Below are 114,371 nucleotides of genomic sequence, written 5' to 3' on the forward strand. Positions count from 1 at the left end.
CTGCCACCCAGGTGTCCGGGCCGATACGGACGGGGCCCTTGACGATGCCCTGGTCCTTGATCGGTGTGTTGATGTCGTCCATGCGGTGGTCGAAGTCGCAGATGTAGCACCAGTCGGCTACGAGCGTCGACGCACCGATTTCGATGTCGAGGTAGGTGTTGACGACGTTGTCCTTGCCGAAGACGACCTTGTCGCCGATGCGCAGCGAACCTTCGTGGCAACGGATCGCGTTGCCGTCGCCGATGTGTACCCAGCGCCCGATCTCGAGGCGGGACAGGTCCGGGGTCGAATGGATTTCGACGTTCTTGCCGAGGAACACCATGCCGCGCAGGATCACGTGCGGGTTGGCCATCTTGAACTTGGCGAGACGGTAGTACCGCACCAGATACCAGGGTGTGTACGCCTTGTTCGCCAGAACCCATTTGAGGGAATCGACCGTCAAGAACTTGGCCTGATCGCTGTCGCCTCGGCGTGATCCCCGCCATCGAGTGCGCAACGGTGCGCCCCACATGCTCGTCATGAGTGTTCAGCCTACGTGGGGCCGACTCACCGACCCTCGGGGTGTGCCCCGTCACGTTGCCCCGGTCGGGATAGTCTCTGGTCCGGGCTTGTGCAGTTACCGAGGGCTCTTGATCAAGTGAAGGCAGGGAGATTGTGATGCGGCGGGTCCTACGGTCGTCCGTGATGGTGTCGACGGCGATCGCTGCGGCCCTGATCGCCGGTTGCGGCAGCGACGACGGTCGGGTGGACCGGTACGCGTCGGCGGGTTGGCCGGCCGTGCATGCCGACGCCCGCAACAGCGACACGAGCCCGGTCACCGGATCACGCGATGTCGAGTTCGCATGGTCACGCCCTCTCGGCGGTCCGGTTGCCGCGTACGCCTCGGTGGCCGCGAACGGCCAGAGCTTCGTCACCGCCCGCACCGAGAACGGCTGCAATCTCTTCTCGTTCCAGATGGATACGGGTCGCAAGAAGTGGTGCGCTCGACTCAACGACGGAGTCGTCGCCTCGACGCCCATCGTCGACACGGCCACCAATGTCTACGTCGGCGAGAGCGGCGCGATGATGTCCTTCACCGAGACTGGTCAATTGCGTTGGCGCACGCTCGTTGTGGGCACTCCTCTCTCGTCGCAGTTCACCGGCGACGGAAACCTGTTGTTCATCACCCAATTGGGTCAGATCAACGTGCTCGACCCGCAGACCGGTGCCAAAGTGGTTCCGTCGTTCGACCTGATCCCGCCGCCGTCGATCGACCAGGGCGCAAATGCAGAACTCATTCCCGACAACAAGGGTTTGAACGAGTGCTTCCTCGGCACGTCCGGCTGCCCGGTGGCCAATACCCCGGCAGTGGACCTGGGCACCGGCAAGTTCTACTTCACCTTCTACGGACCGAGTTCTCAGGCAGCCGATCTGGTCGCCATGAAGTACACGGGCGGCGACAATCCGTCCATCGCCCGCGAGTGGTCCACCGACGCGCTTCCCGGTGGAACGGCGTCGAGCCCGGACCTGTCGAAGGACGGAAAGACCGTGTACGCCACCGACAACAACGGATCTCTCTGGGCAGTGAACGCCGAAACCGGTGACACCAGGTGGAGTTACGACATCGGCTTCAACTCGGCCGGTAGTGCCTCGACGTCCGACGACGGTTTGATCATTCCCGCCGGCGGCGACAAGGGCCACCTCCTTGCCGTGCGCGACGAGGGAGATCACGCCGAACTGGCCTGGGAACGTAAAGACCTTCTGCAACTGGGTGTTCCGGCGCAGACCGCCGGCAACACCGGATACACCGTCGTCCGTGAGGGTGAGAACGGACTGAGCCTGATCACCTTCGACACCGAAACCGGTGAGACGGTGGATCAGGACACGTTGCCGGGAGCAGTCGGCTTCACCGTCGGCACCTCGATCGGCCCCAAGGGCGAAGTGTTGACGCCCAGCGCAATCGGTGAGCTGTTCGTCTTCAAGTGAGCTAGCGGGACGCCTCACAGATGAAGGCCGACGCCGATCGTCCGATCCGCACGATCACGACGCTCAGTGCACGCGAGCCCTTGAGCTTGAGCCGTGGACGCAGCACTGCCGGGTCGACGTCGACTCCTCGCACCAAAATTTCGGCCACACCGCAGTCCCGCTTGGACAGTGTCTGTTTGAGCAGTTTCTCCGAGTACTTGATCTGCTCGAGGATCCGGAATCCGCGAACTCCCTCAGGGACGCTGTCACCGGTCAGATAAGCGATGCGTGGATCGAGCTGCCAGAGGCCGTGTCTGGCCGCGTAGTGGCGCACGAGGCCTGCTCGCACTACCGCTCCGTCCGGGTCGATGATCCACTCCCCCGGAGCTTGCTCCGGAATCACGTCGTCCTCGGCGTCGGTGATCGCCCACCCGCTCCCGTCGGAGCGAAGCACCGAAGCTCGACGCGTGACGCCGGACTCGGCCAGTCCCGTCGACCACAGGCATGCTTCCTTGACGCCGCCGTCGAGCGAGACGACCTCGACTTCCCCGTCCCAGCCCAGATTGTCGAAATCGAGTCCGGGAGCACACTTCACCGCGAGATCACGGCCGGAGTACGCCTCGATGAGGTCCGGTAGAGGTGGCATCAACGCTGCCGGATCGTGAGTGCGGCGACCGCCCGATCGCCGGGCGGGGTCCGCCAGTACGACGGTGTCGCGTGTCGTCGGGCGGAGCGCGTCGGCCCGCAACAACGCTGCGCTCGGCACATTGCGCTGTGCCATCGCCAGGCGAACGGAATCGATGTCGCTGCCGATCACGCGATGCGCAACTCCGGTCAAGGCATGCAGTTCGGCGCCGATTGAGCACGTCACGTCGTGGATGTCGCGCCCGATCAGACGCTGCGCGCGGTGCGCCGCCACAACACCGGGAGTGGCCTGCTGCATCGCGTCGTCCGTGAACAACCACTGATCACTGCCGGGCAGTTTCGTAACGGCCTTGCGTCGAAGCAGGACGGTGTCCACGAGCGCAGGCATGTGATCACCGAAACGCGTACGCGCCCGGCCGATGTCGGCCAGACGCGTACGCGTGGACAGTTCGAGCTGATCCACCTCGGCCAAGGCAGCTACGCCGGAATCACTTCCGAGATAGTCGACGTCGCCGAGGGTGAAGTCATAACCCAATTCAGTTGCCGGGCTTCACGCCGGTGATCATGACGTTGTAGAAGAATCCGCGAGGAACGACGTGGCGGAGCACCTTCTCGTCGACCCAGCTGAGCGTCTTCCAACCACCGAAAGCGAAACGTCCCCAGCCCCAACCGAGCTTCTCCGGCGGAACAGCTGCTTCGAAGGTACGGACCGGCCATCCGAGAAGCGCCGCGGCGAATTCCTCGGTGGCAGCGTGGACCTGATCGGCTCCCGCTGACTTCGCCATGTTCTCGAGGTCGGTGGGGTCGAACGTGTGGATGTCGACGACTGCTTCGAGCGCTGCTGCGCGAGAGGACTCGTCGAGCTCTTCCTGCGGGCGACGCCAATCTGCCAGGAACGGCAGCTTGGTCACGCGCGTGGTTGCTTCCCACGTCGCGCGGCCGAGCCAGCGGGCGTAGAAGTTACCGACAGTCGTGGGCTCACCGGCGAAGACGAAACGGCCGCCGGGCTTGAGGACACGAAGGACCTCGCGCAGCGACTTCTCGACGTCGGGAATGTGGTGCAGCACGGCGTGGCCGACGACCAGGTCGAAGGTGTTGTCCTCGTACGGAATGGTCTCGGCATCGGCAACACGGCCGTCGACCGGAAGGCCGAGGCTTTCTGCATTGCGCAGTGCGACCTTGACCATGCCGGGCGAGAGGTCGGTGACCGAACCGGTCTTGGCGACTCCACCCTGCATCAGGTTCAGGAGGAAGAATCCGGTGCCGCAACCCAGTTCGAGGGCGCGCTCGTACGGGAGCGGCTGATCGCCCGCGACGGCGTCGAAACGACCACGTGCGTAGTCGATGCAGCGCTCGTCGTACGAGATGGACCACTTGTCGTCGTAGGTTTCGGCTTCCCAGTCGTGGTAGAGCACTTGGGCGAGCTTGGTGTCCTTACGAGCGGCCTCGACCTCTTCGGCCGTGGCGTGCGGCCGCGGCGCGGGGTCGACTACCGAGGTGTCGGTAGCGGCGGGCGGCGTGACGGTTGCGTCGTCATTCGGGCTGGCTGTCATGGCGGCTATCCTACTCGCTGGTAAGAGATGAACAAGTTCTAGTTTAGGGGAGCCTACTCGCCCGTGAACTCGGCCTTGCCCGGACCGTTGGCGATGAACGACTCCATGCCGATCGCCTGATCCTTGGTCGCGAACAATCCGGCGAACAGATGCTGCTCGATCTTGAGCCCGGATTCCAGGTCGGTGTTCAGACCCTCGTCGATGGCTGCCTTGGCAGCAGCCAACGCACGTGAAGCTCCCCCGACGAACTGCGAGGCCCACGTGCGAGCGGCGGTGTACACGTCGTCGGGAGCGACGACCTCGTCGACCAAACCGATGGCCAACGCCTCGTCAGCCCCGACGAAACGGCCGGTGAAGACCAGATCCTTGGCCTTGGCCGGTCCGATCAGACGAGCCAGGCGCTGCGTTCCGCCGCCACCGGGAATGATTCCGAGCAGAATCTCCGGAACTCCGAGCTTGGCGTTGTCTCCGACGATCCGGCGATCGGCCGAGAGTGCAACTTCGAGTCCGCCACCGAGTGCGTATCCGGTGATCGCGGCAACGGTCGGCTTCGGGATGGACGCCACGGCGCCGAGCCCGGCCTGCATGCCGCCGATCGCGTCACGGATCTGGCCGTAGTCCATCTCGGCCATTTCCTTGACGTCGGCACCGGCTGCGAAGACTTTCTCGCCGCCGTAGACGATGACGGCCTTGACTGCCTTGTCGACGGTCGCAGCGTGTGCGGCAGCAGCCAACTCGTCCTGGACCTGACGGTTCAGAGCGTTCATGGGCGGGCGCGCCAGACGGATGGTGCCGATGCCTTCGGAAACCTCGAGAGTCACAAATTCAGCCATGATCGAGAGGTTACTTTGCCGCCTTGACCGACCACGGATGCGGCCCGGCGACGTAGTAACCGTCCTGATTCGGGAACTCGACGCGCAGAGTCTCCTCGTCGGTGATCAACGTAGGCAGGATGACGGGAATCTCCGGCTCGGCCGCGAGTATCTCCGCCACCGAGCTGAACTTGGCCAATTCGGTCAGCTGACTCCACGTCGGCGGCAACAGGATGCTGCCACCCTCCCGCCAATGCGCCAGCGCGTCCTGCGGGCTCTGCCAACGCACCTCGGCGGCCTCGGAGGTGACCCCGTCCGCGATCTGTCCGGTCGGTGACGCTGCGACGAAGAAGCGCGTGTCGTAGCGGCGGGTCTCGCCCACCGGCGTGATCCAGTTCGCCCACGGCCGCAGCAGATCCGTTCGCAGGACCAGGTTCTCCTTCTTCAGGAAATCGCTGAACGACAGCTCGTGCTTTTCGAGAGCTACTCGGTCCTGTGCGTAGCCGGCCGTGTCCGCGACGACGGTGTCCGCGGTCGGTCCGGCGAGCAGAACGCCGCACTCCTCGAACGTTTCCCGCACCGCAGCCAAGACGAGAGCCTTCGCCCGAGCCACATCCGTGCTGAACCGCTCGGCCCACCACTCGACCGACGGTCCGGCCCACTCGACCTCTGCCGTCGCATCGGACTTGTCGACGCCTCCGCCGGGGAAGACCGTCATGCCCCCGGCAAACGCCATCCCCTGTACTCGTTGAAGCAGGAAGATCTCGATCCCGGATTCGGCATCGCGCACCAAGATGACGGTCGACGCATCCTTGGGCTCGGGGACAGCGTTTGCATTCTCGTTAGCCATGCTTCGCGAACCTACGCGATCTGTGATCTGGGCCGCATTTCAGGTCCCACTGAAGCTCACGCGCGATGAGCTCCTGACGGCCTCGCGCGGCGCGCGAAGTATCGGCCGTCCGCCTTGTCGAGGCTGATGGACTGGCTGAATGCCGCGCTCAGATTTTCGGCGGTGATGACGTCGTCCAGAAGGCCCTGAGAGACGACCTCACCTTCCTTGAGAAGGAGTGCGTGAGTGAATCCCGGCGGGATCTCCTCGACGTGATGGGTGATCAGAACGGTTGCCGGGGCGTCCGGATCGGCAGCCAGTTCGGCGAGTCTGGCCACAAGTTCCTCACGTCCACCGAGATCGAGCCCGGCGGCGGGCTCGTCCAGGAGAAGAAGTTCGGGATCGGTCATCAAGGCTCGCGCGATGAGGACGCGCTTGCGCTCGCCTTCGGAAAGCGTCCCGTACGTGCGATCCGCCAGGTGCTCGGCGCCGAGGCTTTCGAGCATTTCCACAGCGCGCGAGGTGTCCATGGATTCGTACTCCTCGCGCCACCGACCGAGAACGGCGTAGCCCGCCGACACGACGAGGTCGCTGACCTTCTCGTCGCCGGGCACGCGGTTCGCCAACGACGACGAGGACAAACCGATACGCGGGCGCAACTCGTTGACGTCGACCTTGCCGAGAACTTCGCCAAGGAGGTGGGCAGAACCGCTGGTCGGGAAAGTCTCACCGGCCGCGATGCGCAGCAGCGAGGTCTTGCCGGCACCGTTGGGTCCGAGCACCACCCATCGCTCGTCCAGCTCCACTTTCCAGGTGACGGGCCCCACGAGAGTGGACCCTCCCCGACGGATGAGTACGTTGTCGAAATCGATGAGCAGATCTGGATCAGGTAGCGGCACCCGAACATCTTCCCGCACATTCTCCGGCCGTTCACGGCAGGATCATCTTGCGTGTCGCCTCTCATCGAAACTCACACCCCGACGCCCGGGTCTCCGTTCCCACTCGGCGCCAACATCGTGGACTCCGGAACCCAGTTCGCGGTCCACGCACCAGCTGCGTCGAGCGTCCAGATCTGCCTGATCGACCAGGACGGAAACGAAGATCGCGTCGAACTCCGGCAACACACGTACGGAATCTGGCACGGGATCATCGCCGGGATCGGTGCGGGGCAGCGATACGGAATTCGGGCAAGCGGCCCGTGGAATCCGCGCGCCGGACTGAGACTGAACCCACACAAGCTGCTCATCGATCCGTGGGCGCGCCGCATCGAGGGGGAACTCGGTGACCACCGTGCCCTCCTGTCGTACGCCGACGATCCTTTCGGCGACCCGTCTACCCTCGACTCGCTCGGCCACGTGCCGCTGTCCGTGGTGACTCCCGGCCTCGTGCCCGCCGGAGCCCGCCTCGAGACGCCGTGGGAGGAGAGCGTGATCTACGAACTGCATGTGGGCGCGTACACCGCCAGTCATCCAGGAGTACCCGCCGCCCACCGCGGAACGTACCTCGGCCTGACGGCACCGGCCGTGATCGATCACCTCGTCTCACTCGGCGTCACCGCCGTGGAACTGCTTCCCGTACAGGCGTTTCTGACCGAACACAGCGTCCGCGAGCGAGGGATGCGCAACCACTGGGGATACTCGACGGCGTCGTACTTCGCCCCGCATCCCGGATACGCGGCAACTCCGGGCGGCGAAGTCACCGAGTTCCGGATCATGGTCGACGCACTACACGCGGCAGGCATCGAGGTCATCCTCGACGTCGTCTACAACCACACCTGCGAGCAGAGTGTCGACGGAATCAGCGTCAGCTGGCGAGGTTTGGACGGCCCCGGCTACTACCTTCTCGACGGCGACGGCCGCGACATCGACCTGACCGGGTGCGGCAACACGGTCGACGCCTGCTCCCCCATCGCCGTCCGCATGATCACCGACAGCCTCCGCTACTGGGCCACCGAAATGGGTGTCGACGGCTTCCGATTCGATCTCGCGAGCGCGTTGGGTAGGCCGCGCGGCGGCGGCTTCGACCAGCGGGCGTCCATCTTGTCGGCCATCTCCTCCGATCCGGTACTGACCCGGTGCAAGCTCATCGCCGAACCGTGGGATGCCACTGCCGACGGTTACCAGGTCGGAAACTTCGGACTCCAATGGTCGGAATGGAACGACAAGTACCGCAGCACTATTCGCCAGTTCTGGAACGGCGGCTCCAGCGTCCGGAAGGTCGCGTCGCGCCTCGCCGGTTCCGAGGACATCTTTGCCGGCAGCGGCCGTCGCCCATGGGCGTCGATCAACTTCGTCACAGCGCACGACGGGTTCACCGCCGCCGATCTGGTCGCGTACAACCACAAGCACAACGAAGCCAACGGTGAAGACAATCGTGACGGCGCCGATCACAACGATTCGTTCAACCACGGAATCGAAGGCCCCAGCACCGATCCCGAGATTCAGGACGCCAGGGCACGTCATGTACGGGCGCTACTGGCCACGCTCGTGCTGTCGACAGGCACACCGATGCTCACCGCCGGAGACGAGTTCGGCCACAGTCTCGGCGGAAACAACAACGCGTATTGTGTTCCCACACTTGCCTCCCCAGCCGATTCGTGGGCCCTGGACTGGACGGCGGCCGATCAGTCGTTGGTGCAGTTCGTCTCCCGAGCGTTCGGATTACGCCGAGCGGCACCGGCGTTGCGTCAGCCCGAATTCTTCGAAGGCAGAAGAAGACTGGAGCACCCGGACCTCGTCTGGTTCGACGCTGCCGGCGTCGAGTTCGACGACACCGCATGGTACGACGAGAGTCACCGAACGCTGCAGGCCTGGATCGACGGAGCCGACGTTCGGTCTCACACTCGGACCGGGCGCCCACTCGGTGACGACAGTTGGCTCCTGATCCTGCATTCCGGTGGACCGGTTCAGGTCACCGTCGGCACTCCGGAATGGTTCGACGGCACCTTGACTGCATCGTTCGATTCGGCGTCACCGACCGGCGAACCTGCCTCCACGGCCGAAGTTCCCGTCGGCACGGAGATCTCATTGACCGGACCCACGGTCTTGGCCTTACGTTCCGTGACACGTCCGCCGGTAACCGCTGCTGTCATGGAATCCGGCAGCAACTTGATCAGTAATTGAATGGTCGGCCCGATCCCGAAGGCGTACAACACTGTTCCGACGCCAACCGTTCCACCGAGGAGCCATCCGGTAGCGAGGACCGCGATTTCGATGCTGGTTCGCACGAGCCTGACCGACAAGCCGGTGCGCGCCACCAGTCCTGTCATCAACCCGTCGCGGGGACCGGGCCCCATGCCTGCCCCGATGTAGAGAACGCTGGCCAGTCCGTTGAGGAGGATTCCCGCGACCATGATCGCGGCGCGAACTGGCATGGAATCAAAGACCGGCAAGAAGGCCAGTGAAGCATCCACCGAGATTGCAATGACCACGACATTGGCGACCGTGCCGAACCCTGGCCGCTGACGGATCGGAATCCAGAGCAGCAGGACCACCGCACCGGTAATCGCAGTGATCACGCCGAAACTGAGCGAAACATGCTCGGCCACGCCCTGATGGAACACATCCCAGGGGTCCAGTCCGAGGCCGGCTGTGATCATCATGGCCATCGAGAAGCCGTACAACCACAGACCAACGAACAGCGAGGCGAATCTCCGTATCAACACTCGACTATCTTGAAGGCCACTGGACTGTTCATCCATAGCCAAGTTGTCGATACTGGACTGGTCGGTTAGGTCTCTACGGAACCGCGATGACTGTCATGGAGCCTGGTGCCACTTCCGTGAACCCTGCGTCGCGAACCGCGACAGCCTCCGACCGCTTCAATCGGTCTACTGCCTCGGCCCACTGTTTCGGACTTGCGTCGCGTACCGAGCAACGAAAGCCGTTCTGCGCCCATGCCCAGCACTGTTTCTCGGACATGGCCGCTGCCAACAACATCGAGGCATGCCCTACCTGTGCCGACGCCTTGCCTACCGTCATCTCGAGCGCCGAGTCGATCCACAGCACCGGAAGACCGGGCTCGGGCTGGCCAGGCTCGTCGTGCTCCAGGTCGGTGCCACCGATCTGCAACTTCTTGATTCGCGGGTCCAGTTCTCCAACCGGCCCGGGAACCAGAGCCCGCGCCTGGGCACCATCCACGTCGACGGTGATTCCCGGTACCTCTTGCGCGGCGAGCCACTGGGCTCCACGCGCTCGGCGAGACACTTTCCGGATCCGGGCACCCACCCGCGCCGAATAGTCCTCGTGCCACGGGCCGGGCTCCCCGTCTTCGGTGAACCCGACGCGTTCGTCCAGGCAAAGCGCCACTGCCGCCGTTGCGGCAGCCTCGAGCAGTGCAGTGCGCTTCGGCGGGTCTGCCTTCGGGATGTGGAGAATGATCGGCATCGCCAACACCAGTGCCGGATCCGCGGGATCGTCTCGCCCTCCGTACCCAGCGGCCAACACCGCGTGGCGCTCGCTCCAGCGAGAATCGGGGCCGGACTTCACTGCTGGATCGGAACTGACTGCTGGATCGGAACTCATGGAATCGGTACGCGTCGTACGCCACCGTCGACGGCGTCCGCAGCCTCGACCTCGTCGCGGGTCACACCGAGAATGAACAGCACAGCATCGAGGAAGGGATGCGACAAAGCCGCGTCCGCGACCTCCCGCAACGCGGGCTTGGCGTTGAACGCCACACCCAGTCCCGCGGCGTTGAGCATGTCGATGTCGTTGGCACCGTCACCGACGGCGACAGTCTGTTCCATCGGCACACCGACCTGATCGGCGAACTTGCGCAGCGCAACGGCCTTCGCGGCGCGATCGACGATTTCACCGATCACACGTCCGGTCAGCTTGCCGTCGACGATCTCGAGGGTGTTGGCGTGCACGAAGTCCAGTTCGAGTTCGTGTGCGAGGCCTTCGATGACCTGGCGGAAACCGCCGGACACCACGCCGCAGTGGAATCCGAGGCGACGCAGGGTGCGAATCGTGGTGCGCGCACCCGGCGTCAGTTCGATGCTCTCTGCCACCTCGTCGATGACGGAGGCATCGAGACCGGCCAGTGTCGCCACACGCTGGTGCAGTGAATCGGTGAAGTCGATCTCGCCGCGCATCGCAGCTTCGGTGACGGCGCGGACCTCGTCCTCGACACCGGCCTTCGCGGCGAGCATCTCGATGACCTCGCCCTGTACGAGCGTCGAGTCCACGTCGAACACGATCAGTCGCTTGGCCCGGCGAGCCAGTCCTGCGCGCTCGACTGCGATGTCGACGTTTTCGAGCGCGGCGACCTCGGCGAGTCCGGTACGCAGCTTCGCGTCGCCGTCGACAGTATCGGCTGCGCTGACGCTGAGTTCGAGGCCGGTGACCGGATAGTCGGCGACACCACGGATGGAGTCGATGTTGGCGCCCTGCTTCGCGAGTTCGCGTGCCACCGAGCGCATTGCGCGGGCATTGACGGGGCTCCCGAGAACAACGACCGCGTGAGTGGACACTGCAGGTCGACCTGGATCGGCACCGATTTCGATGTCGACGTTCATTCCGACCGTCGCCATCGCCTGTTCGAGCTCTTCCTGAAGGGCTTCGGGATCGTTCGGGCAGGCCACCATGACGCCGAGTGTCAGTCGACCTCGAATCACCACCTGCTCCACGTCGAGTAGACGCACATCGTGCCGCGACAGCGCCGCGAACAGTACCGAGGTGACGCCAGGGCGGTCCGGCCCGGTCACAGTCACCAGAACAGTGGTGTCAGAGGCACCCACCGAAAACTCCGATCGTTTCTTCGTTCGCGTCTTGATCGTCACCATTGTGCCAAGCGAAAGGCCCCACCCGTTACTCGGGCGGGGCCTTCGCTGATTACTTCAGTGTGTTACTTCGCTCAGGAGCGGCTGTCGGTGCCGGGGTCGCCTTCGTCCCCGACTGTGAGCGGCTCGTGACGAGCATCTTCGAGCACGGTGCTGGCGTTCTTCCCACCGTGACCGGGGCCGACGTGCGCTTCTGCGCGCATTCGCTCCACCATGTGCGGGTAGTGCAGCTCGAAGGCCGGACGCTCGCTGCGGATGCGCGGCAACTCGGTGAAGTTGTGACGCGGCGGCGGGCAAGTTGTCGCCCACTCGAGCGAGTTTCCGTAGCCCCACGGATCGTCGACGGTGACCACTTCGCCGTAGCGGTAACTCTTGAAGACGTTCCAGATGAACGGGAGCGTCGAGGCACCGAGTACGAACGCGAAGATCGTGGACACCGAGTTCAGAACCGTGAACCCGTCCGAGGGCAGGTAGTCGGCGTAACGACGCGGCATACCTTCGGCACCGAGCCAGTGCTGGACGAGGAACGTGCCGTGGAAGCCGACGAACGTGGTCCAGAAGTGCCACTTGCCGAGGCGCTCGTCCATCATGCGGCCGGTCATCTTCGGGAACCAGAAGTAGATACCGGCGTACGTGGCGAACACGACCGTACCGAAGACCACGTAGTGGAAGTGGGCGACGACGAAGTAGCTGTCCGTGACGTGGAAGTCGAGCGGCGGGCTCGCGAGGATGACGCCCGACAGACCACCGAAGAGGAAGGTGATCAGGAAGCCGATCGAGAACAGCATCGGCGATTCGAAGGTCAATTGCCCCTTCCACATCGTTCCGATCCAGTTGAAGATCTTCACACCTGTCGGCACAGCGATCAGGAATGTCATGAACGAGAAGTACGGCAGGAGAACAGCGCCTGTTGCGTACATGTGGTGAGCCCACACAGCGATCGACAGAGCGGCGATGGCCAACGTTGCGTACACCAGGCCGCTGTAGCCGAAGATCGGCTTACGGCTGAAGACCGGGAAGATCTCCGAGACGATGCCGAAGAACGGCAGCGCGATGATGTACACCTCGGGGTGACCGAAGAACCAGAACAGGTGCTGCCACAGGAGCACACCGCCCGTTGCCGGGTCGAAGATGTGTCCACCGAGATGGCGGTCGACGAACAGGCCCATGAATGCAGCGGTCAGCAGCGGGAACGCCAGCAGGATCAGGATGCTGGTGATGAAGATGTTCCAGGTGAAGATCGGCATGCGGAACATGGTCATACCGGGTGCGCGCAGGCAAATCACGGTGGTGACCATGTTGACGCCACCGAGGATGGTGCCGAGGCCGGCGACAGCCAGACCCAAGACCCACAGGTCGGCGCCGACGCCGGGGCTGTGCAGCGCGCTGGTCAGCGGCGTGTATGCCGTCCAACCGAAGTCTGCTGCGCCACCGGGCGTGACGAATCCGGCCGTCGTGATGATCGCGCCGAACAGGTACAGCCAGTAGCTGAACGCGTTCAGACGCGGGAACGCGACGTCGGGTGCACCGATCTGGAGCGGAAGAATGTAGTTCGCGAAGCCGAAGACGATCGGGGTCGCGTACAGCAGCAGCATGATCGTGCCGTGCATGGTGAACAGCTGGTTGAACTGTTCGTTGGAAAGGAACTGCATGCCGGGTACAGCAAGTTCGGCACGCATCATCAGTGCCATGAGGCCACCGATGAGGAAGAAGGCGATGGAAGTCGCCAAGTACATGATTCCGAGCACCTTGGGATCGGTGGTCGTGATCATCTTGAAAATGAATGAGCCCTTGGGTCCCTGCCGCGGCGGGTAAGGCCTGGCCGGCGCTATCGTGGGGACTGGCTGGGGCGCTACGGCAGTCACTGATCCTCCTGAATGTGCCTTTGGTCGCTCCGCAGACTCCGTCAAAGAGCCCTTGGTTGCGCCCGCAGGGTCCGTCGCCCGGGCTGCGGACAACGGCTTCTGGCTTGCGCTCATCGAATCGTAGACCGTGACTCCGAGGCACCGCGACCCGGTCCTACTCTGCGTCGTACTCGAGCATCCGTTTTTGGGGGCACCAAACGAACGACCTGCGGTTTATGTTCCCTCGTGAGTCCGAACCCACATCCGAATCGGCGTGTCGTACCCGTCGAAGAATTCGGCCGGTGTCCGTTTTCGGCCATCTCCTCCACTGATAAGGTCACCCTCGCCTAACTCACCTCAGGAGTATTCAGTGAAATTCTTTCCCCGCCGCGCCGCGCTGGTAGCCGTCGCAGCCTCGATCGCCTTGGTCGTTCCAGCCTGCTCGAGTAACGACGAGCCCGCTGCAACCACCACCTCGACCGAGTCGGGCGCATTCCCCCGCACGATCGAACACTTCCGTGGAAGCACCGAAATCCCGGCAGCACCCCAGCGGATCGTCGCGCTCGACAACAGCTTCACCGACGCCGTCCTTCTCCTCGAATCCCCGCTCGTCGGCTACGTCGACTACCGCGAGCCCGGTCTGCCCGACTACCTCGGATCCTCGCGGGAGGAATTCGCCGCGGACGCCGTCTCGGTCGGCACGGTCAGCAGTGCAAGCCTCGAGAAGATCGCCGCACTGCAGCCGGACCTCATCATCTCCGCCGAGGTCCGCGACGGGAAGAACTACGAACAACTGTCCGCAATCGCACCCACCGTCTTCACTCAGACGACCGGCCCGACGTGGAAGGACAACATCCGCCTGGTCGGTCAAGCGCTGGGCAAGGAGTCACTGGCCGAGGCGAAGATCACCGAGTACGAAACCCGCGCAGCCACCGTCGGCAAGGAAATCAACGAGAAGGCGAACAACCCGGTCATCTCGGTAGTCCGATTCGCCGGTGAACCGACGGCACGCCTCTACCGCACCACCTCGTTCAGCGGCATCGTCCTTCAGGACGCCGGATTGAAGCGCCCGGACAACCAGGGACCTGACCCCGCCGATGCCGGAAACATCATGATGAAGATCAGCCCCGAGCTGATCAACGAAGCCGACGCGGACGTCATCTTCATCAGCACCTGGCAAGACGCCGAGGGCAAGAGCGCCGAAGCTGCGAAGCCGTTCCTCGAGAGCCCGCTGTGGCAGACCCTTCGAGGACGCAAGGTCGACGTGGACGATTCACGTTGGATGTCGCCGGTCAGCATCCAGGGCGCCCACATGATCCTCGACGACCTCTCGGACACGTTCGAGGTGGACAAGCAGAACAGCTGAGTCGAACAGCTAACCTGAACGGCGCCCGCTCACACAGGAAGCCGTCGACTTGTCTGTTCTCTCACGCACGTCTGTTCTCTCACGCACGACCGCCCGCACGTCCATTCGTCGTGTCTCGATCCTGGGGATCGCCGCCACGATGCTCGTCCTCGGTGGTTGCTCGTCCGACTCGTCGGACGATCCCGCGAGCACCATCGTCCGGACCACTACGTCGATCGCCGGTGCCGGCGTGATGGGTATCGAACGCGACACCGCCACCGCGTGCCCGACGCCGACGCAAGCCGACCCGGGAGCGGGCCCCGGGGTGAAGCGTCGAGTCGTACACACTGCGGGTGAAACCGAGGTTCCTTCCGATCCCCAACGGATCGTGGTCCTCGACAGCGTCTCGATGGACGCCGTGTGCGCCCTCGGTCTGTGGGAGCGGGTAGTGGGCGCCGCGACCGGTGTCGACTCGCCTCAACCGTCGTACCTCGGTTTCGGCATCTCGGAGATTCCGAGCGTCGGCCCCGTGAGCGCACCCGACGTCAACGCCGTGAAGGCCGCCGCGCCGGACTTGATCCTCGGGTCCAGTCCGGCGTCCGACGGTTTGTACGGGCAACTCGACGCCATTGCCCCCACCGTGTTCGCCGGCTCGGATCCCGTGTATTGGAAAGCGCAGTTCGCCCTCGCCGGCCAGGCACTTGGCCGTTCGTCCGCGGCTGCGACGGAGCTGGACCGCTACCAGCAGGACGTCGTGCAGCTCGGCGACGCATTGAATGCATCACAGACGCAGGCATCAGTGGTTCGGTTCGGTTCGAAGGACCTGCAGGTCGAGGGTCCCGCATCCTTCGCCGGACAGATCCTCAGCGACGTCGGCGTCCGGCGCCCACCGGCGCAGCGATTGACCGATGCGACCACAGCACCGATTCCGGCCGACGATCTCAGCGCCGCCGAAGGTGACTTGATCTACGTACTCTTCGACGGGCCGAACGGCCGTACCTACGGCACCGAGATCATGAAGAGCGACCAGTGGCAGGACCTCGCCGCCGCCACCGACCGGCGTGTGTTCGTCGCTGAAGACGAAATCTGGAACGGAAACGGGATGACTGCCGCCCGTGCCGTATTGGCGGACTTGAAGGGAACCTTGAACGGATATGCGAGCTGACTGGAACGAACCACTACTCCCACATTCGAGGCGGCTCGCCACAACTGTGACGGTCGGGTTCTGATCATGCCGATCCCGGAATTCATTGTCGCTTTGCGCGAGAAGGTCGGTCATGCGCCGCTCTGGCTGTCCGGCGTGAGCGTCGTGATCCGCGACGACGACGGCCGGGTCCTGCTCACCCGCCGCGCCGACAACGGTCAGTGGGCCGTCGTGTCCGGCGTTCTCGAGCCCGGAGAGGAACCGTCGGCGGCGGCGGTGCGGGAGGCGAAGGAAGAAACCGGCGTCGACGCCGAATTGATTCGGATCACGAGTGTCGATGTCACAGAACCCATTACGTACCCCAATGGTGACGTGACCCAGTACCTCGACGTCTGCTTCCTGGCCAGGTGGACCGGCGGAGATGCACACGTGGCGGACGACGAAAACCTCGAGGTCGCGTGGTTCGCGCCGAGCGAATTGCCGTCGGACATGACGGAAACCTCGCGTCTGCGCCTCGCAAAAGCATTGCTGGACAAGCCGGAAGCGTGGTTTCTGCGCTGACCCACTCCCCCATCGACGACCGAAGCCCGATTCCCGCGTGTGCAGGAGTCGGGCTTCGTTGGGTGCAGGGTCGCTCTAGAAATCCCAGTCGTCGTCTTCGGTGTTGACGGCTTTGCCGATGACGTAGGAGCTTCCCGAGCCGGAGAAGAAGTCGTGATTCTCGTCCGCATTCGGTGAAAGTGCCGACAGGATAGCCGGATTGACGTCCGTCTCGTCCTTCGGGAAGAGGCCTTCGTAGCCGAGATTGTTGAGCGCCTTGTTGGCGTTGTAGCGCAGGAACTTCTTGACATCCTCGGTCAGGCCGACGCCGTCGTAGAGGTCCTGCGTGTAGTCGACCTCGTTCTCGTAGAGCTCGAAGAGCAGCTCGAACGTGTAGTTCTTGAGCTCTTCACGCTCGGCCTCGGTGAGCTGTTCGAGGCCCTTCTGGTACTTGTAGCCGATGTAGTACCCGTGCACGGCCTCGTCGCGGATGATGAGGCGGATGAGGTCTGCGGTGTTGGTGAGCTTGGCTCGCGAGGACCAGTACATCGGCAGGTAGAAGCCGGAGTAGAAGAGGAAGCTCTCGAGGAGCGTCGAGGCGACCTTGCGCTTGAGCGGCGACTCGCCGTTGTAGTAGTCGAGAACGATCTGCGCCTTGCGCTGCAGGTTGGGGTTCTCCTCCGACCAGCGGAACGCGTCGTCGATGTCCGGGGTGGAGCACAGCGTCGAGAAGATCGAGCTGTAACTCTTCGCGTGCACCGATTCCATGAAGGCGATGTTGGTGTACACCGCTTCTTCGTGGGGAGTGATCGCGTCCGGGATGAGGCTGACGGCGCCGACCGTTCCCTGGATGGTGTCGAGCAGCGTCAGGCCCGTGAAGACGCGCATGGTGAGCTGCTGCTCCTGCGCGGTCAGCGTTCCCCAGGACGGGATGTCGTTGGAGACCGGCACCTTTTCGGGCAGCCAGAAATTGCTGACGAGGCGATCCCATACCTCGGCGTCCTTCTCGTCCTGGACGCGATTCCAGTTGATGGCGGAAACGCGACTGACCAGCTTGACCATAATTCCTACCTAGCGAGAGAGATACTGCCGAATGTTGGCTTGCCTGAACACTACCCGTTGTGTCGGGTCCGCGATGCCAACACAACAACATGTGTCGCACGCGCCCCTCCGCGAGCACAAAAAATGTGATATCAATTAAATATCACTTACCGATGGAAAGCGAGTCTCGCATGACCAGCACACCCACCGTGGCCGAGAAACCGACCGGAGTCGCCACCACAACGATCGCCGAACGCCCAGGCTGGGACCTGTCCGGCAGCTGGATGCTCCTCGGCGGCGTCCTTCTCTTCCTGGCCGGAATCGCGCTGTCCGTCGTTGGCGGAGTTCTGGGACTCTTCGCCCTGATTCCGGTCGGTGTGGTGCTGTTCATCGCGTCACTCCCCCTGCTGATGGGCCTGACCTTGGTGCAACCGAATCAAGCCCGAGTCCTTCAACTCCTGGGAAGCTCGTACAGCGGCACCCTGCGCACGCCGGGCCTGCGATGGACAAATCCGCTGACTGTCCGTCGATCGATCTCGACGCGCATCCGAAACCACGAGACCGGTCAGGCGAAAGTGAACGACGCCGACGGAAATCCCATCGAGATCTCGGCGGTGGTCGTCTGGCAAGTTGCCGACACAGCGCTCGCTTCATTCCAGGTGGACGACTACGAGGAGTTCGTCTCGGTGCAGACCGAGGCGGCCGTCCGCCATATCGCCGGCAGCTACCCGTACGACGCCGAAGGCCGAGTCTCGTTGCGCGAGAACGCCGATATCATCACCACCACCTTGTCGGAGGAGGTTCACGCCCGCGTGCGTGCGGCGGGTGTCGAAGTTATCGAGACACGCATCAACAGGCTCTCGTATGCACCCGAGATCGCCAGCGCAATGCTTCGGCGCCAGCAAGCGGGTGCAGTGATCGCCGCCCGCAAGCAAATCGTCGAAGGTGCGGTGTCCATGGTCGACATGGCACTCAAGCAACTCGAGGAAAAGCACGTCGTCGAACTCGACGAGGAACGCAAGGCCACGATGATCAGTAACCTTCTGGTCGTGCTGTGCGGCGACCGCGACGCACAACCGGTGCTGAACACCGGTTCGCTCTACCAGTAAAGGAAAGGCCACATGGCCACGGATCCAGCTCCGAGATCGGAGCGTAAGAAGATCCTGCTTCGGTTGGACCCAGCGGTGCACGACGCGCTTGCCCGCTGGGCCGCCGACGATCTCCGAAGTACCAACGCCCAGATCGAGTTTCTTCTTCGGCGCGCACTCACCGAGCACGGTCGAATGCCGAAGAATGCCGGCAAGATGCACGGTCCAGGCCGTCCGCCGGCCTGATACCCCTGTGCGCCTTTTCGGTAGTAACCACTACCGAAAAGGCGCACGGGGCAGAGCCCTTTACAGCATGCAGGAAACGCAGCCCTCGACCTCGGTGCCTTCGAGTGCCATCTGACGCAGACGGATGTAGTACAGCGTCTTGATGCCCTTACGCCACGCGTAGATCTGCGCCTTGTTGATGTCGCGGGTGGTGGCGGTGTCCTTGAAGAACAGCGTCAGCGACAGGCCCTGGTCGACGTGTTGCGTTGCGGCAGCATAGGTGTCGACGATCTTCTCGTACCCGATTTCGTAGGCATCCTGGTAGTACTCCAGGTTGTCGTTGGTCAGGTAGGGCGCCGGGTAGTAGACGCGACCGATCTTGCCTTCCTTGCGGATCTCGATCTTCGACGCCACCGGGTGGATAGAGCTGGTGGAGTAGTTGATGTACGAGATCGAGCCGGTCGGCGGGACGGCCTGAAGGTTCTGGTTGTAGATACCGTGCTTCTGAACCGAAGCCTTCAGCTCACGCCAGTCGTCCTGGGTGGGGATGTGCAGCTTCGCATCGGCGAAGAGTCCGCGAACCTTGTCGGTTGCAGGCTCCCAGACCTGGTCGGTGTACTTGTCGAAGAATTCACCCGAGGCGTACTTCGACTCCGGGAAACCCTTGAAGTACGAGCCGCGCTCGATGGCGATCTTGTTCGACGCACGCAGTGCGTGGAACAGCACGGTGTAGAAGTAGATGTTCGTGAAGTCGATGCCTTCTTCGCTGCCGTAGAAGATCCGCTCACGAGCGAGGTATCCGTGCAGGTTCATCTGACCGAGGCCGATGGCGTGAGAGTCGTTGTTGCCCTGCTCGATCGACGGCACCGAGTAGATGTGCGTCTGGTCGGACACTGCCGTCAATCCGCGGATCGACACTTCGATGGTCTTGGCGAAGTCGGGCGAGTCCATGGTCTTCGCGATGTTCAGCGAACCCAGGTTGCAGGAGATGTCCTTGCCGACCTTCGAGTAGGACAGGTCGTCGTTGAACAGTGAAGGCGTCGAAACCTGCAGGATCTCCGAGCACAGGTTCGAGTGAGTGATCTTGCCTTCGATCGGGTTTGCCCGGTTCACCGTGTCCTCGAACATGATGTAGGGGTAGCCCGATTCGAACTGCAATTCGGCGACGGTCTGGAAGAACTCGCGAGCCTTGATCTTGGACTTGCGAATTCGCTTGTCGTCGACCATCTCGTAGTACTTCTCGGAGACGTTGATGTCGGAGAACGGAACTCCGTAGATGCGCTCGACGTCGTACGGCGAGAACAGGTACATGTCCTCGTTCTTCTTCGCCAGTTCGAAAGTGATGTCCGGGATCACGACGCCGAGAGAGAGCGTCTTGATGCGGATCTTCTCGTCGGCGTTCTCACGCTTGGTGTCGAGGAAGCGGTAGATGTCGGGGTGGTGCGCATGGAGGTACACGGCGCCGGCGCCCTGACGCGCACCCAACTGGTTGGCGTAGGAGAACGAGTCCTCGAGAAGCTTCATGATCGGGATGACACCCGAACTCTGGTTCTCGATCTTCTTGATCGGGGCGCCGTGCTCACGAACATTGGTGAGCAGCAAGGCAACTCCGCCACCGCGCTTGGACAGCTGCAGTGCCGAGTTGATGGAGCGGCCGATGGACTCCATGTTGTCTTCGATACGAAGCAGGAAGCAGGACACGGGCTCACCGCGCTGCTTCTTGCCCGAGTTCAGGAACGTCGGGGTGGCGGGCTGGAAGCGTCCGGCGATGATCTCGTCGACGAGTTCGACGGCCAGGTCTTCGTTGCCTGCGGCCAGGGTGAGCGCAACCATGCAGACACGATCTTCGAAACGCTCGAGGTAGCGCTTACCGTCGAAGGTCTTGAGCGTGTAGGAGGTGTAGTACTTGAATGCACCCAGGAACGTCGGGAAGCGGAACTTCTTGGCGTACGCGTGATCGATCAGGAACTTCACGAAAGTACGTGAGTACTGATCGAGAACCTCGGGCTCGTAATAGTTTTCCTCGACGAGGTAGTCCAGCTTCTCGTCGAGGTTGTGGAAGAACACGGTGTTCTGGTTGACGTGCTGCAAGAAGTACTGACGGGCTGCAGCGACATCCATCTCGAACTGGATCTCACCGTTGGCGCCGTACAGGTTGAGCATGGCATTGAGTGCGTGGTAGTCGAGACCGTTGGTGGAATCGCCGCCGCGTGCATCACGCTCTACGCTTCCTGCCGCGATCGTGTCAGTGATGGTTGGCGCCACTGCCCGTGCTCCTTCTCTGTTTCGAGATGATTCCAGAACTCCCCCAAGCCTTCTCGTACTCGGTCGACATCCTCGGCAGTGCCCATGAGTTCGAACCGGTACAGAAAAGGAACGTGGCATTTCTGGGAAATGATGTTTCCTGCATAGCAAAAGGACTCACCGAAATTGGTGTTTCCCGCCGCGATCACTGCTCTGATCAACGACCTGTTGTGTGGATTGTTCAAAAAACGAATGACCGGCTTCGGCACATAACTGGTGTCGCGCCCTGTCACGGTGACCCCGCCACCATAGGTGGGCAGAATCAGCACATAGGGCTCGTCTACACGAAATGAGCCGTCACGGTCATGGATAGGTATACGTGTCGCAGGCAGGCCGAGACGTTGAACGAATCGGTGGGTGTTCTCCGACACGCTGGAAAAATAGACCAGCGAAGTCATCGGTTGTCACCATTTTCTTGTACGGTGCCCGGAACTACTCAGATGTGTCGGCGGAGGTGTCCACCGCCGACACTGCGGCGCTTCAAGCAGCGACGGTCAGGGTCTTGATGCGATCGGGACGGAAACCCGACCAGTGATCTTCACCGGCAACCACGATGGGCGCCTGGAGGTACCCGAGAGCCATGACGTAGTCGCGGGCTTCGGCATCCTCGGTGATGTCGATGATGTTGTATTCGAGACCGGCCTTGTCGAGGGCGCGGTAGGTGGCATTGCACTGAACGCAAGCGGGCTTGGTGTAGACGGTGATGCTCATGAGAGTCCCTCTTTCGCTTAGCCAACAAAGGCCGATGTAGTGATGTTCAGCACCGATTCGACCGATTGCCGGAGTCTCGCTCGAGGCGTTCCGCGTTGTGGTCTCTCAGTGCTCAAGACACTACACCTAGTGGCCGACAGAAACACATAACGCGAGATGTTGTGAGTCACATCGTTGAAATTCCCAGGTAGCCCCAGTTCAGCGCACACATCTTCCGGCGCGTCGGCGTGTCGCCCGTCACATTTCGGCCGCAGGCCCGACAGCATCTGAAAACCACTACTCGGACCTACCATGAGCGTCGTGGAAACACCCCCGAAGGACGAGGCTCCGCGCCACCAGGCAACCGTGACGAGAACGCAGCAGGTGACACCTAAGATGCGCAGAATCACCTTCGGCGGTGCGGGCCTGAGCGACTTCGAGACGAGCGGGAGCCCCGACGAACGGGTGCTCGTCAGATTCCCCCTCGACCCCCCTCACGCCCGTAGTTACACGGTCCGGCGCTGGCAGCCCTCGAAGAACGAACTGGAGATCGACTTCGTTCTCCACGGCCACGGCGGAGCTGCGCTCTGGGCCGAGAATGCGCAACCGGGCGAGACCGTCCATCTTTCGACTGCGAGCGGGTGGTTCAAGCCGCCAGCAGAGTGCGACTGGCTGCTACTCGTCGCCGATCACGCCGCGCTGCCTGCGATCGGGCGGATCTTGGAAGAAGCACCCGACGATCTACCGATCCACGTCATTGCACAGGTGCCCGCGCCGAGCGAACAGCAGACGTTCACGACGCGCGCCGACGCTCACTACCGATGGATCGACGAAGCAGACTCACTGCTCGCCGAATTGGCCGCCATTCCCCTGCCTCCCGGCGAGGGCTACATCTGGTGCGCAGTCGAGGCCGCGACCGCCAGACGCATCCGCGCCCATCTGCGTCGAACATGGGAAATCCCGGCACCCCGCATGCACGTGATGGGTTACTGGCGGGAGGACAAGGAGAACTGGGAGCGTCGGTACGCCGTCGTCGCCGACCGTATCGACGCCGCGATGGGCGAAGCGATGATGGCCGGCAAGGATTTCGAAGCGGTTCGCGACGCCGTCGACGACGCGATGGAACGCGAAGGGCTCTAGCGCACAGATGGGCGTGACTCGCATACGAGTGAGGGCCATACCTTCCGGCATGGCCCTCACTCGTGAAACGGATTACGCGTTGACGAGCTGCTTGCTGGCGTCGACGAGGTCGGAGACGACCTTGGAGACCTGAGCGAGCACCTCTGCGTTCTCGCGCGGGTGCAGCTCACCGAACAGTGCGCCGGTTCCACCGATGCTCAGTGCGGTGTCCTCGACGACCTTGCCGCCGGCGATGCGGACCGCCTTGGTGGTGTCTTCGTGTGCCCACTTGGCGCCGTTGCCGCTGGGCGACGCGCTGATGACTGCGACAGCCTTGTCCTTGACTGCACCGACACCGTACGGACGCGAGATCCAGTCGATGGCGTTCTTCAGAACTGCGGGGATTGTGCCGTTGTATTCGGGGGTTACGAGCAGGAACGCGTCAGCGTCGCTCGCAGCGGCGCGCAGTGCGTCGACAGCGGGAATGGAAGCACCCTCGACGTCGATGTCTTCGTTGTAGAAGGGGACGTCGGCGAGGCCTTCGAAGACCGTCAGCGTTGCACCCTCGGGTGCGGCGGACACAGCCGTCTCGGCAAGCTGGCGATTGACGGATCCGGCGCGCAGGCTGCCGACGAGAACGAGAACATTGGTCTGTGACATAACGAGATTCCTTCGAGAGTGGTGCGGTTGGTGGCTCCGGTTGAAAGTTATATCAACTAAACGGACCGCGGTCCACTTACATTCCCCGGACCTGTAACCTGATCCCGTGAGCGCAATCCCCCTCCCCCAGATCGGCGCCGTACCCGTCGAGCGCGGTGACGCAGCACGTAACCGCGTACTTCTGCTCGACGCCGCAGCCCTCCTCGTCGCCGAGCGAGGTGTCGACGCGGTCACGATGGATGCCGTCGCGTGCCGGGCCGGTGTGGGCAAGGGCACAGTTTTTCGGCGCTTCGGCAATCGATCGGGACTGATGCAGGCACTGCTCGATCACACCGAGCGAGAACTGCAGCAGGCATTCATGTTCGGCCCCCCACCGTTGGGTCCTGGCGCGCCGCCGATCGAGCGCCTCATCGCGTTCGGACGAGCCCGGATCGCCATGGTGGAAGTACAGGGCGAAGTCCTCCGAGCGGCGGAAAACGCTCCTGAATACCGCTTCGGCGGTCCGGCACGAGCACTCGGCATCGCTCACGTCATCGGACTTCTTCGAGGAGCCGGCGTCGAGGGCGACCTCGATCTGCTCGCTTCAGCGCTGTTGGCACCACTCGAAGCGTCGCTTGTCCTTCATCAGGTGCGCGATCTCGGGATGACCACCGAGCGCCTGGCCGCCGGCTGGGAAGACCTTGCCCGGCGCGTTACTCGATGTTGACTCCCCAGATCCGTCCCACCACTTAATGTGAGCCCATGCGCATCGCAGCTGCCGTCATCGGCCTCCTGACCATCGCCGCGGTAAGCGGTTGCTCCGCTTCGTCCGACTCCCCCGAGGACAAGACGGACCCCTCCGGCCGCGTCTTCATCTCGACCTCCGTCGACGGAACACAAATTCCCGGCGGTGGCCCGCTGACTCTCGATTTCAGCCAAGCGGATCGAGTGTCCGCGAGTGCCGGATGCAACACGGCAAACGGCTCGGTCGAGTTCACCGACGGCAAGCTGACCACCGGCACCATGGCGTCGACCATGATGGGCTGCCCTCCCGGCATCGCCGAATCCGACGCCTGGACAACAACATTGCTGACCTCCGCGCCGACGTGGAGCCTCGACGGCGACACCCTCACCCTGACATCGGACGACGCCACAGTGACTCTGCAGGACAAGAAGATCGTCACGCCGGATCGACCTCTGCAGGGCACGACGTGGACCGTCACGTCACTCATCGGTCCCGATGCGATCAGTACGAGCCTGGCTCTGGAGACGTCAGCTCCCGAACTCACGATTGCCGCAGACGGTTCGGTCAGCGGAACCACCGGATGCAATCGCATGACCGGAAGCGCCCAGGTATCCGACACCACAGTCACGTTCACGCCGATGGCAACCACGCGAATGGCCTGCCCCGAGGAGAACATGGACATCGAGCGTCAGATCCTGGCGGTACTCGACGGTGAAGTGAGCTACACCGTCGACGCCGACACACTGACCCTGCGCAAGCCCGACAACACCGGATTGATACTGACTGCGCAGGCTTGACCAGACGCTGCAGGCTCGATCAGACGTTGTCGAGCAGCCAGCGCCCCAATTCGCGGGCGCTGGCATCGATCATCGCGGGCCAGTCCAAGGCCGAGTCGTCCGCGTGATCGCTGACATGTTTGACGAGTCGGCAGCTAGCACCCGCAGCCTGCGCGGCGAATGCGATGGCAAACCCCTCCATGTCGACCAGATCGGCTCGCTGAGCGAGAGCGTCCCGGGTCGCAGTGTCGGCGATGAATGCGTCGCCGGTCGCCAACACCGAGTCGTCACCGCCGGCGAGCACCAAACGGTCCGCGACGTCGTGCCCCAGCGCTCGGATCGCGGTGCTGCTGATGTCGTGATTGATGACAACCCCGGGAACATAGAGGCCACCGTGGTGCGCGTGCAGCGCACCGGCGGTCCCGATGTTGACGACCAGCGGCAGATTCTCCCGCTCGTACCGCGCGAGAGCAGAGGCGACTGCTGTTGCAGCACTGACCTTTCCAATCCCCGTGATCAGCAGTTCGTATCCTTGCGGCACGTATGCCGCTTCCGACTTCGTCGCACTGACCACCAGAACGTTGTTCGCACTCATGTGCGCGACCGTACCGCCCCGGATACGGTGGCACTGCACGCGCCTGCTCACATCGCTAGAGTCCATTCATGGCCACACTGCGTGAAAGCATCATCGAAGAACTCGGCACAAAGCCGACAATCGACGCCGCAGCGGAGGTTCGCGCGCGAGTCCAGTTCCTGAAGGACTACGTGCGCTCGACCCCCGCCAAAGGGTTCGTTCTGGGAATCAGCGGCGGTCAGGACAGCACGCTCGCCGGATCCCTCGCCCAACGCGCGGTCACTGAACTTCGTGAAGAAGGCCACGAGGCCGAGTTCGTCGCCGTTCGACTCCCCTATGGCGCGCAGGCCGACGAATCCGATGCTCAGATCGCACTCGGCTTCATCAAGCCGGACCGCTCTCTCACGGTCAACGTCAAGCCTGGCGCCGACGCCACAGCCCGTGAGGCCTCCGAGGCGTTGGGGAACGGCGAACTGCGCGACTTCGTCCGCGGCAACATCAAGGCGCGCGAACGAATGGTCATTCAGTATGCGATTGCCGGTCAGCTCGGCTACTTGGTGATCGGTACCGACCACGCCGCAGAAGCGATTACCGGCTTCTTCACGAAGTTCGGTGACGGCGGCGTCGACATCACGCCGCTCACCGGCTTGAGCAAACGTCAGGGCGCTGCATTGCTGCAGGAATTGGGCGCACCGGAGAGCACGTGGCGCAAGGTGCCGACCGCCGACCTCGAGGACGACCGACCCGCGCTGCCCGACGAAGTTGCCCTCGGCGTCACGTACTCACAGATAGACGACTACCTCGAAGGAAAGGACGTTTCCTCCGAGGTAGCCGAAAAGCTCGAGAAGATGTTCGCCAACACTCGTCACAAGCGCACGGTGCCGGTCACACCCCTGGATGACTGGTGGAAGTAACTCTTACCAGCGACTAGCTACCGAACAGGCTGCCGAAGACGTCGCCCAGCGAACCCGTTCCCGAAGCCGGATCCTTCTTCGCGAAGTTGGTGGTGCATCCGTTGAACTGCACCGCATCGACCAGCGTCGAGGTGGCAGCGGAACCGGTCCCGACACTGACGCCGTAGTGGTCGACTACCGCTTTCGGGTTCGCGGCGACGATGTCAGCCAAAGGCACTGACACGCGGTCCTTGGCGCCGTCGATGTTCTGAGTGCTCCACCACACGCCCTTCTGGAGATCCGCGTGAACGCCGCCGTCAGCCGTCGGCGTCGCGTCCGGTCCCGGGACCCACACCAAGGTGGTGAATCCGTTCTCGAACTTTCCGCCGGTGGTTCCGGTGAGGCGGAGCTGGAACGCCGCAGTCGGCGTGGCGGCGCGCTCGGCGAAACCGATCGCCTTGCTGACTGCGTCGGACAGCTTGATACCGCCGGCCGAATGGTAGGAAACCGAACGATCGCCGGTACCGTCGACGGCCAGCTTCAGTGAACCGTCCTTGTCGAGAACGTTGTCGGCCGAGTACGACGCGGTCTGATCCTTCTCGTCGGTGAACGGGATGCCCCACCCGTTCGGCGTCGCTTCGGTGGACAGGGTCGAGCACGAGGCTTCCGGCGCAGAAGAGCCGAGAGAACCGGTGGACGGAAGCGCAGTAGCAATTGCCGGAGCGGTGAGTGCAGCTGCCCCGAGGAGCGCTACGACGACTCCGACACGGCGCGTGGAATTAATCGACATTGAAATACCTTTCACATATCCCGAGTGGAATTGCGCCAAAATTAACACATGTCGACAATTACCAACAGCGAAGGTATTTCTTTTGTCATCCAAACAGATGACAATTCACCTGGGCAATTAGAAGTGCATTTACTCCCCCAAAAGTAGGAGAAACTAAACAAAACGACCAATGCTGGACAATTGACCAACAATGGAGAAAACGGAGATAGATGCCACTTGAGCTGGAGTGATCAAGATATAAATATTTGGACCGGGAAACCGAAAAAGGACAATACGACGGCAGCCCACAAATAGCTACGCCGGCAATTCGCGGACTAGCCTCCAGCGAAAGGCGGAAGAATATCGACAGCGCTACCGGAGGCTCGAGAGACGTCGCGAGTCAACTCGTCACCGACGAGGAAAGCCGAGACCGACAGCACTCGCTCCATCTCCGGTCCGTATCGCCCGACCAAGACCGCCACCAACTCGGCAAGTGTGTTGTCGGGCGAAATGGCGACTACCTCGCTACGGCAACCGGATACATCCGCTGCAGCAGCAAAGTAACGAACCGAGATCGAATGCGGATCAGCCACCGATCGCTCCCATACTTCTTTCCGGCGGAACGAAGTCCGCGGCGTCGATGCCGTGCCCTGCCCACTTGTTCCACATCGCACCGCGCCACAAATCCGCAAGTTCGTCGTCACTTGCTCCGGCCCTGAGCGCGGCACGCAGATCAACTTCACGGTCACTGAACAAACATGACCGAATTGTCCCCTCTGCAGTCATTCGCGTCCGATCGCAATCACTGCAGAACGAGCGCGTCACCGAAGCGATGATCCCCACCGTCATTTCAGTCCCGTTGACACGCCATTCTTCAGCAGGAGCCGACGGGTCTTCGCGACCGATTGCGGCCAATTCGAAACGCTCACTCAATACCGACAGCAATTCAGCCGCAGTCACCATGTTCTCGCGCGCCCAAGCATGGTCTGCATCGAGAGGCATTTGTTCGATGAACCGCAATTCGACTCCGGCGTCGAGGCACCACTGTAAAAGGTCCGCCGCGCCGTGGAGCGTTTCGCGCATGAGAACGGCATTTACCTTGAGCGGCGCAAGGCCAGCCACCGCGGCCGCTCGGATTCCCGCGAGAACCGAAGGCAACCTGTCTCGACGCGTCAATTCCGCGAAGTGCGCGCGATCAACCGAATCCAGGGAAACATTCACGCGGGTCAAACCAGCTGCAGCCAGCTTTGCGGCACGATGTTCGAGCCCAACGGCGTTGGTGGTCATGGCAAGTGGAATTCCTGGCACACGCGCGGCGCATCCCGCGATGATCTTTTCGAGGTCACTACGCATCAGCGGCTCGCCGCCGGTGAATCTCACCTCGCGAATACCGACTCGTTCGACACCGATTCCGACTACTCGAACGATCTCGTCGGCACTCAGAAGGTCTTCCGCAGCGATGGCCGGCAAGCCTTCCTCCGGCATGCAATACGTGCAACGAAGTGAACACTTCTCGGTGATCGAGACTCGCAGATCTCTGGCAACACGCCCGAACCTGTCGACCAGGAGATCCGTCTCGGGACGACCGGCGAGGGAGGCAGCGTCAAACCGCACGGTGGGAATTCCCATCGAGACCACTGTCATCACTTCACCAACTTCCGTATTGCTCCAGTATGACCGAAAGCCGTACTCCGTGTGTCGGACGGACCACACCGCCTAGGATCAAAACATGTCGAGGTTGTCGAGGTTACTGTCATGAGCGCGCGTTCGGTCGAGGAACACGCTGCGCACATCTCCGGATTGCTCACCGGCCTGCACACCCTCTCTCCGTCGGCGGTTCCGACGGCAGAAGCGTTGGGGCGCATAACTTGCTCGGATATCGCATCGCCGGTGGACCTGCCCCTCTTCCGCAACTCACAGATGGACGGATATGCGGTCGACGCCGCATCCGTTGCCTCGGTTCCCACGACACTGACGGTTCGAGGCGTGATCGCCGCCGGAAGCGGAAAACCACCGAAACACCTTCCAGGATCGGCATTTCGCATCATGACCGGTGCGCCGCTCCCCGAGGGTGCCGACGCCGTCGTTCCCGTCGAGGACACCACGGGCGTCACCGAACACGTGGTCACCATCGAACGGGGCAGGTCTGTAGGCGAATTCGTTCGCGAACGTGGCAGCGACATCACTGCCGGAATGCTACTGGTCACGGCCGGAACACACTTGGAACCTCGCCATATCGCCGCGCTGAGTGCTGTGGGCCTGGCCTCGCTCGACACGTACACGAAGCCACGGGTCGCGATAATTACGACAGGCGCCGAACTGAAAAGTGCCGGAACAACTCTCGAACCCGGCGAGATCTACGATTCCAACGGCCCAGCTTTGGCAACATTGGCCGAAGCCAACGGCGCCGATGTCGTCTCCGTCGCCCGAAGCAGCGACGACCCCGCCGAGTTCCGCGAATTACTCTCGTACGCAACCTCGGTCGCCGATCTGGTTTTCACCTCCGGTGGGGTGTCCATGGGCGACTTCGAGGTGGTGAAGGAAACTCTCACCCCTCTGGGTGCACACTTCGGCCACGTCGCAATGCAACCTGGTGGCCCGCAAGGCACTGCAGTCGTGAACGAAGTGCCGGTACTGAGTTTCCCGGGCAATCCGGTCAGCACGATGGTCTCGTTCGAGGTCTTCGCCCGCGGCGAACTGCGCCGGGCCGCGGGTCTGCCCGAGATCCCGCGCGAACGGCTGCCACTGACTGCACCGCTGCACTCGATTGATGGCAAGCGCCAGTTCCTGCGCGCGCGCAGAACTGCGGACGGTATCGAACTCGTGGCCGGACCCGGCTCGCACCTCGTTGCAGCAATGGCGTGGGCCGACGTCCTGATCGACGTCCCCGCTGCCGTGACCGAACTCGGCGCGGGCGATCTCGTCGACGTCGTCCCGCTCTCGACTTCCTCGATTTGATTCACTCGATCTGATTCAAAGGACACTCATGACCGAATTGACACACGTCGACAGCGAAGGCCGAGCGCGCATGGTCGACGTCAGCGCCAAGGCCGAGACGACGCGCATCGCCGTCGCTGCCGGTGAACTCGTCACGACCGCCGAGGTAGTTCGCCTCGTCCGCGCCGACGGCATGCCCAAGGCCGATGTCCTCACCACCGCGCGCATTGCCGGAATCGCCGGTGCAAAAAAGACGTCCGAGCTGATCCCGTTGTGTCATCAGCTCGCGCTTTCGTCGGTCAAGGTGGAATTCGGGTTCACCGAAACCTCGATCACCGTCGAAGCGACGGCAAAGACTCGCGGACAGACCGGCGTCGAGATGGAAGCACTCACCGCCGTCGCGGTAGCCGGCCTGACCTTGCACGACATGGTCAAAGCGGTCGATCCCGGAGCCACTATGAACGGTGTTCGCCTGCTCACCAAAGACGGTGGTAAACACGGACATTGGACCCGCGACACTCAGAACTCACAGACATCTCCGGCGCACGCCTTCGCCTCGCCACGGTCCGCAACCGTCCTCGTCGCTTCCACCGGCGGTGCCAACGGAACCAGACCCGACACCACCGGACCGACGATCGCAGCCTGGCTACGCGAGCGGGACTTCGAGGTGCGTGGACCGCTTGTGTACGCCGACGCAGACATCGCGGCAGGCATCGCTGACGCCAAGGAGGGCTCCCCGTCGCTTGTCATCAGCACCGGCGGCACCGGTGCCTCCCCCACGGATGCAACGCCGGAAGCTACCCGGGCAGTCTTGACCCGTGAGTTGCCCGGGGTCGCAGAAGCGATCCGAACCAAGGGCCTCGAGAAGACCCCGCACGCGTCACTGAGCCGTGGTGTGGCAGGTCTCACAGGTACGACGGTCATCGTCAATCTTCCGGGTTCTCCCGGTGGAGTGAAGGACGGTCTCGCCGTCCTCGAACCCATCATCGATCACCTGCTCGCGCAGGTCGCAGGCGGAGGAGCACACGATGAGTGAGCTACTAGCTCGGATCTCCGAGCAACCGATTCACGCAGACACCGTCGACGCCGCCGTTGCCGGTCCGAAGAACGGCGCTGTTGTGGTGTTCACGGGAACGGTGCGCAATCACGATGGAGGTCAAGCAGTTTCAGCGTTGGAGTACCAGGCACACCCGGACGCGGAACGCTTTCTCGAGACGTGCTGCCAAGAGGTTGCAGCCTCGACCGGCCTGCCGGTTGCCGCGATCCATCGCGTCGGCCACCTCGAGATCGGTGACCTCGCACTGGTCGCCGCCGTCGCCGCCCCGCATCGAGCGGAGGCGTTCGCCGCGTGCGCCGAACTGGTGGAGCGCATCAAGCACGAGGTACCGATCTGGAAGCGGCAACACTTCGCAAACGGCGTCTCCGAATGGGTCGGGTTGTAGGTCGAACGCTCCGAGAAGGTAGAGTTGCGATCACTAGGTGCCTGAAATCGGGCATCCAGCGTCGTAGAACGCAAATTTTCTTGCTGAGTGCTCAATGCACCCGCTCTTCTTACGGCGAAGAAGCCTGCCGACCGGCAGCGCCGCCACCACTGTGCTTGATTGTTCGACCGGTTAATTCCCGTGTCGGCATCCGGGCACGAACACGTGCCCGAAAGGCTCTGAACACACTTGTCTGACATCTCTACGCCCGCTACCACCTTCGCAGCCCTCGGTGTGCGCGCACCGCTGGTGAAAGCTCTCGAAGACGGCGGAATCACTTCTCCGTTCCCGATCCAGATCGACACCCTCCCCGACACTCTTTCGGGGCGCGACGTACTGGGCCGCGGAAAGACCGGAAGCGGCAAGACCCTCGCGTTCTCCATCCCCATGGTCTCCCGCCTCGCCGGCGAACTGTCCGGGGGCAAGCGTCGTCCGGGTCGACCGCTCGGCCTGGTGCTCGCACCGACGCGTGAGCTCGCCACCCAGATCACCGCAACCCTCGAACCGTTGGCCGCCGCATACGACTTGCGCGTGACCACCATCTTCGGTGGCGTCTCGCAGCACCGCCAGGTTCAGGCTCTCAAGGCCGGAGTCGACATCGTCGTCGCCTGCCCCGGTCGCCTCGAAGACCTCATGAAGCAGAAATTCGTCAGCCTCGACGCCGTCGAGATCACCGTGCTCGACGAGGCCGACCACATGGCCGACCTCGGCTTCCTGCCCGTCGTCACCCGCATCCTCTCGTCCACCCCGCAGGACGGGCAGCGCCTTCTCTTCTCGGCAACGCTGGACAACGGCGTCGACAAGCTCGTCAAGCGTTTCCTCAAGAACGAGGTCATGCATTCGGTGGACGAGGCCAACTCCCCCGTCGCAGCGATGACGCACCACGTGTTCGACGTCGACGGCGTCGAAGCCAAGAAGGCTCTGGTCGAGAAGCTCGCTTCCGGTACCGGTCGTCGCATCCTGTTCATGCGCACCAAGCACCAGGCACGCAAGTTGGCTCGCCAGCTCACCGAGTCGGGCATCCCGTCAGTGGACCTGCACGGCAACCTCTCTCAGGCTGCTCGCGACCGTAACCTGGCGGCATTCTCCGCCGGTGAAGCGCGCGTCCTCGTCGCCACCGACGTCGCAGCGCGCGGCGTCCACGTCGACGACGTCGAGTTGGTCGTCCACGTCGATCCGCCGGCCGAGCACAAGGCGTACCTGCACCGCAGTGGTCGCACCGCTCGAGCAGGCAGCGCCGGCGACGTGGTCACCGTGGTTCTGCCCGAGCAGCGTAAGGATCTCGCGATCCTCATGCGTAAGGCAGCCATCAAGGTGACCCCGGTTCGTTCGACTGCCAACTCCGAGCACGTCGTCAAGTTGGTCGGCGACATCGCACCGCACGTCACGCCGGCTCCGAAGGCTCCGGCCCAGCCGAACGGTGGACGCGGACAGCGTCCCGCCGGCCAGGGTGGACGCGGCGGCGCAGCACGTTCGGGTCAGGCGCGCTCCGGACAAGGCGGTCAGTCACGCGGTGCTCGCACCGGCGGAGTTGCTCGTCAGGAACATGCAGGCGGCGGCGCTCGCCGTCCCCGCACCGGCGGCGGCGCTCGCACCGCAGGCTCCACCGGGGGCCGTCCCGCGCGCTAGGCCACCCGGTACAACTCAATAGGTTTCGTAGTGGACAGCGTCGGCCAATGGCCGGCGCTGTCGCCATCCGAAGCGCTCGAGATCCGGAACCTGTTGAAACTCAGTCACCTTCCCGACGCACAGCCACGCAATGGGGCGTACGGGCGACGGAATGCCCATGAGTTCGGTGAGGTACTTCTCGTCGTAGAACGAAACCCAGCCGATGCCGATCTCCTCGGCCACTGCGGCGAGCCACAAATTCTGAATTGCGAGTACCGCCGAGAACAGTCCGGTGTCGTCGACGGTATGACGGCCGAGGATGTTCGGGCCACCGCGTGACGGGTCGTAAGTGACGACGATGCCGGTACCGCTCTCGGCGATTCCCTCGATCTTGATAGGGTCGAACGTCGATCGGCGATCCTCGGGCAAAGACTGCGCGAACTTCAGCCGGGCATCGGCGACATGTGCCGCGAAGGTATTGAGCGTCTCCGGATTACGAACGACGACAAAATCCCACGGTTGCGTGTTTCCCACGCTCGGCGCGCGATGGGCGGCGTCGAGAATGCGCATCAGCGTTTCGTCGGGGATGACCTCTCCCGAGAACTCGGCGCGAACGTCTCGCCGTCGCCGAATCGCTTCGTACACGGATACATCTGATTCACTCACGCCCCGACGGTATAGCGGTGCAATCCCAGCATGGCGTCGGGGTGCGGTTCGACCGTTTCCTCGCGCACGCAGGCGCGGAGCGCGCTGCCGACCGCTCCCGAATCCATCCCGGTACCGATCACAACCAGTTGCGTGGTTCGAGGTTCGCCCGACTTCCACCGCAGCGGCGTGATCCGAACATGATCACCCACCGATTGGATCTCGAATTTTCCTGTGTAACCCGGAATCTCGAAGTTCACGAATCCTTTGATGCGGTACACCCCCGGCGGTTGATTCTCGAGGAAATGCGTCAGAGCCCTGGCATCGAGTGGCATCTCCGACGTGAAATCAACCGATTCGTAGCGGTGGTGCAGGTGATCGTGGTGACACGAGCCGTCCTCGTGATCGTCGTCGTGCCCCTCGCGAAGGAGCTCGTCGAGGCTCAGTTGATCGCCCGGAGCGGGAGGGGTCACCTCACCGGAATCGAACAGCAGAGCAGGGTCTATCCGTGAATGCGCCGTCTCCACTATCGGCGCTCGCGGATTCAACTCGCGAATTCCGGCCGTGAATCTCTCGCGCTCGGAGACCGGAACGCTGTCGATCTTGTTGACTACCACCAGGTCTGCCAGGCGGACATGTTGATCGAGCTCGGGATGTTCGCGGCGAACGGTGGAGAAATTGGCTCCGTCGACCAGGACCACCAGGCCGCCGTAGACGACAGACGAATTCTCACTTCCGAGGACGAGTCGAATCATGTTCCGCGGCTCAGCAAGCCCGCTCGCCTCGATGACGATGACGTCGATCCCGGATTGCCGGTGCGCCAACTTGTTCAGCATCTCGTCCATGTCCGAGACGTCGACAGCGCAGCACAAACAGCCGTTGCTGAGAGAGACCATCGAATCGACCTGACCGGCGACCATCATCGAGTCGATGTTGACGGAGCCGAAGTCGTTGACGATCACGCCGATGCGTACACCGTCGTTGTTGCGCAGAAGATGGTTGAGCAGCGTCGTCTTGCCCGAACCGAGAAAGCCTGCGACGACTATTACGGGAATCTGCTTCTTCGCCACCACGCAACCTTCCGAAACCACACGTACCGATCAGTGATCGTAGTGGAGTGTGGCTCCGGAAGGTTCACGCTGACAGCAGACTCACACCGTGCAGAGCGGACGGATGTCCGACGTGCCCTCGGTGGTCGGTGACGTCAAGATCGTGCACGCGTTGTATCCACGGGATTCGGCGACCCGACGGATCTCACTCCAGCCGGCCGCGTTGACAATCGGGGACCGTGAGAGCACGAACCCGGAAAGCCTGAGTGGATCGCCCACCAGTGCCCACGAATAGTCGTCGGCGATATACGTGACGATGTAGTTGGGCGGACCGTCCAAACTCTCCTGCGAGGGCACCCCGGGGAAGCTCACATGCAACTGGGCACCCGTTGCTGGATCGGTAACTCGGGCATTCCCGACGATCTCGTTGGCTTGGCCGGTCCACGTCGTACACGTGTTCTTCACGCTCACGTTCGACGAATCGACGATCCCGTAACTCGCCCGGGTGTCCTTCGCGCACGCGAGGTTGAAGGGCTGAGGAATCGCCGCCACCTGGTTCCATTCCCCTACGTAGCGCGCGGCGTCCAGGTTCGCCACCGGCTGCAGAGGTTCCCAGAGTGGGCTCGCCTGCGCGGTTCCCGAAAACAGCGTCGCTGCGGCGCACACTCCCGCAATCGCAATCGCACTTCGCCCCGACCACTTCATGTCATTGCTCCTCGTCTGTACAACGCTCGATCGGCATTGGTTCCTCAAGGTATTCGGAGCTGACGGACTGGAGGATGGGGACGTATGTAAAACTACTTTCGGTTTGTTATGGACCTACTTCACAAACCTTATGTAGTCTTTGCTCAAAGATAGCTGAAAGTCGGACGGAGCTACTATGATGAAGGTTGTCGACTTAGGTCTCGAGCGCACTCGCTATGCAGTCATCGACGAGACGATCGAGTCGAGGTGGCGCCGAGTCACCTCGATGCAGCACGACACCGTTGCCGTCGTGACTCCGCGCGACCGGATCACTTTCGCCGAACTCGAACTCCGGACCGATGCATTGGTCCGCGAACTTCGCCTACGTGGGTCACACGGGGCTCGCCCGGTTGCGGTTGATCTCGAACCAACCGCCGAGTCGGTGCCCGCCATCCTCGCTACTCTGATTTCCGGTCGACCTTTGGTCATGATCGACCCACAACTCCCCGAGGCCCGGCGAGCGCACATCATGAGCGCCTCGGGCGCCGTCGCGCTGCAGTCGATCCTCGACGAATCGGCCGCAACCGGCTTCCGTTTCGACAACGCGCTGGAACCATCGAGTTCCGACCCTGCCATGATCGCGTTCACATCAGGGACCAGTGGAGCGCCCAAGGGAGTCGTGTTGAGCCACTCCATGTGCCTGAACAAAGCCGACGAACTTGCCGCAGCAATCGACCTGCGCCCCGACGATCACATCGGAAACCTGTTGCCCGTCAGTTTCGGAGCCGGAATCACGGCCCTGATCATGGGACTGATGAACGGCGTCACGGTCTTCTGCTGGGATCCACGCGTCGACGGAGTTTCGGGAATCGACGACTGGCTGATCGAGAATTCGATCACGACCGCGCACTGCGCGCCGTCATTCCTGCGGGCATGGTCAAGCCTCGAATCCGATGAAGCACCGGATAATTCGCTCGGATCGCTGCGGGTCGTCGTGACGTACGGGGAAGCAGTTCACGGCGAGGACTACGCGCGCCATCGCAGTCACGGCTTCGCTCGCGTCACGTACGTCAACTGGCTGGCCACCACCGAGACCGGTGTCGTCGCGTACAACGCGTTCCCACCACATTCCGAACTACCCGTCGGAGTGGTTCCGGCCGGACGTGCTCGCGACGGCAAGGACGTACAGATCGTCGATGTGAACGGCGTGCCTCTTCCCGACGGAGAGATCGGCGAGATACAGGTTGTCTCGAGCGATCTTGCCGATGGATACCACGGTGACCCGGATCGCACTGCGGCACGATTCACGCGCCTCGGCGACGGAGTGAGCATCTACCGGACCGGTGACCGGGGCCGTATCGACGAACGCGGCGAACTACAACTGCGGGGCCGCGTCGACGACGCCGTCAAGATTCGGGGCTACCTGGTGGAGCCGATGGAAGTCGAGGCGCATATTCGTCGAATTCCAGGCGTCGCCGATGTTTTCGTGGCCGTCGTCCTCGAGAACGATCGACCGGAGATCGTCGCCTACGTGGTCCTGACCAAAGCCGTGATGGCACGGTCGGGCGCCGAGATGCGGCGCGAATTGGCGACATATCTGCCGGCCTGGATGCTCCCCCGACATTTTGTTCTGATGCCGGCGTTGCCCCGCAACGAAAGAGGAAAGGTCGATCGAACAGCGCTGCCCTCCGTCGAGGTGCGGTCCACTCCACCGACTCTCGCCGGGCCCGCCGAATTGTGGTTGTCCTCGATCTGGGAGTCGATTCTCGGTATCGACTCCATCGACCGTGAGGACGACTTCTTCGAACTCGGCGGCGATTCGCTTGCTTCAACCGAAGTGGTGGCAAAGATTCACGACATGTTCCGGATCCGGATCACGGCGGCGGAGTTCGCGGCCGCCAGTACCGTCAAAGACCTTGCAGCGCTGGTGGATCGGCGCAGAATCGATCCCGATGATCGCGTCTGTCACAACACGATGGTGCCACTGAAGCTCGAAGGCTCCGGGCGACCGCTGTTCATCATGAACGGAGCGGGGTGCCCATCGACGACGCTGTCCACCTTGTCGAAAGCGCTTCACACCGATCGGCCGGTTTACGCACTTCAGCCACACGGCTTCGAATCTCGCGGACTACCCGACCGGTCGGTGAAAGCAAGCGCCCGCCGTTTCATTTTCGAAATCAAGAAGATTCAGCCCACCGGGCCATACCTCCTCGCCGGATACTCGTACGGCGGCTACGTGGCGCTGGAAATGGCGACACAGCTGTCCGAGTCAGGTGACACTGTCGAACACGTCACCGTTCTCGACACCAGAATCTCCACCGAGGCTGCCGCACGACTGGCTGGTCGAGCGGGCATCACTTTGGATCCGTCGATCGTCGACCTTGCACCACAACCATCCACCAATGCCCGCTGGAAGCCGACCAGACGCACCGTCGCGGCCATGTGGATCCGCACGCTGTTCGCCGGCATTCTGCAGTACCCACCGGCCACCCAGTGGACGGTGTTCCTCTACATCGGCGGCCAGGCGCTCCGGAAGCATCGGATGCGAACGTGCGCCGCGCCTGTCACGGTGATCCGTGGAGCCACCAACAACCGTGGACGTGAGATCTGGTCACTCATCGCCACAGGCTCCCTCGATTTCGACGACGTCGACGCGTGTCACGAAGACGTCGTCCGTCAACCGTACGTCCGCAAGACTGCGGCGATCATCGACCGAATCTGCGATCGAGCGTGACCAACTGCGGCTCATGTCCAGCTGTAGAAGAGAGAGCGGCGTGGAGTGACAGCCCATTCGGTCGTCGACGAACAGACCCTTTCCTTGACGAATGCACCCGCCCTGCCTGCAATAAACATGCCCGTTGCTTCGTCGACACGAGTGGTCCGCTGGAACACACCTCGCCGCCTCCCGAGACTGATGCACCGACCTGCGAACTTCGGAGTCACCGGGCGCGGCGCGGAACCTTCGAGTCGATGCAGGATCGTTTCGGCCGCATGGACTCCCAAGGGGATCGCGGCCTGACAACTCATCCTCAGTGAGAGATCACCGACTGCGACCGCATCACCCGCACCAAAGATGTTGGGGTGGGACGAGCATTCCAGTCCATCGTCGACCTTCAGACGACCGAGTTCGTCGACGGGAAGGCTACTTCGGCGCGCCAGATCGGGGACACCGAATTCTGTCGCGAGAATCGTGCAATCGGCCTCAACCCGTACACCTCCCGCTAGCTCGCAGGACGAACCGTCGATCCGAGTCACCCGGGATTCGGTGACAATATCAACCCCAAGGTCGGTCAATGTTCTGAGAATTGCCGATCGAGCACGCTCTGACAGATCCGGGGCCAAGATTCCTCCGGTCACCAAAGTGATTCGGCTGCTTCGCTGCTCAGCCAATTCTGCGGCAGTCTCGATCCCGGTGAGACCGCCGCCGACTACGCAGACCGCAGCCTTCTCGTCGAGAGTCGCCAGCCTGGACGAGAGGCGGACCGCGTCCTCGAATTCGGCGACGCCGAACCCGTGCTCGTCCGCCCCGGCGATCGTGCTGGGCAACTGCCTGCTTCCGACTGCGTAGACCAAGTAGTCGTAGTCGAGCACGCTGCCGTCGTCGAGGGTGAGCCTGCCGAGCGCCGCCTCGATCGTCGTCACCTCTCCGAAGACTCGGTGTGCCGCACGCGGTAGCGCCCTGTCGAACGAGACCGTCGCGTCGTAGCCGGCCGCAATCATCTGATGGAGCCTGATTCTTTGCACGAAGTGTGGGCGCGGATTCACGACGGTCACCGTGATGTCCGACCGAGTTCTCAGCAGCCGCTTCGCTGCCATGACGCCCGCATATCCTGCCCCGATTATCACCACGTGTGCACTCATGGTTCTCCGTTCCGCCAACGGTCCCCATGCTGAGAATGCACGGGATGATCAGGCCTCATCGCGGACGTTATTGAACATTGACGCCCTGGCGTTATGGCGGTCGACACATCTAGGCAGAACTGTGCTGCATGCAATAGGGGCTCGAAAAACACAGGGTCGACAACACAACACTGGCTCGAAAACAACAAATGCTCTGCACCGATTGGTGCAGAGCATTTGTTCGGGTGGAGCTAAGGGGACTCGAACCCCTGACCCCCACACTGCCAGTGTGGTGCGCTACCAGCTGCGCCATAGCCCCGTATTCAATTAACTCTAACAGTCGAACTCGCAGCGGCTTTTCTGCTTTCCGCTTGCTGGAAGAAAGTTACACCACTTGACTCCTGGGCAACAAATCGCCTGGTCAGAGCGAAGCGGCCGCTCCTCGTCCGAGCGGCCGCTTCAGCTCAGGAGGAGAGCTTGGAAACCCAGTCGCTGCTGCCCGTGTCAACGATCTTGCCGTTCGCCACTACCGTGGGCGTCCCGTTCGACCCGACATCCTTGAGCGCCTGGCTGGCGGCTGCAGCATTGGCCGCGGCTGCTTCGACGTTGGTACCGGAAGAGATGCAGGTTGCCACGTCCTCGGATGCGCCCGCATCACGAGCGATCTGGGCGAGGTCGTCGTTGGTGTGGTCGCTGCTGCCGCCCTCGGCAGGCTGCGTGTCGGTCGCGAAAAGCTTGTTGTGGAATGCGGAGTACGCGATCGCGTCACCACCCTGAGCGACGCAGAGCAGAGCGGCGCCGGCCCGTGTGGAGTAGTCACCACTGCCCGACGCCCGGTTGAGGAAGTTCAGCATGTGGTACCGCACGGCGACGTCACCGTTGTCGACGGCGGCCGCGAGAGCCTGGCCACTGAGGTGCTCGAGAGCAGCGCAGGCGGGGCACAGCGGATCCTCGAAGAGATCAATGGTCGTCGCGGCGGAGGGCTTGCCGAGCAGCACCACTCCGTTGTCCTGCACCGTGACGGCAACTTCGGAACTCTGCACGGAGCCGTAGCCGTCGTTCTGGGGCTTGTTCTTGCTGTTCGTCCACAAGACACCGCCGATGACGAGGGCCGCGATCACGAGCACCGCGAGGCCACCGATGATGTAGGTGGAGCGGCTCGAGACCGGTTCCGGCGAGTATTTGTTCTTGCTGCTCTTGGTGCTCACGCTGATGCAGTCCTTCGTGCGTCGAAACGATTTACCGATTGCTTACCTTGCCACTGAAGACTGAGTATCCACTGAGAACGCCGCGCGTGATCCGGGCCCCAATGCGAGCGGCGAACGCGGGAACACGAGCAGCCAGACGGCAAGTGCCAAGAAGCCCAGGTCCCGGAGAATCTCCTTCAGATAGTCCCAAGCGCCGACGTCGGCTGCACCTCCGCCGCCGAAACATCCGCAGTCGATGGACAATCCCCTGGCCCACACCGAAATGATCACCGCAATGAGAACCGTGAGGATGACCACCGAGACCGCAGCGGATACGCGCACCGCCAGCCCGACGAGGATCAGCAGGCCCAGCACTATTTCGACCAGGGGAAGAGCCGTCGCCACCGGACCTACCAGCGACTCGGGCAACAGTTGATAGGCGCGCACCGCGATCTTCGTCTGCACGGGATCAAAGAACTTGAGTCCCCCGGAAATCAGCCAAACGGCCGCCAAACCCAATCGGGCCACAAGACTCACGATGCGAATTGCCACCCGATCGAGAGTACAGAATGCCCGGTCAGTCCAGGTTTGTCCGCGCAGGAGTATCCGTTAGCACCGTCACATCAGTCAGATCTTCGACGACGGATTCGACGGGCTTCGTTCGCGACGGAACGAACAACCAACCCGTCGCCGACACGACTACTACGGCTCCCATCACCGCGAAGGCCGCCGAGTACGACACATGCTGGGCGATCAGTCCGGCACAAATCGGCGCCACTACCCCACCGATGTCGGACATCATCTGGAATACCGCCAGAACGGGTCCGCCTCGGGCCGTCGATCCGACAACATCGGCAACCGCGGCCTGCTGGGCCGGACTCATGAGCCCGGAGCCGACACCAGTCACTGCGGCGATGGCGAAGAACACCACAAGGTTGTCGGTGAATCCCATTGCGATGGTTCCCAGACCGCAGATGAGCAGACCGCTCACGACAAAGGGCTTGCGTCCGAAGCGGTCCGAGAGCCGTCCGGAAACGATCAACACCAACGCGTTTCCGACGGCAAAGATCGTGAGAGCGTAGGCCGCTATCGACGGGTCTCGGTCGAGGAACTCCACGACGAACAGAGGGACCATGGCAACGCGAACTCCGAAGATCACGCCGCCGAAGGCGAGGTTCGATCCGAGCGCTGCCCGGTACACCGGCGACTGAAGCCCTTCTGCGAGAGTCATCGACTTCACATCGACAGCCTTGTCCGGTGACGCCAGGTGAGATCCACGCAGGCTCACGAAGACAACGAGCGCGGCGATCACCAGCGCAACTGCGTAGATGATGAACGGCATCCGCAGACCGAACTGCAACAGCGCACCGCCGACCAGCGGGCCGCCGATCGATCCCATGAGAAAGCTTGTCGCGTACAGCCCCGAGACGCGGCCACGACTGTCCGGCGGTGACATGCGAATAATCAGCCCGAGAGCCGACACCGTGAACATGGTCGACCCGATACCGCCCAACGACCGGAACAGCAGAAGTTGCCAGTACTCCCCCGCGAAAGCGCACGCACCGGTCGAGACCGCGACGATCAAAAGGCCGACGATGTAGACCGGACGCTCACCGAGTTTCTGTACCAAAGTGCCGCTCATCGGCGCGAACACCAATCGCATGAATGCGAAAGACGAGATCACGATCGTGGCGGCGGTGACCGATACGTCGAAGCTGCGCGCGAACTGCGGTAGAGCCGGAGCGACCAACCCGAACCCGAGGGCGATGACGAAGCTGGCGGCGACCAGTACCCAAATTTCCTGTGGCAGCTTGGCTGCACGAGTTTTCATGTCGCCCGGAATTCTAGCCGGGCGACACGAGCGGTCCGCGAGCTAGTTCGCCTTCAAGACGCCGGACACCAAGTCCTTGGCCGCTGCCTGAACCTGAGCCAGATGATCGGCGCCCTTCATCGACTCGGCATAAATCTTGTACACGTCCTCCGTGCCGGACGGCCTCGCTGCAAACCACGCGTTCTCTGTCGTCACCTTGAGACCACCGATCGCCGCGCCGTTTCCGGGCGCCGCGGTCAGTGTCGCCGTGATCGGTTCACCCGCCAGTTCGGTCGCACTCACCTGATCGGGAGACAGTTTTGCCAAGACTGCCTTCTGTGCGCGTGTCGCGGGTGCATCGATCCGTGCGTACGCCGGGCTCCCGAACTTCTCGGCCAACGCGTCGTAATGCGCCGACGGAGACTTTCCCGTCACCGCGGTGATTTCCGACGCGAGCAACGCAAGGATGATGCCGTCCTTGTCCGTCGTCCAGACGGAACCGTCGTGGCGGAGGAAGGATGCACCGGCGCTTTCCTCGCCGCCGAATCCCACCGACCCGTCGAGCAGACCGGGAACGAACCACTTGAAACCGACTGGAACCTCGAGCAATTCGCGGCCCACACTGCTGACCACGCGGTCGATCATCGAGGAACTCACGAGTGTCTTGCCCACCTTGGTGTCTGCGCGCCACCCTGGCCGGTTCGCGAAGAGATACTCGATGGCAACGGCGAGATAGTGATTCGGGTTCATCAACCCGCCGTCGGGTGTGACGATGCCATGGCGGTCGGAGTCTGCATCGTTTCCGGTCGCGATGTCGTAGCGATCCCGAATTCCGATCAGCGACGCCATCGCGTCGGGCGACGAGCAGTCCATGCGGATCTTGCCGTCAGTGTCGAGCGTCATGAATCGCCAGGTCGGATCGACGAGAGGATTCACCACTTCGAGGTCGAGTCGGTGAGTTTCGGCAATCGCGCCCCAGTAGTCGACGCTTGCCCCGCCGAGGGGATCTGCACCGATCCTGATTCCGGCATCGCGGATTGCATCGAGGTTGAGGACAGAGGGGAGGTCTTCGACGTAGTACCGGAGGAAGTCGTAGCGTTCGACGCGGTCCAGCGCCTGCGCCGCCGTGACACGCCGTACCCCGGAAAGCCCCTTGCGCAGTAGCTCGTTCGCTCGATCGGCGATAACCGACGTCGCATCCGTATCCGCGGGTCCGCCGTGTGGCGGGTTGTATTTGAAGCCGCCGTCACGTGGCGGATTGTGTGAAGGAGTCACGACGATGCCGTCGGCCTTTGCCTCCGGTCCGGTCGAGTTGTATCGCAAGATCGCGTGGCTGACAGCCGGCGTGGGCGTGTAGGCATCGCGTGAATCGACGAGGACGACGACGTCGTTGGCGACCAGGACCTCCAGCGCCGACAGCCAGGCAGGTTCCGAGAGCGCATGTGTATCGCGGCCGATGAACAGTGGTCCGTCGATGCCCTGCGAGGCGCGGTACTCGACGATCGCCTGGGTTGTCGCCAGGATGTGAGCTTCGTTGAACGCCGCGTCGAGACTGGAACCGCGATGTCCTGAAGTGCCGAAAAGTACCTGTTGCATCGGGTTCTCGGGATCCGGGGTGCGCGTGTAATACGCGGTGACCAGATGAGGAACGTCGATCAGATCCTCTGGCAGAGCCACTTGTCCTGCTCGTTCGTGCGCCACGAATCCCCCTCGGCCCGGTGGTCGACCACTGTGTCGACGCGACTGTGGACAATTGTCTACCCTGGCCGCGTGGCGTGCACGCTCGACGCCGGATCGGTCAATCCGTAATCTGGATTCCCAACCACGCAGCGGACAGTCCGACGATCAAACTGACGACGATGTAGATCAGCGAGAGGGCCGTCTGGCGCCTCTCGACCATCCCGACATTCTCGTTCGCAAAGGTCGAGTAGGTGGACAAGCCACCGCAGAATCCGGTCGCCAGAAGTGCGGCCATCTCGGTGGAAAGAGCTGCCCCGGTGAACAATCCAAGGAGGAAGCAGCCGATCACGTTCGCGGCGAACGTCGCAGCCGGGAATCCCTTGTACGCGGGTACATACCGCGCCAACAGGTACCGGCCACTCGCACCAGCGCCGCCGCCGAGTGCCACCAGGAGAACTGTCATGCCGACGCTCCGTCCCGCGCGCGGATCCAGCGTTCACCGAGCCCTTTGCCCAGTGCTGCGGCGAGGATCGCGGGAATCAGTGTCCCGAGTACATAGAGAATCGATCGCCACGGACTCTCCGTCACGGCGTGAACCGCGAAGGACGAGAAAGTGGTGAAGCCGCCACAGAACCCGGTGCCGAGAAAGAGGTACCCAACCTTGTTGTGGACGAGGAGGGCCGCGAGAACACCGAGAACGAACGAGCCGACGACGTTGATGACCAGCGTCGTCCAGATGTGGGGAAAGAGCTCCCCCAGCCCGTATCGACTCAGTGCCCCCAATGCTCCGCCGACGGCAACCGCTCCCACCGCACCCGGCAGCTTCAGATCACCCATGCTCTCGCCTCACCCGAAAGAGCCTACGTCCCGGATCGGGCTTTCGGCGGGCGCGGAATGAAGTAACTTGTCCGCTGCTGATACTCGCGATAACCCGGACGCTGTTCCATATGTCGCTCGAGCAACCGCGCACCGGTGGCGAAGACCAGGAAGTACGTCATGGCGATCGGCGAGAGGACAGTCAACACTCCCGGCCACACGGACGCCGAGACGAGGAAGATCCCCCACCAGACGCATGCGTCGCCGAAATAGTTGGGATGCCGCGTCCACGCCCACAAACCTTGATCCATGATGTGGCCACGGCTACCCGGATCGGATTTGAATTCCTCCATCTGCCGGTCGCCGACCGTCTCGAACGTGACGCCGACAATCCACAGCGCGATACCGAGCACAACAAGAAGCCCGAAGCTGCCGTTCGATACTGCTGCGACCTGGATAGGCAGGGAGACGAACCACAACGAAATCCCCTGCGTGAGATAAATCTTGCGGATCGCATACAGCGTTCGATTACCCGTCGCTCGTCCGAGCATTTCTTCGTACCGCGGATCTTCACCCTTGCCGCGGGATCTGATCGCCATGTGCGTCGCCAACCGCAGACCCCAGATCGCCACCAGTGCAAGCATCAACAACCGGCGCCAGAGGTCGCCGGTTCCCACTACCGCGGACACGAGCGCGATCAGAACGAAGCCGGCGCCCCACGACACGTCGACAACATTGTGCCGCCCGATCCGTACACCGATGGTGGCTGTCACTGCCATTCCGACGGCGATCGCCAACAGGCTCGTGAGCGTGACCACTCCGAATGCGCCCCAGTCGAATCCGTTCATCGCCGCGACACCCACTGCGGCCGGACCGATTCCATATCCGATCGACCATCACCGTGCGGCCGGACCGACAGAATCTGATCGACGCCCATCCTGCCGTCCCGAAATGCCATTCCTCCGCCGACGAGGTAGAGACGCCACACCCGAGCGACTTCGACACCCACGAGATCCACGACGCGATCCCAGTTCGATTCGAAGGTCTCGATCCACGCGTCGACGGTCCGCACGTAGTGCTCACGCAGGGCGTGCACGTCCCGGACTTCGAGTCCACCTTCCTCGATCATCGCAACAGTGCGACCGACCGGCCGCATGTACATGTCCGGCGCGATGAACGACTCGATGAACGGACCTCCCCCGGGGTGCGCACCGGTGCGTGACATCTGCTGAATCAGCACACGGCCACCGGCAATAACGTTGTCGTGGAGCGCTTTCACGTATGTCGGATAGTTGTCCTCACCGACATGCTCACCCATCTCGATCGACGCGACCGCATCGAAGGGCCCGTCCGGAATCTCACGATAATCTTGGAGCCGGATCTCGACCCAGTCTTCCAAACCGAGTTCGCGGATCTTCGCGTCGACAAAAGCCTTCTGCTCCGCCGAGATCGTGATGCCGACCACCCGAGCGCCGTACTCACGCGCTGCATGCAGGCTCAGCGAGCCCCAACCACAGCCGACATCGAGGAACCGTAGGCCTCGCGCCCGATCGAGACCGACCTTGCGGCACACCAGATCCAGCTTGTCTGTCTGTGAGTCTTCGAGCGTGTACTCCGGCGCGTCGGAAGTCCAATAGCCCGAGGAGTACGCCATGTTCTCATCGAGGATCAGTTGGTAGAAATCGTTCGACAAATCGTAGTGGTGCCCGATCGCCTCGCGGTCGCGGGCGAGACTGTGCAAGCGGCCCTTCACCTGAGCCTGCGACGACGGTGGAGCCAAAGGTCTCCCGAAAATACCGAAGGATCGCGCAGCCTTGACCGCGGCCAGGACGAGAGACGGGGTCGGGGTAATCGACCCGAGCCCCCGCTCGGCAGAGACCTTCCACACGTGTGTGAGCGCATCACCGAGATCGCCTTCGACGTCGAGTTCACCGAGAACATATGCCTGCGCCGCTCCCAACTCGCCGGGATTCCAGAGCAAGCGTCGCAGCACATTCGGGCTGTAGAGCGTCACTTTCGGAGCATCTTCCGGACCTGCTGTGCTGCCGTCCCAGGCAGTCAATCTCACCGGAAGTTCGCCGCCGACAAGTGGACTGAGGATGTCCGAGAGACGGCCCGCAACGCCGGTACCTTGTGCCGTTCGATCCATCGTGGCGGTCATCGCTGATTCCTCCGATCGAGAACAATTTGCTGGACGTCGAGATATCCCGAGCGAAACCCTGCCTCGGAGTAGCAGAGATAGAAATGCCACATGCGCGCGAACACTGCGTCGAACCCAAGCGCGGACGCTTCGTCGGTGCGAGCACTGAAACGCTCGTCCCACAGCCGCAACGTCTGCGCGTAGTGATCGCCCATCGACATCCGCTCACGCACCCGAAGGGTTGTCATGCGTTCGGTGACGTCCTCTATCGCCCGCACCGACGGGAGAAATCCGCCGGGGAAGATGTACTTGTGCACCCAGGTGTAGGTGTTGCGGGTCGCGAGCATCCGATCGTGCGGCATCGTAATGGCTTGGATCGCCGCGCGCCCACCCGGCGCCAGCAGGGCGTCGATCGTCTGGAAGTAGCTTCCCCAGTACTGGTGGCCGACAGCCTCGATCATCTCGACCGACACGACGGCGTCGTACTCCCCCTGTACTTGCCGATAGTCGAGAAGGTCGACCTGAACGCGATCTGCCAGTCCCGCAGCGCTTATCCGCTTCGCCGCCAATTCCTGCTGTTCGACCGACAGGGTCACTGAGCGCACCGTTGCTCCGCGCTCGGCTGCTCGGATCGCCAATTCTCCCCAGCCTGTGCCGATTTCGAGCACTCGCGAACCGGGACCGACACCCGCACCGTCCAGCAGGCGATCGATCTTCCGATGCTGAGCCGCTGCGAACTCGTCCCACGACGGGGTAGCTCCCACCGACAGATCCTCGAAGAGAGCACTGGAATACGTCATGGTGTCGTCGAGGAACAGTTCGAACATCTCGTTCGAGAGGTCGTAGTGCCGGGAGATGTTCGAGCGCGTGTTCTGCGTCGAATTCCGCTCACTGCGAGGCTGCTTCGGAATGTAGAGGCCTCGTAGCCGCTGCAGGAAGTCGGGAATCAGCGTCGCCACCCGGGAGGCGAAGACTTCCAGGACCGCGGTGAGGTCGGAGGCTTCCCAATCGCCCGCCATGTACGACTCGCCGAATCCGATCAACCCACTGTCGCCCACACGAGCAGCGAAGTCGTCTGGACGGTGGATGACCATCAACGGCGAATCCGGACTACCTCCACCGGAGAACTCACCGTCGGGCATCTGAACGCGCAGCGGCAAGCGCGCGACCGCCTTGTGGAACAGAGCGCGGGCAACCGGCGACGCAACCCTCACTTTGAAACCGCTGGGCACCGTGGCAACGCCCGGCCACCGCTCGGATTCGATCGTGTGAGCGGAAGGTTCGGTGCCGAGAGTGGTCGTGGTCATTGCACTGCCTCCTGCGGGTGATGTTGCGGTCGGGGAACGATGGGTAAGCGCCTGGCCCACAGCCGGATTCCTTGAAATCTGATCTGCGCGGCGACTCGCAGCGGAGCCAGCGGGATGGAGAGCGCACTGCGGACGATCTCGCGCGTCGTCGCCGGCACACAACGACCGGACACCGTGGCTACGAATGGCGCCTTGCCGTCACGGGCCAGAACTATCGAGAGCGCGAGCGCGGTGTCGGGTAGCGGTAATCGCATCCGGTACTCGCCGTCCAGATCGTTGAATGGAGACACATAGAACTCTTTGGACGTGCGAGCCCCGCCGCGTTCGTCGGTTTCGAGCAGGTAGCAATGCCGCTCGCCGTAGGTGTTGTGAACCTCGGCAACGACGCACCGCTGACTGCCGTCGTCGTTCAGACACCAGAACACACTCAGTGGGTTGAACACATGCCCGAGAACACGTGCGTTCGCAAGCATGAGGATGCGGCCGCCGGCGAACTCCAATCCGTTTGCTGCCAGAAAAGTCTCGACGTTGGCACGAATCGATCGGGTGGGGTCACCGAGGTGATCTCCGGCGTCGAACTTCGCCAAGGGTCGCAAAGGCTTCGGGAGCTCGGGCAGATCGTCGACGTCGACGAGCCAGCTGTAGCTTCGGTACTCGAACTCGTTGTGCAACGGCTCCGTTCGTACGTGCCGGATGCTCGTATGAACGATGGACGGCGTGATGGGAGTAGTCACGGCCACCGACCTCCGACGCGTTCGGCGGCGCGCAGGCCAGACAGTGCACCGTCCTCGTGGAAACCCCATCCGTGGTACGCACCGGCAAACGCGAGCACGTCCGAGTCCAACTCGGGAAGCCGCGCTTGAGCGGCGACGGAGGTGGGTGTGTACTGCGGATGCTCGTAGGTCATCTGATCGATCACCGAGTCCGGGGACACCATTTCGTCTCCCCCCAACGTCACCAGGTAGCGCCGACCGGTCTCCGGCAGCCGCTGCAACCTCGTCATGTCGTAGCTGACCAGAACGTGATCCGGCTTCGCGTTGCATTCAGGGATGTAGTAGTTCCACGACGCGCGCGCATTGGTGTTGCCGGGCAGCACATTTTCGTCCGTGTGAAGTTGGGTGTGGTTGACGGAGTACGGCATTGCGCCGAGGACCTGGGATTCGGCAGGCGTCGGATCCGCCAAAATCTTCAGTGCTTGCTGCGGATGCGTTGCGACCACAACTGCGTCGAAGGTCTGGATCTGGTCGTCGCCGTCACGAATGTCGACGCGATCGTCAAACCGGTGGACGGCGCGAACTGGCGTGTTCAGGCGGATATCCCCGATACTTTTGGCGACGAGACGAACGTATTCGCCCGATCCACCGGTGACTGTTCGCCAGGTCGGCGATCCAGTGACGCTCAGCATTCCGTGGTGATCGAGGAACGAGAACAGGTACCGCGCGGGATACTTCAGCGCCGAGCCGGGATCACACGACCAGACTGCCGACACGAGCGGAGTCATGAAGTGAGCGGTGAAGTAGTCGGAGAACCGGCCGCTGCGCAGAAACACTCCCAGTGTCTGGTCGGGTGCCGACGGATCCGTGTTGTCGAGCAGAGCGCGGGCACGGCGATGGAAGCGCTTGACCTCCATCAACATCGACAGAAAGCTGCCGTTGACAAGGAGCCCCGGCGTCGGGAGAACGCCGCGCAACCCTTGGCCTCCCGAGTACTCGAGACCGCAACCCCCACACCTGACCGACATACTCATGTCGGATTCCTGCGTAGGCACATCGAGTTCTGCGAACAATCGCAACAATGTCGGATAGGTGCGATCGTTGTGGACGATGAACCCCGTGTCGATGGCGAGGCTTCGCCCTTCCGGGTCGGTGACCGAATGGGTGTCCGCGTGCCCGCCGAGCCGTGAATCCGCTTCGTAGAGGGTGACGTCACTGTCCTTACTGAGCACCCACGCCGCTGTCAGACCTGCGACACCACTACCGACGACGGCCACCTTGCGCTTGTCGGAACTCATCGTCGTTCTCCCATCTTTGTTGCGGCTACCCCGCGACTCATTCCTGCGATTGCATCCGCGACGAGGCGATGCCAGGTCGCCGCCCGACGGAGCATGAAGTGGCCTGCGCCGTCGATGCCGATCCATTCAGCGCTCTTACCCGACTTCTGCAGTTCGTCAACTTTCCGACGAGACGCTGCCGAGTCGGTCCACGAGTCGGCCGTGCCGTGGAGCACAACCAGTGGTGTGTCCGAACGCAGATTCACCGACGTTCCATCGGGCCACCACGGCGCCAGCGCAACCACACCGACCACCGCCGGATCGCCACACAGTTCGGCGGCGACCCGTCCGCCCATCGAGTGGCCCAGCAAAATCACCCGAGCTTGTGCATTACGTTTCGTTATCGCGTCGAGTGCGGCTCGAGCGTCGGCGACCGGACTGCGCTCGGCACCGTTCCAACCACGCACCCGATAGCGAGCCTGCACCGCTCTCACACCGGAGCGGCGAAGCTGAGCGGTGAACGGGCGCATCCGAAGGTTGGACAGATGCCAGGCGCGAGCCGGGCGATGGCTCGAGACCTTTCCTCCAGGCAGCACGAGCACCACCAGGTGCTGGTCACCGTCCTGCTGTTGCCGTCGGTTGGGCGTCATGCATGGCATTCGGAGCCGAAAACCATTTGGATGGGGTTCGTAGAATTTCTTTTGTGAATCGTGAAGCACTCGTCGGTGACGTCCTCGACGCCATGGACGCCAACTTGGTTTCCCATGCCTGCCACCTGCATGAACACTTGCCGACTGCATCGGTCACGGTCACTGCGGATGTTGTCGTCGCAGACAGCGGCCTCGCCGACGACACTTTCAACATCATCGCTGGTGCTCGCTTCGCCGTACCTGCCGACGGGCCCGAAGATCGGCGACTGATCGACATCCTCGCCTCGATTCGAGCAACCGGACGTCCGTTCTCCTGGTGGACCGGACCCCGCGATAATCCCTCTGACCTCGGGGCTCGCCTGTCCGCCCTCGGCTGCGTGCGCTCCGAGGAAGAACGAGCGATGACGGCGGACCTTGACGTCGTCCCTCATCCGACGCCTGTCCCAGAACTCTCCGTTCATCGGGTGACTACTCGTACCCAGCTCGCCGACTATGCCGCCGTGATGGCCGCCAACTGGTCGCCGCCCTCAGCCGCAGTAATTGGATTCTTCGAAGACACCGCTGATGCCGCCCTCGATGAGCGTTCGCGGAGTTCGTTTGTCGTGGGGTACGCGAACTCCCAGCCTGTCGCCGGAGCCGAGGTCCACTTTGCCGCCGGCGTCGCCGGACTGTATGGCGTCGTCACACTCGAAACGGCTCGCCGACGCGGATTCGGCTCGGCGGTCACCCTTGCCGCACTCGACATCGCCCGCGAGCGAGGTGCCCGAACAGCAGTTCTTCAGGCGTCCAGCGACGGCGCACAGCTCTATCGAAACCTCGGCTTCGACGATGTCGGCACCTACACCGAGTACTCGATCGGAGGCAGTTAGACGTCCCCGCGGGGACGCTTTCACCCCGTATCCGTGAAGGTGTCGGCACCCACATCTATCATCGAACATACATTCGAAATGATGTCGGACGCGAGCCGGGGGGCAACCATGAACGCAGCATTAACCGAGAACGCAGCATTGATCGATGAAGATACGCAGGGTTCCAACCGAGACGACGTGGATCAGCTCGGCTCGGAAATCTGCGCCCTCGCCGGCCAGATCGCCGCGGCCACGGCTCGATTCCTTACCCTCCTGTCGAAATTCGACGAAGACCGCGGATGGACCGGTCCGGGACTTCACTCGTGCGCCCACTGGTTGTCGTGGAAGTGCGGAATGAGCCTGCACACCGGCCGTGAATACGTTCGCGTCGCCAAAGCGCTCCGACCTTTGCCCGAGATGCGGAAGGCCTTCGAGCAAGGCCGCCTGTCCTACTCGAAGGTTCGCGCCCTCACCCGGGTCACCACGCCCTCCAACGAAAAGCAGATGGTTCGGTTCGGATGTGAGGCGCCCGCAGCCCAGATCGATCGTCTCGCCGCAGGTCTGCGTAAAGCAACCGACAACGAATCCGGCAAAACCAAAGCGCCCGAACGTCTTCAGGTCCGCTGGCATTGGGACCCGGATTCGGGCGAATTCGTCATCAAAGGACGCCTGCCTGCGCAGGACGGCGCCCGAATCCTCGCAGCGTTAGGTGTGGCGGAACGTGAACGCACCCGAATCGCCGCCATCCGCCCCGTCGACGAGAAGGCCGCAAAGAACCCGGTCGGAAATATCGGGCCAGGTCTCGTCGCGATGGCAGAGCTCGCCACCGCCGCAGTCACGGACCGCACACCCAAGGCCGCCGCGAACGAAGTTGTGTTCTTCCACGAAGCGAACACCGTCCGAGTGCCGAGCGGACCCGCATTGCCTCAAAATGCCGCTGAGGAAGTGCTCTGCTACGCCAAGCTTCGCCTGGGAACGACCAAGGAAGGATGCGTTCTGAATCTAGGTCGGCGGACTCGCGTCGTCAGCGCTAAACAAATGTTGGCATTGAACTACCGCGACGGATGCTGCCGCACACCAGGATGCGGACGGACCCGCTTCCTGCACGCACATCACGTGAAATTCTGGGGACGCGGCGGCAATACGGACTTGGACAATTTGATCATGCTTTGCGGTACCTGCCACCGCGCGCTGCACGACGGCAAGTTCACGATCTCTGCACTCGGCGAGCAGAAGTTCGAGTTCCACTACGCCAATGGAGACGTCATCGCCCCAGCACCGCCAACAGAGGGGTTCGCCGATGACCTATTGCGCGGAGACGTACCCGACGACGCGATCGTACCGGCGTGGAGCGGAGAGCCCCTCCACCTCGATCACGCGGTCAGCGTCATCCTTGACGGCTGGGCCGCGTGAGCAAACATTGGTCTAGTCCAATCTGAATCCGTCGTGAACAATCGGACAACCCTCGCATTCAGGTAGTGCAATTGGTCTAGTCCTATCGCAATATCTTTAGCGTGACCAAGAAAATCGCACGCACCTCAGCCGCTATCACACTCCTCCTCGCCGGCGCTGTTGCTGCCGGAACTGCAACTGCTGCAGCAATTCCCGGATCGTCCGACCTCAATCCGTCGGCCGCCGAGAAGACAGTTGTCATCGGCCTCGACGGCACCATGCTCAGCCACATCAAGACCGCCGACGCTCCCCGTCTCCAGAAGCTGATCGCCGAAGGAACCAGCGGAGAATCTTCCATCCTCGGCCACACCACCATCTCCGGACCGTCGTGGTCGACCATCCTGACCGGAGTCTGGGACACCAAGCACGGTGTCAAGGACAACACGTACGCAGGCGCCCGCTTCGACCTCTACCCGAGCGTGTTCACACGGTTGGAAACAGCACAGCCCTCTCTGCTCACCGAGTCGATCTCCACCTGGGGCGGCATCGACAACATCGCATCCAGCGGCACGCCGAAAGCCGACGTTGTCGTCACCACTGCCGATGCAGGTTCCGGAGCGGCCACCGATGCTGCGACCGCTGACGCCGTCGCCCGCGACATCACCGACAAGGGACCTGACCTGATCTTCACCCAACTCGATCAGGTGGACGGCGCGGGGCACAGCGGCGGGACCAACGGCGCTGCGTACGAAGAGTCCATTGCCTCGGTCGACGCTCAGGTGGGCAAGATTGTCGATGCCGTTGATCAACGCGCAGCGAAGACCGGTGAGAAGTGGACGGTTCTGGTCACTTCGGATCACGGCCACAAGCCTGCCGGAGGGCACGGCGGCCAGACGCCGGCGGAAGCAACGACATTCGTCGTTGCACGCGGTGCGGGATACGCGGCCGGCAAGACCACCGACGCGTACACGATCGCCGACATCACGCCGACCATCCTCCAAAGCCTGGGCGTTGCATTGCCTGCCGATCTGGACGGTAAGCCGCTGGCCAAGGAAGCTCCCGGCTTCGTCGGCTCGGTCGACCTGGGATTCTTCGGCTCCTGATCGCAAGAAGACCCGGGCGCTCAGCAGAGTGCCGCAGCAAGACAGCAAAAAGGTCGGGCCGGAGAGCGTGTGCTGTCCGGCCCGACCTGTTGTGGAGCTGCCGGGAATTGAACCCGGGTCCTACGTTGAATCGCTAGGGCTTCTCCGTGTGCAGTTCGCTAAGTCTCTACTTGGATCTCCCAGTCTCGCGAACAAGCCAGGATGACGATCCCAGTCACTGTTTGATGTCCCATTCGACTCCGTGACCGAGCCGAACAGTAAAGCCCTCTAGCTGATGCCAGGAACCGGGTCGAGGGCAACCCCGGGCTGACAGACACGCTTCGCTACTTAGGCAGCGAGAGCGTAGTCGCGCTGATTGGAATCGGCGCTTATAGGTTTGCAGCGACGCTTACGGTGGTCTCTTGCCTGCACCGACACGCTTCCCCTAACTCAACACACGCAGTCGAAACCGTTCAGCCCCGTGTGTGCCCCGCGTCTTTCGTGGGGCTATTCACTATAACGCGCCGAAGTTCGGAAGTCATACCAATTAATCGGCGGCACTTTCCGTGTCCTTCGCCGCAGCTGATTCCCTGATAGCTGCGGTCTCACGCTCTGCAGCACCGGTGATGTTGGTGATCATCCCCTGGAAGACAACTCCGTGGAAAGGCAGGATCGAGTACCAGTACGCCCGGCCGGCGAGCCCGCGAGGGAAGAAGACCGCACGCTGATCGAGATGCGAACCCACCGGCCGTCCATCCGCACCCGCCGGACCTTCCGACACTCGCAACTCCAACCATGCTCCGCCCGGGACCTTCATCTCGGCGCGCAATCGGAGCAACTTGCCTCGATCGATTTCTTCGACCCGCCAGAAGTCCAGGGCTTCACCGGTGTTGAGCCGACGTGGATCCCGCCTACCCCGGCGCAGTCCGACCCCGCCGACCGCGCGGTCCATCCACCCCCGGATGGCCCACGCCAAAGGGAATGAATACCAACCATTCTCGCCGCCGATCGACTCGACGACCGACCAGAGGGTTTTCGGATCCGCAGCACAGTCACGTTCGCGGTGGTCTACGTAAACTGCCTCCCCTGCCCAGTCCGGGTCGGACGGAAGAGGATCGGACGGCGCTCCCGCGATCGTCGCACCGGACCACGCCGTCTCCACCTCACCGGTCTCGATCTTGCGAAGCGCCAAACGCACAGCTTCCCGGTACGGTGTGAGGCCACCGGCCGGAGGCGGGATGAAGTCGTCGATGTCGTGGTTGTGCATCACCGCGTCGTTCTGCAGTGATTCGATCAGTGGCATCGCCAAGCCCCGCGGGATCGGCGTGACCAATCCCACCCAGTGACCTGCCAGACGCGGGGTGAGGACGGGCAAGACGAGGATGCGTCGGCGTACCAATCCTGCGACGTCGGCGTAGGTGTTCATCATCTCGCCGTACTGCATGACATCTGGCCCACCGATGTCGAAGGCGCGGTTGACCTCCGGCGTTGTCGCCGCGGCTGCGATCAAATAGTGAAGTACGTCACGCACCGCGATCGGCTGAATGTTGTTGTGCACCCACTTGGGTGTGGTCATCACCGGAAGTCGATTGGTCAAGTGGCGCACCATTTCGAAGGACGCCGAACCCGATCCGATCACCACCCCAGCTTGAAATACAACTGTCGGAACCTCGGAGTCGAGGAGGATCCGACCGACTTCGAGCCGAGACTGCAAGTGAGTCGACAACTCTCGGTCGGACGGATGAAGCCCGCCCAGGTACACGATCCGGCGCACCCCCGCATCGCGGGCAGCGGCGGCGACGTTCTCCGCGCTTCGCTTGTCGATATCCGAGAACGACCCTCCACCGCCCATGGCGTGAACGAGGTAGTAGACCACGTCGATATCGTCGAAAACACCTGAGAGGGAGGCACTGTCGGTCAGATCCCCACGCTTGATCTCCACGGAATCATGCCAGGGAACATCTCGCAGTTTCTCCGGGCTGCGCACCACCACTCGAACGCGATGGCCCTCTTCGACCAGACGAGGGGCAAGACGTCCGCCGATGTATCCGGTCGCACCCGTGATCAACACTCTCACTGCGTCCATCACCCCACGCTACGCACAATTCAACTGCGAAGCGCCAGTGCAACCTCGAGATCGTCGTTGGTCAACATCATGTTGATCCCCGCTCCAGCCTTCGCCCCGGCGGCTGCGGCCATGATGACCTGGGCACCCGGGTCGACGACGTTGCCCGCAGCGAACACGCCGGGCACGCTCGTCGCCCCCATCATGTCGACTGTGACGAAATCGCCCATCATCGTCTCAGCGCGCTGCGCGCCGAATGCGCGCAAGATCGCATCGTTGGGGTCCATCGTGAGGGCGCCACCGACAAAGACCGCCGAACGCGCGACCACAGTGCCGTCGGCCAACCGCACGCCCACCAACCGATCATCCTCGACGACGGGACCAGCGATCTCACCCTCGACGATCGAAATATCGCGAGCTGCAAGCTTTTCCCGATCTTCGCAACTCAGTTCGGTGATTCGATGGAGGAAGAGAACTACGTCGTCGGACCACTGGCGAACCATGAGGGCCTGGTGCATCGCAAATTCCGCGCTCTTGGCGATCACGCCAAGCGGCTGATCGCGCACGCTGTACCCGTGGCAGTACGGGCAGTGCAACACGTCGCGGCCCCAACGCTCGCCGAAGACTTCGAGTTCGTCCGGCAGGCGGTCCGTCAGACCCGTTGCAACGAGGACTTTGCGCACCTGAATCTTGCTGCCGTCAGCCAGTTCTACCGAGAATTTCTCGCCGTCCCGTGTCACGGAGACAACGGTGCCGTCATGGAACTCGCCGCCGAATTTGCGGACCTCACCTCGGCCGATGGTCAACAGTTCGGCGGGGTTCATGCCGTCGCGGGAGAGGAATCCGTTCATGTGATCGGCGGCCGCGTTCCGTGGTGATCCGTTGTCGAAGACGATCACGGACCTGCGTGCCTGACCAAGGATGAGTGCGGCGTTCAGCCCCGCCGCGCCGGCTCCGATTACTGCTACGTCGAATGAGTTCTGCGTCATGAATCCAGAATGACAAGAGATCGCGTTCTTGACAAACACGGTTGCCACTTTGGCAAAATGGATGCATGACCGAAACATCGTTCGAAGCCGTTCTAGCCGGCATCGGCCCTCGCCTACGTGCGTTGCGCCAGCAGTCCGACATGACCCTGGCCGACCTGTCGGAGACCACCGACATCAGCGTCAGCACACTCTCGAGACTCGAATCCGGTACTCGCCGAGCCAACTTGGAGTTGCTGCTGCCGATCGCCAAGGCACACGGCGTCCCGTTGGACGACCTGGTGAACAGCAAGATCAAGGACCCCCGCGTTCGAGAAGAACCGCGAACGGTCGGATGCATGACGGTCATTCCGCTGACCAGTCAGCCCGGCAACCTCCAGGCCTACAAGATGATCATCTCGCCCACCGACGACGATCGCGAACCGGGATCCCACGAGGGCTACGAGTGGGTCTACGTTCTGTCCGGGCGCATCCGACTCCAACTCGGCGACCGGGATTTCATCATGGGGGCAGGTGAGGCCGCCGAGTTCGACACCCACATTCCGCACCGCATCAGCGCTGCCGACGGCCGGCCAGCGGAGGCGATCAGTCTCTTCGGGAAACAGGGCGAGCGTGTTCACCTACGCGCAGCGCCGGCCGACAGACGCAGCTGAAACACTAGGACTGAAAACGCTGGAACTCGAAAAAATCTAGGCACCCGCGACGGCAATCATGCCGACTGCCGCCAGCGCCAACAGCATTCCTGCTTGTTGCACGCGGCTTACTCGCTCGCCCAGCATCACCATGGCGAGGAGAACCGTCGCAGCCGGATACAGCGAACCGATCACGCTGACCAGTGAGAGCATTCCGCCTTGGAAGGCGTAGATCATCGTCCCGTTCGCGACGACGTCGAGGACGCTGACGTACACCGCGAGTTTGAGTGGCTCGCCTCGTGGGAGAACGAAGTGACCGGCCGCCAGCGCGACCAACCACACCACGACGGTCGCGGCGCCGCGAGATACGGCCAACGCCCACAGTCCGCTGCCCTCGCCGATCTGGTGAAGTGCGATGAACGAGAGAGCAAATGCGCCGCCGCTTCCGACGGTCAGAAGCGCCACTTGCCTGGTGAAGCGGAGAGTGATTCCGCCGGCAACCTCACCCGCGGTGTCGTCAGGCGACTCGCGGCTGACCAGGACGACGGCGACCAGCGCGACGGCAATACCCAGGTACGCGATCAACCCCGGCCGCTCACCGAAAGCGAATCCGACGAGGACCGGAATACCCGCCACCAGAACAGCTGTCAGCGGCGAGACCACCGACATTGGGCCAGTTGCCAGCGCGAGATAGAACCACCACACCGCCAGACCACTCGTGACGCCCGCGATCGCGCCCCAGATCAAACCGTTCAGCGTCAGCGTCCCGGATACGAAAGGTGCTGCGATCAGAACGATGACGAGCGAGAGCGGATACGAGACGATCACCACGCGCAGTGCGGCAACTCGTCGTGATGCAACTCCCCCGACGAAGTCGCTGACTCCGTAGGCAACTGCCGCCACGAGGGCAAGCAGGATGGAGGTCAGCGCATGCCCTTGATACGACGACCGAGCTCGCGGGTCACCTCGCGCTCGGCGGTCCGCTTGGCCATGTCCTGGCGCTTGTCGTAGTCCTGCTTACCCTTTGCCAGCGCGAGTTCGACCTTGACCTTGCCGTCGTTGAAGTACATCGAGAGCGGAACCAGTGTCTGGTTTCCCTCGCGGGTCTTGCCGACGAGGTGCTCGATCTCACGCTTGTGCAGCAGGAGCTTTCGGGTGCGGCGCGGAGAGTGGTTGTTCCACGTGCCTTGCGTGTACTCCGGAATGTGCAACGAGCGCAACCACACTTCGCCGTTGTCCACGGTGGCGAACGCATCGACGAGCGACGCCTTGCCTTCACGCAGACTCTTGACCTCGGTCCCGACGAGCGCGATACCGGCCTCGTAGGTGTCGATGATCGTGTAGTTGTGGCGTGCTTTGCGATTGGTCGCAATGACCTTGCGGCCCTTTTCCTTCACTGTCCGGGCCTCTCAGTCCGCTGTCTTGCTGTCGAATGGTTCTTGCTGTTCCAGCATAGAAGCTCGTGCAAACCGATTATTCGCGGACGTACAGACGCAGTGTCACGTACGCCGTCACCGCGGCCATTCCGACGCCGGCAAGCACGAGGATCGGCGAGACGAACAGCACGTCACTGTTGGAGATCCGCGCCACGATATTGGCTTCGTAGACATCGGACAGGACCCCGTCGATGAAGACGTTCTTCGCCGTGAACAGTCCGGCAATGGCGAGCACCGCACCGATCAAAGCCGCCACGACGGCTTCGAGAAGGAACGGAAGCTGGGTGTACCACCGCGTCGCGCCGACCAACCGCATGATGTTGACCTCGGTACGACGCGTGAACGCGGCGATCTGGACCATGTTGGCGATCAGCAGGATGGCCGCGATCGCCTGGACGATCGCGATCGCGAACGCTGCGTTGCGCACTCCACCGAGCACGCTGAACAGTCGGTCCACCAACTCGCGCTGATTGAGCACACTCTCGACGCCGGGCCTCGAACCGAAGGTGTCGTTGATGACGCCGAACCGCTCCGGGTCACTGAGCTTGACCTTGAACGACGCCGGGAAGCTGTCCGGGCTCACCAGCGCTGCCAGCTCGGGCTGGTCCTTGAACACGCGCTCGGTGGCGTCCTTCACGGCGTCTTCGCGGTTGAGGTACTGAACCGCGACGACGGACGGAGTCTGCTCGAGTTCCTTGCGCAACGAACTGCAGATCTCCTGCTCGCAACCGGGATCAGCCGAAGAGATGTCGTCGGTCAGGAAGATCTGCACCTCGACGCGTTCGAGGAAGATCTGCTGGGTCTTGCCTGCCATCTGCACGACCAGCAGACCACCGCCGAAGAGACCGAGGGAGATTGCCGTCGTCAAGATCATGGCGATGGTCATCGTGATGTTGCGGCGTAGGCCGGTCAGGACTTCGCTGAAAATAAAGCTGGCGCGCATCGGGGAATCCGATTCCTTTTCGAGAGGCCGGTTGTTTCACGACAACCGGTGGGCGTACGGGACGTGTGGTCGTAGTCGGCGCTACCTGCCGACGCCGTACACACCCCGCGCTTCGTCTCTGGTCACCTTGCCGAGATCGAGTTCGATGACGCGTCGACGCATGGAGTCGACGATGTGGTGATCGTGGGTCGCCATCACGACGGTGGTGCCTGTGCGGTTGATCCGCTCGAGCAGCAGCATGATGTCCTGGCTCGTTTCGGGGTCCAGGTTGCCGGTGGGCTCGTCGGCGAGCAGCACGAGCGGGCGGTTCACGAATGCGCGGGCGATGGCGACGCGCTGCTGCTCACCGCCGGAGAGTTCGGTGGGCAGTCGATCGGCTTTGCCGGCCAGACCGACCATGTCGAGAACCTCGGGCACAGTGCGCGCGATGACGTTGCGGGGTTTGCCGATGACTTCCAACGCAAAGGCGACGTTCTCGGACACCGTCTTCTGCTGAAGCAGGCGGAAGTCCTGGAAAACACAACCCATGCTCTGGCGAAGCTTCGGCACGCGGCGGGCCGCCAACTTGTTGACGTGGAAATCCGCGACCTCGATGTCACCGGACGTGGGCGACTCCATCTTGAGCAGCAACCGCATGAACGTCGACTTGCCAGAGCCGGAGGGGCCGATGAGGAAGACGAACTCCCCCTTCTCCACCTCCACGCTGACTTTGTCGAGCGCCGGCCTGGTGGAGGCCTTGTAGGACTTCGACACATTCTTCATGCTGATCACAACTAGCCAGTCTAGCCGTTATCTAACGGTGACCTTGGCGCCACGCGCGAGCACCCTCGTCCTTATCCGGTACCGGTGGTCGCAGGTGACTGTGGCACCGACGTCGGTGCCTGCATTGCCGCGCCAGGTTGCGGGACGGTCGTCGTCGCAGGAGTCGTCGGCACCGTGGTCGCAGACTGTTCGGCGTTTCCCGGAGCAGGCGCTGGACCAGAAGTCGGCGTCGGAGAACCGGAGCTGCCCGTACTCGATTCCGAGGACGGAGCGTCGGAGGTGGTCGTCTGCTCGGTCGAGGACGGCACGGGGGTCGTCGTCGACGGTTGTTTGACCGAAGGCGCGACGTACGGCTCGGTCTGCGACGTGTCGACGCTCGGCGGCGGGTTTTCTGCCGTTTCTTCCGGATTGAGGTACGTGTGCAGCAGATACGTGAGGATCCAGGCGACCACGAGAATGAACGTCGAGGTGCGCATCCGGCCACCGAAGAGCCGTGACGGAAGCCAGTCCAGGTGAATCAGGCGGTCGAGTCCGCGGCGCGGTTCCTGATCGGTCATTCGCTCGCCTCCTCGGTCCGTGCGGTGTGCAGATCCGGTGACACCGTGATCCCCTGACGTCGCAGTGCTGCGGCGACGCGGACACGAAGTGCTCGCCCGACCTGGAATTGTTTGCCAGGCAGCGTGCGCGCAACCATCCGCACGTTGACCTGATCGACCTCGAGGCTTTCGACGCCCATGACAGTGGGCTCGTCGAGCAGCAGTTTCTTGAGTCCACGGTCAGCCATCGCGTCGACTCCGACCTGACGAAGTACCTCGTTGACCCGGGTGAGGTCGGCAGTCGCCGGAACCGGAACGTCGATGACGGCGCGTGCCCAGTCCTTGGACAGGTTGGTCGCTTTCACGATCTGGCCGTTGGGAACGGTGATGACCTCGCCGTCGGAGTTTCTCATCCGCGTCACGCGCAGGGTCACGTCCTCGATGACACCTTCGGCGTCGTCGGAGGAGCCGGTGATCGCAAGTCGCACGGTGTCACCGAAGCCGTACTGGCGTTCGGTGATGATGAAGAAACCGGCAAGAATGTCCTGCACGACGCGCTGTGCACCGAAACCGAGCGCCGCACCGAGAACAGTTGCCGGCGCCACGAGACTGCCGATCGGCAAGTTCAGTTGATCGAGAACCTTCAGCGTCGCGATCACGTAGATGAACGTGATGACCACCCAGGTGATGACCTGCGCGACCGAGTGGCGATGCTTGGTCGCCTCGGAGCGAACCAGCGCATCGCCCAACTGATAGTTGGAGTCGATCTGGTCGGTGACCTTGTTGCCGCCCCAACTGACCAACCGGGCGAGAATCATCGCGCCGAGCACGGTCATGAGGACGGACAAACCGGTGGTTTGAAGCCAATCGAGCAGGTTCTGCCCAGGTCGAAGTAAAGTCATCGTGCCTTTCGGTATCCGAACGCTATGCGGACTGGTTCTCGCTCATGCGCCAGCGGATGCCGGCCTCGAGGAACCCGTCGATGTCGCCGTCGAGCACTGCCGACGGGTTGTTGACCTCGTACTCGGTACGCAGGTCCTTGACCATCTGGTACGGATGCAGAACGTAGGAACGCATCTGGTTGCCCCACGAGCTGCCGCTGTCGCCCTTGAGCGCATCCATCTCGGCGCGCTCTTCCTGACGCTTGACCGCGAGCAGCTTGGCCTGCAGGACGCGCATCGCCGACACCTTGTTCTGGAGCTGCGACTTCTCGTTCTGACAGGTGACGACGATTCCCGTCGGGATGTGTGTGAGTCGAACGGCGGAGTCAGTGGTGTTCACGGACTGGCCACCCGGACCGGACGAGCGGTAGACGTCGACGCGGATGTCGTTCTCGTTGATCTCGATGTGGTCGGTCGTCTCGACGACCGGCAGGACCTCGACCTCGGCGAACGACGTCTGGCGACGCCCCTGGTTGTCGAACGGGCTGATTCGGACGAGCCGGTGGGTGCCCATCTCGACGGACAGCGTTCCGTAGGTGTACGGACCCTTGATCGCGAACGTCGCGCTCTTGAGTCCGGCTTCTTCGGCGTACGACGTGTCGTAGACCTCGACGCCGTAGTCGTGCTTCTCCGCCCAGCGGATGTACATACGCATGAGCATCTCGGCCCAGTCTGCGGCGTCGATTCCGCCGGCGCCGGAGCGGATGTTGATGAGTGCGTCGCGCTCGTCGTACTCGCCCGACAGCATGGTCTTGACTTCCATCGCCGCGATGTCGTCACGCAGGCTCGCCCGCTCGGCGTCGGCATCGGCCACCGCGTCGGGGCCTTCGTCTTCTGCCAGTTCGTAGAGGATCGGCATCTCGTCGAGCCGCTCGCGCAGTGCGACGATGCGGCGAAGCTCCGCCTGGGCGTGGGATAGCTGGCTGGTGACCTGCTGGGCGTGTTCCTGGTCGTTCCACAGACCGGGGTCGGCCGCCTGGTGCTCGAGCTCGTCGATGCGTCGGCGCAGCTCCTCGACGTCCACAACCGATTCGCAGGTGCGAAGGGTGGTGTCGAGGGCGTTCAGGTCTGCAATTACGTCGGGATGCACGGTTCTCAAGGCTACCGGGTGCCGACCTGGGCTCTGCTGTGCGTCACCCTGTCCGCTCCCCCGTGCGTCACCTATTGGGATCACCGCGACTGGAAGCCTTGCCAACCAGGGTCCGAGGGAACCTACTGGAGTGATGACTGTCACCGACGAATACCTGCAGAACAACGCCGCCTACGCCGAGCAGTTCACCGGTCCGCTCCCCCTCCCACCCAGCAAGCACGTTGCCGTTCTCGCCTGCATGGACGCCCGCATCGACGTCTATCGGGTGCTGGGGATCCAGGAAGGTGAATCGCACGTCATCCGCAATGCGGGTGGAGTCGTCACCGACGACGAGATCCGATCCCTCGCCATCAGCCAGCGTCTGCTGGGAACTACCGAGATCATCCTCATCCACCACACCGACTGCGGAATGCTGACGTTCACCGACGACGACTTCAAGCGATCCATCCAGGACGAGATCGGCATCAAACCCAACTGGGCTGCCGAATCGTTCCCCGACATCGACGAGGACGTCCGTCAGTCGTTGAAGCGCATCGAGAACAGTCCGTTCGTCACCGCGACGACCTCCCTACGCGGATTCGTCTTCGACGTCGCCACCGGAAAGCTGAACGAAGTCCTCCCCGTTTGAGCCGGTAGGTTGTGTACCCGTGACCGATCGCGCATCCGACCTCGCACTCGCCCTCCGTATCGCCGACGAGGCTGACGCGATCACTCGCGCCCGCTTCGGTGCGCTCGATCTTCGAGTCGACGACAAGCCGGACCTCACCCCTGTCTCCGACGCTGACCTCGCTGTCGAGCGTGCAGTGCGCGCGACACTCGGTGAGCACCGACCGGAGGATTCCGTACTGGGCGAAGAATTCGGCGGCGACGCAGTCTTCGAGGGCAGGCAGTGGGTGGTCGACCCCATCGACGGGACCAAGAACTTCGTCCGCAACGTACCGGTGTGGGCCACGCTGATCAGCTTGCTCGAGGACGGCGTCCCCGTCATCGGCGTCGTGAGCGCACCCGCCCTGAATCGGCGATGGTGGGCTGCAACAGGTTTGGGCGCACATACGTCCTTCGGGGACAGTGATGCGCGGGCGATCCAGGTATCCGCCGTCGATCGCAGCGAGTCAGCGAGCCTGAGCTTCTCGAGCCTCTCGGGGTGGAAGGACCGCGGAATTCGCGATCAGTTCGTCGAACTCACCGACCACGTATGGCGCGTGCGCGGTTACGGGGACTTCTTCTCTTACTGCCTCGTGGCCGAAGGCGCCGTCGACATTGCTGCCGAACCCGAGGTTTCCCTGTGGGATCTGGCAGCGCTGGACGTATTGGTCCGTGAGGCCGGCGGCGCGTTCACCGATCTGGACGGCGGCGCAGGTCCGCACGGCGGCAGCGCGGTCGCCACCAACGGACTGCTGCACGAAGACGTTCTGGCCCGCCTGCGGTAACCACCCGGATACCAGAACATCCCACCTGCCGCAAGGGTCCGAGGGAGGAGTTCCGACAGGCCCGTCGGCAGGATTCGGCACGACATCTCGGCCCGTTGACTGGAAGTAGTTGATCACGCACTACCTCCAGGAGAACGATGAACCGGATTTCCAGGCGCACGATTCTGTTCGGTCTGGCCGCAGCGCCCCTCGGGCTCGCGGTGGGCTGCGGCGCCGACCCGGCAGCGAAGAGCGCCACGTTGGCGGAGGCCGGAACTTCGCGTCCGCTACCGATTCCGCCGCTTGCCGAATCCACCGTCGACGACGCAGGTGTTCGCCACTTCACACTCCGTGCCGGTGCCGGAACCACCGAGATCGTCGCGGGAAAACTCACCGACACTTGGGGTTTCAACGGATCCATTCTGGGGCCCACCGTCCGCGCCGAGCGCGGAGAATCTGTCGCATTCACGATCGACAACACACTGGCAGAGCCCACGACCGTCCATTGGCACGGCATGCATCTGCCCGCCAGATACGACGGTGGCCCGCACCAGACCATCGAAGCCGGCGGACGCTGGGAACCGGCGTGGACGATCGGTCAGCCGGCGTCGACGCTCTGGTATCACCCACACCCGCACGGATCCACCGAACGGCACGTGCAGCGCGGTCTCGCCGGACTGTTCCTGATCGACGATGCCGACACCCGGGCGTTGGACATCCCCAAAACCTATGGTGTCGACGATGTTCCGCTGATAATCCAGGATCGTCGATTCCTCGCCGACGGCAGCTTCGACGAATCAGATCCGACCGACATCGGCCTGCTCGGCGACACGATCGTCACCAACGGCATCTCCGACGCCTACCTCGACGTCACCGCCGGAGTCGTCCGGTTGCGCATCCTGAACGGCTCTTCCGGCCGTCTCTACAACCTGGGGTTCCCCGACGACCGCACGTTCGATCTGATTGCCACCGACGGCGGACTGCTCGAATCACCGATTGCGATCAAGCGGATTCAGCTCAGCCCCGGTGAACGAGCCGAGATCGTGGTTCGCGTCGACCCCGGTGCGACGACCACACTGGTGTCGTTCCCGATCGAGGACGGCGGTGGCGTGAGTTCCTCCGACGCCGAGAACTTCGGCATGAACGACCGCTTCGACATCATCGAGCTGCGGGGGGTTGCCAGCCGCGCGTCACGGTCGACTCTCCCGGCGCAGTTGGCCGTACTGCCGCGTCTCGATCAGTCGAAGGCAAGCGTTTCCCGAACCTTCGATCTGCAGTGGTACATGATCAACGGGCAACGAATGGACATGAACCGCATCGACTTCGAGGCCGAGGTCGGCGCGATCGAGGTGTGGACGATCACCAACAAGGACAACTGGCCACACAATTTCCATGTCCACGACGTACAGTTCCAGATCCTCGACGTCGACGGTCGCACTCCCCCGCCACACTTGCGCGGACTCAAGGACACCGTCTACACACCGCCGGGCAGCAGGGTTCGCGTCGCACTGCAGTGGTCCGAGTACACCGATCCCACGTTCCCGTACATGTTCCACTGCCACCTGCTGATGCACGAGGACCAAGGGATGATGGGCCAATTCCTCGTCCTCGAGCCGGGACAGAAGGCGGCTCCGATGCAGATGGACATGCCGATGGACATGCCGATGGACATGCCGATGCCTGGTTCGCACTCCGGTCACTGAAAGTTCTGCAAGTGGTACACAGCGAGGCGAACCCGATTGTCGCAACCGGTCTTCGACATCAGGTTCGCCACGTGCGTCTTCACCGTGGTCACACCCAGATGCAGTGAGTCTGCGATCTCCTGATTGCTCTTCCCTTCTGCCACCAGTGCGAGGACCTGCGATTCGCGATCGGTCAGCGGAACGCTCTCTGTCACCGCAGTGTCTGCGATACCACCGATCACCGCTCGATCCACAACGCGGCGGAGAAGTTCCGGAGTGAACACCATCTCGCCCTCGGCGATCCGCCGAATGGCGCCGAGCAGCTCGGCGGGTTCGGTGTCCTTGACGAAGAACCCCGAAGCCCCCGCGGCGAGTGCGGGATACAGATGATCGTCGTCGTCGAAGGTGGTCAGCACGAGAATGCGCGCTCGACGACCGGCCTTGACGATCTGCTGCGTGGCACCGATCCCGTCCAGCCCGGGCATTCTCAAGTCCATCAGAATCACGTCGGGATCCAATTCGGCAGCGAGTGCCACCGCCTCGACGCCGTTCGACGCCTCACCGGCCACGGTCATGTCCTCGGCTGCCGCGCACAGCATCCGCAAACCGGCGCGCACCAGTCGCTGGTCGTCGACGATCAGCACGCTGATCACGAGACACCGCCCGAGACAACCAGTGGAATACTCACGTGCACTTCCCATTTCCCGTCACTGTTCGTGCCGGCGGTCATCTCGCCGCCGACCAACTCCGCGCGCTCCTGCATACCCACCAGGCCATGACCTGCATTCCGGGGCGATCCCTCGACGTCGTTGACAACCCTGACATGCACCCGGTTGTCGTCGCGACCGACCGAGACCGATACCAGCCCCTTCTTGTCGCCATGCTTCATGACGTTGGTCAGTGATTCTTGAATCACCCGCAACAACGTCAGCCTCCCGATCGCGTCGAGATCGGCTGCGCCTGACTCGACATTCTCCTGGGTATCGAAAACCGACTGCACCTCGAAACCTGCCGCACGCACACGATCTATCGCCGCACCGATTTCCGCGTCGACGGCATCCGGCTCGACCAGAGCGACCTCACCGAGCGAAGGATCACGAAGTGCGACCAGAAGCCGACGGATATCGGCCAACGCATCCGACGCCGTCGCACGCACATCCGCGAGGACCTCACGCACGGCCTCGTCCTGGGGCGCCAAGACATGTTGAGCCACGCCGATTCTCAGGACGATCGATGCCATGTGGTGTGCAACCAGGTCGTGCAGTTCGCGGGCGAGCGCACTGCGCTCCGCAGCGCGGGTCTGCGCAAGATTGTTCGCGGCCAATTCACGCTGCGAGCGCAGATACAGTCCGAGCAGCAGTGGCAACCCCACGTACGCAAGCACTTTCACAGCCGTGGTGACCGAGAAGAATGCTTCGTGAGATTCGAACCAGATCCCCGCGAGCACCGAACCGCACCATCCTGCTGCCGATACGGCAACCATTTCTCTGCGCTCGGCCCGCATCGTGACGTCGACGACGGCGACAGCCCCGAGATACGGAACAAGTTCGGACAGCCCCCAGGCGTCGGCGACGAACATCGGAACGGCGAGCGCCGAGATGGCCAGGGACGCGAAGACCGGCCATCGACGGCCGGCGACGAAGGCGAGCGCCGACAGCATCGACAGCATCCAGTAGGTGACGGGAACTCGATACTCCCCCGGATACGTGCTGGCGATCAACAGGCACGGGACCACCACCAACGGCGCGTAGCGCATATATCGCTGTATCCGATCTGGCACCTCTGTCCGGCTCACCCCTCGAGCCTATGACGCGCATCATTTCGCGGTTTCTCGACAACAGACCTTACTGATGAGTAAGATAAAAATCGTCCAACGCCCCAACACCGAGAAACAGCTGGTGATCATGACCAAGCAAGACAGTGTTGCCCCCGACAAGAGCGCTCAGCGCAGCGAATCGGGCGCGCAGCGCGGCGGCGCCAAGGGTGCGCCCCGCGACACGTCCGCCGTCGGCCTGAACCCGATCAAACGCGACGCCATGGGCGCAGCCATGCGTGTGCTTACCAAGATCACCGGTTCGGAACTGGCCGAGAAGTTCAATCTGCGTCAGACCATCGATCGCGTGACCTACGAGGGCACCAAGACGGGCTTCAAAACCCTGGGTGCCGCCACTCGAGGATTCCAGAAGGTCTCGGGCAACAGCGCACCCAAGCGCCTGCCCGACAACCCGAGCAAGAACGCCGACTACTTCGATCTCACCCCGGACGACGACCAGAAGATGATCGTCGAGACGGTGCGTGAGTTCGCGGCCGAAATCCTGCGTCCCGCGGCCTACGACGCCGACGGCGCAGCTCAGGCCCCCGCCGATCTCTCCAAGCGCGCGGCCGAGCTCGGTATCACGCTGATCAACGTTCCCGAAGAACTCGACGGAGCAGCCGCCGATCGCGGCGCAGTCACCAATTCTCTTGTTGCCGAGGCACTTGCGCACGGAGACATGGGACTTGCACTTCCGATCCTCGCACCGAGCGGTGTTGCAGTTGCACTGACGCAGTGGGGCACCGACGCGCAGCAGAAGACCTACCTTCCGGCCTTCACCGGCGAGCAGGTCCCCGGCGCAGCAGTGGTGGTCAACGAACCACGCGCACTGTTCGATCCGTTTGCCCTGCAGACCAAGGCAGTGCGCTCCCCCAGCGGCTACAAGCTCAACGGCGTCAAGAGCTTGGTGCCCGCCGCGGCTACGTCCGAACTCTTCGTCATCGCCGCGGAACTCGACGGCAAGCCGTCCTTCTTCATCGTCGAATCCGACACCAAGGGACTCGTCGTCGAAGCAGATCCCAGCATGGGTCTGCGCGCCGCCGGCCTGGGTCGCCTGATCCTCACCGACGTCGCTGTGTCGGAGTCCGCACTGCTCGGCGACGGTGACGCCGAGCAGCGCAAGGCCGAATACGCCGACGCGATTCGCCTGGCTCGCCTCGGTTGGGCGTCCATGGCCGTCGGCACCAGCCAGGCAGTTCTCGACTACGTGATTCCGTACGTCAACGAGCGCGAAGCGTTCGGCGAGCCGATCAGCCACCGCCAGGCGGTTGCCTTCATGGTCGCCAACATCGGCATCGAACTCGACGGACTGCGTCTGGTCACGCTTCGCGGCGCTTCACGCGCCGAGCAGGGCTTGTCCTTCGCTCGCGAATCCGCTCTGGCCCGGAAGCTGGCTTCCGAGAAGGGCATGCAGATCGGCCTCGACGGTGTGCAACTCCTCGGTGGACACGGGTTCACCAAGGAACACCCGGTCGAGCGCTGGTACCGCGACCTCCGTGCCATCGGCGTTGCCGAGGGCATCGTCCTCATCTGACGCCGCTGAACTTCCAGGAGAACCACGATGATCAACCTCGAACTTCCCAAGAAGCTCAAAGCATCAGCGAACCAGGCACATCAGGTCGCGGCGCAGATCTTCCGACCCATTTCACGTAAGTACGATCTCGCTGAGCACGAGTATCCCGTCGAGCTCGACACCATGGCCGCCATGGTCGAAGGCCTCTCCGATTCCGGTGGAGACATCGGCGGTGCCAGCGGCGGACGGTCCGACGCGAGCGCCAAGGGTGGCAACGCCAACGGCGGCAACATGTCTGCGCTCCTCAACTCGCTCGAAACATCTTGGGGCGACGTCGGACTCATGCTCTCGATCCCCTACCAGGGGCTCGGCAACGCCGCGATCGCCGCAGTGTCCACCGACGAACAGCTCGAACGTTTCGGCAAGGTGTGGGCCTCGATGGCCATCACCGAACCGAGCTTCGGTTCCGACTCCGCCGCAGTGACCACCACCGCCGTTCTCGACGGCGACGAGTGGGTTCTCAACGGCGAGAAGATCTTCGTCACCGCCGGTGAGCGTTCGACGCACATCGTCGTGTGGGCGTCGGTCGACAAGTCGAAGGGCCGAGCGGCCATCAAGTCGTTCGTCGTTCCGCGTGACGCACCGGGCCTGAGCGTTGCTCGCCTCGAGCACAAGCTGGGCATCAAGGCCTCCGACACCGCAGTACTCCTGCTCCAGGATTGCCGCATTCCCGCGGACAACATCCTCGGCAGCCCGGAGGTCAACGTCGAGCAGGGCTTTGCCGGCGTCATGCAGACGTTCGACAACACCCGGCCCCTCGTTGCAGCCATGGCCGTCGGCGTCGGACGCGCGGCTCTCGAAGAACTGCGCGGCATCCTGACCGAAGCCGGTGTCGAGATCTCCTACGACACACCGGTCTACAACCAGCATGCAGCTGCAGCCGAGTTCATCCGTTTGGAAGCCGACTGGGAGGCCGCGTACCTGCTGTCTCTGCGCGCGGCGTGGATGGCGGACAACAAGAAGCCGAACTCGCTCGAAGCGTCCATGTCCAAGGCGAAGGCCGGCCGCACCGGCACCGACGTGACGCTCAAGGCAGTCGAGTTGGCCGGAACCTACGGCTACTCGCAGCGCCCGTTGCTCGAGAAGTGGGGCCGCGACTCGAAGATTCTCGACATCTTCGAGGGCACCCAGCAGATCCAGCAGCTGATCGTCGCACGCCGCCTGCTCGGAAAGTCGTCCGCCGAACTGAAGTGACGGTCGACCTGAAGTGACGGTCGCACTGAAGTGACGGTCGCACAGACCCGATCCCGAAACACTCCGCCCCGCCACCTTTCGAGGTGGCGGGGCGGACTGCTCGGTCGCCATCGTGAAACTTCACCACCGAAACCTGATTGCCCATTAGTGTGTAATCAGTCCTACAACGACGCTCGGAAGAGGTTCACGTATGCCCGGATTGGTCACCAAGGTCACTGACACCATCGGCGCGGCGGGGGTCATGTTCCGAGCCGGACTCGTCCCGTTCCCTCGCCTTGATCGCGGGCTCAAATCCATTGCAGCCGTGGACAAGTACGGACCCTTTGCCGGGCCGGTCCATGCACACGCCGAGAACGGCTACGACGCGGTGGCGATCATCGACGAGCGCGGACCCATCACCTATGCCGAGCTAGAGCGTCAGAGCAACGCGTTGGTCCGGGCGTGGCAGGCCGACGGCATCACGTCCGACTCCGTCATGGGTGCGATGTGCCGTAACCATCGAGGCTTGGTCCTGACCATGCTGGCGGCAGCGAAGAACGGAACGAAGCTCGTTCTCATGAACACGGGCTTCGCTCGGCCCCAACTCGTGGACGTCGCCGCGCGTGAGAAGGTGGTCGCCTTCGTCTACGACGACGAGTTCGCTGACATCGCCGATGCCTTGCCGGACGACGTCGTCGTCTATCGTTCCTGGCCAGAGGGCACGGCCGCGGACGGTTCCACGGCAGCTACTCTCGACGAGGCCATCGCCGGACGCACCACGTCGTCGGTGCCGGCACCCGAGAAGAACGGTGGCTTCGTCCTCCTCACCAGCGGCACAACGGGAACTCCCAAGGGTGCGCCGCGTGGCCACACCTCCCCTCTCGCGTCGGCGCAGTTCCTCGACCGCGTGCCGTTGCGCCGCGGACAGACCATGATGATGGCGGCCCCTGCCTTCCACGGAACCGGCGTTTCGCAGTTCGCTCTCGCGTTGGCGCTCGGCCAGACCGTCGTCATGCATCGAAAGTTCGACCCGGAGAACACGATCAAACTTGTCGCACAATACAAGTGCGACAGTCTGGTCGTGGTCCCGACGATGCTCACTCGCATCATCGACCTCGGTCCCGACGTGCTGTCCAAGTACGACACGTCGAACCTGAAGATCATCTTCTCGGCAGGTTCGTCACTCTCACCCGACCTGTGCAAGCGAGTCACGGCCTCGTTCGGCTACGTCCTCTACAACCTGTACGGATCCACCGAGGTCGCGGTGGCCACAGTCGCGACTCCCGAGGATCTGACCATTGCGCCGGGAACCGCGGGCCGCGCGCCGGTGACCTGTCACGTCGAACTGTTCGACGAGAACAACAAGAAGATCACCACCCCACACACGATCGGCAGAATCTTCGTCGCCAGCGGGCTGAGCTTCGAGGGATACACCGACGGGCGTGACAAGGAACGTATCGACGGACTTCTCTCGACCGGCGACGTCGGACACTTCGACGCCAACGGCCTCCTCTTCGTCGACGGCCGCGACGACGACATGATCGTCTCCGGTGGCGAGAACGTCTACCCGCTCGAAGTCGAGAACCTGCTCGCCGATCGCGAGGACGTCTTGGAAGCGGCAGTCATCGGAGTCGAGGACGCCGACTTCGGGCACCGCCTGCGAGCGTTTGTCGTCGTCGCCCACGGCGCCGACCAGAACTCCGACGAGCTGAAGGATCACGTCCGGTCGAATCTCGCGCGCTACAAGGTTCCCCGCGAGATCGTCTTCATCGACGAACTTCCCCGCAACGCCACCGGAAAGCTGTTGCGCCGCGTCCTGATCGAGATGGAGATCAGCGAAGACTGAGCACAGTCACAAAGCGCTGAGCGTCCGGATCAATTCCGCCTCGTCGACGCGAGTGGAGTGCCCGTCGCGGAGCACGACCTCGCCCGCAACCAACACCGTGTCCACGATCTGACGACTGCCCGTCGTGAGAATGGACGCGCCCGGATCTCGCACCGGGAGGCAACCGAAGTCGCGTTCGAACCGAATCATGGTGAGGTCGGCGGGATCGCCCACGGAGATCCCGCCAGACCTGGCCGGCAGACCGAGTGCTGCGTTTGCACCGCCGGATGCGATGTCGATCATGGCTTCGAAGCCGAACAGGTCGGCGCGGCCGCGCGCGGCTCGCTGCACGTAGGCGCCGGTGCGCAGCGTCTCGAGCATGTCCTGAGTGTCGTTGCTGGCTGCGCCGTCCACACCCAACCCCACCGCGATCCCCGCGTCGAGGAAACTCGGGACGGGCGCGATTCCGCTACCGAGGCGCATGTTGCTGACGGGGTTGTACGACACTCCGACGCCGCGCTCCGCCAGCACCTTCTGACCACGGTCGTCGAGTTCGACGCAGTGGACCGCCAGCACCCGGTCCCACAAGAACCCATGGGAATCCAGGTAGTCGACCGCGTTCATGCCCGCGTGTTCGGTACACATCGTGTTGTCGGTCTGCGTCTCGAGCAGGTGAATCGAGACCGTCAGATCGCGAGCCTGCGCGAACTCACGCACTTCCGACATCCCGTCCGGGGTCAGCGAACGTGGGTTGGGTACCGCGACTGCCAGGTCAATGCGGGAACCGACGACGTCGCGCATCATCTGATCCGTATGTGCGAGAACATCTCCGAGTGGTTGCATGAGCCGCGGATCGAAGCCCCACTTCCTCGTCTTGTCCGCCCGGTCTGCGGTTCCGCGTCCCAGCACCGCACGAATCCCGGTGTCGTGCAACGCCCGGATCACGGCATCGTGAACCTCGCTGGACGGGTGCGGCCACATGTGTTCGACCAGGGTCGTCGTACCGCTGCGCAATGCCTCCAGCGAGGCTGCGACAGTGGCCGTGTATGCGCGCTCGGGAGTGATCTGAACCGACTCTTCTGCGACCGCGAGTAGCCATTCGAGAAGCGGTGTCCCTTCGGCGATCCCACGCATCAGTGACTGCTGAAGGTGCGTATGGGTGTTGACGAACCCAGGGATCAGATACGCCCCCGATCCGTCCACACTTCCAGGTGTGGCGGTGCCGGTCGACTTCTCGATCGATTCGACCACCCCATTCGAGACGACGACGTCGCGGCCGGTCAGCCATTGCCCGCCGCTGTACAACGTCACGTCCCGGATGATCGCGTCGGTCATGTTCTTGGGCGCGGTAGTCATCGCCAGTTCTCCTGAAAGTGTGTGACGGAACGGATACGGATCAACGCGCGAAGTTCGCGCGTACTCGCTGGTCGATGTAGTCCTCGGCAGTGATCGGCGGGTACTTGCCCGCCGGCCCCTCGATGGTCACGTCGCGGTTCGCCTGAGCGAAGAACGCGAGGCTGTAGCGGGCTCCCCGATAGTCGGTGACTCCGGGACTCTTGACCCGGTGGAAGTTCGACGGCAGGACATCATCACTCCATCTCATCAGCATGTCGCCGATGTTGCAGGTGATCGCTTCCTCGGCCGGCACCACCGACGTCCATTCCTGGGTGTCCATCTCCTTGCCCGGGCACAGTTGCAACCCGCCCTGACCGTCACGCTGGAAAAGCAATGTCAGGCAATCGAAATCGGTGTGCGCTCCGGCACGCCACATCCCTTCGACATCTGCGTCGGCGGCAAGGGGGAAGTAGTGGAGTAGTCGCAGTGTGCTCTGGTAGGTGGCCACCGACGGGTCATGTGCCCTGGTGAAGAAGTCTCGTTCGAATCCCAGCTTCTCGGCGAAGCACGACAACAGGTCCATCGCAATGCCCCAGCACTTGGCTTCGAAGTCCAGGATCGTTTCGCGGAATCCACCCAATTCGTCTGCATTGGGCCACAGATCACCCATATGCGGGCGGGTCACCTGGTAGGACTCTTTCTGATCAGGTGTTCCGATGGAGGGACGCACCTGCGTCATGCTCTCCCAGCCTGAGTTGAAACCCTTCTTGAGCGGATACTGCGCTTTGACCTCGGTGGGCAGTGCAAAGAATCGCTCGGCCGCCGCGAAAGCCTCGCGGACCTGGTCCAGATCGATTCCGTGATTGACGATTTGGAAAAATCCGATGTCGGTCGCTGCCGACCACAACTCCTCGGCGATCTCGCTGCGCCGGTTCTCGAAATCCGAGAGATCGATTCTTCGGACCTCGCGGTCGGTGGTCTCCGTACCCAGGCCACCCATGCGGGTCTCGCGGTTGAGTTCTGTCATGTCGTACGTCATTTGCTGTCAGCTCCTTCAGCGGATTCCGATGGACCGATCGGTGAATTTGTCGGTGTAGATCTCTTCAGCAGTCAGTGACTGCGGTATCGCCGCACCCCCGGAGTTCAGGATGGGCTTCAGTTCTTCGACGGTGTGAGCGACCCGCGTCATGTCGAACGTGCCGACGGATCCGTCTGCCTCGTTCGCAATCAGGCCTTTCTCCTTCAGGAGCTGGGCACTGAACGCTGCTTCGCCCTCGGTGTAGGGAGAGAACGACACGTCCTGCGAGACGACGTCGACAATGGCAGCATTCGCCGCATCCGGCGCAGTGATGTAGTCCGCGGTGGCCTGCTGAATGATCGGAACCAGCTTGCTCAAACACGGCGAGAGTGTCTCGACCTTGTCGGCACGAACGGAAACATTGGACGCGTAGATGTCGAAACCCGAATCTTTCAGCAGGTCATAGGAAACCGGCTTGTCCCACGCCGGCGTCTCCTTCGCGTACGTGTACGGTTCCGAATTCGCGAATCCTTGCTGAGCGATGGTCGGGTCACCGACAAATCGCGAGGGAGCTCCGTCGTAGCTCGTGTCGAGCTGAGACTGCTTCAGTAGTCCTTTCGCCACGAGCCACTGCGGAAAGAGTTGTTCCTTGGAAACGACGACACTCGCGTCGGACTTGCCGATATCGGCAACACTCGTCCAGTCCGGATGAGACTCTTTGTCCCACATGAGGATTGCCGGGCTGTATTTGAGCAATGGCGTGACGGCCACAACGGGCTGACTTGCCGCTGCCGCGATCACCTGATCCCCGTGCACCAAGCCGAGAGTGATGGAATCGTCGACGTACATCTGGGAGCTGACGGATTGGAACCCGATTGCCGGTCCCCCGGCCCGCAAGGTCAGGTCGACTCCGGTGTCCTTCCCTCCGGCGACAAGAGTCCCACTGACGGACTTGTCGTCGGTGTCGACCGAATAGCCGGGACCGAGCATCTCGAAGAGCGCTCCCATATCCGACTGTGGCTGCCATTGGAGTTGAACCACAATGTTTTCCGGACAGAGACCCGCAAGGTTCTGCGCCTCGGCAGCTGGTTCGAGAGATTCCGCTTTCGCCGTCTCAGCCTCACTGGAGCTGCACGCAGTCAATCCGATGGCTGCACACATGGCCAGTGCCGCGCCCGCCGCTCCCACACTTCTGCGATTGGAATGCACCTTGCGATTTGAATACACAGCGTCTCCTTCGTGAAAACAATTGGGATGTGGGCGAACCAAGAAGGGTGATCCGATGAGCACACTCTGCAGCACGTGGATTACATGCAATCGCCTCGTTGTTTCCATCAGGTAACGCGCGCCAGGATTCTCGCTTGACCTGCAATGTCACCTCACATTTACATTCAGCAATCTAAGCGACATACATGCAATTCAAGATCGTTCCTACATCTTGAAGAACTTTTGCATGCATTACCGAACCGGAGGCTCAGATGGAACTCGCGAACACGATGCAGGATGCCGACGCTCGCAAGCTCACCGCGCCGATGCAGATGGTCTTTTCCGATGTCGTCAAGAAGTTCGATACCGGCACTGTCGCGCTGGACGGCATCGATCTGGACGTGGAGCGAGGAGACTTCGTCGCCGTGGTCGGACCCTCAGGCTGTGGCAAGTCGACTTTGTTGCGCATGGCGGCCGGCCTCGAGCGACCGACCAGTGGTGCGGTTGCCCTCGACACCGAATCAGTTGGCTTCATCTTCCAGGAGCCGACTCTCCTCCCCTGGCGAACCGTGCAGGCCAACGTCGAATTATCGGCTGAACTCGGTGGCGGCGACAAAGCAGCGCGAAAGTTGCGCGCCGACGAGGCAATCCGCGCAGTCGGCCTTGCGGACTTTGCGAAACAACTGCCCAATGCGTTGTCAGGCGGAATGAAGATGCGTGTCTCGTTGGCGCGTGCGCTCACCCTCGCACCCGCTGTGATGCTGCTCGACGAACCTTTTGGTGCGCTCGACGAGATGACACGACTGGAGATGCAGGTAGAGCTCCAAAGGCTCTACACCGACAAAGGGTTCACCTCGATGTTCATCACGCACTCGGTATCCGAGGCCGTGTACCTCGCGAACAAGGTGGTCGTCATGACCGCCAGGCCTGGACGAATACATTCGGTCGTGGACATCGATTTCCCGTACCCGCGTAGCCCGGAACTGCGCTACGACGCCCGATACACCGAACACGTCGCCGAGATCTCGGCCAGCCTCCATGGGAGCTCACGATGACCGAAGTCCTTGCAGTACAACAGGGCACCACCGTACGCAATACCGCCGTTCGTACTGATTCTGCGACCACGGCGCAAGCACAGGCACAGTCCGGACGGCCCTCTCGAATGAGAGCGCTCGGCACCTTCCTGCTCTATCCGCTGCTCTCACTTGCCGGCGCGGTCGCAGCGTGGTCGATCGTCAGCTACCTCGTTCTCTCCCCGGAACGTCGATTTCTCCTTCCGCCGCCGAGTCAAGTACTGACGAAGTCGCTACTCGACTGGAAACACCTCTCTCCCATGCTCGAAGCCCTCGCAGTGACGGCACAGGTTGCGCTGGTCGGCTTCGTCGTCGCGGTGGCAGTCGGCGTCGGAACCGGCGTGCTGATGAGCCAGGCCAAGTGGATCGAGCGGATCGTCTATCCATATGCCGTTGTGCTGCAGGTCATTCCCATCCTCGCCATCGTCCCCCTCATCGGGCTCTGGTTCGGCTACGGCATGACCGCGCGCACCCTGGTTTGCGTTCTCATCGCAGCCTTCCCGATCATCACCAACACACACTTCGGGTTGCAATCGGTCGATCGCGGACTGCACGAACTCTTCACCCTCGGCCGCGCCTCGCGTTGGGATCGACTGGTGAAACTCGAACTGCGAGCGGCAATGCCGGCCATTCTCACCGGCATCCGCACCGCCTCCGGCCTTGTTGTCGTCGGTGCCATCATCGGCGACATGTTCTTCGCCAAAGGACAACCCGGGATCGGGACCCTGCTCGACGTCTACCGAAGCCGCCTTCAGTCCGAGGATCTGATCGCCGCGATCGTGATCGCGTCGGTGTTCGGCGTCCTCGTCTTCTCTGCCTTTGGATTCCTCTCACGTGTGCTCGTCGGTAAGTGGCACACGTCCGGCCGCAAGGACTTTAAATGACCCACGAAATTCCCGCCTTCGAAATCCCCACGATCGATATCAGCCCGTACCTCACCGGCGAGGCATCGGCTGCAAACGCCACCAACAGCACTGCCTGTGCGGAAGTGGCAGCTCAACTCGATCGCGCGTGCCGGGAGGTCGGATTCATACAGATTGTCGGACACAGCATTCCACGATCGGCGACCGACGGACTGGCCGACGCTCTCGACGAGTTCTTTGCTCTCCCACTGACGGTGAAGAACAACTATCGCCGTCCCTCGTCCGAGAACCGTGGCTACTCGCCACCGAAGTCGGAATCACTCAGCATGAGCCTGGGCGTCGCCGCTGCGAACCAGATGAACGATTTCTACGAAGCAATAGTCGTGGGCACAGAGGTGAGCGACTATCCGGGCGTCGACCTACCCGAGTCCAGCTACGCTGCCAACACTTGGCCCAAGGCCGCGCCCGGATTCCGACCGGCGATCGAAGAGTATTTCCGTCATGCCCAGGGCTTGGCACGAATCCTGATGTGCGCCTTTACCGACGCCCTCGGATTGCCGCCCGAGTACTTCGATTCGATGCTCGACCATTCGATCGACGCGATGAAGATGAACAACTACGCACTGCCTGAGGGCGAGATCCGCATCTCCGGCGACATGACGGGAATGGGCGCTCACACCGACTTCGGAATCTTGACCATCCTGTGGGCAGATCAAGTTCCGGGCCTTCAAGTTCTGAGTGCCGATGGCGTATGGCACGACGTCCAACCTGCCGACGGCGCACTCTTGATCAACCTCGGCGACGCAATGGCACGATGGACGAACGACCGATGGCGCTCGACAGTGCACCGAGTCGACCCACCTATCGTCGATGGTCAGATCATCCGACGTCGCTCTGCCGCATTCTTTTTCGACGGAAACTACGACGCCGTCATCGAAGCACTGCCAGGGACTCTCGAACCGGGCGAGGTGGGATACCCGCCGATCACGATCGCCGAGAACATCGCGGCCAAAGTGGCCGGACTGAAAGGCGCGACGGCGCCCGACGTCGACAGTCGCAGCGCTGACCGGGTGCGCGCCGCCGGATAGCGCTCCCGGGTACCGTCGATATCGTGCAGGATCGAAGTGAGGACAAGATGACCACCACCGAACGAGCTTTGCTCACCGAGTCCGTGCACGAGACGCTTCGCGAACTGATCTTTTCGGGAGAGCTGGCGCCGGGGACACCACTGAGTGTTCCCGCGCTGGCGAGCAAGCTCAATGTCAGTCGAACGCCGGTCCGCGAGGCCGTGCAGCAGTTGATCTACGAGGGCATCGCGGTCCACACCCGAAATGCGGGTGCAAAAGTCGATTCGCTGGACGCAGAGTCTCTGCGCGCGGTCTTCGAGGTGCGTGAGGTACTCGACGGTCTCGCGGCGTTCAACGCGACGGCCAATGCCACGCATGAAACCGTGTCACAGCTGAACAAGATGGTGCAGGTGCAACGCGAACTTCTCGAGAGCCCGCCGGATCAGCGTCGCGATTCGACGCTGGACCTCGAGTTCCACACCTTGATTCGTGAGACTGCATGCAATCACCCGCTCAGTGAAGCCCTACATCGTCTCGACGGACAGTCACATCTCTACCGTTCGGACATGTGGAGCCTCGAGCTCAATCGGCGGATCGCCGTCACCGAGCACGCTCGTATAGTCGCGGCCATCGAATCGGGTGACGCCTTGGGGGCCAGAACTGCCGCGAGCGCACACGTAGCCGGGCTACTCGTCCGAACAACCCGGACCTGAAGCTTTACCGAAATGACGGGAACAACGTGTCAGGCCAGGTGATGTCGCCGTCGTTCTCGTCCACGAACGTACCGACACAGTCGCGCCCCAAAGCGCTGATCGCTCCCGAGATGACCTCTGGATGCTCGAGCTCGGTGAGATGGTCTGCTCCGGTTCCGGCCCCGGGAACGCCATCGACGTACACCCGGCACTGGCCCCCGTCCAACCGACCGTCCGCCCACTCGCCTGAGCTCTGCACCACCGAATAGTAGGCAGATCCAGGAGTGTCCTCACCGGCATTGAGCTTGGTGAGAACTTCGGAGAACATGCAGGTGTCGTAACCGTCGGCAGGGCCTTGTACGCAGCCACCGGGGCTACCGTACTGCGGAGCACCGATGGCGACGAATGAATCCACTACTTCGGAGGCACCGAGGAACTTCGCGTAGTACCGGGAGCTCAGTCCACCCGCACTGTGCGCGATCACCCCGACGGAGTCAGCGCCGGCAGCGTAGGAGCGAATCGAATCGGCAATCAGCTCGGCGTCGGCCGCAATCATCTTGCCGGGTGCGTCGACGAAGTGTGTCTCGTAGCCCGCAGCGCTCAGTGCCTCGGCGAGGGCGCGGTAGGTCGCCTGGTGCGTTTCTCCTGAGTTGTAGAGCTGCTGCCCTGGAACGATGAAGACCACGCGCTTCGCATCGGTGATCCGCCCACCGGCGGCAGCGCTTCCTGCCGAGAACGCCAGAGCGGTGGCCACCAGCGAAGTAGTCACCGCCATCGCCAAAAGAATCTTCGAGAGTCGCACGTCGCCACCCTACGACGGCTGCGCACAAAAAGGACCGCCGCACTGGAATCCAGTGCGGCGGTCCTTTTCTAGTAGCGGGGACAGGATTTGAACCTGCGACCTCTGGGTTATGAGCCCAGCGAGCTACCGAGCTGCTCCACCCCGCGATGCATTGACAAAGTTACACGAGCAGATGAACGGAACGCAAATCGCCTGCGCTGGAGCGAAATACACGCCTGAAAGTCGAAGAATCGGGTGACTGGGTTCACAAAATGCCCGTGAGCATCAACACATAACAAGCATGTAACGAACGTACCTCGAAACGGCATCGGGAAGGCTCTACCAGCACAAACGCCGAAAATCCTGGATGGGAGAAGACCAGGTGGTCCGGAAAATCGCGAATCGACCCTCGTTCAGCGCTCCCGTACGGTCGGTCCCGGCCCGAATCAACCGGGCGAACGCCGACCCGCCGCTGCTCCACTCTGCCCCGCGGGATCGGAACCCCCGAAACCTTCGAGGGGCAGAGACACGGAGAGACAAGCGCCCGGGAAAGTCAGCATCATCGCCGACCCGCAGGCCCGCCGATGTCAGCAAGCGCGGAGAGGATTTACCCCGACATGACGTACACCAGCATCAGCAAGCGTGCATTCGGCACATTGGCAGTAGCCGGCGCACTTGTCGCAGTGCCCCTCACCATGAGCACCGGCACCGCTTCCGCAGCCACCCACAACTGGGACGGCGTCGCACAGTGCGAGAGCGGTGGCGACTGGAACATCAACACCGGAAACGGCTACTACGGCGGCCTGCAGTTCTCGCAGAGCACCTGGACCGCCAACGGTGGCACCGGCTCGCCCGCCAACGCTTCCAAGGAAGAGCAGATCCGCGTCGCCGAGAACACCCTGCAGAGCCAGGGCCCCGGCGCATGGCCCGTCTGCGGCCAGCGTCTGACCGTCGCAAGCGAGCCGGCAGTCGAAGAGGCTCCCGCCGCAGCACCGGCTCCCGTCGCCGAGGCACCCGCAGTTGCTCCCGCCGTCGAAATCCCGGCCGAGCTCAAGCCCGCCGCACAGCAGGCTTACGACACCGCTCGTGACCTCGCCGGCCAGTACGGATTCGCCGCACAGTTCCAGCAGCTCTCCGATGCCAACGCACCGATCGTTGCAGCACTGCGCTGATTCAGCTCATACAGCTTCACCTGAGCACACAAGAAGGCCCACCATCCGATCGGATGGTGGGCCTTCTGCTGTTCATGAACTGACGCCGCTTACCGCGGCAGCGCCTGGTACGCGTCAACAGCCTTCTGCAGGCGGTCGAGCGCAGCACCGTAGCTGGTGAAGTCACCGCTCTGTTGCGCCGACTTCAATGCCGCCATTGCCGAATTGACCTCGGCCAGCGCCTTCGTGACGTCATCCGAAGAAGCCGGCGGGGCCGGTGCCGTCGGAGTTGTCGGCGTTTCCGGTTGCGCTCCGGTATCCGGATCGGGTGCCGGCTGGGTGACAGTCGCTGCCGAACCTGCGCCCGGCCAAATCTGACTGATCGCCTCGGAGACGGTCGGTGCATAACCGATCCGAATGCCGTTGGTGTCGCTGAAGCTCACCAGTACACGCGCCAACTGAGGGAACGCGTTCTGCGAGTTTCGCTGCGAGTACAAAGGCTCGACATAGAGGATTCCACCCTCGGCAATCGGCAGAGTCAGCAAGTTTCCGTACTGAATCTTGTTCGACTGCTTGAGCAGTGACACTTCCGAAGCAACACGCGAATCCGACGTCATCGCAGACTGAGCCTGCTGTGGACCCTGAGTCTGCGTATCGGTCGGCAACTGCAGCACCGTGAACTTGCCGTAGTTCTCCTTGTCGTTCGCCACCGAGATGTAGGCCGACAGCAACTCACGACTGAACCCGACCATCGGACTGGTCAGACGGAAATCCGCCTTCGCGGTGTCCTTGTCGCCCACCAGCACGTAGTACGGCGGTTGGTTGGCCGACGTGTCGATCGTCGGATCGCTCGGAACTGACCAGAACGCGTTGTTGGTGAAGAACTCACTCGGATCGTCGACGTGGTACTTCGCCAGCATCTCTCGCTGAACCTTGAACATGTCTTCCGGGTAGCGGAAGTGTGCCTGCAGGTCGTCCGAGATTTCGCTCTTCGGCTTCACCGTGTTCGGGAAGACTCCCATCCACGCCTTCAGAACCGGATCCTGCTCGTCGACCTGGTAGAGCGTGACCGTGCCGTCGTAGGCGTCGACCGTGGCCTTCACGGAGTTACGGATGTAGGAGAACTCCTGACGCGGAATGAGGCGCCCGGTTGTCTGGTCGATACTGTCCTCGACCAACCCGTCGAGCGAACTGCGCTGCGCGTACGGGTAGTCCTGGGCGGTGGTGTAGCCGTCGATGATCCACTGCATCTTGCCGTCGACCACTGCGGGGTAGGCAGCGCCGTCGGTCGTCAGCCAAGGCGCGACCTCCTCGACCCTTTCCTTCGGATCACGCTTGAAGATGATCTTCGAGTTCGAGCCGATTGCACTCGAGAACAAGATGTTGCGCTCGGTGTACTTCGCCGCGAATGCAAGACGGTTGAACCAGTTGCCGATCGAGACACCACCCGAACCGGTGTAGGTGTACTTCGAGGTGTCGGTGTCGTACTCACGAGGTCCCTCGCCGTCGACGGAACCGACGATCGAGTAATCGGCGTCCGACTGGCTGATCACCTCGCCGTAGTACGACCGCGGATTGTCCACCTTGAGGTTCTCGTTCTCGGGCGTGGTCGTCAGGTCGCTGACCGAGTAGATCGGGTAACCACCGGTGTTGTTCTGACTGTCGCCCTGCACGGCCGTGACTTCGTTCGCCTGGGCCGCGACGAAACCGTTGCCGTGCGTGTAGACCGTGTGCTTGTTGATCCAGTCCGTCTGGTTCCCGGAAAGGTTGTTCGGCGACAGCTCACGCGCTGCGACAACGAAGTCGCGCAGCTGGCCGTCCTGTTCGTAGCGGTCGACGTTGAGCGTCTGCGGGAACCCGTAGAAGTTCTTGAGCTGACGCTGAGCGGTGAACGTCGGCGACAGGATCGTCGGATCCAGCAGTCGGGTGTTCGCGATCGTGGTCCGGTCGGCCGGAACGTCCTGGGGCTGCTTGGTGCCAACTCCCGGATAGTCGACGTAGTCGACGTTTTCTTCCGTGATCCCGTACGCCTGACGGGTCGCTTCGATGTTTCGTTCGATGTACGTGCTCTCCTTCTGCGCCGCATTGGGCTTGACGGAGAACTGCTCGACGATCATCGGGTAGACCGCACCGACGAGCACCGACGAAAGAACCAGTAGAGCGACTGCCATGGCCGGTATCCGAAGATCCCGCGTGAAGATCGAGGCGAAGAACGCCAAGGCGCAGATGACCGCAATGGACAACAGAATCAGCTTCGCCGGCAGAACCGCATTGATGTCGGTGAAGCCCGGACCGGTGAACGTCGGTTCCTTACGACTACTCGACATCAACGAGTACCGATCGAACCAGTACGCCACCGCCTTGAGGAGCACGAAGGTGCCGGCGATGACAGCCAGTTGAACACGTGCGGCAGTCGTGAATGTCCCAGCGCGCCCGGCCAACTTGATCCCACCGAAAACGTAGTGGGTAACCAGGTTTGCCACGAAGGCAAGCAGAATCGAGACGAACAACCAATTCAGAACGAAGCGGTAGAACGGCAGATCGAACGTGTAGAAGCCGACGTCCAAGTTGAACTGAGGATCGGTGATGCCGAACGGCTGACCGTTGAGGAACAACTGGATCGTGACCCAGTTGGCCTGCGCGATGAGACCGGAGAGAATGCCGATCGCGACCGGAATGATCACGCCGAACAGACGAAGCCTCGACATGACGGTCGTGCGGTAGCGCGCGATCGGATCGTTGGGTCCGGAGACCGGGACGAACACCGGACGCGCTCGGTACGCGAGAAGCATCGCGAGCCACACGATGGCTCCGACGACAATTCCGACCACGAGGAAGAGCACGAATCGCGTCAGCAGAACCTTGGTGAAGACACCGCGGTAGCCGACTTCTCCGAACCACAACCAGTCCGTGTACATGCCGATCAGTCGCGGCCCCACGAGCAGCAAGGCCGCCACTACGACAGCCACCACCAACAAGATTCGACTGCGTCTGGACAGAGAGGGTAAACCTGCGGGGGGCCGCATGCCCACGTGCCACGCTCCAAGATTTGGCGACGCCGTGGCGTCGCAACCGATTGCATCGATCACTGCGGCCACGCCCGAGTGGACTTGGCCGTTTCCGACCACTCTACGTAACAACGGTCACGGGTTGACAACACGGAGAGCAGGGAGCCGGACAGAAGGTGGGAGGATGAACGTGTGAGTGAAGAGAATATGAGCAGATCACCGAGTGCCCTCGCCCGGTGCGTTCATGAAGTTGTCGACCACATCGACGCCGAAGGCTGGGATCAACCGCCGAAGCTGTACGCGTTGGTGCCTACCGAAATGCTCGCCGCGGCCGAACCCGGACTGCTCGACCAACTCGCCGAGGGCGCCGAATACACACCGATCGAACAGGAATCGCTTCCCGAGGACATCATCGGCGGTTCACGGGCACTCGACGAGTTCCTGGCAACGACGCATTGGCCCGAGTCGGTGCAGGGTTGCATCCTGGTTCAGGAGATCGTCGTCCTGCCGCCCGAGGCGGAATCGGATCTCGATCACGCCACGGCGCCGGTATTGACCGATCAGCATGCTGCGGACGAGGTCGCGCGACTGACGGCCAACGCGCATCCCGATCGACGCGAGGCTCGACTGTTCGTCGGCGTGCTCCGTGACGGTCCTTCGCTGTCGCTTCTGCAGATGCGTCCCGACGAAGATGCGGATCCGTACGGTGACCTGGAACTGCTCACCTACGACGGTCTTGCACCTCACCTGGTTCACGCGTTGTACGCGACGCTCGACGAGGTCGAAGAAGACTGAAAGAAGAAGACTGACCGAGCCTGTCTTCGGCAAGGCAGGTTTCAGCAGCGGGGTGCGTCGCCGCCCGTGTTGAGGCTTTCGAGTGAGTCCACTGCGCCGGGCAGGTTGTCGACCTTGACGAGTCGAAGCCCGTCCGGCGCATTCTGTTTCGCCTCGTCACAGTTCTGGGCCGGCACGAGGAAGGTCTCAGCACCGGCTTCGGAGGCGGCGATCAACTTGTACCTGATACCGCCGATCGGACCGACCTCGCCGTCGGAGTCGATGGTGCCCGTTCCGGCCACGAACTTTCCGCCGTTGAGCTCCCCCGGAGTCAGCTTGTCCACCAACGCCAGTGTGAACATCAGTCCGGCAGAAGGACCGCCGATGTCGGCAAGGTTGAACTGCACGGTGAAGGGAACGTCCGGGACCTCGTTGGGCGTGACGCCGAGGTAACCCGATTCGGGCTTGTTGGGCCGCGCCCCAACGGTGACCGGCACAACGGTCTCCACACCCTCGCGAAGGACGGTGACGTCGATCGCGGTGCCGGGTGCGATCGCACCGACCGTGTCCTGAACGCCGGTGATGGTGGTTACCGGAGTGTCGCCGATCTTGACCAGGACATCGCCCTCTTGCAGGGCACCCGCGGCAGGGCCGTCCGGGGTCACCTTCGAAACAGTGAGTGCCACCGGCTTACCGAGAAAGTGGAGTGCAGCCAACTCGGCACTGTCCTCGGACTGCTGGAAGTCGGCGGTGTTGGCCTGCTGAATCTCTTCCTTCGACTTCTCGGGCGGATAGATCTCCGAGCGAGGGACGAGTCCGTTGCTGCCACTCGCCCACAGTCCGAACGCTTCGAAAATGTTGAGGCCGTCGCGAACCGACACCGTTGTCATGTTGAGGTTGCCGTCGGTGGGATCGACCTCGGTCCCCTGGATGTCGACGACGGGCTTACCGTCGACGTCGCCGAGGGTGTTGAAGGTGGGGCCAGGACCGAGTGCGACATAAGGAACAGTGACCATTGTTCCGACGACTCCCAACACGACGATGGGTGCGAGTGCGGCCAAGAGCGTCACTATCCGTCGATTCACCTGATCCAGAGTAAAGCGCGAAGGCGCCGGAGCACCGATCGCACCGCCTGAGCGCCGTGCGTGTTCGCCGTCAGCGTGACTCGGAGGGCGACTCCGACCGCTCGAGCCTTGTACCGTTGAGGTATGAGCAATATGCCGTTCGGCTTCTCCAACTCCGACGACGATCCCGATCGCGACAAGAACGCGGCGGGTGGCAATCCGTTCGGGGGTGGTGACACGCCGTTCGGGTTCGGCGCGGGCGGTGAGGGATTCGATCCGGCTCAGCTCGGCCAGATGCTCACCCAGTTCGGTCAGATGCTGAGCGGGATGGGCTCGTCGATGGGCCAGGGCGGTACTTCCGGTCCGGTGAACTACGACATCGCCAAGAAGCTGGCACGCCAACAGATCGGATCGGTTACACCGATCACCGAGGGCAATGTCAAGGCGATCGCCGACGCCGCACATCTGGCCGAGATGTGGCTGGACGCCGCAACGACGCTTCCTGCCGGAGCGAGCCGCACTCTCGCCTGGACTCCGAACGACTGGCTCGACAACACGATCGACACGTGGAAGCGACTCTGTGATCCGGTGGCCGAGAAGGTGGCGGGCATGTGGGTCCAGGGACTTCCCGCCGAAGCACAGCAGATGGCGGGCCCGATGCTGGGCATGCTCGGCCAGATGGGTGGACTCGCGTTCGGCTCGCAATTGGGCCAGGCACTCGGCCAACTGTCCACCGAGGTGCTCTCCTCCACCGACATCGGCTTGCCCCTCGGACCAGAGGGCACCGCGGCCCTTCTCCCCGCTGCGGTTCAGGCGTTCAGCGAGGGTCTCGAACAGCCGCATCAGGAAGTTCTGGTGTTCCTCGCCGCGCGGGAAGCAGCTCATCAGCGCCTTTACAGTCACGTTCCGTGGCTGCGACAGCGTGTTCTCGCCACAGTCGAGGAATACGCCCGCGGGATCACGATGGACTTTTCGGCGATGGAAGAATTTGCCAAGGACCTCGACCCGTCCGCTCTCACCGATCCGAGCAAGCTCGAAGCACTGATGCAGCAGGGCACGTTCGAGCCGCAGAACACCCCGGAGCAGAAAGCCGCTCTCGAACGGCTCGAGACTCTGCTTGCGCTGGTCGAGGGTTGGGTGGAGACGGTCGTCACCGCCGCACTCGGCGAGCGACTGCCTGGTGTTGCCGCGATGAGCGAGACGTTGCGGCGTCGCCGTGCCACCGGCGGCCCCGCCGAACAGACCTTTGCGACGCTGGTCGGACTGGAACTTCGTCCTCGCAAGGTCCGTGAAGCGGCCGGGTTGTGGCAGAAGCTCACCGCGGAAGCCGGTATGGACGTTCGTGACGGCGTCTGGTCACATCCCGACCTCATGCCCGATTCGAGCGATCTCGACGCACCGGACGGATTTGTCGCCCGGGTCCTCGGCGGCGGCGAAGCCGGCAATTTCGACGACCCGATCGCCCAGCTCGAAGCCGTCGAGGCAAAAGAGCGTGCGGCCGAGGCAGCGATGGACAAGACCCGCGAGGACGACGAAGAGAAATAATTCCTTCTCGACACATTTTCGCAGTTCAGCCATGCTGACGTCCTGTGGATAACTGTCACTGACGCGGACTCGCCGACGGCCCGCCGTGCCAGCATCGAACGATGACCGGTGACACGCAAGACGACACCACACAGAACAGCACGTCACAGCGATCCGCGGGACCCCGATGGGACCCGCGGATCGCTGTTCTGTCGCGCCCGGACGGTCGGCTGCAGCTGGGATGGACACCCGGACGTGCCGTCCTGCTGACGCTGCCTGTCGGGGTCGATGCGCGCGCGGTGAAGTCGATCCTCCGCAAAATGGACGGCTCCAGATCCCGCGCGACCATCCTGTGGGAAGCATCGACGCGCGGGATTTCGACGTCGGTGACGGAGAAGTTGCTCGAGCAACTCACCGATTCCGGATTCGTCCACACTGCCGCCAGGAGGACCGTGTCCGTCCGGATCCACGGTGTCGGTCCACTCTCGGACGCCGTCGAGCGCGCCCTGGTCACCGGCGGGGTAAGCACGCGTCGCTCGCGCGGGTATCGCAACACCGACGTCGTGCGCACGTGGAACGAACAACTGGTGGTCCTGGCCGACGACGTTGTCACTGATCCTCGCCTGGTCAGCGATCTCGTTCGCTGCGGACTCCCCCACCTTTCCGTCCGCATCCGCGACGGCAACGGCGTGATCGGTCCTCTTGTCGTGCCGGGCCAGTCGAGTTGCCTGCGATGCGCCGACATCATCCGATCCGAACTCGACCCTCATTGGCTTCATCTGTCCGCGCAGCTACTCGGCAGCGCCGGCCACGCGGAATCGGCGATGATCCATGCAAGTGTCGCGCTGGCCCTGGCCGAGATCGACTCCGCATTATCCGAGACAGCGGCGACGCATGCGGCGAGTCTGTCGTCGACGCTCGAGATCGCGCTCCGTCCGTATCGGATCACAACCAGGCGCTGGCCTCGGCAAATATCTTGCAGTTGCCAATACCTGGCACCTGTTTCGGGCAAAGGACGCCCCAGTCAGACATGATGGTGTGGTGTCCGAGATCCCACGCAAGAGTTCTGCCCGTACTGCCAAACTCGCGAGCATCCCCCTGGGGATGGCCGGTCGCGCCGCCATGGGCTTCGGACGCAAGCTCGCCGGCGGCGACAAAGGCGAGATCGACGCGCAATTGAGCGCGAAGGCCGCCGAGCAACTGTTCGCGGTGCTGGGCGAACTCAAGGGCGGCGCGATGAAGCTGGGCCAAGCGCTCAGCGTCATGGAGGCGGCGATTCCGGAGGAATTCGCGGAGCCGTACCGCGAGTCGCTGAACAAGCTCCAGGCCGCCGCCCCGCCGCTGCCGACCAAGCAAGTACACAAGATGCTCGATCAGCAACTCGGAACCAAATGGCGCGACCGATTCCAGTCGTTCGACGACGAACCGACCGCGTCGGCAAGCATCGGGCAGGTTCACCGTGCGGTCTGGGCGGACGGCCGCGACGTGGCCGTGAAAGTTCAGTACCCCGGCGCCGACGAAGCTCTACGCGCCGACCTCAAGACCTTGGGCAGATTTGCCGGTCTCTTCGGTTCGGTCATGCCCGGTGTCGATGTGCGCCCCGTGATCGAGGAGTTCACCGCGCGCACCGAGGAAGAACTCGACTATCGGATCGAGGCGAACAATCAGCGAGCTTTTGCAAAAGAATTCGACGGCGATCCCCAATTCGTGATCCCGCACGTCGTGGCGAGCGCGCCGAAAGTGGTCGTGACCGAATGGATGACGGCAACCCCGTTGACCAGAATCATCGAAAGTGGAACGCCGGAGCAGCGCAATGCTGCCGGTGCACTACTCGCCGAATTCCACTTCGCGTCTCCGGCCCGTGTCGGCTTGCTCCACTGCGACCCGCACCCCGGCAATTTCATGCTTCTCGAGGACGGCCGACTCGGCGTCATCGACTTCGGTGCGGCTGCGCCGTTCCCGAACGGACTGCCACGGGTTCTCGGCACGATGGTGCGCTTGGCTGTCGAGGAACAATTCGACGAATTGACGGAGTTGTTGCGCGCCAACGGTTTCGTGATTCCCGGACGCACGGTGACCGACAAGGAGATCGCGGATTACCTGCGACCCTTCACCGACCCGATCCAGACCGAGTCATTTCACTTCACTCGGTCGTGGCTGCAAAAGGCCGCCGGAACCGCCACTGACTTCAACAGTGCGCAGTTCCGAACGGCCCGTGCACTCAACCTTCCGGCCGAGTATTTGATGATCTTCCGAGTTCTTCTCGGTTCGGTCGGCATATGCGCCCAGTTGGACGCATATGCCCCGTACATGGAAATCCTGACTCGTTGGTTGCCAGGGTTCGCGGAGCCGGTTCTGGATGACACCGGCTCCGCCGACTATGACACCGGCTCCGCCGAATAGGGCTCTCACGCGCACACGAGTTGCTTGCGTGGGCGCCCCCTCGGTCTCTTGCGCGCTATGACGGCCCCCTGATCGAGGATCTCGCCTCCCCACACCCCCCACGGCTCGGCGCGGTCGAGAGCCGCACTGAGACAACGGGAACGGATGGGGCACTGCGCGCACAGTGCCTTGGCCTGCTCGAGTTCGGCCGGAGCTTCGGCGAACCAGAGATCGGGGTTGGATGCCCGGCACGGCAGGTCGCGGCGGGTGGACGCAACCTCGATGAACGTGACTGCAGCCGAAGTGACGTCGGTGGAAGTTACTGCAGTGGTGGAGTTTTCGGATTCCACGCGGATTGTCTGGGCAGACAACTCGGTCTCCTAGTGCTCGGATGCGAAACTGTGTCGCACGATATGGGTTCGATGGGTGCGAACCTGAGCCGAGTCGGAAACCGGATAAAGAGGGGTATCCAACACAAAGGCCACGGTCCGCAGGGGCTGCGGGTCCGTGGCCGTAAGTGAACGGATGTGTCCTACCGAGAAATACCTCGATGGCTTAAGAACACGGACTCGACAGCTGCTTTCTTTGCTGCTGCTTGAGGGCGCAGGCGGAACGCATGCTGCGCCCATCCCGCTGCACGCGGCAGCATGGGGGCGGCAACAGCGAACTTTGCGCTTGCGCACGCTTCATACGAGATCAAGTTCGTCATTTTTTTGCCACCTCCATTTCGTGTCGGTCCGGATAGTTTCTGCGCACAGGTTGCCCCGTAACACTGAAAACCAGAGTAGAGAATTCGTCGAATCTGCACAACCTATTTTTGACCTGCGGTTATGTAACTCACCGTTGTCGATTCGGATGCATTTCAGATATCGAGTGTTGCCGCACGCAGTTCGCCGCGAATGACAGCTAGTACGTCTTCCCCGAAGTTGTCGAGTTTCTTCGGCCCGATTCCAGGGATCGAAACCAGTCCACGATTGTCTTGTGGTCGTTGTTCGGCAATAGCCATCAGTGTGTTGTCACTGAAGACGACATAGGCCGGAACTTTGAGTTCTCGGGACTTGTCCAGCCGCCAGGCCTTGAGGTGCTCGAGCAATTCCAGGTCGACATTGGACGGGCATTTTTCGCAGCGCCCGAGCATTGTCGCCGACGTCCCGATCAACGGTTTGCCGCAGACGCGGCAGCGCGGACGCTTCTTGTTCCCCGACGACGGCGCGGCAACGCGCGAAGCCGGTGAGTCCTCGGGGATGAGCCCGTTGAGGAACCTCGACCGGCGACGGGACTTGCGTCCCCCCTCATTGCGAGCCAATGCCCAAGACAGCTGCAGATGCTCGCGGGCGCGGGTAACACCCACGTACAGAAGCCGACGCTCCTCCTCCACCGCGACGTCGTCGGCGCCCGAATTGGCGTCGCCGAGAACGTGTTGGATCGGCAGGGTGCCGTCGTTGAGGCCGACCAGGAACACCGCATCCCATTCGAGCCCCTTGGCCGCGTGAAGGGAAGCCAACGTCACGCCCTGCACGGTCGGTGGGTGCCGCGCCTCGGCTCGGGCTGTTAGCTCCTGTAGAAGCCCGGTGAGCGACAGTTCGGGTTCGTGGACGAGTTGTTCTTCGGTCAGCGCCACGAGAGCCGAGAGCGACGCCCAGCGCTCGCGGGCTTGCGTGCCCGAAGGTTCTTCGTTGGTCAGACCGAGTGGCGCGAGTACAGCGCGAACCAGTGAAACCAGCGCTTCGCCGTTGTCTGCGCCTTCGGGGAGGTCGTCTCGTCCGGCGGCCTGACGCAGCGCCGCCACTGCCTGACGGACCTCGGTGCGGGTGAAGAAGCCCTCTCCACCACGCACCTGGAACGGAATGCCGAGCTTGGTGAGTGCCTGCTCGTGCGCCTCCGACTGAGCATTGATCCGATACAGAACAGCGATCTCGGCCGCTGGAGTGCCTGCCGCGATCAGCCGTTTGATCGCCCGCGCAACGCCGAGCGCTTCGGCAGGCTCGTCGTCGAACTCCATGAACTCCGGTTCAGGCCCCGGAGCGCGTTGCCCGATCAACTGAAGACGCGTCCCGGCGATCCGTCCGCGCGCTGCACCGATCACGCGGTTCGCCAGCGACACGACCTCAGGGGTGGAGCGGTAGTCCCGTTCGAGCCGGACGACGGTCGCTTCGGGGAATTTTCGCGAGAAGTCCAACAGATAGTTCGGGGTGGCGCCGGTGAAGGAGTAGATGGTCTGATTCGCATCGCCCACCACGGTCAGGTCGTCGCGGTCGCCGAGCCAGGCGTCGAGCACCCGCTGTTGCAGCGGGGTGACGTCCTGATACTCGTCGACCACGAAGCAGCGGTACCGTTCGCGGAACTCGTCGGCAACCGTCGAATGCTCTTCGAGCGCAGCCGCGGTGTGAAGTAGGAGATCGTCGAAATCGAGGAGCATGCCGTCCTGGCCACGTGCCTTCAGCTCTTCGTATGCCGCGTAGACCTGCGCAACCTTGGTGGCATCGACCGGCGCCTCGCGATGAATCCTGGCTATCGCGCGTGGGTAGTCCTCGGGCGCGATCAGTGAGGCCTTGGACCACTCGATTTCGCTGGCGAGGTCGCGCACGCTTTCCGTACTGGTGGACAACCCGACACGAGCGGCGGCACTGCTGACAACCGCGAACTTCCGATCGAGCAGACGCCACGGCGTGTCACCGATCACCTGCGGCCAGAAGTACTTGAGTTGACGAAGAGCGGCGGCGTGGAAGGTGCGAGCCTGTACCTGCGGCCCACTTCCACCAACCCCCAGCTCACGAAGCCGTCCACGCATTTCGCCGGCCGCTCGCGCTGTGAATGTCACGGCAAGCACCTGGCCGGCGGAGACATGACCGTCGGCAACCAGATGCGCGATCCGGCGGGTAATGGTGCGGGTTTTGCCTGTTCCAGCGCCCGCGAGGACACATACCGGGCCGCGTGGCGCGAGCACGGCGGCCGATTGTTCTGGATCCAGTCCGGTGTCCGCAGGCATGGGGACCATCATGGCAGGACGTTCCGACACTCCATTCGCCGCGCCCGACGGTATGTGGGCAAGAGAACACGGGCCGATACGGAACAACGCTCTCGGTCGTGGTGTTATATCGGCCGTGACTTCTACCGAAAATGCGCCTGCCCTGACCATCTACTCGACCACGTGGTGTGGCTACTGCCGCCGCCTCAAGACGCAGCTCAACGCGTCGGGAATCGAGTACACCGAGATCGACATCGAGAACGATCCGGCAGCAGCCGATTTCGTCGGCAGCGTCAACGGTGGAAATCACGTCGTTCCGACCGTGAAGTACGGCGACGGCAGCGTCGCGACCAACCCGTCGCTCAACCAGGTCAAGCAGGCCCTGGGACTGTAGAGCCTTTCAGGCTGTTGTCTGACCCAGCTCCTATTTGACCCAGCTCTCGAGCATTCCGCGAGCGATGGAGATCGAGCCGGGCAGCAGCAGTGGCGCGTCCGCTTCCGAACCCCAGTCGCCGAGTTCGAGAGCGGCACGCACCTCGTCCTTCGTGAACCAGGTGCCCTCGGCGATCTCGCCGTCCGCGAACAGAAGCGGAGCGGCGGGGTCGCCGATTGCGGCGAAGCCCAACATCACCGAGCGAGGGAACGGCCAAGGCTGGCTCCCGAGGTATCGAACGCTGTGCACGTCGATGCCGACTTCTTCCTTGATCTCGCGGACAACGCACGTTTCGAGCGACTCCCCGGCCTCGACGAATCCCGCGAGAATCGAGAAACGTCGCTGCGGCCAGGTCGGCTGACGAGCGAGTAGAACTCGATCGCCGCCGTCGTGCACCAGGCAGATGACCGCCGGATCCGTTCGGGGAAACTCCTCGTGGCCGGTGGACGTGGAAATGCGTGACCAGCCGGACATGGTGGGTTCACTCGGTGCGCCGTCGATAGCGCTGAATCCGGCACTGTCGTGCCAGTTGAGAATCGCGACGGCACCGGTCAACAAACCGGCGTCGGCGTCGTCGAGTGTTCCGCCGAGCATGCGCAACTCGGACAACGTGCCCGCCAGCAGCGACACCCGCACCGCCCAGACGTGGCGATTCTCCCGAATTCCCAGGAACACTGCACCGCGCACCGGTTCCGGACCCAGTTCGGTTGCCTCGGCGAAGACCAACTGACCTTCCGGTGAGACCTTGACCTGACCCCGTGAATTCACACGGAGGAGCAGCGCGTCCGCCCAACCCGTGGTCAGTGCGGCGGCATCCGACCGCAATTCCTCGGCGCGGCCGACGCTCGAGCGTGAGAGCAGCGGTGTTTCGGTCAGCTGGAAGTCGTTCACGCTCACGACATTACTGCGCGCACGAAGCTCGGCAGCACTCAGTTCGTGACGCGGCGGATGTAGAGCAGGCGATCGTTCTCCTCGACGGCGTCCACCTCGGGCGAACCGACGCGAACCAGACGGCCGTCGCGAACTACCCCGAGCACGATGTCGGAGAGATGACGCGGAGAGCCGCCGACCTCGTCACGTTCGACTGCGCGCTCGGCGATCGCGAATCCGGCTTCCGGGGTCAGAAGGTCTTCGATCATCTCCACGACAGTGGGCGTTGTGGTCGCGATGCCGAGGAGTCGACCTGCCGTCTCCGAGGACACGACCACCGAGTCTGCGCCGGACTGACGCAGAAGATGCGCGTTGTCGGCTTCACGGATGGCTGCGGCGATCTTGGCTTTCGGCGCGATTTCGCGGGCTGTCAGCGTCACGAGCACTGCGGTGTCGTCACGATTCGTGGCGACGATGATCGACGACGCATTCTGCGCACCTGCCAACCGGAGTACGTCCGATTTCGTCGCCGAACCGAACACCGTCACCAGGCCCTTGCTCGCCGCGGAGTCGAGGACTGTCTGATCGGTATCGACGACCACGATCTCCGACGCCGGTACACCGTCACCGAGCATTGCTTCGATTGCCGTCCGCCCCTTGGTCCCGTATCCGACGACGACGGTGTGATTACGCACGTGCTGCCTCCAACGCTGAATTTTGAACGCCTGACGCGAACTCTCGGTCAGAGCTGAAAGTGTGGTTCCGACCAACACGATCAAGAAGAAGATTCGAAGTGGCGTGATCAACAGGACGTTGACCAGGCGCGCCGACGGAGTGAACGGAGTGATATCGCCGTAGCCGGTGGTCGAGAGCGAAACCGTCGCATAGTAGATGCAGTCGAGCAGCGACAGCTCGTTGTCCTGTGCGTCTCGGTATCCGGCGCGATCGATGTAGACGATCAACACGGCGGCGCCGAGAGCACCCAATGCGATGAGAACTCGCTTGTAGATGGCCCGCGCCGGACTGGTCTGTAGCTGGGGAATGCGCAGCACCCCGACAAGGGCGAAGTCAGGCTGATCGGTCAATGCTTCCGACCTGGTCAAACGCGCCCGGAGCTTACCGGCCATACATCGACTCTCTCACTCGAACTTACGAAATACCTACACGGACATCGGCAGGCAGCGTAACCCTCGAAGATCGACTTCGGAACTCGGGCGCCGAATAGCGCGCGGGTCGTGGCGCCGGTAGTGGCAAGAAGGTCCACCGTGAGGCAGGCTGGGCAAATGCCTTTCACCGGTTCGACGTCCACTCCCAGCCAAGCGGCCGCTCTTCGTTTGTCGGCCCTCCTTCTCGGCGCCGGCACCATGCATTTTGCAGCGCCCTCGTTCTTCGACAGCACCGTTCCCCGCCAGCTTCCCGGACAGGCCCGCACCTACACCCAGGTGTCCGGCGTCGCGGAACTGGCGATCGGCGCTGCCTTGGCCGTGCCGAAGACCCGCAAGCTCGGCGCGGGCCTTGCCGCCGCGCTCTTTGTTGCCGTGTTCCCCGCCAACATCCAGATGGCGATCGACTGGTGCCGAAGCCCGAAGACGTCCACACCGCAGAAGATCGGTTCGATCGCACGTCTCCCCCTGCAGGTCCCGCTGGTGACCGAAGCACTCAAGGCTCGTCGAAACGCAAGCTAATCTTGCGCGCCTGCCGTTCGGATGAGGCGAGCGAGAGCCTCACCGTCCGGCAGGTTCTCGGGTGCGATGGTGCGACCCGATCGAACGTAGTGAAACGCCGCCCTCACCTTGTCGGCCGGAAACTGTTCGTTGCGCCCCGCAGAACGAGCTCTGGCTGACATCAATTCGGCCCAGGCCACCCGATACGCGGCCAACTGCATCACAACAGCGTCCTCGTTGGCGGCCGACGGTTCGGCACCGGTCTTCCAGTCGATCACCGTCCATCCGCCGTCGGGATCGGCGAACACAGCGTCGATCCGACCGCGCAAAACCGTTCCGGCAATGGATGTTTCGAAAGGAACTTCCACTTCGATCGGGCTGCGATTGGCCCACGGGGACCGCAAGAACGCATCCTGAAGTTTCACCAGGTCGGTCTCGGGACCCGCGCCGGTATCCGCGGCGCCGGGTAGCTCGTCGAGATCCAACAGCCGAGTCGCACCGAACCTTCGCTCGATCCAGGCGTGAAAAGCGGTTCCACGACGAGCCAACGGGTTAGGCGGATACGGCAGCGGACGACGTAGGCGAGCCGCCAGTTCGTCCGGATCTGCCTTGAGGTCGACGAGCTGAGTCACCGAAAGCTGCGCCGGGAGAATCACTTCGGCACGCGCGTTTGCGCGGGCCTCGCGCTCGGCCAGGAGCACGTCGACGTCCGAGGCCCAGTTCTCCGGATCGTCCTCCGGTTCTTCCGCCTCTTCGCTGTCTTGCGGCAGCGAAGCGAGAGCGGACAGGACGCTCGCGGCTCCGGCCTCGACGGCGCCGCGCCGCGCACCCAGCGGATCCGGCGGCCACTGCGCCGTACGGGGCGTGGCGGCCAACGGGTTCTCGGTATCGGGTTCCGGGGCCGGCGCCCATTCCTCCACGACACCGATCGCACCGCGTGAGTCTTCCTCATCGGCATCGTTGTCGGCCGTGACCATCTGATGCAGCTCGTCCAGGAACTCCGAAGGCCCCTTCGGTTCCGAACCGGATTCCGCCCAGTGATGCGCCGAGATGAACAGCGCCCGTTCGGTTCTGGTCAGCGCGACGTAGAACAACCGCCGGTCCTCGTCCAGTCGACGGTTGGACAAGGCCTTCTTGTGCGCCGTTATCGCGTTCTCGAGGTCCTTGCGGTTGTAGAGCTCCTCGAGGTCGAGCACCGGAACTCCGTCGGCCGAATCCGCGTCGACCGCCCGGTCACCACGCAACGACGGTGGCAGTTCGGCGAGCGCCCCGAGCCACGATCCGGACGCGGTGGACGAGGGGAACACCCCGTCGCTGACATGCGGGATCGCCACTACTTCCCATTCGAGCCCCTTCGCCGAGTGCACGGTCAGGATCTGGACCCGATCCGGCGCCACCTCCACTTCGCCTGGCGTGAGGCCCTTTTCGATCTGTTCAGCTGCCGCGAAGAAAGCCAGCATCCCGGTCAGATTGGCAGTTGGACGCGTCGCGTAGTTGGCGACGACGTCGGCGAAGGCGTCGAGATGCTCGCGGCCCGCGGTCCCGACGACGCCGACTCGGGTCCGTGCGCCCGCCTCGATTCCGATCCCGAGCACCCGCTCGACCTCCGCCACCAATTCGGTGAGCGGCTGGCCGATACGTTCGCGCAACGACGCCAACTCTGCCGCTATCGCATTGATGCGTGTGTACCCGAGAGCCGAATAGCGTTCTGCCGGGCCTGGATCGGAGATCGAGTCGACCAATCCTGCTTGCTCGGCGTTCTCCCCGGGCAGAGCATCGTGGACCGCCGAGGTGAGCGCCTCGGCGTCGGTGACCGCACCCGCCGTTCCGTATCCCGCGGAGATGGCAAGTTCGCGGGAGCGTTGAGAGAGTGCGGCCAGGTCCTTCGCGCCGATCTGCCATCGCGCGCCGGTGAGCAGCCGAACAGCTGCGCTTCCTGCAAGCGGATCGGCGACCACCCGGAGCATGGCGATCACGTCCGCAACCTCGGGTGTGTGCAGGAGCCCACCGAGTCCGACCACTTCGACCGGCAGACCTTTGGACCGCAAGGCCTCGGCCAGCGGAGCGGCATCGGCGTTCCGGCGGATCAACACCGCTGCCGTGGGCGTCGGGCGGTCTTCGGCACGTGCCGCCTCGTATTCTTCGGCGATCTTCTCCGCCACCCACTGACGTTCCTGTTCGACGTCTCCCAGAAGCGCCAGTCGAACGTCTCCGGCGACGGCTCCCGGCCGTGCACGCAGGGTACTGACGGCCACGCCGCGTCGACGCAACGGCGCCGAAGACAGGTTGGCCAGCTCGAGAGCCTCCGGCGGGTTACGCCAACTGGTGAGCAGTTCGAGCGTCGGAGCCGGTTTTCCGTTGGCAAGGGGGAAGTCGGTTGCAAACCGGGGCAGGTTGGCCGCCGACGCGCCGCGCCAACCGTAGATCGACTGCATCGGATCGCCGACGGCCGTCAGCGCCAAACGGCCGTCGGCTCCCCCACCGAACAACGAGGACAACAACACTCGCTGAGCGTGACCGGTGTCCTGGTACTCGTCGAGAAGAACCACCCGAAAGCGCTCACGCTCGGTCTGCCCGACCTCGGGATGCTCGGCGGCGACCCGGGCAGACAGCGACATCTGGCTGCCGAAATCCAATGCGCCTTCACGCCGCAGCGTCTCACCCAGCCGGGCGACGAGAGGCAACAGTTCGATGCGCTTATGTTGCACATCAAGGTAATTCAACAGCTCCTTGCTCGGTCCACCCCGCTGTTTCGGGCCGGCGGGCAGAGTGTGAATCAGCTTGTCCAGCTCGGTGTGTGCCTCGAGCAACTGCTCGGGATCGACCAGGTGCTCCGCCAACTGACCGGCAAGAGCCAGAACGGTCTCGGTGATCGAACCCGGATTCTTGTCGGTGTCCAGATCACTGTCCCAGCCGCTCACGACGCGGTGCGCAACCTGCCACAGTTCGGTCTCGGACAACAACGTCGCCGAGGGTTCGATGGGCAACAGCAGTCCGTGTTCGGAGAGCAACCGTCCCGCGTAAGCATGGTAGGTACTGACTTCGGGTTCGCCGGCCAGAATCCGGGAACGGACTCCGCCGGTCGGGTCGAGTGCCCGCAGAACGTCCGAACCCGCCAGCCGCGCCAACCGCTTGCGGATTCGCGACGTGAGTTGTTGCGCCGCTTTGCGCGTGAAGGTCAGGCCGAGAACCGCCTCGGGATCGACGAAGCCGTTGGCAACCAGCCACACGACGCGAGCAGCCATCGTCTCGGTCTTTCCGGCACCGGCGCCGGCGACCACCAATGTCGGACCGAGCGGTGCGGCGATCACTGCTGCCTGCTCGGGCGTCGGAGGGTGCTGACCGAGCGCGACCGCCAGGTCGACAGGGTCGATCTTCGGTCGGCGTGCCTTCTGCGTCGCGGCAGCCACTTAGTTACTCACCTGTCGTCCCTCGTCGTGTGCCGGGCAACTCGAACGCACCGGGCAATGTCTACATCCGTCGTTGACCCTGGCCAGATACTGCGGCCCTTGGGTCGCTGCCGCTGCGTTGTGAATGACGTCTCGCCACATCTCGACAGCTTCGGCCGTCAGCGGCGGCTGAACTCGCTGCGCCGCACCGTCCTTCTTGTTGGACTTGGCCACGAATACCAGGCGTGCACCGCCGGGTTGTGTGGCCGGTTCGCCGGCAATCGCACCTTCGGCCGCTGCGACCTGGTACGCCGCCAACTGCGCATGAGATTGCGCGGCCTCGTTGCTGACGGGGTTTCGCGCAGTCTTGACGTCGACAACCACTGGACGACCTTCGGTGTCGCGCTCGAGCCGGTCGATCCGGCCACGTAGCTTGACCGCAGGCGCTCCTTCTTCGCGCGGTTCGAGGACCCCCTCGACCGCGACCTCGACGCCGACTTCGGTCAGCTCACCGCGAGTTGCGTTCATCCAGGCCGTGAACGTCGCCAGCATCTCCCGAGTTCGATTGAGTTCACGGCGCGAGTACCACTGCGATCCCAGATCGATGGATTCCCAGGCATTTTCGAGTGCCTTCTCGACCTGATCCGGTGGAATCCGGCCGGCCAGTGCCTGCACCAAGGTATGGACCAGCGTACCGGCGATCGCATGAGTGTTGTCTCCGTCGCTGCCACCGTGACGCTCGAACACCCATCGGAGAGGACATGTTTCGAGAAGCTCGATGGTGGACGGGGACAGTGAAACCGGTCCGTCCTCGGGTTGCCACATGGGAGCAGCGGTACTCGGCTCGGCTGTGCCGTACCACTGATCCGGATGCGCGCCTCGTACTCCGGCCGCAGCCAGACGGGCCAACTGGCGAGCAGCCCGAGAATGCTTCTCGGGGTCGAAATGCGCGATGTCGGGATCACACACCACGCTGCGAAGCTGTGCGACCAGTGCAGGCAGCGACAGAACCCGGGTATCCCCGGTCTCGGGTGCAACGACGTCGAGATCGGAGGACGGGTCGTCCGAGTACGCGTCACCACGGATCAATTCGTCCACGAACCGCGAAGGCACCAAGTCGGTGTCCCCCGAAGCCGATTCGACTGCGGTGATCAGCAGACGGCGACGAGCACGGCTACAGGCGACCAGGAACAACCTGCGTTCTTCGGCCAGAAGCGGCGCGGTTCGCGAGAGTCGTTCGGCAGCCGAGTCACTGCCGTCGGAGACTCCGTTGACCAGGTCGATAAGAGCTTCGGTACGCAGTAGCGAGCCGCGTGCCCGCAAACTCGGCCAGAGCCCCTCCTGCACACCCGCCACCGCCACCACCGCCCATTCGCGCCCCGCCGCGGCGTGAGCGCTGACCACGGTGACGGCGTCGGGAGCGATGACCGATCGGCTCCGCGAGTCGGTCGGTATCTCCTGGCTGGTCAGGTAGTCGACAAAACCGGAGAGTTGCGAACGCGGCAGCCGGTCGACGTAGTTGGCAGCCGCGTCGAAGAGTGCGACTACGGCGTCGAGGTCTCGATCGGCTTGTGAGCCGATCGGTCCGCCGCGCGCCGACGCGGCCGCCCACCGCCGTTCCAGCCCCGTCGCCTGCCAGGCCGCCCACAGAACTTCTTCGACCCCGAGACCACGCTCGAGAGGCACTCGGGCCTTGCGAAGGACCGACAGCACGCGATTGAGGGCCGCAGCTTCGACGTCTGTCAGCTTGCCCATCAGGCGCTTGGACTGCGCACGATCCTCGTCGATCAGAATGAGCCGCAACAACTCCGAGGAGTCCCGATCACTTCCCGATGCCAACTCGACCCGGCGCAGGCCACGACGCAACCGGCGCAGGGTGACCGGTTCGGCGCCGCCGATGGGACCGGCCATCAGGGCAAGCGCGTCGTCGCCGGTGAACTGATCGCCGCCGAGCGCCCGAAGGACCAGCAGCAGGCCGGACACTCCGTGTTGCCGCGCGAGCGGCAATTCGGTGGCAGCGGTCGTGACGGGCACCCCCGCCGCGAGCAGGGCTCGCCGGAGAGGGGCGAGAGTGCGCGGGACCGACCGCACGATGACGGCCATGTCGGACCACGCAATCCCGTCCAGCAGATGCGCTCGGCGCAAGGTATCTGCGACGACTGCCGCCTCTTTGGCCGTCGTACCGAGAACCCGCACCGACGCCCGTCCCGGATTCTCATCGGTGAGATCGGATGGAACCGCGATGCGATGAGCCAAGTTGCCGGGCAGCCGCGCAGCGATCTTGGCCGCGATCGACGCGACGTCGGCGTTGTTGCGATACGTGACGGGCAGAACGATCTGGCGCTCGTCTCCGCGCTCGGCCAGTCCGAGCAGGAACGCCGAATCCGCACCGCGGAATCCGAAGACGGACTGATCGGGATCACCGGCGATGACCGTGCCCGCAGTTCCGGTTCCGATCAACCGAACCAGTTGCGCCGCCTGCGGATCCAGATGTTGTGCGTCGTCGACAAGGAGGTGCCGGATCCGAGCGCGCTCGGAGCGAAGCAATTCGGGATCGGTGGCGAACGCGGTCAAGGCCGCACCGATCAACTCGGCCGCGTCGAGTGCCGGCGCCGTCGCCTCCGGAGCCTCGACACCGACACTGCCGCGCAGCAGCACGCCTTGCTCGTAGGCCTCGGCGAACCGCCCGGCCGCCACCCACTCCGGACGGCCACGCTTCTTGCCGAGCTTGACCAGATCTTCGGGGCCGAGCCCGCGCTCGTTGGCTCGCAGCATCAGATCTCGAAGTTCGACGGCAAATCCGTTCAAACCCAATGCGGGTCGCAGGCGCTCCGGCCACCGGAGGGCGCCGTCTTCGATGTCTCCGCGCAACATCTCTCGGAGCACCGAGTCCTGCTCGGCGCCGGTGATCAGGCGTGGCGGCGCATTGCCGTGTGCTGCGGCTTGAAGCCGGAGAACGGCAAAGGCGTAGGAGTGAACGGTGCGTACCAGCGGCTCACGGGTTGCCTGCGGTCCGCGTTCCTGTTGGTACCCGAGCAACCCAGCGGTGATCTGCTCTCGGACCTGCGTCGCGGCTCGGCGTGACTGGGTGAGCACCAGGACCGATTCAGGATCTTCGCCACCCGAGATCTTCTGCACTGCCAGATCCACGAGAAGGGACGTCTTGCCGGTTCCGGGACTGCCGAGTACCTGCCAGGGATTCCAAGCCGCTGCCGAACCGAATGAAACAGGGCCGAACGCGAGCTGGAACGGATCCTCGGACGGCGGCGCGAAGAGCCGCGTCGTCCCTTCATCCCACGTTCGGGGTATCGGAGACGGCGCAGTTCGGTGCACCAACCGCGCCCGCGGAATGGTGACCTTGCTGCGTGTTGCCGTCTCACTCACCCAGGCATTCCACCAGAGCGCACCGACAACTCACACATCGCCTGCTTCCGGCATGATTGACCTCGTGTCTGCACTCCATACGTATCTCTACGGACCCGTCGGGGCGCCGGAGATCCTTTCGCTGCACGGTCTGACCGGTCACGGCCGCCGTTGGCAGTCGATGGCCGAGAACCAACTGCCCCAAGCGCGCTGGATCTCGCCCGATCTGCGTGGTCACGGACGCTCGACCTGGGCTCCCCCGTGGAACATCGAATCCCACGTGGAGAGCCTGCTCGAGACACTGGACGAACATGCAAACGGACCGGTGGTGATCGTCGCGCATTCGTTCGGCGGAATGCTGGCGCTCCACCTCGCGGCCACCGCGCCGGAACGCGTTCGTGGGCTCGTTCTGCTCGATCCAGCGATCGGCTTGGATCCGACTTTCATGCAGGAAGTGGCCGAACTCACAATCGGCTCACCGGATTACACCGATGCGGCCGAGGCGTACTCCGAGAAGATTCACGGCTCGTGGGGTGAGGTTCCCACCCAGGACCTCGACGTCGAGATGGCCGAGCACCTGATTCAACTGGGCAACGGGCGCGTCAACTGGCGCCTGTCCACGCCCGCGATCGTGACCGGGTGGGGCGAACTCGCTCGCCCGATCGTGCTGCCACCGCCTTCCATGCCGACCGTGCTGGTTCAAGCGATGAAAGTCCAGCCTCCGTACGTCACCGACGAGTTCCGGGCAGCGCTCACCGAGCACCTCGGTGAAAATCTGACCAGCGTCGAATTCGACTGTGACCACATGGTCCCGCACGTGCGGGCCGACGAAGTCGCCGCCCTCGTTCGCAGCATGCTCTGAAGGAACCGACATGGCAGCCACCACCGAAGAGCAGATCGAAGAGGTACGGCGACTCATCGCGTCGATTCCGGCCGGTTTCGTGGCGACGTACGGCGATATCGCTGATGCTGCAGGACTTTCCAGTGCTCGCACGGTCGGTTGGATCATGCGGACGGACTCTGCCGACCTGCCGTGGCATCGGGTTCTCGGCGCCTCCGGCAAACCGTCGGCGCACCTGGCTCATCGTCAGATCGCCAAGCTCGAACTCGAAGGGGTACCGATCAAGGAGGGTCGGATCGACCTGAAGAAGGCACGGTTTCACTTCTGATCCCGTGTCACCGGTCGTCCTCACCCCGGCGATGGGGCAGCATGGAGGCATGACCACCACGCCGCCGACTGCCGCCGTCATTCTGGCGGGTGGTCGCGGGACCAGAATGGGTGGTGTCGACAAACCTGGCCTTCTCGTACACGGTCGCAGACTCCTCGACATCGCGCTCTCAGCAACGTCGCATCTCGACGCCGTCGTCGTGGTCGGCCCGCATCGACCTGAACTTGATCCTGGAATCACCCAAACTCAGGAATCTCCGGCCGGAGCCGGCCCTGTCGAGGCGATCTGGGCCGGGTTGTCTGCGACCCGGTTACCCGATAACGCCGTGGTGGTGGTGCTGGCGTCCGACCTGCCGCACATCGAGGCCGAATCAGTCGACGCCTTGATCGCTGCCACGTCGACGGACAATCCGGTGACGTGTGCCGTGGACGAGAACAACCGAACCCAATTCCTGTTCTCCGCATGGACATTTCGCGAACTCCGGCAACGCCTGTCCACATTGCGGGAGAGTTCGGGGCTGGAGAACCAACCTATGAAAGCGATTGTCACCGAGCCGTTCTCGACGCTGAGTGTCGCTGGTACGACCGACTGCGACACACCGGAAGACATCGATCGCGCGCGAAGCCATCCGCGGCTGACGGTCGATCAAGCCCGCGCCGCCGTCAGGAACTCGCTGACAGCATTGCCGCCGCACCGTGCCGATCTCGCCGACAGCCTCGGAGCAACGCTCGCGCAGCCTCTGGTCGCCCTGGGTGATCTTCCCAGGTCAGACGTTTCGGCGATGGACGGGTACGCGGTCTCCGGCGAGGGCCCCTGGCGAATCCTCACCGAGATCCGCATCGCGGGCGCCGACGGACAACTCGAACTCGGCGAAGGTGAAGCGATTCGCATTGCCACGGGAGCACACCTGCCCCTCGGCGCCACCTCGGTAATTCGTGACGAGTATCTGTCCGTCGACGAGCCATCTCGGATGGTACGGAGACTGCCGGATTCGCCGCACCGCAACGACGCTCGACCACGAGGGGAAGATTGGACCACCGGATTCACGATCGCCCCGACAGGTACCGCGGTGACTCCGGCGGTGATCTCCGCAGCTGCCAGCGGTGAAGTGTTCGACGCCCTCGTCCGTGGTCCGGTACGGGCACGCCTGATAGTCACCGGCGACGAGATCCGGCGGACCGGTCCACTGCGTGAAGGTCAGACTCGCGACTCCGTCGGCGGGATTCTCCCCTACCTACTGGAAAGCAACGGCGTACAGTGCGTGGCGAATTCGCACCTGCGAGACACTGCGGACAGTTTCGAGCGGGTGCTCGCAGACGGAGTCGACCAGGAAGCCGATCTACTCGTCGTCATCGGTGCGACGGGAGGCGGCGCTGCCGACGAAATGCGCAGTGCGCTCGATCGACTCGGCGCTCGCACGATTGTCGGGCGAGTCGCCTCGCGCCCCGGCGGATCTCAGATAACGGCCGTCCTGCCCAGTGGTCTGGTGGTTCTCGGCCTCCCCGGCAATCCGTATGCCGCCGTGACCACCCTGTTGACGATGCTGCCCACCGTCGTGGCCGCCTTGACCGGAAGCGACACGCCGCCGCCACTACTCGGCATCATCGAGAACGCCGCTGCGGTGAGTTCCGATGCGGTACGCCTGTTGCCGGTGACACAATCCGAAGACGGTCGCTGGCGCGCCGATCCGTCTGTACGTACCGCGCACCTTGCGGGGTTGATCGAACGCTCGGCGTTTGCACTCGTACCGGCACACTCCGACGACGGCGCCGTCGCCGAATTGGTCGTCCTCCCACGCTGATCGGGTCAGCGGTTTCGGCGCCCGCGCCGGCCGACGTCCGCCAGCACGATCACGCCGACCACGATCGCGAGCACCAGCGAATACACGCCCCACAGCACCAAGAACGGCAGCAGCCAGCCGGCATCAACGGTCTGACCGCGCGGTCCGACGCAGTACAGCGTGAAATTGGTGGACGTACCGTCGCCGTCGGTAAAGGAATCCGAGACGACCATCGCGCTCGATGTCGGTTCTTCACAGAAGATCGGCGCCAAGTGCGCGACCTGGCCGGGCCAGATCACCGAAGACAGCAGTGCGGCAAAGATTCCCACGACCACGATCACCGCTACCGAGATCAGTAACGGAGCGATTCGGCGGCTCACAGCGGCTGCACCAGAAAGGGAGTTCCGTCAGGCTCGAAGACCACAAGTACTCGCGAGCGTGGGGATTCCACCATCACGGAGGCGTGTATCGACTCGGTGCGACTGACCGAGATCCCGGAGACTTCGCCGTCGTCGACTCCGCTGCTCGCCAGCGCGTCGTCGACCAACTTCTCGACATTCGCCAATGCCGGCACTTGATCCAGCGTGAACGATCGCGCATCGAGATCGTCGGTGACACTGACTTGCACGGGGATGGGCTCGCCGAGAATGACGCCGTCGAAAGAGAATCTGTCGAGCTGTGACGGCTTCCCGGGGTCACGAACGGTGACGCCGAGCGTCTCGATCGGGCTGATGTCGATGCTGGTCACCGATATCGCGTCGACGCCGTATCTATGTGCGAGGCTGTCGAACCCGCCTCGCACCAACTCCGACGTCATCCCACCGCCACGTTCGCGCATCTGGTTGTCGAAATCCATCCGATCGACGGCACCGATGCATCCGCTCAGACCCGTGGCCGTCAAGGCGATGGCTACCGTCCACAGCGCCGGCCGCACCTGCGAGGACGCCAATTTCATGAGCGGAGCGTACCGCGAGTGTCCGGTTCCATCTCGGTGACCTGCGCGTCGGACGAATTCCTGTCGGCGACTCGTGGGATCATCGCGCCATGAATCGTGTCGACGAAGGATTCGAACCGCCGGACGCATTGGTCGAGTGGTGCCGCTCCCGCACCTTTCCACTGCACGTCCTCGACGACGAAGCGACCGTCGACCTGGATTGGTGGAACGCGCACCTGAAGGACGCCGGCCACACCATCAGCCTGCGCGGGCGTGATCTCGACGGCAAAGTGATCACCGAAGGCCGAGCCATCGTTCAACGCAACGACCTTCGCCCGTCGAGCGACCTCGTTGTCGCCCAGCACGACGGCCTCGGACTGCTCTTTCTCTGCGCGGCCTGGCAGGGCTCGCACGAAAGCCGACGGTTCACGCGGCGGTTCCCCAACGTCTTCAATCCGCATCACCGCGAAGACGAGGATCCGCTGACCCAGATCACAGCCATTCTCGATCACTGTTCGAAAAACAAGTCGATGCCGGTCGTGCGGCGCGACACCTGGTCCGGGTGGCCACTCACCCCCGGCGTGGGGGTATCACTCATGGCCGCTTTCATGTGGGCGGTGGGCGTACAGGACGAAGGCCGACGCGCTCAGATGATCGATCAGTACGGCGTCTCGACACTCATCCACGAGGGCTGGCTCGAGGATCCTTCCGTCACGGGCTTCACGACGCGTCGCTACCGCCGGTACTGCGAACTGCTCGACAGTTGGGCCTATGCCGCCGGCACCCAACCCGAGATCGTCGAGATGTGGTTGGTGAAACGGTGGAGTGCGCGGTTGGCCCAAGCACGCAACGACGTCAGCGCCCCCACCCTGTTCTAACTCTCAGAAAGGCCGTGTCTCAGAAAGGCCAGGCAGGGAGGGTAGGCAGCCCCACCCTCGTCGGCCTCCCGACCAACCAGGCCAAGGTCTCCGCATCCGACAGCGAAGGAACACGTACACCCGGGACCGCTGTCTCGAGTGCGCCCAACTGACGGGCGAGAGTGAATTCCACGAACTCGGCAGGCCAGTCGTGGCAGGTGTAGCCGATGTCGAGGTCCATCAGGTGAATCTCGATCTCGTTCCAGCGCAGGATCGGTAGATCGAATGCCGTCACAGGTTTGCGCCACGGCACCGGCGTGTCCAGTCGATCTGCCTGGATCTCGCACAACGCGTCGACCAGTCTCGTTCCCGAGAAGCGGTAGTCGAGAGCCAACAACTCAGCCGGGCGATCTGCACCTTCCTCGATTGCAGCATTGCGCGCGTCCGGTCCCCCGGGATACATCTCCCCCGATTCGCCGCCCTGCACTCCGGCAACAAATCTGCCCAGCGCGTCGGCGTTGCGCGACATGTGCGTCACGACGTGTCCCCGGCTCCACCCGGGGAGCCCGGAGGGCTCCCGCGCCTGCTCTTCGGTCAGTCCGCCGATGAGAGCCTGTGCCTTGACGTCGGATTCACGAACTGCGGCGACCAGGTCGGCATACGTCGGCGTTACGGAGTGAGACGTCATGCAGCGATACTAGTTCCCTTCGCGCACTCTCATACCGATTCACGACAAGGTCCACCACTCCCGGATCGACGCCGAGCGGTTCGGTCACACCATCGGCTCCTGCAGCGTGCAATCTTTCGTGAAACAGTCCGTGTGCGAGGAGGTACGAGGCAACGAACACTCGCTTCGCGCCGCGAACGCGTGCTGCTGCAACGACATCGGCTACCTTCGGTTCCCCGGTCGCGATGTATCCGATGTCCACCCGGACCCCCGCCGCTTCGGCGAGCATCAGCGCAGCACGCTCGACGTCTCGCAGCGCCCGCGCATCGGAGGACCCGGCGGCAGCAAGCACTATCGCGTCGCCTGGACTCCACCCCGCTTCGGTCAAGCGTCGGAGCAGCACGCGCGCAAGCGCCGGATCGGGTCCGAGTGCGGGCGTCACAGTCACAGCCGAGTGCTCACTGATCGCCACTTCGCGTCGAACATCGGTGTGAACGTGGTAGCCGGACGCCAGGAAGGCCGGTACGAGAATCGCTCGCCCCGGAGTGTCCCGGAGGACTTCAGAAGGTGACGGACCGAGCACGTCGACAAAGGCAACGCGCGTGCGTCCGACGCGCGTGCCGACGGCTTCGGCAAGGGCAGCAACCATTTCCACGCCACGTGGGCTACGCGTGCCGTGAGCTACCAGTACGAGTACATCGTCATCGCGTTGCATAGTCACCTGGATTCTGTACGTAGTCGCCGGGGTCGAGGGCAAGTCGATAGCCCCGCTTGACCACGGTCTGAACGGCTTTGGGCGCACCGAGGCACGCGCGCAATCGGGCGACGGCGGTCTCGACGGCGTGGGTGTCGCCGCCGCCACCGGGAAGAGAAGCCAGAAGTTCGTCGCGGGAGACGACTCGGCCGGGGCTGGCACCGAGAGTGCGGATCAGCGACATCGCAGCCGGCGGCAATTGCTTCACTTCACCGTCCACGACGACGCAACCGCCGCGGATGCTGATTTCGTGTTCGCCGGCTTGAATCTTGTTGGCTCGCTGCGGGAGTTCGTCGACGATGTGTCGCGCGAGCGCCCCGAGACGTGCCCGCGCCGGGGCTGTGGTCGGTACATTCAAGGCTTCGAGCGGCGCCGAGGTGACCGGGCCGACGCACATTGCCGCCACCGGACCCCGCATCGCGTCGAGTATGTCGCCGAGATCCCCGGTCTTGTCGGCGCGCATCAACATCGACGCGACGGCCGGTGCACTGGTGAAGCTGACGGCGTCGATTCCGGCTGAAGCGATGGCGTCGATCATCCGGTCGAGCAGCGTCGGATCCTCCGGCGGTTCCCATCGATAGACAGGGACCGCGATGACCTCGGCGCCCGCGTCGCGCAGCACCTGACAGAAATCGGGAATCGGCTCCCATTCGGTAGTGGCGCCGTGCAGTTGAACGGCGATTCGTTTTCCCGAGACACCTTCTGCAAGAAGATGTTCGAGCACTTCGGCGGAAGACTCGGATGCCGGAGACCATTCTTCACGAAGGTCGGCCGCGCGGATTGCCCCTTTGGCCTTGGGTCCGCGCGCGAGCAGACGAGCCGAGCCCAACGCGGATCCGAGATTTTCCGCCTCACCCCACCCGTCGGCTGCTTCCAGCCAACCCCGGAATCCGATCCCGGTGGTGGCGACAACCACCTCGGGAGGATCCGAGATGATCTGCTGTGTCACCCTTTCGAGCTCGCGGTCGTCGGCGAGAGGGATGATCCGAATCGCCGGAGCGTGAACGACGTCCGCTCCCCGACGAGTCAGCAACGTCGCGAATTCCTCGGCGCGGCGCGAAGCGGTGATACCTACCGTGAATCCAGCCAACGGCATGTCGTCACTCACGAGACTGCATCGGCGACAGTCGAGCGAACGCCCTGCATCTGAAGGCTGTGTACCTGAACGACGCCTGCCCACACGCGAACTCCGTATACCGGCAGCGCGACCGCGGAGTCGTCCAGCGCTCGGCCGTCGACCAGCGAGAACGCCTGCTTGAGCAGCGGCGAGACCACGATCGGTTCACCGTCCCGGTCGCCGACGAGTCCGCGTGACATCACGGCGGCGCGGCCGTACGGATCGAAGTTGCTGACAGCCCGCAGTGTGCCGTCCTCTAGCAGGAACAGCGCCACCTGCTCGCCGCCGCGAAGAAGCACGGCGACCCCGCGTCCAGGGATCAGATGGCTCAGCGGGCAGGCCGACGTCCATTCGAGTCGATCCGAATCCAGCTTGGCGATCTGCGCATCGATGACACTCATCGAAGTCCTCCTGTCGATCCGGCGACAACGTCGCGCGGGTTCTTGTCTACGTTTCTACGGACCCCGTGTTTCCCACGGGTTACGCGACTATTACCGGCGCGTAGGGATGCTCGGCATACCCATCAGGACTGGAACCTTGCGCACTCCGGTCTCGTCGAACACAACCGTCGGGTCGGCTTCTTCCGGTGCATTCACAAATGAGACGAACCTCGACAGCTTCTCCGGATCACCCAGCACACCAGCCCATTCGTCCTGGTAGCCCTCGACGTGCTTGGCCATCAGAGCCTCGAGTTCTTCGCCGATTCCCAGGCTGTCTTCACAAATAACGGCCTTGAGGTGATCGAGTCCGCCTTCGAGTGATTCGACCCACGGCGCCGTGCGCTGCAGGCGATCGGCGGTGCGGATGTAGAACATGAGGTAGCGGTCGATGTACTTGACCAAGGTTGCGTCGTCGAGGCCTCCGGCAAGCAGTTGAGCGTGTTTGGGCGACTGTCCGCCGTTGCCGCCCACATACAGATTCCAACCGTTCTCCGTCGCGATGACGCCGACGTCCTTGCCACGCGCTTCGGCGCATTCACGAGCACATCCCGAGACGCCGAACTTGATCTTGTGCGGCGAACGCAGGCCGCGGTAGCGGTTCTCGAGGTCGACGGCCATTCCTACCGAGTCCTGAACGCCGTAGCGGCACCAGCTCGAACCGACGCAGCTCTTGACCGTCCGCAGGGACTTGCCGTACGCCTGACCCGATTCCATCCCGGCGTCGACGAGACGCTTCCAGATCGCGGGCAACTGTTCGACACGAGCCCCGAACAAGTCGATGCGCTGACCGCCGGTCACCTTCGTGTACAAGCCGAAATCACGCGCCACCTCACCGATGACGATGAGCTGCTCACCCGTGACCTCGCCGCCAGGCATACGAGGTACCACGGAGTACGTACCGTTCTTCTGGATGTTCGCGAGGAAGTGATCGTTGGTGTCCTGCAACGACGCCTGCTGGCGGTGCAGGATGTGATCGGAGTCCGTCGATGCCAGAATCGAAGCGACTACGGGCTTGCAGATGTCGCAACCGGCGCCCTTACCGTACTTGGCGATCAGCGCCGAGAAGGTTCTGGTCTGCGTCGACTGCACGATCTGGAACAACTCGGCCCGCGATTGCGCAAAATGCTCGCACAGTGCCTTCGACATCACGACGCCGGAATCGGCCAGCAGCTGCTTCACAGTGGGAAGGCAACCGCCACAAGTGGTTCCGGCGCTGGTGCACGCCTTCACCGAAGCAATGTCGCATGCGCCGGCCGCGATTGCGCCGCAGATGGCTCCCTTGGTCACCGCGTTGCACGAGCACACCTCGGCATCGTCGGGCAGCGAGCCTGCACCCGGCTTCTCCCCCGCAGGCGAGATCAATGTCGCCGGGTCACCGGGTAGTTCGCGACCGACCAGCGGGCGCAGCGACGCGTAGGCCGACGCGTCACCGACAAGAATGCCGCCGAGCAGGATCTTCGCGTCATCTGAGACCACGAGCTTCGCGTACGTCCCCTTGGACGCGTCGCTGAGGACAACTTCGAGAGCGCCCGGTGAGGTCGCCATCGCGTCACCGAAACTGGCGACGTCGACGCCCATGAGCTTGAGCTTGGTGGACATGTCGGCGCCCGGGAAATCCGCGGCGCCGCCGAGCAGACGATCGGCCACGATCTCGGCCGTCGTGTAGCCGGGAGCAACCAGACCGTAGCAACGGCCCTCCACCGCAGCACATTCTCCGACGGCATAGATGTTCTCGTCCGAAGTCACGCAGCCGAGGTCGGTCAGGATGCCGCCGCGCTCCCCCACTGCGATGCCGGCGTCGCGGGCCAGCTGATCACGCGGACGAACTCCGGCGGAGAAGACGAGCAGCGACGCGTCGATGGTGGAGCCGTCGGAGAGTTCGACCACAATTCCATTGTCGGCCTGCGAGATTCCCGCCGTCCCGACTCCGGTGTGAACGGTGAGACCGAGTTCGGTGACGAGGCGAGCGAGCAGTGCGCCGCCGCCCTCGTCGACCTGCATCGGCATCAATCGCGCATTGTGTTCGACGACGTGTGCCGTCATTCCCATGAGCGAGAGAGCATTTGCGGCCTCGAGTCCGAGAAGACCGCCGCCCACCACGACGCCGACAGCGCCAGGACCCGCCTTCTCGGCGGCGGCCCGGATACCGTCGAGGTCGTCGAGGGTGCGGTAGACAAAACATCCGTCGCCGTCGTGCCCCGGTACGGGAGGCACGAACGGATACGAACCGGTCGCCATCACCAGAGCGTCGTAGGAGATCGACTCGCCGGTTGTCGTCGTGACCGTGCGTGCATCTTTGTCGATCGAGAGCGCGCCTTCCCCCACTCGGAGATCGACCAGGCCGTCACCGACGTAATCGTTGCCGGCCAGCGCCAATTCCTTGGGGTCCCACGCTCCGACGTACGAGGACAGCCCGACTCGGTCGTACGCTGCGTACTGCTCGTCGCAGAGTACGGTCACCGACCAGTTGTTCGCTTCGTCGCGCGAACGCAGTGCCTCGACGAATCGGTGTCCGACCATTCCGTGTCCGATGACAACAACCGACTTGCTCATGACGCCTACTTCCTGAGGTACGAGATAGTTCTGAGATTCTGCGGACCGCTCACGCCGTGACTGCGACCTTCGCCTCGTCGACGTCTGTGGTCAGCGTCGACGGCTTGCGCAGGAAGACGAACCAGGTGACTGCGATGCAGGCGATGTAGAAGGCCAGGAACA

Annotated in this window: 105 protein-coding genes, 2 tRNA genes, 1 other RNA gene and 1 pseudogene (1 of these 109 cut by a window edge); 41 read left to right on the forward strand and 68 right to left on the reverse strand. The window is 63.0% G+C overall.

All coding sequences use genetic code 11. The annotated features are described in order from the left end of the window. Positions 1 to 520, reverse strand: the 5' portion of a protein-coding gene (locus tag ACKAMS_RS15425; RefSeq protein WP_020907241.1) for an acyltransferase. 245 nt of this gene lie to the left of the window's left edge; the window shows 520 of its 765 coding nt (coding positions 1-520); it begins with the start codon at positions 518 to 520; the stop codon falls past the left edge of the window. A 137-nt stretch (positions 521 to 657) separates the two neighbouring features. Here ACKAMS_RS15425 and ACKAMS_RS15430 point away from each other — a divergent pair, with 137 nt between their 5' ends. Next, positions 658 to 1,965, forward strand: coding sequence for a PQQ-binding-like beta-propeller repeat protein (locus ACKAMS_RS15430; protein WP_408989212.1), 1,308 nt, complete (start codon positions 658 to 660; stop codon positions 1,963 to 1,965). A gap of 1 nt (position 1,966) precedes the next feature. Here the strand turns inward: ACKAMS_RS15430 and ACKAMS_RS15435 are convergent, their stop codons facing one another. From ACKAMS_RS15435 to ACKAMS_RS15455, 5 genes are read right to left on the reverse strand one after another with little or no spacing between them, the layout of a single operon-like run. Then, positions 1,967 to 3,124, reverse strand: a complete 1,158-nt coding sequence (locus ACKAMS_RS15435; protein ID WP_408989213.1) for a THUMP-like domain-containing protein — start codon at positions 3,122 to 3,124, stop codon at positions 1,967 to 1,969. A 1-nt stretch (position 3,125) separates the two neighbouring features. Then, positions 3,126 to 4,142 (reverse strand): class I SAM-dependent methyltransferase, encoded by a 1,017-nt coding sequence (locus tag ACKAMS_RS15440; RefSeq protein ID WP_003944733.1) that lies wholly within the window; start codon positions 4,140 to 4,142, stop codon positions 3,126 to 3,128. 53 nt (positions 4,143 to 4,195) lie between these two features. Continuing rightward, a complete protein-coding gene (locus ACKAMS_RS15445) occupies positions 4,196 to 4,975 on the reverse strand; it encodes an enoyl-CoA hydratase/isomerase family protein (RefSeq protein WP_003944701.1) in 780 nt (259 codons plus the stop codon). A 10-nt stretch (positions 4,976 to 4,985) separates the two neighbouring features. Beyond that, positions 4,986 to 5,804, reverse strand: coding sequence for an NUDIX domain-containing protein (locus ACKAMS_RS15450; RefSeq protein WP_003944751.1), 819 nt, complete (start codon positions 5,802 to 5,804; stop codon positions 4,986 to 4,988). 56 nt (positions 5,805 to 5,860) lie between these two features. Then, on the reverse strand, positions 5,861 to 6,682 hold the full coding sequence (locus ACKAMS_RS15455) for an ABC transporter ATP-binding protein (protein ID WP_003944728.1): 822 nt from the start codon (positions 6,680 to 6,682) through the stop codon (positions 5,861 to 5,863). A 51-nt stretch (positions 6,683 to 6,733) separates the two neighbouring features. Here ACKAMS_RS15455 and glgX point away from each other — a divergent pair. Beyond that, positions 6,734 to 8,776, forward strand: a pseudogene (gene glgX, locus ACKAMS_RS15460) (glycogen debranching protein GlgX); the annotation flags it as partial. On the opposite strand, the gene ACKAMS_RS15465 reads toward glgX, so the two are convergent. From ACKAMS_RS15465 to ctaD, 4 genes are all read right to left on the reverse strand, one after another. Next, a complete protein-coding gene (locus ACKAMS_RS15465) occupies positions 8,689 to 9,483 on the reverse strand; it encodes a YitT family protein (RefSeq protein ID WP_020969290.1) in 795 nt (264 codons plus the stop codon). The pseudogene glgX and the gene ACKAMS_RS15465 sit on opposite strands and share 88 nt — an antisense overlap. A 37-nt stretch (positions 9,484 to 9,520) precedes the next feature. Next, positions 9,521 to 10,306: a peptidyl-tRNA hydrolase gene (locus tag ACKAMS_RS15470; RefSeq protein WP_408989214.1), complete on the reverse strand. Its 786-nt coding sequence runs from the start codon at positions 10,304 to 10,306 to the stop codon at positions 9,521 to 9,523. Further along, positions 10,303 to 11,523 carry a phosphoserine phosphatase SerB gene (gene serB, locus ACKAMS_RS15475; protein ID WP_408989215.1) on the reverse strand — a complete coding sequence of 407 codons (1,221 nt, stop codon included), beginning with the start codon at positions 11,521 to 11,523 and terminating at the stop codon, positions 10,303 to 10,305. Before serB ends, ACKAMS_RS15470 begins: the two co-directional genes overlap by 4 nt. A 116-nt stretch (positions 11,524 to 11,639) precedes the next feature. Next, on the reverse strand, positions 11,640 to 13,430 hold the full coding sequence (gene ctaD / locus ACKAMS_RS15480; protein ID WP_020907234.1) for a cytochrome c oxidase subunit I: 1,791 nt from the start codon (positions 13,428 to 13,430) through the stop codon (positions 11,640 to 11,642). A 349-nt stretch (positions 13,431 to 13,779) separates the two neighbouring features. Here ctaD and ACKAMS_RS15485 point away from each other — a divergent pair, with 349 nt between their 5' ends. From ACKAMS_RS15485 to ACKAMS_RS15495, 3 genes are all read left to right on the forward strand, one after another. After that, complete coding sequence (locus ACKAMS_RS15485; RefSeq protein ID WP_019747891.1) at positions 13,780 to 14,775, forward strand: ABC transporter substrate-binding protein; 996 nt, start codon at positions 13,780 to 13,782, stop codon at positions 14,773 to 14,775. Positions 14,776 to 14,824: 49 nt separating this feature from the next. Beyond that, positions 14,825 to 15,919 carry an iron-siderophore ABC transporter substrate-binding protein gene (locus ACKAMS_RS15490; protein WP_408989216.1) on the forward strand — a complete coding sequence of 365 codons (1,095 nt, stop codon included), beginning with the start codon at positions 14,825 to 14,827 and terminating at the stop codon, positions 15,917 to 15,919. A 66-nt stretch (positions 15,920 to 15,985) separates the two neighbouring features. Then, a complete protein-coding gene (locus ACKAMS_RS15495) occupies positions 15,986 to 16,459 on the forward strand; it encodes an NUDIX domain-containing protein (RefSeq protein WP_019747889.1) in 474 nt (157 codons plus the stop codon). Positions 16,460 to 16,534: 75 nt separating this feature from the next. On the opposite strand, the gene nrdF is transcribed toward ACKAMS_RS15495, so the two are convergent. Continuing rightward, a complete protein-coding gene (gene nrdF / locus ACKAMS_RS15500) occupies positions 16,535 to 17,500 on the reverse strand; it encodes a class 1b ribonucleoside-diphosphate reductase subunit beta (protein ID WP_003944744.1) in 966 nt (321 codons plus the stop codon). Between the two features lie 170 nt (positions 17,501 to 17,670). Here nrdF and ACKAMS_RS15505 point away from each other — a divergent pair, with 170 nt between their 5' ends. Both ACKAMS_RS15505 and ACKAMS_RS15510 read left to right on the forward strand, forming a co-directional pair. Next, entirely contained in the window at positions 17,671 to 18,588 is a 918-nt protein-coding gene (locus ACKAMS_RS15505) for an SPFH domain-containing protein (RefSeq protein WP_003944699.1), read from the forward strand. Between the two features lie 12 nt (positions 18,589 to 18,600). Beyond that, positions 18,601 to 18,813, forward strand: coding sequence for a hypothetical protein (locus ACKAMS_RS15510; protein WP_003944723.1), 213 nt, complete (start codon positions 18,601 to 18,603; stop codon positions 18,811 to 18,813). A gap of 60 nt (positions 18,814 to 18,873) precedes the next feature. Here the strand turns inward: ACKAMS_RS15510 and nrdE are convergent, their stop codons facing one another. The 3 genes from nrdE to nrdH form a co-directional block, all read right to left on the reverse strand. Beyond that, a complete protein-coding gene (gene nrdE, locus ACKAMS_RS15515; protein ID WP_029255087.1) occupies positions 18,874 to 21,057 on the reverse strand; it encodes a class 1b ribonucleoside-diphosphate reductase subunit alpha in 2,184 nt (727 codons plus the stop codon). Next, positions 21,015 to 21,494 carry a class Ib ribonucleoside-diphosphate reductase assembly flavoprotein NrdI gene (nrdI, locus tag ACKAMS_RS15520; RefSeq protein ID WP_003944767.1) on the reverse strand — a complete coding sequence of 160 codons (480 nt, stop codon included), beginning with the start codon at positions 21,492 to 21,494 and terminating at the stop codon, positions 21,015 to 21,017. The genes nrdE and nrdI overlap by 43 nt, the downstream gene beginning before the upstream one ends. A gap of 82 nt (positions 21,495 to 21,576) precedes the next feature. Next, positions 21,577 to 21,807 carry a glutaredoxin-like protein NrdH gene (nrdH, locus tag ACKAMS_RS15525; protein WP_019747886.1) on the reverse strand — a complete coding sequence of 77 codons (231 nt, stop codon included), beginning with the start codon at positions 21,805 to 21,807 and terminating at the stop codon, positions 21,577 to 21,579. A gap of 291 nt (positions 21,808 to 22,098) precedes the next feature. On the opposite strand from nrdH, the gene ACKAMS_RS15530 reads away from it, so the two are divergent. Continuing rightward, positions 22,099 to 22,926: a siderophore-interacting protein gene (locus ACKAMS_RS15530; protein WP_092763656.1), complete on the forward strand. Its 828-nt coding sequence runs from the start codon at positions 22,099 to 22,101 to the stop codon at positions 22,924 to 22,926. Positions 22,927 to 22,998: 72 nt separating this feature from the next. Here the strand turns inward: ACKAMS_RS15530 and ACKAMS_RS15535 are convergent, their stop codons facing one another. Next, entirely contained in the window at positions 22,999 to 23,565 is a 567-nt protein-coding gene (locus tag ACKAMS_RS15535) for an NAD(P)H-dependent oxidoreductase (RefSeq protein ID WP_019747884.1), read from the reverse strand. A gap of 106 nt (positions 23,566 to 23,671) precedes the next feature. Between ACKAMS_RS15535 and ACKAMS_RS15540 the strand changes: the two genes are divergently transcribed. Together ACKAMS_RS15540 and ACKAMS_RS15545 are read left to right on the forward strand one after the other, a co-directional pair. Next, positions 23,672 to 24,271, forward strand: a complete 600-nt coding sequence (locus tag ACKAMS_RS15540) for a TetR/AcrR family transcriptional regulator (protein ID WP_019747883.1) — start codon at positions 23,672 to 23,674, stop codon at positions 24,269 to 24,271. A 35-nt stretch (positions 24,272 to 24,306) separates the two neighbouring features. Then, entirely contained in the window at positions 24,307 to 25,086 is a 780-nt protein-coding gene (locus ACKAMS_RS15545; protein WP_060938651.1) for an META domain-containing protein, read from the forward strand. 19 nt (positions 25,087 to 25,105) lie between these two features. Here the strand turns inward: ACKAMS_RS15545 and ACKAMS_RS15550 are convergent, their stop codons facing one another. Beyond that, positions 25,106 to 25,660, reverse strand: coding sequence for a nucleosidase (locus ACKAMS_RS15550; RefSeq protein ID WP_080910898.1), 555 nt, complete (start codon positions 25,658 to 25,660; stop codon positions 25,106 to 25,108). Between the two features lie 68 nt (positions 25,661 to 25,728). Here ACKAMS_RS15550 and nadE point away from each other — a divergent pair, with 68 nt between their 5' ends. Then, the gene (nadE, locus tag ACKAMS_RS15555; RefSeq protein ID WP_243617143.1) at positions 25,729 to 26,553 is read left to right on the forward strand and encodes an ammonia-dependent NAD(+) synthetase; all 825 of its coding nucleotides are present in this window, start codon (positions 25,729 to 25,731) and stop codon (positions 26,551 to 26,553) included. Positions 26,554 to 26,566: 13 nt separating this feature from the next. On the opposite strand, the gene ACKAMS_RS15560 is transcribed toward nadE, so the two are convergent. The 3 genes from ACKAMS_RS15560 to moaA form a co-directional block, all read right to left on the reverse strand. Then, on the reverse strand, positions 26,567 to 27,322 hold the full coding sequence (locus ACKAMS_RS15560) for a hypothetical protein (protein WP_020969281.1): 756 nt from the start codon (positions 27,320 to 27,322) through the stop codon (positions 26,567 to 26,569). Between the two features lie 314 nt (positions 27,323 to 27,636). Then, positions 27,637 to 27,894: a MoaD/ThiS family protein gene (locus ACKAMS_RS15565; protein ID WP_003944706.1), complete on the reverse strand. Its 258-nt coding sequence runs from the start codon at positions 27,892 to 27,894 to the stop codon at positions 27,637 to 27,639. Continuing rightward, positions 27,887 to 28,945, reverse strand: coding sequence for a GTP 3',8-cyclase MoaA (gene moaA, locus ACKAMS_RS15570; protein WP_019747878.1), 1,059 nt, complete (start codon positions 28,943 to 28,945; stop codon positions 27,887 to 27,889). Before moaA ends, ACKAMS_RS15565 begins: the two co-directional genes overlap by 8 nt. A gap of 111 nt (positions 28,946 to 29,056) precedes the next feature. Here moaA and glp point away from each other — a divergent pair, with 111 nt between their 5' ends. The 4 genes from glp (at position 29,057) to ACKAMS_RS15590 (ending at position 33,348) form a co-directional block, all read left to right on the forward strand. Beyond that, on the forward strand, positions 29,057 to 30,259 hold the full coding sequence (gene glp, locus ACKAMS_RS15575) for a gephyrin-like molybdotransferase Glp (protein ID WP_408989217.1): 1,203 nt from the start codon (positions 29,057 to 29,059) through the stop codon (positions 30,257 to 30,259). Positions 30,260 to 30,287: 28 nt separating this feature from the next. Next, entirely contained in the window at positions 30,288 to 31,274 is a 987-nt protein-coding gene (gene moaCB / locus ACKAMS_RS15580; RefSeq protein WP_047889494.1) for a bifunctional molybdenum cofactor biosynthesis protein MoaC/MoaB, read from the forward strand. Beyond that, complete coding sequence (locus ACKAMS_RS15585; RefSeq protein WP_003944730.1) at positions 31,267 to 31,680, forward strand: molybdenum cofactor biosynthesis protein MoaE; 414 nt, start codon at positions 31,267 to 31,269, stop codon at positions 31,678 to 31,680. Before moaCB ends, ACKAMS_RS15585 begins: the two co-directional genes overlap by 8 nt. 228 nt (positions 31,681 to 31,908) lie before the next feature. Then, positions 31,909 to 33,348 carry a DEAD/DEAH box helicase gene (locus ACKAMS_RS15590; protein WP_019747875.1) on the forward strand — a complete coding sequence of 480 codons (1,440 nt, stop codon included), beginning with the start codon at positions 31,909 to 31,911 and terminating at the stop codon, positions 33,346 to 33,348. Positions 33,349 to 33,363: 15 nt separating this feature from the next. On the opposite strand, the gene bluB is transcribed toward ACKAMS_RS15590, so the two are convergent. From bluB to ACKAMS_RS15605, 3 genes are all read right to left on the reverse strand, one after another. After that, entirely contained in the window at positions 33,364 to 33,993 is a 630-nt protein-coding gene (gene bluB, locus ACKAMS_RS15595) for a 5,6-dimethylbenzimidazole synthase (protein WP_019747874.1), read from the reverse strand. Then, the gene (locus tag ACKAMS_RS15600; protein WP_047889491.1) at positions 33,990 to 35,042 is read right to left on the reverse strand and encodes a GTP-binding protein; all 1,053 of its coding nucleotides are present in this window, start codon (positions 35,040 to 35,042) and stop codon (positions 33,990 to 33,992) included. The genes bluB and ACKAMS_RS15600 overlap by 4 nt, the downstream gene beginning before the upstream one ends. Positions 35,043 to 35,123: 81 nt before the next feature. Next, complete coding sequence (locus ACKAMS_RS15605) at positions 35,124 to 35,726, reverse strand: lipocalin family protein (RefSeq protein WP_047889490.1); 603 nt, start codon at positions 35,724 to 35,726, stop codon at positions 35,124 to 35,126. Positions 35,727 to 35,901: 175 nt separating this feature from the next. Here ACKAMS_RS15605 and ACKAMS_RS15610 point away from each other — a divergent pair, with 175 nt between their 5' ends. Next, a complete protein-coding gene (locus tag ACKAMS_RS15610) occupies positions 35,902 to 38,439 on the forward strand; it encodes an alpha/beta fold hydrolase (RefSeq protein ID WP_408989218.1) in 2,538 nt (845 codons plus the stop codon). Between the two features lie 11 nt (positions 38,440 to 38,450). Here ACKAMS_RS15610 and ACKAMS_RS15615 read toward each other — a convergent pair whose 3' ends face one another. From ACKAMS_RS15615 to ACKAMS_RS15680, 14 genes are all read right to left on the reverse strand, one after another. Then, positions 38,451 to 39,566: an NAD(P)/FAD-dependent oxidoreductase gene (locus tag ACKAMS_RS15615; RefSeq protein WP_408989219.1), complete on the reverse strand. Its 1,116-nt coding sequence runs from the start codon at positions 39,564 to 39,566 to the stop codon at positions 38,451 to 38,453. A gap of 225 nt (positions 39,567 to 39,791) precedes the next feature. Continuing rightward, a tRNA-Ala gene (locus ACKAMS_RS15620) sits at positions 39,792 to 39,864 on the reverse strand. 145 nt (positions 39,865 to 40,009) lie between these two features. After that, positions 40,010 to 40,753: a DsbA family protein gene (locus tag ACKAMS_RS15625; protein WP_007731305.1), complete on the reverse strand. Its 744-nt coding sequence runs from the start codon at positions 40,751 to 40,753 to the stop codon at positions 40,010 to 40,012. Between the two features lie 42 nt (positions 40,754 to 40,795). Next, positions 40,796 to 41,284 carry a MauE/DoxX family redox-associated membrane protein gene (locus ACKAMS_RS15630; RefSeq protein ID WP_019747868.1) on the reverse strand — a complete coding sequence of 163 codons (489 nt, stop codon included), beginning with the start codon at positions 41,282 to 41,284 and terminating at the stop codon, positions 40,796 to 40,798. A 25-nt stretch (positions 41,285 to 41,309) separates the two neighbouring features. Next, positions 41,310 to 42,563 carry an MFS transporter gene (locus ACKAMS_RS15635; RefSeq protein WP_029255079.1) on the reverse strand — a complete coding sequence of 418 codons (1,254 nt, stop codon included), beginning with the start codon at positions 42,561 to 42,563 and terminating at the stop codon, positions 41,310 to 41,312. 42 nt (positions 42,564 to 42,605) lie between these two features. Then, positions 42,606 to 44,243 carry a phosphoglucomutase (alpha-D-glucose-1,6-bisphosphate-dependent) gene (pgm, locus tag ACKAMS_RS15640; RefSeq protein WP_021334357.1) on the reverse strand — a complete coding sequence of 546 codons (1,638 nt, stop codon included), beginning with the start codon at positions 44,241 to 44,243 and terminating at the stop codon, positions 42,606 to 42,608. Between the two features lie 97 nt (positions 44,244 to 44,340). Continuing rightward, entirely contained in the window at positions 44,341 to 44,685 is a 345-nt protein-coding gene (gene crcB, locus ACKAMS_RS15645; RefSeq protein ID WP_019747865.1) for a fluoride efflux transporter CrcB, read from the reverse strand. Further along, complete coding sequence (locus ACKAMS_RS15650; RefSeq protein ID WP_019747864.1) at positions 44,682 to 45,059, reverse strand: CrcB family protein; 378 nt, start codon at positions 45,057 to 45,059, stop codon at positions 44,682 to 44,684. The genes crcB and ACKAMS_RS15650 overlap by 4 nt, the downstream gene beginning before the upstream one ends. A gap of 23 nt (positions 45,060 to 45,082) precedes the next feature. Beyond that, positions 45,083 to 45,886: a DUF1295 domain-containing protein gene (locus ACKAMS_RS15655; protein ID WP_020969269.1), complete on the reverse strand. Its 804-nt coding sequence runs from the start codon at positions 45,884 to 45,886 to the stop codon at positions 45,083 to 45,085. Beyond that, complete coding sequence (locus ACKAMS_RS15660) at positions 45,883 to 47,199, reverse strand: cyclopropane-fatty-acyl-phospholipid synthase family protein (protein ID WP_051636468.1); 1,317 nt, start codon at positions 47,197 to 47,199, stop codon at positions 45,883 to 45,885. The genes ACKAMS_RS15655 and ACKAMS_RS15660 overlap by 4 nt, the downstream gene beginning before the upstream one ends. After that, the gene (locus ACKAMS_RS15665) at positions 47,196 to 48,485 is read right to left on the reverse strand and encodes a class I SAM-dependent methyltransferase (protein WP_408989220.1); all 1,290 of its coding nucleotides are present in this window, start codon (positions 48,483 to 48,485) and stop codon (positions 47,196 to 47,198) included. The genes ACKAMS_RS15660 and ACKAMS_RS15665 overlap by 4 nt, the downstream gene beginning before the upstream one ends. Further along, positions 48,482 to 49,225, reverse strand: coding sequence for a DUF1365 domain-containing protein (locus tag ACKAMS_RS15670; RefSeq protein WP_269577741.1), 744 nt, complete (start codon positions 49,223 to 49,225; stop codon positions 48,482 to 48,484). The genes ACKAMS_RS15665 and ACKAMS_RS15670 overlap by 4 nt, the downstream gene beginning before the upstream one ends. Continuing rightward, a complete protein-coding gene (locus tag ACKAMS_RS15675; protein WP_019747859.1) occupies positions 49,216 to 50,496 on the reverse strand; it encodes an NAD(P)/FAD-dependent oxidoreductase in 1,281 nt (426 codons plus the stop codon). The genes ACKAMS_RS15670 and ACKAMS_RS15675 overlap by 10 nt, the downstream gene beginning before the upstream one ends. Next, positions 50,493 to 51,125, reverse strand: a complete 633-nt coding sequence (locus ACKAMS_RS15680) for an alpha/beta fold hydrolase (RefSeq protein ID WP_308372334.1) — start codon at positions 51,123 to 51,125, stop codon at positions 50,493 to 50,495. The genes ACKAMS_RS15675 and ACKAMS_RS15680 overlap by 4 nt, the downstream gene beginning before the upstream one ends. A gap of 53 nt (positions 51,126 to 51,178) precedes the next feature. On the opposite strand from ACKAMS_RS15680, the gene ACKAMS_RS15685 reads away from it, so the two are divergent. The 3 genes from ACKAMS_RS15685 (at position 51,179) to ACKAMS_RS15695 (ending at position 54,468) form a co-directional block, all read left to right on the forward strand. Next, on the forward strand, positions 51,179 to 51,994 hold the full coding sequence (locus ACKAMS_RS15685) for a GNAT family N-acetyltransferase (RefSeq protein ID WP_408989221.1): 816 nt from the start codon (positions 51,179 to 51,181) through the stop codon (positions 51,992 to 51,994). A 108-nt stretch (positions 51,995 to 52,102) separates the two neighbouring features. Beyond that, positions 52,103 to 53,386: a DUF222 domain-containing protein gene (locus tag ACKAMS_RS15690; protein ID WP_408989222.1), complete on the forward strand. Its 1,284-nt coding sequence runs from the start codon at positions 52,103 to 52,105 to the stop codon at positions 53,384 to 53,386. Between the two features lie 101 nt (positions 53,387 to 53,487). Then, positions 53,488 to 54,468, forward strand: a complete 981-nt coding sequence (locus ACKAMS_RS15695) for an alkaline phosphatase family protein (RefSeq protein ID WP_408989223.1) — start codon at positions 53,488 to 53,490, stop codon at positions 54,466 to 54,468. Positions 54,469 to 54,557: 89 nt separating this feature from the next. On the opposite strand, the gene ssrA is transcribed toward ACKAMS_RS15695, so the two are convergent. The 3 genes from ssrA to ACKAMS_RS15710 form a co-directional block, all read right to left on the reverse strand. Then, positions 54,558 to 54,928, reverse strand: a transfer-messenger RNA (tmRNA) gene (gene ssrA / locus ACKAMS_RS15700). Positions 54,929 to 54,994: 66 nt separating this feature from the next. Further along, the gene (locus ACKAMS_RS15705) at positions 54,995 to 56,533 is read right to left on the reverse strand and encodes an SDR family oxidoreductase (protein WP_020969261.1); all 1,539 of its coding nucleotides are present in this window, start codon (positions 56,531 to 56,533) and stop codon (positions 54,995 to 54,997) included. Positions 56,534 to 56,553: 20 nt separating this feature from the next. Continuing rightward, on the reverse strand, positions 56,554 to 57,501 hold the full coding sequence (locus ACKAMS_RS15710) for an NAD(P)/FAD-dependent oxidoreductase (RefSeq protein ID WP_037134367.1): 948 nt from the start codon (positions 57,499 to 57,501) through the stop codon (positions 56,554 to 56,556). 65 nt (positions 57,502 to 57,566) lie between these two features. On the opposite strand from ACKAMS_RS15710, the gene ACKAMS_RS15715 reads away from it, so the two are divergent. After that, the gene (locus tag ACKAMS_RS15715) at positions 57,567 to 58,151 is read left to right on the forward strand and encodes a helix-turn-helix domain-containing protein (RefSeq protein WP_020969259.1); all 585 of its coding nucleotides are present in this window, start codon (positions 57,567 to 57,569) and stop codon (positions 58,149 to 58,151) included. A gap of 36 nt (positions 58,152 to 58,187) precedes the next feature. Here ACKAMS_RS15715 and ACKAMS_RS15720 read toward each other — a convergent pair whose 3' ends face one another. The 7 genes from ACKAMS_RS15720 to prfB all read right to left on the reverse strand — a co-directional run bounded on the left by ACKAMS_RS15720 (position 58,188) and on the right by prfB (position 63,838). Then, positions 58,188 to 59,045 (reverse strand): DMT family transporter, encoded by an 858-nt coding sequence (locus ACKAMS_RS15720; RefSeq protein ID WP_075832889.1) that lies wholly within the window; start codon positions 59,043 to 59,045, stop codon positions 58,188 to 58,190. 8 nt (positions 59,046 to 59,053) lie between these two features. Next, the gene (gene smpB / locus ACKAMS_RS15725; protein ID WP_003942330.1) at positions 59,054 to 59,527 is read right to left on the reverse strand and encodes an SsrA-binding protein SmpB; all 474 of its coding nucleotides are present in this window, start codon (positions 59,525 to 59,527) and stop codon (positions 59,054 to 59,056) included. Positions 59,528 to 59,603: 76 nt separating this feature from the next. Continuing rightward, the gene (gene ftsX, locus ACKAMS_RS15730; RefSeq protein WP_003942367.1) at positions 59,604 to 60,509 is read right to left on the reverse strand and encodes a permease-like cell division protein FtsX; all 906 of its coding nucleotides are present in this window, start codon (positions 60,507 to 60,509) and stop codon (positions 59,604 to 59,606) included. Positions 60,510 to 60,590: 81 nt separating this feature from the next. Then, positions 60,591 to 61,271 (reverse strand): cell division ATP-binding protein FtsE, encoded by a 681-nt coding sequence (gene ftsE, locus ACKAMS_RS15735; protein ID WP_020969258.1) that lies wholly within the window; start codon positions 61,269 to 61,271, stop codon positions 60,591 to 60,593. A 71-nt stretch (positions 61,272 to 61,342) separates the two neighbouring features. Next, positions 61,343 to 61,828, reverse strand: coding sequence for a hypothetical protein (locus ACKAMS_RS15740; RefSeq protein WP_408989224.1), 486 nt, complete (start codon positions 61,826 to 61,828; stop codon positions 61,343 to 61,345). Beyond that, positions 61,825 to 62,709: a mechanosensitive ion channel family protein gene (locus ACKAMS_RS15745; RefSeq protein ID WP_019747849.1), complete on the reverse strand. Its 885-nt coding sequence runs from the start codon at positions 62,707 to 62,709 to the stop codon at positions 61,825 to 61,827. Before ACKAMS_RS15745 ends, ACKAMS_RS15740 begins: the two co-directional genes overlap by 4 nt. 22 nt (positions 62,710 to 62,731) lie before the next feature. Then, positions 62,732 to 63,838: a peptide chain release factor 2 gene (prfB, locus tag ACKAMS_RS15750; protein WP_003942364.1), complete on the reverse strand. Its 1,107-nt coding sequence runs from the start codon at positions 63,836 to 63,838 to the stop codon at positions 62,732 to 62,734. Positions 63,839 to 63,971: 133 nt separating this feature from the next. On the opposite strand from prfB, the gene ACKAMS_RS15755 reads away from it, so the two are divergent. The 3 genes from ACKAMS_RS15755 to ACKAMS_RS15765 all read left to right on the forward strand — a co-directional run bounded on the left by ACKAMS_RS15755 (position 63,972) and on the right by ACKAMS_RS15765 (position 66,950). Then, on the forward strand, positions 63,972 to 64,466 hold the full coding sequence (locus ACKAMS_RS15755; RefSeq protein ID WP_019747848.1) for a carbonic anhydrase: 495 nt from the start codon (positions 63,972 to 63,974) through the stop codon (positions 64,464 to 64,466). A 19-nt stretch (positions 64,467 to 64,485) separates the two neighbouring features. Next, positions 64,486 to 65,268, forward strand: coding sequence for a histidinol-phosphatase (hisN, locus tag ACKAMS_RS15760; RefSeq protein WP_019747847.1), 783 nt, complete (start codon positions 64,486 to 64,488; stop codon positions 65,266 to 65,268). A gap of 137 nt (positions 65,269 to 65,405) precedes the next feature. Then, positions 65,406 to 66,950 carry a multicopper oxidase domain-containing protein gene (locus ACKAMS_RS15765; RefSeq protein WP_308372331.1) on the forward strand — a complete coding sequence of 515 codons (1,545 nt, stop codon included), beginning with the start codon at positions 65,406 to 65,408 and terminating at the stop codon, positions 66,948 to 66,950. Here ACKAMS_RS15765 and ACKAMS_RS15770 read toward each other — a convergent pair. Then, a complete protein-coding gene (locus tag ACKAMS_RS15770; RefSeq protein WP_308372330.1) occupies positions 66,944 to 67,582 on the reverse strand; it encodes a response regulator transcription factor in 639 nt (212 codons plus the stop codon). The genes ACKAMS_RS15765 and ACKAMS_RS15770 overlap by 7 nt on opposite strands. Continuing rightward, positions 67,579 to 68,685 carry a sensor histidine kinase gene (locus tag ACKAMS_RS15775; RefSeq protein WP_020969253.1) on the reverse strand — a complete coding sequence of 369 codons (1,107 nt, stop codon included), beginning with the start codon at positions 68,683 to 68,685 and terminating at the stop codon, positions 67,579 to 67,581. Before ACKAMS_RS15775 ends, ACKAMS_RS15770 begins: the two co-directional genes overlap by 4 nt. Before the next feature lie 142 nt (positions 68,686 to 68,827). Here ACKAMS_RS15775 and ACKAMS_RS15780 point away from each other — a divergent pair, with 142 nt between their 5' ends. From ACKAMS_RS15780 to ACKAMS_RS15790, 3 genes are all read left to right on the forward strand, one after another. Continuing rightward, positions 68,828 to 70,276: an acyl-CoA dehydrogenase family protein gene (locus ACKAMS_RS15780; protein WP_308372482.1), complete on the forward strand. Its 1,449-nt coding sequence runs from the start codon at positions 68,828 to 68,830 to the stop codon at positions 70,274 to 70,276. Positions 70,277 to 70,303: 27 nt separating this feature from the next. Continuing rightward, the gene (locus tag ACKAMS_RS15785) at positions 70,304 to 71,509 is read left to right on the forward strand and encodes an acyl-CoA dehydrogenase family protein (RefSeq protein WP_003942363.1); all 1,206 of its coding nucleotides are present in this window, start codon (positions 70,304 to 70,306) and stop codon (positions 71,507 to 71,509) included. 190 nt (positions 71,510 to 71,699) lie between these two features. Beyond that, the gene (locus tag ACKAMS_RS15790) at positions 71,700 to 73,334 is read left to right on the forward strand and encodes an acyl-CoA synthetase (protein WP_003942348.1); all 1,635 of its coding nucleotides are present in this window, start codon (positions 71,700 to 71,702) and stop codon (positions 73,332 to 73,334) included. A gap of 6 nt (positions 73,335 to 73,340) precedes the next feature. On the opposite strand, the gene ACKAMS_RS15795 is transcribed toward ACKAMS_RS15790, so the two are convergent. From ACKAMS_RS15795 to ACKAMS_RS15805, 3 genes are read right to left on the reverse strand one after another with little or no spacing between them, the layout of a single operon-like run. Then, on the reverse strand, positions 73,341 to 74,669 hold the full coding sequence (locus tag ACKAMS_RS15795; protein WP_092763679.1) for an amidohydrolase family protein: 1,329 nt from the start codon (positions 74,667 to 74,669) through the stop codon (positions 73,341 to 73,343). 40 nt (positions 74,670 to 74,709) lie between these two features. Continuing rightward, positions 74,710 to 75,687 carry an isopenicillin N synthase family oxygenase gene (locus tag ACKAMS_RS15800; protein ID WP_283568411.1) on the reverse strand — a complete coding sequence of 326 codons (978 nt, stop codon included), beginning with the start codon at positions 75,685 to 75,687 and terminating at the stop codon, positions 74,710 to 74,712. Positions 75,688 to 75,702: 15 nt separating this feature from the next. After that, positions 75,703 to 76,893, reverse strand: coding sequence for a nitrate ABC transporter substrate-binding protein (locus ACKAMS_RS15805; protein WP_408989225.1), 1,191 nt, complete (start codon positions 76,891 to 76,893; stop codon positions 75,703 to 75,705). Positions 76,894 to 77,144: 251 nt separating this feature from the next. Here ACKAMS_RS15805 and ACKAMS_RS15810 point away from each other — a divergent pair, with 251 nt between their 5' ends. The 4 genes from ACKAMS_RS15810 to ACKAMS_RS15825 are packed head-to-tail and all read left to right on the forward strand — an operon-like array spanning position 77,145 to position 80,588. Further along, positions 77,145 to 77,927, forward strand: a complete 783-nt coding sequence (locus tag ACKAMS_RS15810) for an ABC transporter ATP-binding protein (protein ID WP_019747838.1) — start codon at positions 77,145 to 77,147, stop codon at positions 77,925 to 77,927. Further along, a complete protein-coding gene (locus ACKAMS_RS15815) occupies positions 77,924 to 78,829 on the forward strand; it encodes an ABC transporter permease (protein ID WP_020969249.1) in 906 nt (301 codons plus the stop codon). Before ACKAMS_RS15810 ends, ACKAMS_RS15815 begins: the two co-directional genes overlap by 4 nt. Further along, entirely contained in the window at positions 78,826 to 79,896 is a 1,071-nt protein-coding gene (locus ACKAMS_RS15820) for an isopenicillin N synthase family dioxygenase (protein WP_408989226.1), read from the forward strand. Before ACKAMS_RS15815 ends, ACKAMS_RS15820 begins: the two co-directional genes overlap by 4 nt. Positions 79,897 to 79,943: 47 nt before the next feature. After that, complete coding sequence (locus ACKAMS_RS15825) at positions 79,944 to 80,588, forward strand: GntR family transcriptional regulator (RefSeq protein WP_020907137.1); 645 nt, start codon at positions 79,944 to 79,946, stop codon at positions 80,586 to 80,588. Between the two features lie 4 nt (positions 80,589 to 80,592). Here ACKAMS_RS15825 and ACKAMS_RS15830 read toward each other — a convergent pair whose 3' ends face one another. Both ACKAMS_RS15830 and ACKAMS_RS15835 read right to left on the reverse strand, forming a co-directional pair. Continuing rightward, on the reverse strand, positions 80,593 to 81,369 hold the full coding sequence (locus ACKAMS_RS15830) for an esterase/lipase family protein (RefSeq protein ID WP_408989227.1): 777 nt from the start codon (positions 81,367 to 81,369) through the stop codon (positions 80,593 to 80,595). A 72-nt stretch (positions 81,370 to 81,441) separates the two neighbouring features. Next, a tRNA-Met gene (locus ACKAMS_RS15835) sits at positions 81,442 to 81,515 on the reverse strand. Positions 81,516 to 81,965: 450 nt separating this feature from the next. Here ACKAMS_RS15835 and ACKAMS_RS15840 point away from each other — a divergent pair. Beyond that, positions 81,966 to 82,520, forward strand: coding sequence for a transglycosylase family protein (locus tag ACKAMS_RS15840; protein ID WP_019747833.1), 555 nt, complete (start codon positions 81,966 to 81,968; stop codon positions 82,518 to 82,520). Between the two features lie 89 nt (positions 82,521 to 82,609). Here ACKAMS_RS15840 and ACKAMS_RS15845 read toward each other — a convergent pair whose 3' ends face one another. Continuing rightward, positions 82,610 to 85,525: a UPF0182 family protein gene (locus ACKAMS_RS15845; RefSeq protein ID WP_020907135.1), complete on the reverse strand. Its 2,916-nt coding sequence runs from the start codon at positions 85,523 to 85,525 to the stop codon at positions 82,610 to 82,612. 174 nt (positions 85,526 to 85,699) lie between these two features. On the opposite strand from ACKAMS_RS15845, the gene ACKAMS_RS15850 reads away from it, so the two are divergent. After that, entirely contained in the window at positions 85,700 to 86,302 is a 603-nt protein-coding gene (locus ACKAMS_RS15850; RefSeq protein WP_019747831.1) for a PPA1309 family protein, read from the forward strand. A 41-nt stretch (positions 86,303 to 86,343) separates the two neighbouring features. On the opposite strand, the gene ACKAMS_RS15855 is transcribed toward ACKAMS_RS15850, so the two are convergent. Continuing rightward, on the reverse strand, positions 86,344 to 87,366 hold the full coding sequence (locus ACKAMS_RS15855; RefSeq protein ID WP_020907134.1) for a PDZ domain-containing protein: 1,023 nt from the start codon (positions 87,364 to 87,366) through the stop codon (positions 86,344 to 86,346). A gap of 123 nt (positions 87,367 to 87,489) precedes the next feature. Between ACKAMS_RS15855 and ACKAMS_RS15860 the strand changes: the two genes are divergently transcribed. From ACKAMS_RS15860 to ACKAMS_RS15870, 3 genes are all read left to right on the forward strand, one after another. Then, positions 87,490 to 88,890 carry a zinc-dependent metalloprotease gene (locus ACKAMS_RS15860; RefSeq protein ID WP_019747829.1) on the forward strand — a complete coding sequence of 467 codons (1,401 nt, stop codon included), beginning with the start codon at positions 87,490 to 87,492 and terminating at the stop codon, positions 88,888 to 88,890. Between the two features lie 101 nt (positions 88,891 to 88,991). Then, positions 88,992 to 89,903: a hypothetical protein gene (locus ACKAMS_RS15865; RefSeq protein WP_053062054.1), complete on the forward strand. Its 912-nt coding sequence runs from the start codon at positions 88,992 to 88,994 to the stop codon at positions 89,901 to 89,903. 4 nt (positions 89,904 to 89,907) lie between these two features. Next, the gene (locus ACKAMS_RS15870; RefSeq protein ID WP_192804599.1) at positions 89,908 to 91,272 is read left to right on the forward strand and encodes an AarF/ABC1/UbiB kinase family protein; all 1,365 of its coding nucleotides are present in this window, start codon (positions 89,908 to 89,910) and stop codon (positions 91,270 to 91,272) included. 5 nt (positions 91,273 to 91,277) lie between these two features. Here ACKAMS_RS15870 and ACKAMS_RS15875 read toward each other — a convergent pair whose 3' ends face one another. Together ACKAMS_RS15875 and ACKAMS_RS15880 are read right to left on the reverse strand one after the other, a co-directional pair. After that, a complete protein-coding gene (locus ACKAMS_RS15875; RefSeq protein WP_003942321.1) occupies positions 91,278 to 91,601 on the reverse strand; it encodes a WhiB family transcriptional regulator in 324 nt (107 codons plus the stop codon). 512 nt (positions 91,602 to 92,113) lie between these two features. Next, the gene (locus ACKAMS_RS15880; protein WP_408989228.1) at positions 92,114 to 94,252 is read right to left on the reverse strand and encodes an ATP-dependent DNA helicase UvrD2; all 2,139 of its coding nucleotides are present in this window, start codon (positions 94,250 to 94,252) and stop codon (positions 92,114 to 92,116) included. A gap of 103 nt (positions 94,253 to 94,355) precedes the next feature. Here ACKAMS_RS15880 and ACKAMS_RS15885 point away from each other — a divergent pair, with 103 nt between their 5' ends. Next, the gene (locus tag ACKAMS_RS15885) at positions 94,356 to 94,613 is read left to right on the forward strand and encodes a mycoredoxin (protein ID WP_003942350.1); all 258 of its coding nucleotides are present in this window, start codon (positions 94,356 to 94,358) and stop codon (positions 94,611 to 94,613) included. Between the two features lie 30 nt (positions 94,614 to 94,643). Here ACKAMS_RS15885 and nudC read toward each other — a convergent pair whose 3' ends face one another. Continuing rightward, complete coding sequence (gene nudC, locus ACKAMS_RS15890; protein ID WP_007731249.1) at positions 94,644 to 95,543, reverse strand: NAD(+) diphosphatase; 900 nt, start codon at positions 95,541 to 95,543, stop codon at positions 94,644 to 94,646. A gap of 38 nt (positions 95,544 to 95,581) precedes the next feature. Then, on the reverse strand, positions 95,582 to 96,649 hold the full coding sequence (locus ACKAMS_RS15895) for a TrkA family potassium uptake protein (protein ID WP_003942296.1): 1,068 nt from the start codon (positions 96,647 to 96,649) through the stop codon (positions 95,582 to 95,584). A 156-nt stretch (positions 96,650 to 96,805) separates the two neighbouring features. On the opposite strand from ACKAMS_RS15895, the gene ACKAMS_RS15900 reads away from it, so the two are divergent. Continuing rightward, positions 96,806 to 97,207 carry a membrane protein gene (locus ACKAMS_RS15900; protein WP_019747824.1) on the forward strand — a complete coding sequence of 134 codons (402 nt, stop codon included), beginning with the start codon at positions 96,806 to 96,808 and terminating at the stop codon, positions 97,205 to 97,207. Here the strand turns inward: ACKAMS_RS15900 and ACKAMS_RS15905 are convergent. Both ACKAMS_RS15905 and ACKAMS_RS15910 read right to left on the reverse strand, forming a co-directional pair. Next, on the reverse strand, positions 97,204 to 100,596 hold the full coding sequence (locus ACKAMS_RS15905) for an ATP-dependent DNA helicase (RefSeq protein ID WP_047889472.1): 3,393 nt from the start codon (positions 100,594 to 100,596) through the stop codon (positions 97,204 to 97,206). The genes ACKAMS_RS15900 and ACKAMS_RS15905 overlap by 4 nt on opposite strands. Further along, a complete protein-coding gene (locus ACKAMS_RS15910) occupies positions 100,597 to 103,959 on the reverse strand; it encodes an ATP-dependent DNA helicase (RefSeq protein ID WP_020969239.1) in 3,363 nt (1,120 codons plus the stop codon). It lies immediately after the preceding gene. Between the two features lie 52 nt (positions 103,960 to 104,011). Between ACKAMS_RS15910 and ACKAMS_RS15915 the strand changes: the two genes are divergently transcribed. From ACKAMS_RS15915 to ACKAMS_RS15925, 3 genes are read left to right on the forward strand one after another with little or no spacing between them, the layout of a single operon-like run. After that, positions 104,012 to 104,800 (forward strand): alpha/beta hydrolase, encoded by a 789-nt coding sequence (locus tag ACKAMS_RS15915; RefSeq protein ID WP_031333161.1) that lies wholly within the window; start codon positions 104,012 to 104,014, stop codon positions 104,798 to 104,800. A gap of 10 nt (positions 104,801 to 104,810) precedes the next feature. Continuing rightward, positions 104,811 to 105,107, forward strand: a complete 297-nt coding sequence (locus ACKAMS_RS15920) for an MGMT family protein (RefSeq protein WP_019747820.1) — start codon at positions 104,811 to 104,813, stop codon at positions 105,105 to 105,107. 49 nt (positions 105,108 to 105,156) lie between these two features. After that, the gene (locus tag ACKAMS_RS15925; protein ID WP_408989229.1) at positions 105,157 to 106,908 is read left to right on the forward strand and encodes an NTP transferase domain-containing protein; all 1,752 of its coding nucleotides are present in this window, start codon (positions 105,157 to 105,159) and stop codon (positions 106,906 to 106,908) included. Positions 106,909 to 106,913: 5 nt separating this feature from the next. On the opposite strand, the gene ACKAMS_RS15930 is transcribed toward ACKAMS_RS15925, so the two are convergent. Together ACKAMS_RS15930 and ACKAMS_RS15935 are read right to left on the reverse strand one after the other, a co-directional pair. Beyond that, positions 106,914 to 107,267: a hypothetical protein gene (locus ACKAMS_RS15930; protein WP_020907125.1), complete on the reverse strand. Its 354-nt coding sequence runs from the start codon at positions 107,265 to 107,267 to the stop codon at positions 106,914 to 106,916. Continuing rightward, positions 107,264 to 107,842: a hypothetical protein gene (locus tag ACKAMS_RS15935; RefSeq protein ID WP_029255052.1), complete on the reverse strand. Its 579-nt coding sequence runs from the start codon at positions 107,840 to 107,842 to the stop codon at positions 107,264 to 107,266. Before ACKAMS_RS15935 ends, ACKAMS_RS15930 begins: the two co-directional genes overlap by 4 nt. An 89-nt stretch (positions 107,843 to 107,931) precedes the next feature. Here ACKAMS_RS15935 and ACKAMS_RS15940 point away from each other — a divergent pair, with 89 nt between their 5' ends. After that, entirely contained in the window at positions 107,932 to 108,699 is a 768-nt protein-coding gene (locus tag ACKAMS_RS15940) for a hypothetical protein (protein ID WP_003942311.1), read from the forward strand. A 19-nt stretch (positions 108,700 to 108,718) separates the two neighbouring features. Here the strand turns inward: ACKAMS_RS15940 and ACKAMS_RS15945 are convergent, their stop codons facing one another. The 5 genes from ACKAMS_RS15945 to nirB form a co-directional block, all read right to left on the reverse strand. Beyond that, positions 108,719 to 109,366 carry a maleylpyruvate isomerase family mycothiol-dependent enzyme gene (locus ACKAMS_RS15945; protein ID WP_020907123.1) on the reverse strand — a complete coding sequence of 216 codons (648 nt, stop codon included), beginning with the start codon at positions 109,364 to 109,366 and terminating at the stop codon, positions 108,719 to 108,721. Further along, positions 109,311 to 110,060: a sirohydrochlorin chelatase gene (locus tag ACKAMS_RS15950; protein ID WP_408989232.1), complete on the reverse strand. Its 750-nt coding sequence runs from the start codon at positions 110,058 to 110,060 to the stop codon at positions 109,311 to 109,313. Before ACKAMS_RS15950 ends, ACKAMS_RS15945 begins: the two co-directional genes overlap by 56 nt. After that, the gene (locus ACKAMS_RS15955) at positions 110,047 to 111,207 is read right to left on the reverse strand and encodes a uroporphyrinogen-III synthase (protein WP_019747814.1); all 1,161 of its coding nucleotides are present in this window, start codon (positions 111,205 to 111,207) and stop codon (positions 110,047 to 110,049) included. Before ACKAMS_RS15955 ends, ACKAMS_RS15950 begins: the two co-directional genes overlap by 14 nt. Next, positions 111,204 to 111,617 (reverse strand): nitrite reductase small subunit NirD, encoded by a 414-nt coding sequence (gene nirD / locus ACKAMS_RS15960; protein WP_019747813.1) that lies wholly within the window; start codon positions 111,615 to 111,617, stop codon positions 111,204 to 111,206. Before nirD ends, ACKAMS_RS15955 begins: the two co-directional genes overlap by 4 nt. Before the next feature lie 90 nt (positions 111,618 to 111,707). Next, a complete protein-coding gene (nirB, locus tag ACKAMS_RS15965) occupies positions 111,708 to 114,209 on the reverse strand; it encodes a nitrite reductase large subunit NirB (RefSeq protein WP_408989230.1) in 2,502 nt (833 codons plus the stop codon). Positions 114,210 to 114,371: the final 162 nt, after the last annotated feature.

Source organism: Rhodococcus sp. 5A-K4 (assembly GCF_046097995.1).
Classification (GTDB): domain Bacteria; phylum Actinomycetota; class Actinomycetes; order Mycobacteriales; family Mycobacteriaceae; genus Rhodococcus_F; species Rhodococcus_F erythropolis.

Bases quoted from the DNA above. Each gene is read 5' to 3' on its own strand.
- ACKAMS_RS15430 (WP_408989212.1), top strand. From the start codon at position 658: ATGCGGCGGGTCCTACGGTCGTCCGTGATGGTGTCGACGGCGATCGCT.
- ACKAMS_RS15440 (WP_003944733.1), bottom strand. From the start codon at position 4,142: ATGACAGCCAGCCCGAATGACGACGCAACCGTCACGCCGCCCGCCGCT.
- ACKAMS_RS15445 (WP_003944701.1), bottom strand. From the start codon at position 4,975: ATGGCTGAATTTGTGACTCTCGAGGTTTCCGAAGGCATCGGCACCATC.
- ACKAMS_RS15450 (WP_003944751.1), bottom strand. From the start codon at position 5,804: ATGGCTAACGAGAATGCAAACGCTGTCCCCGAGCCCAAGGATGCGTCG.
- ACKAMS_RS15465 (WP_020969290.1), bottom strand. From the start codon at position 9,483: ATGGATGAACAGTCCAGTGGCCTTCAAGATAGTCGAGTGTTGATACGG.
- ACKAMS_RS15470 (WP_408989214.1), bottom strand. From the start codon at position 10,306: ATGAGTTCCGATCCAGCAGTCAGTTCCGATCCAGCAGTGAAGTCCGGC.
- ACKAMS_RS15495 (WP_019747889.1), top strand. From the start codon at position 15,986: ATGCCGATCCCGGAATTCATTGTCGCTTTGCGCGAGAAGGTCGGTCAT.
- nrdF (WP_003944744.1), bottom strand. From the start codon at position 17,500: ATGGTCAAGCTGGTCAGTCGCGTTTCCGCCATCAACTGGAATCGCGTC.
- ACKAMS_RS15505 (WP_003944699.1), top strand. From the start codon at position 17,671: ATGACCAGCACACCCACCGTGGCCGAGAAACCGACCGGAGTCGCCACC.
- ACKAMS_RS15510 (WP_003944723.1), top strand. From the start codon at position 18,601: ATGGCCACGGATCCAGCTCCGAGATCGGAGCGTAAGAAGATCCTGCTT.
- nrdI (WP_003944767.1), bottom strand. From the start codon at position 21,494: ATGACTTCGCTGGTCTATTTTTCCAGCGTGTCGGAGAACACCCACCGA.
- nrdH (WP_019747886.1), bottom strand. From the start codon at position 21,807: ATGAGCATCACCGTCTACACCAAGCCCGCTTGCGTTCAGTGCAATGCC.
- ACKAMS_RS15530 (WP_092763656.1), top strand. From the start codon at position 22,099: ATGAGCGTCGTGGAAACACCCCCGAAGGACGAGGCTCCGCGCCACCAG.
- ACKAMS_RS15535 (WP_019747884.1), bottom strand. From the start codon at position 23,565: ATGTCACAGACCAATGTTCTCGTTCTCGTCGGCAGCCTGCGCGCCGGA.
- ACKAMS_RS15545 (WP_060938651.1), top strand. From the start codon at position 24,307: ATGCGCATCGCAGCTGCCGTCATCGGCCTCCTGACCATCGCCGCGGTA.
- ACKAMS_RS15550 (WP_080910898.1), bottom strand. From the start codon at position 25,660: ATGAGTGCGAACAACGTTCTGGTGGTCAGTGCGACGAAGTCGGAAGCG.
- nadE (WP_243617143.1), top strand. From the start codon at position 25,729: ATGGCCACACTGCGTGAAAGCATCATCGAAGAACTCGGCACAAAGCCG.
- ACKAMS_RS15560 (WP_020969281.1), bottom strand. From the start codon at position 27,322: ATGTCGATTAATTCCACGCGCCGTGTCGGAGTCGTCGTAGCGCTCCTC.
- moaA (WP_019747878.1), bottom strand. From the start codon at position 28,945: ATGACAGTGGTCTCGATGGGAATTCCCACCGTGCGGTTTGACGCTGCC.
- glp (WP_408989217.1), top strand. From the start codon at position 29,057: ATGAGCGCGCGTTCGGTCGAGGAACACGCTGCGCACATCTCCGGATTG.
- moaCB (WP_047889494.1), top strand. From the start codon at position 30,288: ATGACCGAATTGACACACGTCGACAGCGAAGGCCGAGCGCGCATGGTC.
- ACKAMS_RS15585 (WP_003944730.1), top strand. From the start codon at position 31,267: ATGAGTGAGCTACTAGCTCGGATCTCCGAGCAACCGATTCACGCAGAC.
- ACKAMS_RS15605 (WP_047889490.1), bottom strand. From the start codon at position 35,726: ATGAAGTGGTCGGGGCGAAGTGCGATTGCGATTGCGGGAGTGTGCGCC.
- ACKAMS_RS15610 (WP_408989218.1), top strand. From the start codon at position 35,902: ATGATGAAGGTTGTCGACTTAGGTCTCGAGCGCACTCGCTATGCAGTC.
- ACKAMS_RS15615 (WP_408989219.1), bottom strand. From the start codon at position 39,566: ATGAGTGCACACGTGGTGATAATCGGGGCAGGATATGCGGGCGTCATG.
- ACKAMS_RS15635 (WP_029255079.1), bottom strand. From the start codon at position 42,563: ATGAAAACTCGTGCAGCCAAGCTGCCACAGGAAATTTGGGTACTGGTC.
- crcB (WP_019747865.1), bottom strand. From the start codon at position 44,685: ATGACAGTTCTCCTGGTGGCACTCGGCGGCGGCGCTGGTGCGAGTGGC.
- ACKAMS_RS15650 (WP_019747864.1), bottom strand. From the start codon at position 45,059: ATGGGTGATCTGAAGCTGCCGGGTGCGGTGGGAGCGGTTGCCGTCGGC.
- ACKAMS_RS15655 (WP_020969269.1), bottom strand. From the start codon at position 45,886: ATGAACGGATTCGACTGGGGCGCATTCGGAGTGGTCACGCTCACGAGC.
- ACKAMS_RS15660 (WP_051636468.1), bottom strand. From the start codon at position 47,199: ATGACCGCCACGATGGATCGAACGGCACAAGGTACCGGCGTTGCGGGC.
- ACKAMS_RS15665 (WP_408989220.1), bottom strand. From the start codon at position 48,485: ATGACCACGACCACTCTCGGCACCGAACCTTCCGCTCACACGATCGAA.
- ACKAMS_RS15675 (WP_019747859.1), bottom strand. From the start codon at position 50,496: ATGAGTTCCGACAAGCGCAAGGTGGCCGTCGTCGGTAGTGGTGTCGCA.
- ACKAMS_RS15680 (WP_308372334.1), bottom strand. From the start codon at position 51,125: ATGACGCCCAACCGACGGCAACAGCAGGACGGTGACCAGCACCTGGTG.
- ACKAMS_RS15690 (WP_408989222.1), top strand. From the start codon at position 52,103: ATGAACGCAGCATTAACCGAGAACGCAGCATTGATCGATGAAGATACG.
- ACKAMS_RS15705 (WP_020969261.1), bottom strand. From the start codon at position 56,533: ATGGACGCAGTGAGAGTGTTGATCACGGGTGCGACCGGATACATCGGC.
- ACKAMS_RS15710 (WP_037134367.1), bottom strand. From the start codon at position 57,501: ATGACGCAGAACTCATTCGACGTAGCAGTAATCGGAGCCGGCGCGGCG.
- ACKAMS_RS15715 (WP_020969259.1), top strand. From the start codon at position 57,567: ATGACCGAAACATCGTTCGAAGCCGTTCTAGCCGGCATCGGCCCTCGC.
- ftsX (WP_003942367.1), bottom strand. From the start codon at position 60,509: ATGCGCGCCAGCTTTATTTTCAGCGAAGTCCTGACCGGCCTACGCCGC.
- ftsE (WP_020969258.1), bottom strand. From the start codon at position 61,271: ATGAAGAATGTGTCGAAGTCCTACAAGGCCTCCACCAGGCCGGCGCTC.
- ACKAMS_RS15740 (WP_408989224.1), bottom strand. From the start codon at position 61,828: ATGACCGATCAGGAACCGCGCCGCGGACTCGACCGCCTGATTCACCTG.
- ACKAMS_RS15745 (WP_019747849.1), bottom strand. From the start codon at position 62,709: ATGACTTTACTTCGACCTGGGCAGAACCTGCTCGATTGGCTTCAAACC.
- ACKAMS_RS15755 (WP_019747848.1), top strand. From the start codon at position 63,972: ATGACTGTCACCGACGAATACCTGCAGAACAACGCCGCCTACGCCGAG.
- ACKAMS_RS15765 (WP_308372331.1), top strand. From the start codon at position 65,406: ATGAACCGGATTTCCAGGCGCACGATTCTGTTCGGTCTGGCCGCAGCG.
- ACKAMS_RS15775 (WP_020969253.1), bottom strand. From the start codon at position 68,685: ATGCGCTACGCGCCGTTGGTGGTGGTCCCGTGCCTGTTGATCGCCAGC.
- ACKAMS_RS15785 (WP_003942363.1), top strand. From the start codon at position 70,304: ATGATCAACCTCGAACTTCCCAAGAAGCTCAAAGCATCAGCGAACCAG.
- ACKAMS_RS15790 (WP_003942348.1), top strand. From the start codon at position 71,700: ATGCCCGGATTGGTCACCAAGGTCACTGACACCATCGGCGCGGCGGGG.
- ACKAMS_RS15795 (WP_092763679.1), bottom strand. From the start codon at position 74,669: ATGACTACCGCGCCCAAGAACATGACCGACGCGATCATCCGGGACGTG.
- ACKAMS_RS15800 (WP_283568411.1), bottom strand. From the start codon at position 75,687: ATGACGTACGACATGACAGAACTCAACCGCGAGACCCGCATGGGTGGC.
- ACKAMS_RS15810 (WP_019747838.1), top strand. From the start codon at position 77,145: ATGGAACTCGCGAACACGATGCAGGATGCCGACGCTCGCAAGCTCACC.
- ACKAMS_RS15815 (WP_020969249.1), top strand. From the start codon at position 77,924: ATGACCGAAGTCCTTGCAGTACAACAGGGCACCACCGTACGCAATACC.
- ACKAMS_RS15820 (WP_408989226.1), top strand. From the start codon at position 78,826: ATGACCCACGAAATTCCCGCCTTCGAAATCCCCACGATCGATATCAGC.
- ACKAMS_RS15825 (WP_020907137.1), top strand. From the start codon at position 79,944: ATGACCACCACCGAACGAGCTTTGCTCACCGAGTCCGTGCACGAGACG.
- ACKAMS_RS15840 (WP_019747833.1), top strand. From the start codon at position 81,966: ATGACGTACACCAGCATCAGCAAGCGTGCATTCGGCACATTGGCAGTA.
- ACKAMS_RS15845 (WP_020907135.1), bottom strand. From the start codon at position 85,525: ATGCGGCCCCCCGCAGGTTTACCCTCTCTGTCCAGACGCAGTCGAATC.
- ACKAMS_RS15860 (WP_019747829.1), top strand. From the start codon at position 87,490: ATGAGCAATATGCCGTTCGGCTTCTCCAACTCCGACGACGATCCCGAT.
- ACKAMS_RS15865 (WP_053062054.1), top strand. From the start codon at position 88,992: ATGACCGGTGACACGCAAGACGACACCACACAGAACAGCACGTCACAG.
- ACKAMS_RS15880 (WP_408989228.1), bottom strand. From the start codon at position 94,252: ATGATGGTCCCCATGCCTGCGGACACCGGACTGGATCCAGAACAATCG.
- ACKAMS_RS15895 (WP_003942296.1), bottom strand. From the start codon at position 96,649: ATGGCCGGTAAGCTCCGGGCGCGTTTGACCAGGTCGGAAGCATTGACC.
- ACKAMS_RS15900 (WP_019747824.1), top strand. From the start codon at position 96,806: ATGCCTTTCACCGGTTCGACGTCCACTCCCAGCCAAGCGGCCGCTCTT.
- ACKAMS_RS15915 (WP_031333161.1), top strand. From the start codon at position 104,012: ATGATTGACCTCGTGTCTGCACTCCATACGTATCTCTACGGACCCGTC.
- ACKAMS_RS15920 (WP_019747820.1), top strand. From the start codon at position 104,811: ATGGCAGCCACCACCGAAGAGCAGATCGAAGAGGTACGGCGACTCATC.
- ACKAMS_RS15925 (WP_408989229.1), top strand. From the start codon at position 105,157: ATGACCACCACGCCGCCGACTGCCGCCGTCATTCTGGCGGGTGGTCGC.
- ACKAMS_RS15935 (WP_029255052.1), bottom strand. From the start codon at position 107,842: ATGAAATTGGCGTCCTCGCAGGTGCGGCCGGCGCTGTGGACGGTAGCC.
- ACKAMS_RS15940 (WP_003942311.1), top strand. From the start codon at position 107,932: ATGAATCGTGTCGACGAAGGATTCGAACCGCCGGACGCATTGGTCGAG.
- ACKAMS_RS15945 (WP_020907123.1), bottom strand. From the start codon at position 109,366: ATGACGTCTCACTCCGTAACGCCGACGTATGCCGACCTGGTCGCCGCA.
- ACKAMS_RS15950 (WP_408989232.1), bottom strand. From the start codon at position 110,060: ATGCAACGCGATGACGATGTACTCGTACTGGTAGCTCACGGCACGCGT.
- nirD (WP_019747813.1), bottom strand. From the start codon at position 111,617: ATGAGTGTCATCGATGCGCAGATCGCCAAGCTGGATTCGGATCGACTC.
- nirB (WP_408989230.1), bottom strand. From the start codon at position 114,209: ATGAGCAAGTCGGTTGTTGTCATCGGACACGGAATGGTCGGACACCGA.